The organism is Lysinibacillus sp. FSL K6-0057, from assembly GCF_038630885.1.
GTDB classification, from domain to species: Bacteria; Bacillota; Bacilli; order Bacillales_A; family Planococcaceae; genus Lysinibacillus; species Lysinibacillus fusiformis_F.
This window is the reverse complement of sequence record NZ_CP152047.1, coordinates 2,301,261-2,415,274: the sequence shown is the minus strand read 5'-3', so window position 1 is coordinate 2,415,274 and position 114,014 is coordinate 2,301,261. Positions and strand designations below refer to the sequence as shown.

128 protein-coding genes, 3 pseudogenes and 2 riboswitches (2 of these 133 cut by a window edge) are annotated in these 114,014 nt (G+C 39.0%); of the genes and pseudogenes, 41 read left to right on the top strand and 90 right to left on the bottom strand.

Annotation, left to right across the window (positions count from 1 at the left end; all coding sequences use genetic code 11):
- Positions 1-624, bottom strand: partial view of a S41 family peptidase gene (locus MHB40_RS11855; protein ID WP_342534675.1) — the 5' end (the start) only. It extends 891 nt beyond the left edge of the window; only the first 624 of its 1,515 coding nucleotides appear in the window; the start codon lies at positions 622-624; the stop codon falls past the left edge of the window.
- 300 nt (positions 625-924) lie between these two features.
- Positions 925-1,695: a GNAT family N-acetyltransferase gene (locus MHB40_RS11850; RefSeq protein ID WP_342534674.1), complete on the bottom strand. Its 771-nt coding sequence runs from the start codon at positions 1,693-1,695 to the stop codon at positions 925-927.
- A 131-nt stretch (positions 1,696-1,826) separates the two neighbouring features.
- Here MHB40_RS11850 and MHB40_RS11845 point away from each other — a divergent pair, with 131 nt between their 5' ends.
- Positions 1,827-2,093: a translation initiation factor 2 gene (locus tag MHB40_RS11845; protein WP_342534673.1), complete on the top strand. Its 267-nt coding sequence runs from the start codon at positions 1,827-1,829 to the stop codon at positions 2,091-2,093.
- A gap of 42 nt (positions 2,094-2,135) precedes the next feature.
- Here the strand turns inward: MHB40_RS11845 and MHB40_RS11840 are convergent, their stop codons facing one another.
- From MHB40_RS11840 to fabZ, 5 genes are all read right to left on the bottom strand, one after another.
- The gene (locus MHB40_RS11840; protein WP_205443415.1) at positions 2,136-2,882 is read right to left on the bottom strand and encodes a polysaccharide deacetylase family protein; all 747 of its coding nucleotides are present in this window, start codon (positions 2,880-2,882) and stop codon (positions 2,136-2,138) included.
- 63 nt (positions 2,883-2,945) lie between these two features.
- Positions 2,946-3,404 carry a DinB family protein gene (locus MHB40_RS11835; protein WP_342534672.1) on the bottom strand — a complete coding sequence of 153 codons (459 nt, stop codon included), beginning with the start codon at positions 3,402-3,404 and terminating at the stop codon, positions 2,946-2,948.
- Positions 3,388-3,882, bottom strand: coding sequence for a hydroxymyristoyl-ACP dehydratase (locus MHB40_RS11830; protein WP_342534671.1), 495 nt, complete (start codon positions 3,880-3,882; stop codon positions 3,388-3,390). The genes MHB40_RS11835 and MHB40_RS11830 overlap by 17 nt, the downstream gene beginning before the upstream one ends.
- A gap of 92 nt (positions 3,883-3,974) precedes the next feature.
- Positions 3,975-4,154 (bottom strand): hypothetical protein, encoded by a 180-nt coding sequence (locus tag MHB40_RS11825; protein ID WP_342443615.1) that lies wholly within the window; start codon positions 4,152-4,154, stop codon positions 3,975-3,977.
- An 18-nt stretch (positions 4,155-4,172) separates the two neighbouring features.
- Positions 4,173-4,598, bottom strand: a complete 426-nt coding sequence (fabZ, locus tag MHB40_RS11820; RefSeq protein WP_205443409.1) for a 3-hydroxyacyl-ACP dehydratase FabZ — start codon at positions 4,596-4,598, stop codon at positions 4,173-4,175.
- Between the two features lie 202 nt (positions 4,599-4,800).
- Here fabZ and MHB40_RS11815 point away from each other — a divergent pair, with 202 nt between their 5' ends.
- Both MHB40_RS11815 and MHB40_RS11810 read left to right on the top strand, forming a co-directional pair.
- On the top strand, positions 4,801-5,418 hold the full coding sequence (locus MHB40_RS11815; RefSeq protein ID WP_342534670.1) for a LysE family translocator: 618 nt from the start codon (positions 4,801-4,803) through the stop codon (positions 5,416-5,418).
- A gap of 87 nt (positions 5,419-5,505) precedes the next feature.
- On the top strand, positions 5,506-5,985 hold the full coding sequence (locus tag MHB40_RS11810) for a DinB family protein (protein ID WP_342534669.1): 480 nt from the start codon (positions 5,506-5,508) through the stop codon (positions 5,983-5,985).
- A 23-nt stretch (positions 5,986-6,008) separates the two neighbouring features.
- On the opposite strand, the gene MHB40_RS11805 is transcribed toward MHB40_RS11810, so the two are convergent.
- The 3 genes from MHB40_RS11805 to MHB40_RS11795 all read right to left on the bottom strand — a co-directional run bounded on the left by MHB40_RS11805 (position 6,009) and on the right by MHB40_RS11795 (position 7,708).
- Complete coding sequence (locus tag MHB40_RS11805; protein WP_342534668.1) at positions 6,009-6,947, bottom strand: DUF2268 domain-containing putative Zn-dependent protease; 939 nt, start codon at positions 6,945-6,947, stop codon at positions 6,009-6,011.
- 5 nt (positions 6,948-6,952) lie between these two features.
- Positions 6,953-7,444 (bottom strand): GNAT family N-acetyltransferase, encoded by a 492-nt coding sequence (locus MHB40_RS11800; protein ID WP_342534667.1) that lies wholly within the window; start codon positions 7,442-7,444, stop codon positions 6,953-6,955.
- Between the two features lie 99 nt (positions 7,445-7,543).
- Complete coding sequence (locus MHB40_RS11795) at positions 7,544-7,708, bottom strand: hypothetical protein (protein ID WP_004230164.1); 165 nt, start codon at positions 7,706-7,708, stop codon at positions 7,544-7,546.
- 207 nt (positions 7,709-7,915) lie between these two features.
- On the opposite strand from MHB40_RS11795, the gene MHB40_RS11790 reads away from it, so the two are divergent.
- Both MHB40_RS11790 and MHB40_RS11785 read left to right on the top strand, forming a co-directional pair.
- Positions 7,916-8,761: a copper amine oxidase N-terminal domain-containing protein gene (locus tag MHB40_RS11790; protein ID WP_205443404.1), complete on the top strand. Its 846-nt coding sequence runs from the start codon at positions 7,916-7,918 to the stop codon at positions 8,759-8,761.
- 92 nt (positions 8,762-8,853) lie between these two features.
- Positions 8,854-9,027, top strand: a complete 174-nt coding sequence (locus tag MHB40_RS11785) for a hypothetical protein (protein WP_205443402.1) — start codon at positions 8,854-8,856, stop codon at positions 9,025-9,027.
- Between the two features lie 49 nt (positions 9,028-9,076).
- On the opposite strand, the gene MHB40_RS11780 is transcribed toward MHB40_RS11785, so the two are convergent.
- Both MHB40_RS11780 and MHB40_RS11775 read right to left on the bottom strand, forming a co-directional pair.
- Positions 9,077-9,460 (bottom strand): VOC family protein, encoded by a 384-nt coding sequence (locus MHB40_RS11780; protein ID WP_205443400.1) that lies wholly within the window; start codon positions 9,458-9,460, stop codon positions 9,077-9,079.
- Between the two features lie 50 nt (positions 9,461-9,510).
- Positions 9,511-9,789, bottom strand: coding sequence for a helix-turn-helix domain-containing protein (locus MHB40_RS11775; RefSeq protein WP_342443729.1), 279 nt, complete (start codon positions 9,787-9,789; stop codon positions 9,511-9,513).
- A 126-nt stretch (positions 9,790-9,915) separates the two neighbouring features.
- Here MHB40_RS11775 and MHB40_RS11770 point away from each other — a divergent pair, with 126 nt between their 5' ends.
- Positions 9,916-10,527 carry a hypothetical protein gene (locus MHB40_RS11770; protein WP_342534666.1) on the top strand — a complete coding sequence of 204 codons (612 nt, stop codon included), beginning with the start codon at positions 9,916-9,918 and terminating at the stop codon, positions 10,525-10,527.
- Between the two features lie 226 nt (positions 10,528-10,753).
- Here the strand turns inward: MHB40_RS11770 and MHB40_RS11765 are convergent, their stop codons facing one another.
- Positions 10,754-11,245 carry an Lrp/AsnC family transcriptional regulator gene (locus tag MHB40_RS11765; protein ID WP_342534665.1) on the bottom strand — a complete coding sequence of 164 codons (492 nt, stop codon included), beginning with the start codon at positions 11,243-11,245 and terminating at the stop codon, positions 10,754-10,756.
- Between the two features lie 206 nt (positions 11,246-11,451).
- Between MHB40_RS11765 and MHB40_RS11760 the strand changes: the two genes are divergently transcribed.
- Complete coding sequence (locus MHB40_RS11760) at positions 11,452-12,327, top strand: DMT family transporter (RefSeq protein WP_342534769.1); 876 nt, start codon at positions 11,452-11,454, stop codon at positions 12,325-12,327.
- 70 nt (positions 12,328-12,397) lie between these two features.
- Here the strand turns inward: MHB40_RS11760 and MHB40_RS11755 are convergent, their stop codons facing one another.
- Positions 12,398-15,472 (bottom strand): ATP-binding protein, encoded by a 3,075-nt coding sequence (locus MHB40_RS11755; protein ID WP_342534664.1) that lies wholly within the window; start codon positions 15,470-15,472, stop codon positions 12,398-12,400.
- 319 nt (positions 15,473-15,791) lie between these two features.
- On the opposite strand from MHB40_RS11755, the gene MHB40_RS11750 reads away from it, so the two are divergent.
- On the top strand, positions 15,792-16,304 hold the full coding sequence (locus MHB40_RS11750; RefSeq protein WP_342443605.1) for a GNAT family N-acetyltransferase: 513 nt from the start codon (positions 15,792-15,794) through the stop codon (positions 16,302-16,304).
- Positions 16,305-16,354: 50 nt separating this feature from the next.
- On the opposite strand, the gene MHB40_RS11745 is transcribed toward MHB40_RS11750, so the two are convergent.
- The 8 genes from MHB40_RS11745 to MHB40_RS11710 form a co-directional block, all read right to left on the bottom strand.
- On the bottom strand, positions 16,355-16,579 hold the full coding sequence (locus MHB40_RS11745; protein WP_342443604.1) for a hypothetical protein: 225 nt from the start codon (positions 16,577-16,579) through the stop codon (positions 16,355-16,357).
- 251 nt (positions 16,580-16,830) lie between these two features.
- Complete coding sequence (locus tag MHB40_RS11740) at positions 16,831-17,169, bottom strand: hypothetical protein (protein WP_205443389.1); 339 nt, start codon at positions 17,167-17,169, stop codon at positions 16,831-16,833.
- A 101-nt stretch (positions 17,170-17,270) separates the two neighbouring features.
- Positions 17,271-17,807 (bottom strand): TlpA disulfide reductase family protein, encoded by a 537-nt coding sequence (locus MHB40_RS11735; protein ID WP_342443603.1) that lies wholly within the window; start codon positions 17,805-17,807, stop codon positions 17,271-17,273.
- A gap of 654 nt (positions 17,808-18,461) precedes the next feature.
- The gene (locus MHB40_RS11730) at positions 18,462-19,655 is read right to left on the bottom strand and encodes an MFS transporter (protein ID WP_342534662.1); all 1,194 of its coding nucleotides are present in this window, start codon (positions 19,653-19,655) and stop codon (positions 18,462-18,464) included.
- A 307-nt stretch (positions 19,656-19,962) separates the two neighbouring features.
- Positions 19,963-20,586, bottom strand: coding sequence for a histidine phosphatase family protein (locus MHB40_RS11725; RefSeq protein ID WP_342534661.1), 624 nt, complete (start codon positions 20,584-20,586; stop codon positions 19,963-19,965).
- Positions 20,587-20,606: 20 nt separating this feature from the next.
- Positions 20,607-20,945: a hypothetical protein gene (locus MHB40_RS11720; protein WP_342534660.1), complete on the bottom strand. Its 339-nt coding sequence runs from the start codon at positions 20,943-20,945 to the stop codon at positions 20,607-20,609.
- Between the two features lie 212 nt (positions 20,946-21,157).
- Complete coding sequence (locus MHB40_RS11715; protein WP_342534659.1) at positions 21,158-22,843, bottom strand: methyl-accepting chemotaxis protein; 1,686 nt, start codon at positions 22,841-22,843, stop codon at positions 21,158-21,160.
- 1,244 nt (positions 22,844-24,087) lie between these two features.
- Positions 24,088-24,522 carry a hypothetical protein gene (locus MHB40_RS11710; protein ID WP_342443598.1) on the bottom strand — a complete coding sequence of 145 codons (435 nt, stop codon included), beginning with the start codon at positions 24,520-24,522 and terminating at the stop codon, positions 24,088-24,090.
- A gap of 160 nt (positions 24,523-24,682) precedes the next feature.
- Between MHB40_RS11710 and MHB40_RS11705 the strand changes: the two genes are divergently transcribed.
- Both MHB40_RS11705 and MHB40_RS11700 read left to right on the top strand, forming a co-directional pair.
- A complete protein-coding gene (locus MHB40_RS11705) occupies positions 24,683-25,162 on the top strand; it encodes a DUF6530 family protein (protein WP_016994140.1) in 480 nt (159 codons plus the stop codon).
- Positions 25,163-25,182: 20 nt separating this feature from the next.
- Positions 25,183-26,559, top strand: coding sequence for an MATE family efflux transporter (locus tag MHB40_RS11700; RefSeq protein ID WP_342443597.1), 1,377 nt, complete (start codon positions 25,183-25,185; stop codon positions 26,557-26,559).
- A gap of 178 nt (positions 26,560-26,737) precedes the next feature.
- On the opposite strand, the gene MHB40_RS11695 is transcribed toward MHB40_RS11700, so the two are convergent.
- Positions 26,738-27,229, bottom strand: a complete 492-nt coding sequence (locus MHB40_RS11695) for a hypothetical protein (protein ID WP_342443596.1) — start codon at positions 27,227-27,229, stop codon at positions 26,738-26,740.
- Between the two features lie 25 nt (positions 27,230-27,254).
- The gene (locus MHB40_RS11690; RefSeq protein ID WP_342534658.1) at positions 27,255-28,049 is read right to left on the bottom strand and encodes a PhzF family phenazine biosynthesis protein; all 795 of its coding nucleotides are present in this window, start codon (positions 28,047-28,049) and stop codon (positions 27,255-27,257) included.
- A gap of 157 nt (positions 28,050-28,206) precedes the next feature.
- Between MHB40_RS11690 and MHB40_RS11685 the strand changes: the two genes are divergently transcribed.
- Positions 28,207-29,364: a Ger(x)C family spore germination protein gene (locus MHB40_RS11685; protein ID WP_342534657.1), complete on the top strand. Its 1,158-nt coding sequence runs from the start codon at positions 28,207-28,209 to the stop codon at positions 29,362-29,364.
- 32 nt (positions 29,365-29,396) lie between these two features.
- On the opposite strand, the gene MHB40_RS11680 is transcribed toward MHB40_RS11685, so the two are convergent.
- Positions 29,397-29,921 carry a GNAT family protein gene (locus MHB40_RS11680; protein WP_342534656.1) on the bottom strand — a complete coding sequence of 175 codons (525 nt, stop codon included), beginning with the start codon at positions 29,919-29,921 and terminating at the stop codon, positions 29,397-29,399.
- Between the two features lie 285 nt (positions 29,922-30,206).
- Here MHB40_RS11680 and MHB40_RS11675 point away from each other — a divergent pair, with 285 nt between their 5' ends.
- The 3 genes from MHB40_RS11675 to MHB40_RS11665 all read left to right on the top strand — a co-directional run bounded on the left by MHB40_RS11675 (position 30,207) and on the right by MHB40_RS11665 (position 31,180).
- Positions 30,207-30,512 carry a hypothetical protein gene (locus MHB40_RS11675; RefSeq protein ID WP_342534655.1) on the top strand — a complete coding sequence of 102 codons (306 nt, stop codon included), beginning with the start codon at positions 30,207-30,209 and terminating at the stop codon, positions 30,510-30,512.
- Between the two features lie 210 nt (positions 30,513-30,722).
- Entirely contained in the window at positions 30,723-30,947 is a 225-nt protein-coding gene (locus tag MHB40_RS11670) for a hypothetical protein (protein WP_342534654.1), read from the top strand.
- A 32-nt stretch (positions 30,948-30,979) separates the two neighbouring features.
- A complete protein-coding gene (locus tag MHB40_RS11665; protein WP_342534653.1) occupies positions 30,980-31,180 on the top strand; it encodes a hypothetical protein in 201 nt (66 codons plus the stop codon).
- Positions 31,181-31,196: 16 nt separating this feature from the next.
- Here the strand turns inward: MHB40_RS11665 and MHB40_RS11660 are convergent, their stop codons facing one another.
- Positions 31,197-31,682: a hypothetical protein gene (locus MHB40_RS11660; RefSeq protein WP_342534652.1), complete on the bottom strand. Its 486-nt coding sequence runs from the start codon at positions 31,680-31,682 to the stop codon at positions 31,197-31,199.
- Between the two features lie 123 nt (positions 31,683-31,805).
- On the opposite strand from MHB40_RS11660, the gene MHB40_RS11655 reads away from it, so the two are divergent.
- Positions 31,806-32,483: a hypothetical protein gene (locus MHB40_RS11655; protein ID WP_342534651.1), complete on the top strand. Its 678-nt coding sequence runs from the start codon at positions 31,806-31,808 to the stop codon at positions 32,481-32,483.
- Between the two features lie 42 nt (positions 32,484-32,525).
- On the opposite strand, the gene MHB40_RS11650 is transcribed toward MHB40_RS11655, so the two are convergent.
- A complete protein-coding gene (locus MHB40_RS11650; protein ID WP_342534650.1) occupies positions 32,526-33,545 on the bottom strand; it encodes a serine hydrolase in 1,020 nt (339 codons plus the stop codon).
- Between the two features lie 160 nt (positions 33,546-33,705).
- On the opposite strand from MHB40_RS11650, the gene MHB40_RS11645 reads away from it, so the two are divergent.
- Entirely contained in the window at positions 33,706-34,416 is a 711-nt protein-coding gene (locus tag MHB40_RS11645) for a DUF421 domain-containing protein (RefSeq protein ID WP_342534649.1), read from the top strand.
- A gap of 48 nt (positions 34,417-34,464) precedes the next feature.
- Here the strand turns inward: MHB40_RS11645 and MHB40_RS11640 are convergent, their stop codons facing one another.
- From MHB40_RS11640 to MHB40_RS11630, 3 genes are all read right to left on the bottom strand, one after another.
- Positions 34,465-35,118, bottom strand: coding sequence for a DUF2306 domain-containing protein (locus MHB40_RS11640; protein ID WP_342534648.1), 654 nt, complete (start codon positions 35,116-35,118; stop codon positions 34,465-34,467).
- 120 nt (positions 35,119-35,238) lie between these two features.
- On the bottom strand, positions 35,239-35,652 hold the full coding sequence (locus MHB40_RS11635) for a GNAT family N-acetyltransferase (protein WP_342534647.1): 414 nt from the start codon (positions 35,650-35,652) through the stop codon (positions 35,239-35,241).
- A gap of 482 nt (positions 35,653-36,134) precedes the next feature.
- Positions 36,135-36,704 (bottom strand): group-specific protein, encoded by a 570-nt coding sequence (locus MHB40_RS11630; protein ID WP_342534646.1) that lies wholly within the window; start codon positions 36,702-36,704, stop codon positions 36,135-36,137.
- Positions 36,705-36,787: 83 nt separating this feature from the next.
- Between MHB40_RS11630 and MHB40_RS11625 the strand changes: the two genes are divergently transcribed.
- Positions 36,788-36,925 carry a hypothetical protein gene (locus MHB40_RS11625; RefSeq protein WP_342534645.1) on the top strand — a complete coding sequence of 46 codons (138 nt, stop codon included), beginning with the start codon at positions 36,788-36,790 and terminating at the stop codon, positions 36,923-36,925.
- Positions 36,926-36,989: 64 nt separating this feature from the next.
- Here the strand turns inward: MHB40_RS11625 and MHB40_RS11620 are convergent, their stop codons facing one another.
- Genes MHB40_RS11620 through MHB40_RS11605 form a run of 4 tightly spaced genes read right to left on the bottom strand, consistent with a single transcriptional unit; the run spans position 36,990 to position 38,906 of the window.
- Positions 36,990-37,469 (bottom strand): NUDIX domain-containing protein, encoded by a 480-nt coding sequence (locus MHB40_RS11620; RefSeq protein ID WP_342534644.1) that lies wholly within the window; start codon positions 37,467-37,469, stop codon positions 36,990-36,992.
- Between the two features lie 8 nt (positions 37,470-37,477).
- Complete coding sequence (locus MHB40_RS11615) at positions 37,478-37,852, bottom strand: hypothetical protein (RefSeq protein ID WP_342534643.1); 375 nt, start codon at positions 37,850-37,852, stop codon at positions 37,478-37,480.
- A 47-nt stretch (positions 37,853-37,899) separates the two neighbouring features.
- Entirely contained in the window at positions 37,900-38,418 is a 519-nt protein-coding gene (locus tag MHB40_RS11610) for a hypothetical protein (protein WP_342534768.1), read from the bottom strand.
- A 35-nt stretch (positions 38,419-38,453) separates the two neighbouring features.
- On the bottom strand, positions 38,454-38,906 hold the full coding sequence (locus MHB40_RS11605; RefSeq protein WP_342534642.1) for a hypothetical protein: 453 nt from the start codon (positions 38,904-38,906) through the stop codon (positions 38,454-38,456).
- Positions 38,907-39,017: 111 nt separating this feature from the next.
- Between MHB40_RS11605 and MHB40_RS11600 the strand changes: the two genes are divergently transcribed.
- The gene (locus MHB40_RS11600; RefSeq protein WP_342534641.1) at positions 39,018-39,542 is read left to right on the top strand and encodes a GNAT family N-acetyltransferase; all 525 of its coding nucleotides are present in this window, start codon (positions 39,018-39,020) and stop codon (positions 39,540-39,542) included.
- Positions 39,543-39,713: 171 nt separating this feature from the next.
- Here the strand turns inward: MHB40_RS11600 and MHB40_RS11595 are convergent, their stop codons facing one another.
- A complete protein-coding gene (locus tag MHB40_RS11595; RefSeq protein ID WP_342534640.1) occupies positions 39,714-40,682 on the bottom strand; it encodes an ABC transporter substrate-binding protein in 969 nt (322 codons plus the stop codon).
- Positions 40,683-40,800: 118 nt separating this feature from the next.
- On the bottom strand, positions 40,801-42,399 hold the full coding sequence (locus MHB40_RS11590) for a helix-turn-helix domain-containing protein (protein WP_342534639.1): 1,599 nt from the start codon (positions 42,397-42,399) through the stop codon (positions 40,801-40,803).
- A 382-nt stretch (positions 42,400-42,781) separates the two neighbouring features.
- Here MHB40_RS11590 and MHB40_RS11585 point away from each other — a divergent pair.
- Positions 42,782-43,696: pseudogene (locus MHB40_RS11585) on the top strand (beta-propeller fold lactonase family protein); the annotation flags it as partial.
- A 109-nt stretch (positions 43,697-43,805) separates the two neighbouring features.
- Here MHB40_RS11585 and deoD read toward each other — a convergent pair.
- Together deoD and MHB40_RS11575 are read right to left on the bottom strand one after the other, a co-directional pair.
- A complete protein-coding gene (deoD, locus tag MHB40_RS11580) occupies positions 43,806-44,513 on the bottom strand; it encodes a purine-nucleoside phosphorylase (RefSeq protein ID WP_205443358.1) in 708 nt (235 codons plus the stop codon).
- Between the two features lie 111 nt (positions 44,514-44,624).
- Positions 44,625-44,843: a YozE family protein gene (locus MHB40_RS11575; RefSeq protein WP_205443357.1), complete on the bottom strand. Its 219-nt coding sequence runs from the start codon at positions 44,841-44,843 to the stop codon at positions 44,625-44,627.
- A 249-nt stretch (positions 44,844-45,092) separates the two neighbouring features.
- Between MHB40_RS11575 and MHB40_RS11570 the strand changes: the two genes are divergently transcribed.
- Positions 45,093-46,934: a methyl-accepting chemotaxis protein gene (locus tag MHB40_RS11570; protein ID WP_342443572.1), complete on the top strand. Its 1,842-nt coding sequence runs from the start codon at positions 45,093-45,095 to the stop codon at positions 46,932-46,934.
- A 269-nt stretch (positions 46,935-47,203) separates the two neighbouring features.
- Here MHB40_RS11570 and msrB read toward each other — a convergent pair whose 3' ends face one another.
- From msrB to MHB40_RS11545, 5 genes are all read right to left on the bottom strand, one after another.
- Entirely contained in the window at positions 47,204-47,632 is a 429-nt protein-coding gene (msrB, locus tag MHB40_RS11565; RefSeq protein ID WP_205443354.1) for a peptide-methionine (R)-S-oxide reductase MsrB, read from the bottom strand.
- A complete protein-coding gene (msrA, locus tag MHB40_RS11560) occupies positions 47,625-48,158 on the bottom strand; it encodes a peptide-methionine (S)-S-oxide reductase MsrA (RefSeq protein WP_342443571.1) in 534 nt (177 codons plus the stop codon). The genes msrB and msrA overlap by 8 nt, the downstream gene beginning before the upstream one ends.
- 12 nt (positions 48,159-48,170) lie before the next feature.
- Positions 48,171-48,752, bottom strand: coding sequence for a YpmS family protein (locus MHB40_RS11555; protein WP_205443351.1), 582 nt, complete (start codon positions 48,750-48,752; stop codon positions 48,171-48,173).
- 4 nt (positions 48,753-48,756) lie between these two features.
- Positions 48,757-49,686: a GDSL-type esterase/lipase family protein gene (locus MHB40_RS11550; protein ID WP_243456161.1), complete on the bottom strand. Its 930-nt coding sequence runs from the start codon at positions 49,684-49,686 to the stop codon at positions 48,757-48,759.
- A gap of 851 nt (positions 49,687-50,537) precedes the next feature.
- Positions 50,538-51,380, bottom strand: a complete 843-nt coding sequence (locus MHB40_RS11545; protein ID WP_342443570.1) for a DegV family protein — start codon at positions 51,378-51,380, stop codon at positions 50,538-50,540.
- A gap of 275 nt (positions 51,381-51,655) precedes the next feature.
- Between MHB40_RS11545 and MHB40_RS11540 the strand changes: the two genes are divergently transcribed.
- Positions 51,656-52,291: a hemolysin III family protein gene (locus MHB40_RS11540; RefSeq protein WP_016993322.1), complete on the top strand. Its 636-nt coding sequence runs from the start codon at positions 51,656-51,658 to the stop codon at positions 52,289-52,291.
- A 43-nt stretch (positions 52,292-52,334) separates the two neighbouring features.
- Here MHB40_RS11540 and MHB40_RS11535 read toward each other — a convergent pair whose 3' ends face one another.
- Positions 52,335-52,811: a dihydrofolate reductase gene (locus tag MHB40_RS11535; RefSeq protein ID WP_342443569.1), complete on the bottom strand. Its 477-nt coding sequence runs from the start codon at positions 52,809-52,811 to the stop codon at positions 52,335-52,337.
- A gap of 160 nt (positions 52,812-52,971) precedes the next feature.
- On the opposite strand from MHB40_RS11535, the gene MHB40_RS11530 reads away from it, so the two are divergent.
- The 3 genes from MHB40_RS11530 (at position 52,972) to MHB40_RS11520 (ending at position 55,730) form a co-directional block, all read left to right on the top strand.
- Positions 52,972-53,889: an alpha/beta hydrolase gene (locus tag MHB40_RS11530; protein ID WP_342443568.1), complete on the top strand. Its 918-nt coding sequence runs from the start codon at positions 52,972-52,974 to the stop codon at positions 53,887-53,889.
- Between the two features lie 62 nt (positions 53,890-53,951).
- The gene (locus tag MHB40_RS11525) at positions 53,952-55,148 is read left to right on the top strand and encodes a class I SAM-dependent rRNA methyltransferase (protein ID WP_342443567.1); all 1,197 of its coding nucleotides are present in this window, start codon (positions 53,952-53,954) and stop codon (positions 55,146-55,148) included.
- A gap of 81 nt (positions 55,149-55,229) precedes the next feature.
- Entirely contained in the window at positions 55,230-55,730 is a 501-nt protein-coding gene (locus MHB40_RS11520) for an amino acid oxidase (protein ID WP_342443566.1), read from the top strand.
- Between the two features lie 65 nt (positions 55,731-55,795).
- Here MHB40_RS11520 and MHB40_RS11515 read toward each other — a convergent pair whose 3' ends face one another.
- The 3 genes from MHB40_RS11515 to MHB40_RS11505 all read right to left on the bottom strand — a co-directional run bounded on the left by MHB40_RS11515 (position 55,796) and on the right by MHB40_RS11505 (position 59,578).
- Positions 55,796-57,784, bottom strand: coding sequence for a S9 family peptidase (locus MHB40_RS11515; protein WP_342443565.1), 1,989 nt, complete (start codon positions 57,782-57,784; stop codon positions 55,796-55,798).
- A gap of 71 nt (positions 57,785-57,855) precedes the next feature.
- The gene (locus MHB40_RS11510) at positions 57,856-58,533 is read right to left on the bottom strand and encodes a precorrin-3B methylase (RefSeq protein WP_342443564.1); all 678 of its coding nucleotides are present in this window, start codon (positions 58,531-58,533) and stop codon (positions 57,856-57,858) included.
- Positions 58,534-58,585: 52 nt separating this feature from the next.
- Positions 58,586-59,578 (bottom strand): ABC transporter substrate-binding protein, encoded by a 993-nt coding sequence (locus MHB40_RS11505; protein WP_342443563.1) that lies wholly within the window; start codon positions 59,576-59,578, stop codon positions 58,586-58,588.
- Between the two features lie 166 nt (positions 59,579-59,744).
- Positions 59,745-59,932, bottom strand: a riboswitch (cobalamin riboswitch).
- A gap of 158 nt (positions 59,933-60,090) precedes the next feature.
- Here MHB40_RS11505 and MHB40_RS11500 point away from each other — a divergent pair.
- On the top strand, positions 60,091-62,028 hold the full coding sequence (locus MHB40_RS11500; protein ID WP_342443562.1) for a translation factor GTPase family protein: 1,938 nt from the start codon (positions 60,091-60,093) through the stop codon (positions 62,026-62,028).
- Between the two features lie 150 nt (positions 62,029-62,178).
- Here MHB40_RS11500 and MHB40_RS11495 read toward each other — a convergent pair whose 3' ends face one another.
- The 6 genes from MHB40_RS11495 to MHB40_RS11470 all read right to left on the bottom strand — a co-directional run bounded on the left by MHB40_RS11495 (position 62,179) and on the right by MHB40_RS11470 (position 70,406).
- On the bottom strand, positions 62,179-62,934 hold the full coding sequence (locus MHB40_RS11495) for a hypothetical protein (RefSeq protein ID WP_342443561.1): 756 nt from the start codon (positions 62,932-62,934) through the stop codon (positions 62,179-62,181).
- 226 nt (positions 62,935-63,160) lie between these two features.
- Positions 63,161-63,345, bottom strand: a riboswitch (cobalamin riboswitch).
- 123 nt (positions 63,346-63,468) lie between these two features.
- On the bottom strand, positions 63,469-66,663 hold the full coding sequence (locus MHB40_RS11490) for a hypothetical protein (protein WP_342534638.1): 3,195 nt from the start codon (positions 66,661-66,663) through the stop codon (positions 63,469-63,471).
- Positions 66,660-67,328: a hypothetical protein gene (locus MHB40_RS11485; RefSeq protein ID WP_342534637.1), complete on the bottom strand. Its 669-nt coding sequence runs from the start codon at positions 67,326-67,328 to the stop codon at positions 66,660-66,662. The genes MHB40_RS11490 and MHB40_RS11485 overlap by 4 nt, the downstream gene beginning before the upstream one ends.
- Complete coding sequence (locus MHB40_RS11480) at positions 67,279-68,688, bottom strand: hypothetical protein (protein ID WP_342534636.1); 1,410 nt, start codon at positions 68,686-68,688, stop codon at positions 67,279-67,281. Before MHB40_RS11480 ends, MHB40_RS11485 begins: the two co-directional genes overlap by 50 nt.
- Complete coding sequence (locus tag MHB40_RS11475; protein WP_342534635.1) at positions 68,670-69,875, bottom strand: DUF2399 domain-containing protein; 1,206 nt, start codon at positions 69,873-69,875, stop codon at positions 68,670-68,672. The genes MHB40_RS11480 and MHB40_RS11475 overlap by 19 nt, the downstream gene beginning before the upstream one ends.
- Positions 69,876-70,025: 150 nt before the next feature.
- On the bottom strand, positions 70,026-70,406 hold the full coding sequence (locus MHB40_RS11470) for a PH domain-containing protein (protein ID WP_205443306.1): 381 nt from the start codon (positions 70,404-70,406) through the stop codon (positions 70,026-70,028).
- A 111-nt stretch (positions 70,407-70,517) separates the two neighbouring features.
- Here MHB40_RS11470 and MHB40_RS11465 point away from each other — a divergent pair, with 111 nt between their 5' ends.
- Positions 70,518-70,907 (top strand): hypothetical protein, encoded by a 390-nt coding sequence (locus MHB40_RS11465; protein ID WP_342443727.1) that lies wholly within the window; start codon positions 70,518-70,520, stop codon positions 70,905-70,907.
- A gap of 120 nt (positions 70,908-71,027) precedes the next feature.
- Here MHB40_RS11465 and MHB40_RS11460 read toward each other — a convergent pair whose 3' ends face one another.
- From MHB40_RS11460 to MHB40_RS11425, 8 genes are all read right to left on the bottom strand, one after another.
- Entirely contained in the window at positions 71,028-72,272 is a 1,245-nt protein-coding gene (locus MHB40_RS11460; RefSeq protein ID WP_342534634.1) for a methyl-accepting chemotaxis protein, read from the bottom strand.
- A gap of 159 nt (positions 72,273-72,431) precedes the next feature.
- Positions 72,432-73,850 (bottom strand): aspartate ammonia-lyase, encoded by a 1,419-nt coding sequence (gene aspA, locus MHB40_RS11455; RefSeq protein ID WP_205443302.1) that lies wholly within the window; start codon positions 73,848-73,850, stop codon positions 72,432-72,434.
- Positions 73,851-74,252: 402 nt separating this feature from the next.
- On the bottom strand, positions 74,253-74,882 hold the full coding sequence (locus tag MHB40_RS11450) for an NAD(P)-dependent oxidoreductase (RefSeq protein WP_342443556.1): 630 nt from the start codon (positions 74,880-74,882) through the stop codon (positions 74,253-74,255).
- A gap of 70 nt (positions 74,883-74,952) precedes the next feature.
- The gene (locus MHB40_RS11445) at positions 74,953-75,366 is read right to left on the bottom strand and encodes an Rrf2 family transcriptional regulator (protein ID WP_205443299.1); all 414 of its coding nucleotides are present in this window, start codon (positions 75,364-75,366) and stop codon (positions 74,953-74,955) included.
- Positions 75,367-75,471: 105 nt separating this feature from the next.
- Complete coding sequence (locus MHB40_RS11440) at positions 75,472-75,678, bottom strand: thymidylate synthase (protein WP_205443298.1); 207 nt, start codon at positions 75,676-75,678, stop codon at positions 75,472-75,474.
- Positions 75,679-75,723: 45 nt separating this feature from the next.
- Positions 75,724-75,909, bottom strand: coding sequence for a hypothetical protein (locus tag MHB40_RS11435; RefSeq protein WP_342534633.1), 186 nt, complete (start codon positions 75,907-75,909; stop codon positions 75,724-75,726).
- Positions 75,910-76,092: 183 nt separating this feature from the next.
- The gene (locus MHB40_RS11430) at positions 76,093-77,070 is read right to left on the bottom strand and encodes a thymidylate synthase (protein WP_205443295.1); all 978 of its coding nucleotides are present in this window, start codon (positions 77,068-77,070) and stop codon (positions 76,093-76,095) included.
- Positions 77,071-77,117: 47 nt separating this feature from the next.
- Positions 77,118-78,026: a hypothetical protein gene (locus MHB40_RS11425; protein WP_205443294.1), complete on the bottom strand. Its 909-nt coding sequence runs from the start codon at positions 78,024-78,026 to the stop codon at positions 77,118-77,120.
- A gap of 190 nt (positions 78,027-78,216) precedes the next feature.
- Here MHB40_RS11425 and MHB40_RS11420 point away from each other — a divergent pair, with 190 nt between their 5' ends.
- The 3 genes from MHB40_RS11420 (at position 78,217) to MHB40_RS11410 (ending at position 81,440) form a co-directional block, all read left to right on the top strand.
- Positions 78,217-80,409, top strand: coding sequence for an ATP-binding protein (locus MHB40_RS11420; protein ID WP_342534632.1), 2,193 nt, complete (start codon positions 78,217-78,219; stop codon positions 80,407-80,409).
- Positions 80,384-81,010 carry a response regulator transcription factor gene (locus MHB40_RS11415; RefSeq protein WP_342534631.1) on the top strand — a complete coding sequence of 209 codons (627 nt, stop codon included), beginning with the start codon at positions 80,384-80,386 and terminating at the stop codon, positions 81,008-81,010. Before MHB40_RS11420 ends, MHB40_RS11415 begins: the two co-directional genes overlap by 26 nt.
- Before the next feature lie 229 nt (positions 81,011-81,239).
- Positions 81,240-81,440, top strand: coding sequence for a cold-shock protein (locus MHB40_RS11410; protein WP_004230248.1), 201 nt, complete (start codon positions 81,240-81,242; stop codon positions 81,438-81,440).
- Between the two features lie 103 nt (positions 81,441-81,543).
- Here MHB40_RS11410 and MHB40_RS11405 read toward each other — a convergent pair whose 3' ends face one another.
- Entirely contained in the window at positions 81,544-82,842 is a 1,299-nt protein-coding gene (locus MHB40_RS11405; RefSeq protein ID WP_333006292.1) for a hypothetical protein, read from the bottom strand.
- A 150-nt stretch (positions 82,843-82,992) separates the two neighbouring features.
- On the opposite strand from MHB40_RS11405, the gene MHB40_RS11400 reads away from it, so the two are divergent.
- The 3 genes from MHB40_RS11400 (at position 82,993) to MHB40_RS11390 (ending at position 86,099) form a co-directional block, all read left to right on the top strand.
- Positions 82,993-84,522 carry an AbgT family transporter gene (locus MHB40_RS11400; protein WP_342534630.1) on the top strand — a complete coding sequence of 510 codons (1,530 nt, stop codon included), beginning with the start codon at positions 82,993-82,995 and terminating at the stop codon, positions 84,520-84,522.
- A gap of 13 nt (positions 84,523-84,535) precedes the next feature.
- Positions 84,536-85,726, top strand: coding sequence for an amidohydrolase (locus tag MHB40_RS11395; protein WP_342534629.1), 1,191 nt, complete (start codon positions 84,536-84,538; stop codon positions 85,724-85,726).
- Between the two features lie 100 nt (positions 85,727-85,826).
- Positions 85,827-86,099 (top strand): hypothetical protein, encoded by a 273-nt coding sequence (locus MHB40_RS11390; RefSeq protein WP_342443548.1) that lies wholly within the window; start codon positions 85,827-85,829, stop codon positions 86,097-86,099.
- 838 nt (positions 86,100-86,937) lie between these two features.
- Here MHB40_RS11390 and ccsB read toward each other — a convergent pair.
- Complete coding sequence (gene ccsB / locus MHB40_RS11385; protein ID WP_342534628.1) at positions 86,938-88,107, bottom strand: c-type cytochrome biogenesis protein CcsB; 1,170 nt, start codon at positions 88,105-88,107, stop codon at positions 86,938-86,940.
- Positions 88,108-88,470: 363 nt separating this feature from the next.
- Between ccsB and MHB40_RS11380 the strand changes: the two genes are divergently transcribed.
- The gene (locus tag MHB40_RS11380; protein WP_342443546.1) at positions 88,471-89,208 is read left to right on the top strand and encodes a class I SAM-dependent methyltransferase; all 738 of its coding nucleotides are present in this window, start codon (positions 88,471-88,473) and stop codon (positions 89,206-89,208) included.
- Positions 89,209-89,222: 14 nt separating this feature from the next.
- Here MHB40_RS11380 and MHB40_RS11375 read toward each other — a convergent pair whose 3' ends face one another.
- Genes MHB40_RS11375 through MHB40_RS11365 form a run of 3 tightly spaced genes read right to left on the bottom strand, consistent with a single transcriptional unit; the run spans position 89,223 to position 90,723 of the window.
- A complete protein-coding gene (locus tag MHB40_RS11375; protein ID WP_342443545.1) occupies positions 89,223-89,654 on the bottom strand; it encodes a GNAT family N-acetyltransferase in 432 nt (143 codons plus the stop codon).
- Complete coding sequence (locus tag MHB40_RS11370) at positions 89,651-90,139, bottom strand: GNAT family protein (RefSeq protein WP_342443544.1); 489 nt, start codon at positions 90,137-90,139, stop codon at positions 89,651-89,653. Before MHB40_RS11370 ends, MHB40_RS11375 begins: the two co-directional genes overlap by 4 nt.
- Entirely contained in the window at positions 90,136-90,723 is a 588-nt protein-coding gene (locus MHB40_RS11365) for an SMI1/KNR4 family protein (protein WP_342443543.1), read from the bottom strand. Before MHB40_RS11365 ends, MHB40_RS11370 begins: the two co-directional genes overlap by 4 nt.
- A 200-nt stretch (positions 90,724-90,923) precedes the next feature.
- On the opposite strand from MHB40_RS11365, the gene MHB40_RS11360 reads away from it, so the two are divergent.
- A complete protein-coding gene (locus tag MHB40_RS11360) occupies positions 90,924-91,475 on the top strand; it encodes a GNAT family protein (RefSeq protein ID WP_342443542.1) in 552 nt (183 codons plus the stop codon).
- Positions 91,476-91,526: 51 nt separating this feature from the next.
- On the opposite strand, the gene MHB40_RS11355 is transcribed toward MHB40_RS11360, so the two are convergent.
- Together MHB40_RS11355 and MHB40_RS11350 are read right to left on the bottom strand one after the other, a co-directional pair.
- Positions 91,527-92,084: a histidine phosphatase family protein gene (locus tag MHB40_RS11355; RefSeq protein WP_342443541.1), complete on the bottom strand. Its 558-nt coding sequence runs from the start codon at positions 92,082-92,084 to the stop codon at positions 91,527-91,529.
- A 13-nt stretch (positions 92,085-92,097) separates the two neighbouring features.
- The gene (locus MHB40_RS11350; RefSeq protein ID WP_342443540.1) at positions 92,098-92,631 is read right to left on the bottom strand and encodes a hypothetical protein; all 534 of its coding nucleotides are present in this window, start codon (positions 92,629-92,631) and stop codon (positions 92,098-92,100) included.
- Positions 92,632-93,149: 518 nt separating this feature from the next.
- Between MHB40_RS11350 and MHB40_RS11345 the strand changes: the two genes are divergently transcribed.
- Together MHB40_RS11345 and MHB40_RS11340 are read left to right on the top strand one after the other, a co-directional pair.
- On the top strand, positions 93,150-93,320 hold the full coding sequence (locus MHB40_RS11345; protein ID WP_004230265.1) for an aspartyl-phosphate phosphatase Spo0E family protein: 171 nt from the start codon (positions 93,150-93,152) through the stop codon (positions 93,318-93,320).
- Positions 93,321-93,489: 169 nt separating this feature from the next.
- The gene (locus MHB40_RS11340; RefSeq protein WP_342534627.1) at positions 93,490-93,963 is read left to right on the top strand and encodes a hypothetical protein; all 474 of its coding nucleotides are present in this window, start codon (positions 93,490-93,492) and stop codon (positions 93,961-93,963) included.
- Positions 93,964-94,086: 123 nt separating this feature from the next.
- Here MHB40_RS11340 and thrS read toward each other — a convergent pair whose 3' ends face one another.
- The 10 genes from thrS to MHB40_RS11290 all read right to left on the bottom strand — a co-directional run bounded on the left by thrS (position 94,087) and on the right by MHB40_RS11290 (position 100,666).
- A complete protein-coding gene (gene thrS / locus MHB40_RS11335) occupies positions 94,087-96,003 on the bottom strand; it encodes a threonine--tRNA ligase (RefSeq protein WP_342443538.1) in 1,917 nt (638 codons plus the stop codon).
- 372 nt (positions 96,004-96,375) lie between these two features.
- Positions 96,376-96,606, bottom strand: coding sequence for a hypothetical protein (locus MHB40_RS11330; protein ID WP_342443537.1), 231 nt, complete (start codon positions 96,604-96,606; stop codon positions 96,376-96,378).
- 14 nt (positions 96,607-96,620) lie between these two features.
- The gene (locus MHB40_RS11325) at positions 96,621-96,977 is read right to left on the bottom strand and encodes a hypothetical protein (RefSeq protein ID WP_342443536.1); all 357 of its coding nucleotides are present in this window, start codon (positions 96,975-96,977) and stop codon (positions 96,621-96,623) included.
- A 12-nt stretch (positions 96,978-96,989) separates the two neighbouring features.
- Positions 96,990-97,586: a hypothetical protein gene (locus MHB40_RS11320; protein ID WP_342443535.1), complete on the bottom strand. Its 597-nt coding sequence runs from the start codon at positions 97,584-97,586 to the stop codon at positions 96,990-96,992.
- Between the two features lie 121 nt (positions 97,587-97,707).
- Entirely contained in the window at positions 97,708-98,214 is a 507-nt protein-coding gene (locus MHB40_RS11315; protein ID WP_342534626.1) for a hypothetical protein, read from the bottom strand.
- Positions 98,215-98,338: 124 nt separating this feature from the next.
- Complete coding sequence (locus MHB40_RS11310; protein ID WP_342443533.1) at positions 98,339-98,803, bottom strand: hypothetical protein; 465 nt, start codon at positions 98,801-98,803, stop codon at positions 98,339-98,341.
- Positions 98,804-98,850: 47 nt separating this feature from the next.
- Entirely contained in the window at positions 98,851-99,336 is a 486-nt protein-coding gene (locus MHB40_RS11305; protein WP_342534625.1) for a GNAT family N-acetyltransferase, read from the bottom strand.
- A 15-nt stretch (positions 99,337-99,351) separates the two neighbouring features.
- On the bottom strand, positions 99,352-99,699 hold the full coding sequence (locus MHB40_RS11300; RefSeq protein WP_342534624.1) for a DUF3147 family protein: 348 nt from the start codon (positions 99,697-99,699) through the stop codon (positions 99,352-99,354).
- Positions 99,699-100,097, bottom strand: a complete 399-nt coding sequence (locus MHB40_RS11295; RefSeq protein ID WP_205443259.1) for a MarR family winged helix-turn-helix transcriptional regulator — start codon at positions 100,095-100,097, stop codon at positions 99,699-99,701. Before MHB40_RS11295 ends, MHB40_RS11300 begins: the two co-directional genes overlap by 1 nt.
- Positions 100,098-100,183: 86 nt before the next feature.
- Entirely contained in the window at positions 100,184-100,666 is a 483-nt protein-coding gene (locus MHB40_RS11290; RefSeq protein WP_342534623.1) for a hypothetical protein, read from the bottom strand.
- A gap of 148 nt (positions 100,667-100,814) precedes the next feature.
- Here MHB40_RS11290 and MHB40_RS11285 point away from each other — a divergent pair, with 148 nt between their 5' ends.
- Positions 100,815-101,150 carry a hypothetical protein gene (locus tag MHB40_RS11285; RefSeq protein WP_036080739.1) on the top strand — a complete coding sequence of 112 codons (336 nt, stop codon included), beginning with the start codon at positions 100,815-100,817 and terminating at the stop codon, positions 101,148-101,150.
- A 39-nt stretch (positions 101,151-101,189) separates the two neighbouring features.
- Here MHB40_RS11285 and MHB40_RS11280 read toward each other — a convergent pair.
- Together MHB40_RS11280 and MHB40_RS11275 are read right to left on the bottom strand one after the other, a co-directional pair.
- Positions 101,190-102,167, bottom strand: a pseudogene (locus MHB40_RS11280) (HD domain-containing protein).
- Complete coding sequence (locus tag MHB40_RS11275) at positions 102,157-102,804, bottom strand: class I SAM-dependent methyltransferase (RefSeq protein WP_342534622.1); 648 nt, start codon at positions 102,802-102,804, stop codon at positions 102,157-102,159. The pseudogene MHB40_RS11280 and the gene MHB40_RS11275 overlap by 11 nt, the downstream one beginning before the upstream one ends.
- Before the next feature lie 1,293 nt (positions 102,805-104,097).
- On the opposite strand from MHB40_RS11275, the gene MHB40_RS11270 reads away from it, so the two are divergent.
- Positions 104,098-104,751: a FusB/FusC family EF-G-binding protein gene (locus MHB40_RS11270; RefSeq protein WP_342534621.1), complete on the top strand. Its 654-nt coding sequence runs from the start codon at positions 104,098-104,100 to the stop codon at positions 104,749-104,751.
- Positions 104,752-104,814: 63 nt separating this feature from the next.
- Here the strand turns inward: MHB40_RS11270 and MHB40_RS11265 are convergent, their stop codons facing one another.
- The 4 genes from MHB40_RS11265 to MHB40_RS11250 form a co-directional block, all read right to left on the bottom strand.
- Entirely contained in the window at positions 104,815-105,870 is a 1,056-nt protein-coding gene (locus MHB40_RS11265) for a Ger(x)C family spore germination protein (RefSeq protein ID WP_342534620.1), read from the bottom strand.
- Positions 105,848-106,939, bottom strand: coding sequence for a GerAB/ArcD/ProY family transporter (locus MHB40_RS11260; protein ID WP_342534619.1), 1,092 nt, complete (start codon positions 106,937-106,939; stop codon positions 105,848-105,850). Before MHB40_RS11260 ends, MHB40_RS11265 begins: the two co-directional genes overlap by 23 nt.
- Positions 106,936-108,252, bottom strand: a complete 1,317-nt coding sequence (locus MHB40_RS11255; RefSeq protein WP_342534618.1) for a spore germination protein — start codon at positions 108,250-108,252, stop codon at positions 106,936-106,938. The genes MHB40_RS11260 and MHB40_RS11255 overlap by 4 nt, the downstream gene beginning before the upstream one ends.
- 83 nt (positions 108,253-108,335) lie before the next feature.
- Complete coding sequence (locus tag MHB40_RS11250; protein ID WP_342534617.1) at positions 108,336-108,722, bottom strand: hypothetical protein; 387 nt, start codon at positions 108,720-108,722, stop codon at positions 108,336-108,338.
- Positions 108,723-108,823: 101 nt separating this feature from the next.
- On the opposite strand from MHB40_RS11250, the gene MHB40_RS11245 reads away from it, so the two are divergent.
- The gene (locus MHB40_RS11245) at positions 108,824-108,958 is read left to right on the top strand and encodes a hypothetical protein (protein WP_342534616.1); all 135 of its coding nucleotides are present in this window, start codon (positions 108,824-108,826) and stop codon (positions 108,956-108,958) included.
- 182 nt (positions 108,959-109,140) lie between these two features.
- Here MHB40_RS11245 and MHB40_RS11240 read toward each other — a convergent pair whose 3' ends face one another.
- Positions 109,141-109,626, bottom strand: coding sequence for a DUF2975 domain-containing protein (locus tag MHB40_RS11240; protein ID WP_342534615.1), 486 nt, complete (start codon positions 109,624-109,626; stop codon positions 109,141-109,143).
- A 623-nt stretch (positions 109,627-110,249) separates the two neighbouring features.
- On the opposite strand from MHB40_RS11240, the gene MHB40_RS11235 reads away from it, so the two are divergent.
- The gene (locus tag MHB40_RS11235) at positions 110,250-110,708 is read left to right on the top strand and encodes a hypothetical protein (protein WP_342443522.1); all 459 of its coding nucleotides are present in this window, start codon (positions 110,250-110,252) and stop codon (positions 110,706-110,708) included.
- 29 nt (positions 110,709-110,737) lie between these two features.
- Here MHB40_RS11235 and MHB40_RS11230 read toward each other — a convergent pair.
- The 4 genes and pseudogenes from MHB40_RS11230 to MHB40_RS11215 all read right to left on the bottom strand — a co-directional run.
- Positions 110,738-111,404: pseudogene (locus tag MHB40_RS11230) on the bottom strand (IS1595 family transposase); the annotation flags it as partial.
- Positions 111,405-111,875, bottom strand: coding sequence for a peptide-methionine (S)-S-oxide reductase (locus MHB40_RS11225; protein WP_333719877.1), 471 nt, complete (start codon positions 111,873-111,875; stop codon positions 111,405-111,407).
- Between the two features lie 435 nt (positions 111,876-112,310).
- Positions 112,311-112,652, bottom strand: coding sequence for a hypothetical protein (locus MHB40_RS11220; protein ID WP_342534614.1), 342 nt, complete (start codon positions 112,650-112,652; stop codon positions 112,311-112,313).
- Between the two features lie 87 nt (positions 112,653-112,739).
- Positions 112,740-113,270: a GNAT family N-acetyltransferase gene (locus MHB40_RS11215; RefSeq protein WP_342534613.1), complete on the bottom strand. Its 531-nt coding sequence runs from the start codon at positions 113,268-113,270 to the stop codon at positions 112,740-112,742.
- A gap of 121 nt (positions 113,271-113,391) precedes the next feature.
- On the opposite strand from MHB40_RS11215, the gene MHB40_RS11210 reads away from it, so the two are divergent.
- Positions 113,392-113,727, top strand: a complete 336-nt coding sequence (locus tag MHB40_RS11210; RefSeq protein ID WP_342443520.1) for a helix-turn-helix domain-containing protein — start codon at positions 113,392-113,394, stop codon at positions 113,725-113,727.
- A 72-nt stretch (positions 113,728-113,799) separates the two neighbouring features.
- Here MHB40_RS11210 and MHB40_RS11205 read toward each other — a convergent pair whose 3' ends face one another.
- Positions 113,800-114,014: the final stretch of a TetR/AcrR family transcriptional regulator gene (locus MHB40_RS11205; RefSeq protein ID WP_342443519.1), read on the bottom strand. 679 nt of this gene lie beyond the right edge of the window; 215 of the gene's 894 nt are visible here — the last part of the coding sequence; its start codon lies off the right edge, out of view — the gene reads right to left on this strand; it ends in the stop codon at positions 113,800-113,802.

The window sequence follows — 114,014 nt, the reverse complement described above, 5'->3', positions numbered from 1 at the left end:
AATAGCCTCTGTATTTTCGCCGCGTTTCACCGTTAATTTCACGGGTGTTCCTTTCTCACCGCGAATTAAGGCAACCGCTTCTGTTGCACTTAAGCCCTGAATGCTTTTCCCATCAACTGTTAAGATAATATCTTTTGGTAATAAGCCTGCCTTTTCAGCAGGAGAATTTTTGATAGGTGACACAACTGTAATATAACCATTACGTTCTTGGATTTCTGCCCCAATTCCTTGGAAACTCGAAGATAAGCCAGAATTAAATTGATCTGCTTCTTCCTTTACCATGAAATCGGAATAGGGATCGCCTAATGCATCAAACATACCATTGATCGCACCATCGACCACTTTTTCATCATCGATATCTTGGTAATAGTTATTTTTCAGTAAATCAAATGCTTCATATAATTTTGTAAATTCCTCTCGTTCAATCGGAACTTTCACTTCTACTACTTTCTTATCACCAAAGGTTAACGCAAAAATCGTTAAACCTGCCGTAATAAGAATCGTAAAGAACATTAGCATGATAAATTTAAACGGTTTTAGTTGTATAAATTGTCCTGCCGGCTTTATTTCAGCTGGAGTCGGCTCCTGCTGCTGTTCTGTACTTTCTTTTTTCTGTTCATCCATCTTGATTGTCACCACTCTCATTTACACTAACTTGTTGTCACACTACTACCATCTTAACAGGTTATCCAGAAGACGAAAAGAAAAAGACTGTCAAAGTTTCATGACAGACCTTGTCCTATCATGCTTCATTCTAACGAGCATTCCAGCACCTATTCACCCATCATACTACTAAGTTTAGGCATATTATGGTACTGCCTTTTAATTTTACTCATTTCCTAGTAGCAGTCAACAAAAAACTCAAAGAATCATAGAAATGCTATAAGAATATAACGTGCCAGTGTCCCAAAAAGTTGCATCCAATCAGGAATTATTCAAGAGATTTTGCAGTTTTTTATAAATGGAATGCACGGTTAATCGATGGAAGGAAATCAATTGTCCTTTATAAACCACTGAAAAAATACCATATGGCGTCGGTGATTTCTCCATCAGCTCTTCTCTCGTTTGAAGATCCACCAACTCTGGCAGCAGCCCTAATTTTTTCGCAGCTTGTTGAATATTCTCTGTTGCAACGTCTACATAAGGGCATTGAAAAGAACGTAAAATCGTTAAATGAGGAAACCTCGTTAATCGTTCCTGCCAATTATCAGGAAAGTATGGCAGTTCAACGCCTTCATGAAATGGAAACACCCATAATTCAAAAGCATCGAGTGCTGTTGCAATAGGTTGAAATTGGTGTTGTAAAAATAAATCCTTGCTTGGCGTCCAGGAAGTTTGGTCATTGGTGATGACCACCACTCCCTTTTTCCCACGTTCCTTGGCATCCTCTAAACATCTCTTTAATAATTGTGTACCATAGCCCTTGCCTACTGCACTTACCCATAAACAATGAATCACCACATAGCCATCTGCATGCACAACCCTCGAAGAGTATTCCGCGTCTGTATATTCTATAAAACCTACTTGCTTTTGATTTTCAAGCACTTGTATGTAATGTAAGCCCTTTTCAAATTGTTGATTAAGCCATTTGTTTTTGTTTTGATAGCCCACTGTTTTCTTCTTGCTTCGTAAACAATAGCTGCCCATTCCCTCTAGCAGCTCACCATTCATTTCAATCAGCTCTACTTGCGCCATGGTTATTCCCCCAATACGTTCATTGTGCTAATTTTACCATTTTTAGTGATTCATTCAAATACAATAGGAATCGCCTTTTCACTTGTTGCCGCATATGATGCAAGTAATGACAAACGTAAGGAGGCAGAAAAATGGGAAGAAATAATAAACAGAGCCAGAACAATGATTCAATGGATATTTATATCGCAAAGTTAGCCTATATCGGCACAGCCATTTCAACGTTAGGGGATGGCATACAGACCATCGCAGCTGGTCTAGCCCTAGAGTCACTACAAAATGCGAAGAATGATTCTTCTCCAACAAATAATGGTGATCAAACAGCCAAAGTTGATCACATGCAGATGCAAATCGATTATTTAATTGCTGAGCTGAAGCAAATCAAAAAAATGTTAAAATAACCTTTACATAAAGAGTAGTGCTGAAGATGGATCACTTCAACACTACTGTTTTTTTTCCATTTTCTTATTTGTCCTTTGGATTTCCAATAATTCAGAAACCGTCACAAACTGGTAGCCCTGTTTTTCAAGCTCTGGTAGGATTTGCTCCATTGCCTTGACTGTTTGTGCTCGGTTTCCCCCACCGTCATGAAAGAGTACAATATTGCCTGCCTTTACACCTTTTAATACCGTACTCACGATGCGATTGACACCAGGGCTTTTCCAGTCAAGTGTATCTAAATGCCAGGACCACATCACAACTTTATAGCCTTCTTTTGCGATGGCATCAATCATCGCATCGGTATATTGTCCTTCTACTGGTCGAAATAATGTTGGCTGATAGCCTGTAATGCCTGCAATCACTTCATCTGTTTGTTGTATTTCCTTCATTAAATTAGGTACATTTGTCTTGAAAGGGTGTGTAAAGGTATGATTGGCCAATTCATGCCCTTCTTCATACATTCTTGTAATCAGCTCAGGATTTTTTTCCGCATTTTGACCGACAATAAAAAAGGTTGCTTTTGCATGATATTTTTCCAATATATCAAGGATTTCTGCTGTATATTTGCGATGTGGCCCATCATCAAATGTTAAGGCAATGATTTTTTCATCTGTCTGAATTTCCCAAAGAATTTGACCTGCTTCCTCATAATACTTTCTCCCTTTATTTTCAGAAGAACTCACTTTTACATAAAAAAGCGACACTGTGATGAGACTAATTGGTAGTAAAAACAATAAAAACTTTTTCACATGTTCACGTCCCCAAATAATTTTTTTCGTACTTTATTATTTGAGGATTTCATAAAAAAATGCCTACGTTTCGCATTCATCCATTAAAATTTGCTGGTGGATATGATCTTCCAAATGTTGTATATACTCTTCAATCAACCATCCCAAAGTCCTTTGTTGCTGATTGATCATACATGGAAGGCTTAATGATTCTTCAGCTATGTGTTCCAGCACATACATGATTTTTTTGTTTAAGCTTGTCCATAACAATAAGATATCTTCTATTGGTAATTCCTGATAGCCCTGTAACGCGACCCATTGTACTTGGTCGTATGTAGTCACTACATAGGGTGAAGCTTCATACTGAATTTGAAGCAATCGTTCAAGATGGACCGTAGCCGCATCACATAAATGACCGATTACCTCCTTTTTGGACCATTTTTTCGGAGCAGGTCGTTTTGTACTTTCCGCTTCCGTCATGACATGAAATACTTCTGGTACTTTTATAAGCCAATAATGTAATTGGTCAACTGTCTTTTGCATGAAGGTCACTCCCTTCGGAATCAATGGTTACGTAATAATCCAATAAAGCAATCACCGCCTGCACCCGCTTATATTCGAATTCAATTTTAAAGGAAATCCATATAATGACGACATGAAAACTCAAGACGGCTAATGCGACGATTTGGACAAGTGACATGTTTAACAGAAGCTTACTATTTATGGTGATAGCTATGAACGTAAAAACGGATAGAATGACACCACTCATTGTAATGAACATGGGCTTCATACGTAGTATCTCAATTGCCTGTGCTTTTAACAGATGGACGATAAATCGCAGCTCCTGCCTTGTATATTGTTGCTGAAAAATAACAAAATAGGACTGATACACATCTTTATCAAGCTTTTTATGCAGTATATTTTTATGCATCTTTAGGACAAATTGATCACAAAAATCGTGCGCCAACGCTTGCTCTGGCTTTAACTGCTCTTCATTTTTTTCAATAATGGCGACCCTCAAACCTCCTCACCCTCTCATCATTAAAACTTTCACTCCATTCACTATATGAAGGAAAGAGAGTCGTGTAGTACGTTATCAAGCAAAGTCATTTATTATTGATTGTCTTTTCGCCGTCCTCTACTCAATCCGAAAATAGCTGTTGCGAAAACAAAAACCGCCGTACAGAGCCACATTGTCAATCCATTCCAAGCGCCTTTAGCAATCGTACTATTTACCAATAGCGTTATTTGCATGATACAAATGGCGATATAAAGCATAAATGTGTAATTCAACGGAGCACCTCCATTTTTTTATGATCCAAACGCAAAAACAAGATCTGTTTCACAAACGATTTCTCCATCTACGGTGGCAATTCCTCTACCTTTCCCAACTGCTCCCTTTACTCGTGTGATGTCTACCTCAAGACGCAGCTGATCACCAGGCTTTACTTGTTTCTTAAAGCGACAATGATCAATTCCTGCCAATAAGCCTAAACGCCCCTCATTCCCTGCCTTTGTCAGCATAATTATTGCACTAACCTGTGCTAATGCTTCAACAATTAGCACACCTGGCATCACAGGATACTGTGGAAAATGACCTGTAAAAAACTCTTCATTGATCGTCACATTTTTCATTCCAACTGCGCGCTTTCCTTCCTCTAATTCCATAATACGATCCACCAAAAGAAATGGATAACGGTGTGGCAAAATAGCTTGTATTTGTTGACCTGTTAACATAGGAATTCCTCCAAAATATTTTTATACCCTTATTCTAACACTAAATATTAGTACTAGGTAATAAAATCTAATTAGTAGTTTTCTGAATTATTTTTCATTATTTTTTCAATATTTCTTGATCGACAGCCACACAACAGCTAGAATATAATATTTCATGCATTCACCCTAGAATGATTAGTTTATTAGAATAGGATGGTTTCGCATGTTATCTTTTATCGCAATAGTTCTTTTATTATTTTTAATCCCAGGTCCTGCAGTGATTATTACCATTACGCAAACATTAAAAAGCGGGAAAAAGAATGGTATTTATACAGCTTTAGGCATCGGTCTCGGTGACTTGGTTCATACATTAGCGGCTGTTTTAGGTCTTTCCGCTATCTTGATGAAATCAGCCACTGCCTTTGAAGTGGTGAAATATATTGGTGTGGCATACCTTGTTTACTTAGGTATTCAGATGCTCCTCACAAAACCAAAGAAAATCGAACAACCGACTGTCGAACAAAGTCCTGCTAGTACGTCCTTCCGCCAAGGCTTTTTAGCAGAAATCCTCAATCCAAAGACGGCACTGTTTTTCCTTGCCTTCTTACCGCAATTTGTTCAGCATAACGAGCAATCTGTCACAAGCCAATTGCTAACACTTGGTATTACATTTGTCGTGATGAGTGCTTTATATACAATCCTACTAGCGATTATTACAAGCTTCATTGGCGAAAAAATCTTTACGAAAACAAGCGGTAGCTCACACTGGCTTGAAAAAACAGTTGGCTTCGTTTATATCGGTCTCGGTGTCCGTTTAGCGTTACAGACACAAAGCAGATAAATTGGAGAAGAACACAAAAGAGTGTTCTTCTTTTTTTGCAGGAAAATGGAGAATTTTAGCCAATACATACTAAAAGGAGGGTTGAACATGAATCAACGCCAAGAAAATTTATTTCAGCAGTTAGCACATTACCGTAGCGAGTTACTCCATTTACTAGAGCATGTGTCAGAAGAAAAGGCAAACATCATTCCAGCTGGTTTTCATCATCATATTCGCTGGAATATGGGCCATATTTATCTCGATCAATATTTATGGATAGAGGCTTTAACAAAAGAAAAGGATGCGGAGCTAGACGTTTTCAAGAAATGGTTTGGTTTTGGTACATCGCCTATTCATTTTGACGACGAAACGCCAACCTTTGAGGAGTTAAAAACGTATTTGGCTCAGCAGCCCTCTCATTTAAAGGAGCGCTATGGTCATCGATTAGCTGAAAAATTCCCACCTATTGACATGGGTATGCAGACCATTGAACAAGTACTCCTACGCACCATCTTTCATGAAGGGATGCATTTACAAGCAATTTTAACCATTCATCGATGCCTAAACGAAGCAACAGACCGCGCTTGATACTCGGTCTGTTGCTTACTTGTTTATTGATAGTTTTCAAGATAGTTTCCTTTCTCAAAAATTTCTTTCGGACTTAAGGCGGTCCATTCCTCTATCGATACATCGGGATGCAAATCAAGATAGGATTTTACCATTTTATAGCCTTCACTGTAGCCATATTCATAGGGTAGACCATTTCCACCCCTAATTATTTCTAATGCACGAATCAGATCCCGCTTATCCAAATCTGCTGCAACATCTGACCAGTAAACTTTGTTGTAATCTAAATCAACTCGCGTAAAGTTCAAATCAGGATCAACTAATTTTTCAAACATCACTGCCCTTCCTTCAAATATGAGATGATCTAACACCGTCCCTTCACTACGTGGACGTTTTTCAGTTGCAACACTATGATGATATTCATGAGCTATAATTGCCCTGATAAATTCATCAGTATAATATTTATTATAGAGGGCTGTTATTTTACCTGCACCAATCGTTACCATATTCGCGTTAACATCTGTGGCTGGAAACACACATACCGTTGTTTCATTATTAGTTGTAAGAAATTCAGAAGATTTGAATAGACCCTCTTTGATACTCTTTTCAGTTGCTTCCCTATCAATTTTTTCGCTTAATAATTGATTTTCTTTCAATTGTTTGGGCGTGATATTCAACACTGTCTCAGCCATATTTATATATTCACCATTCTCAAAACATGCACTATAAACTGGATCAACGACCTCTTCTCGATAGATGTCCAATGGTGAACGATCTGGGTCACTTTCTACCTTTTCTGTATAGTTTTGAAAAAGCTCATAAGCATGAATTATTTTAAATGGTTGCTTTGTTTTTGGATGTTCGAATGAAACCGTGATACTTTCTACATCTGGTTTTTCATGGGAAGGCTTTTCTGTTTGTGCACAGGCACTAAGCATGAAGCATAGCAGCATTAATACGACAAAACCCTTTACATAATTCATCCTTTTCATCCGTCCTTTCCATCAATAAATCTTTTAACCATGCTAACGTTCGTCAACGATATGCCCTGTCGCTCGACTGTTTGTGTTTGCATGATTTGGTACCCTTTTCGTTCAAAAAATGGTCTCGCTGTAAGACTAGCATCTGTGGAGATATGAGTAAGACCAAGCTTTTTTGCGTCCGCTTCTAGTAAATCTACTAAGGCGGAGGCAATCCCCTGACCCTGGAAATCCTTATGGACATAAAGACGATCTAAATAACCCTCCATTGTCATATCTCCAAAGCCAACAATTTGATAATGCGCCCTTGCGATATAGGTCTTATTATTTCTTAAAGACTGCTGCCAAGCCGCTACGCTAACTGGCTGCATTGCTAACGGTGCCCAAGCCTCCAATTGTGCCTGTGAATAATCTTGAGCGTTTACACTATGTACAGTTTCGTAAAATAATTGCAGAATTTCTTCTAAATCATCGTCATGATAGTTTGTAAAATCAAGCATTTATACACCCCTTTTCTTGTAATCTATTATACCAATGATAGGATATTTATGTAAAATTATAGTAAGCTTATAGATCAAAGTAATCTATAAGCTTTTGTTCTACTGTTTCGGTGTATTGGCTGTCAGCGGATTCGCATTGGCGACTAATTGTACAGGCGTCGTTGTTTGTTGAAAGCTATCCTTCTGTCCTTGATTGGATTTCCCATAGCCTTTCATCACAGCAAATAATGCCGCACCAACAATGCCCCATGTCAAAAACTTCATTCAATAACCTCCTTTCAGCGTTAGTATTCGAGAACAAATACAGATTATACGCTGTCAAAAAGTAGCTATAGCGATGAAGACTTTGTGTCATTGTATATCTGATGATATAAAGAGATTAAAAATAGTAATATTTTTATTATAAACAGAAGAATATTATGGTAAAATTTCGAAGGTGGTAAGTGTTATGAGTAAAGGAGGTTTATTACCATGAAGAAAATTTTTACAGGGCTATGTCTAACAACGATGCTGTGGATGGCAACGCCCGCTGAGGCTGCAACAACACAAATCAAAATCGACGATGTTGTGGTACAATCTGATACAGCACCTGAGCAAAAAAACAATCGAACAATGGTGCCATTGCGTGTGATCAGTGAAAACCTTGGTGCGCAAGTTCATTGGCAGGATGCCCAAATCACCCTTTCAATGGATCAAGCAACCGTTAAATTGAATCTAAATAACCGAACAGTCATTAAAAATGGTGAAACAGAGCAATTGGATGTACAGCCATACATGAAAAATAATCGCACCTATGTACCAATCCGCTTTATTGCTGAAACATTTGGCAGTCAAGTGCATTACAATCAAGGGACAGTGAATATTACGACTGAACCATTGCTAATTGAAGACGAAAAAATCAAGGTGCTTCGCTATGAATATCATATGACAATGGGTGGTGTCATTCAGGATATTAAGGGCCATGCCTATCACCAAGCGCTTTTCAACATTTTCCAAGAAAAGAAAGGCGACAAAGTAGAGGCTCCGAAAGAATATTATTGGCACTTTAATCTAGAAGCTCCGGGATCTTATTATAAGCTTGGTCAATTTGATTTTATGAGCCATGACAATAACAGTGTCAAACAATATGATATCTATACATTAAATCAACCTTTCCCTGAGGAACTATTACAAGGCTATCCTAAAGTTCTACTACATGATACAACAGAGGATAGCTGGTATTTATTCTCTGAACAAGCCGTAAAGTCAATTCAGCAACTGATTCAAAGTGCAGATAACAATGGATTTAGCAAAATTATTAGTAATACAGTCGCTTAAAAAAATTTTTTGATGGCAGCTATACGCAACATATTCTGTATGAAAATGTGCAAAATATTCATATCAACGATTGATTGATGGAGGTTTGCCTCATGCAGAAATTCCTGTCATTAAGTATTGTGCTACTATTCCTTTTATCTGCTTGTTCGTCGGAAGAAGCTCCGCCCAGCGAAGAAGCCGAAGCTAAAGAACAGACCGTAAATGCGCAGCCAAAAGAAAACCTCCATGCCTTGGGCTATGACAAAGGTTGGACAATGGCTGAATAATGTAAAAAGCGTGTTTTGATAAAATGATATCAAAACACGCTTCTATAAACTATCTTTGTATAATTTGAATAAGGTTGCCACATGTATCATTGAAAACTGCTATTGTGACCTCCCCCGCTTTTGTCGGCTTGATCGTAAATTCAACGCCCTTCTCCAGTAAACGCGTGTACTCCTTGTCTAAATCAGCGACTCCAAACATCGTGGCTGGAATTCCTTCAGCGAAAATCTTGCTTTGATAGTCCTTTGCGGCTGGATGCTCATCTGGCTCAAGTAATAGCTCAGTCCCTTCTAAATCATCAGGCGACACAAGCGTTAGCCATCTATGTTTTCCTAATGGAACATCCTCCTTTTTTACAAACCCTAACTTTTCCGTATAAAATGCAAGTGCCTTTTCCTGGTCTTGTACAAAGATACTGTTGACAATAATGTTCAATTTATTTTCCTCCTTTTGAGTCGTTAAGAAACATCCTTCACATGAAAGCTTTACTCTACCCATCCTTTCAGCAAATCTTTTAGCGGTTCTTTATTGAAAAGAATCACTCGATACTTTCCCTTCCGCTGTGATATGACGAGTCCAGCCCCCTCCAATACAGAGAGATGTTTAGCAATCCCCTGCCTCGAAATAGAAAGTTCATGTTTCATTAGAAGACGCACCGTCAGTTCATACAACGTCATCTCATCACGCTCAGCTAGCTCATCTAATATAAGTCGCCGAGTCGAGTCCCCAAGTGCTTTAAAAACAGCGTCTTTGTCCCAATTCATAGCTCGATTATAGGCAACTATATGGTTGCATGTCAACTATAAGCAACTTGTAGATTGCATGAGTTTTGTACGTGTGGACTCCTTATTTGAACGGGGTGAATCTTTTAGGAGCGGAGGTCTATTCTTTTGGAGCGGAGTTCTACTCATTTAGAGCGGCTACTCTCCTTTTTGGAGCGGATCACCACTCATTTAGAGCGGCTTCTCACTTTTTTGGAGCGCTTCTCTACTCATTTAGAGCGGCTACTCGCCTTTTTGGAGCGGGTCACTACTCATTTAGAGCGGCTTCTTACCTTTTTGGAGCGCTTCTCTACTCATTTAGAGCGGCTGCTCTCCTTTTTGGAGCGGCTCTCCACTCATTTAGAGCGGCTGCTCTCATTTTCGGAGCACTCCTCTACTCTTTTGGAGTGGCTACTCACTTTTTTGGAGCGGGTCTCTACTCATTTAGAGCGGCTGCTCTCCTTTTTGGAGCACTTCTCTACTCATTTAGAGCAGCTGCTAACCTTTTTGGAGCGGGTCACTACTCATTTAGAGCGGCTACTCACTTTTTTGGAGCGCTTCTCTACTCTTTTGGAGCGGCTGCTCTCCTTTTTGGAGCGGCTCTCTACTCTTTTGGAGCGGCTACTCACCTTTTTGGAGCGGATCCCTCCTCATTTAGAGCGGCTACTCTCCTTTTTGGAGCGGATCCCTCCTCATTTAGAGCGGCTACTCTCCTTTTTGGAGCGGGTTCATCCTCATTAGGAGCGGCTGCTTACCTTTTTGGAGCACTTCTCTACTCATTTAGAGCGGCTGCCAACCTTTTTGGAGCGAATCCCTCCTCATTTAGAGCGGAATCTAACCATTTAGGAGCGAATCCCTCCTCATTCAGAGCAGCAGCCATCCTTTCGTGAGTAGGCCTTGACCGCTATAATAGATAAAATAACAAAAAATCCTCATGATAACTAAAAAACAGCAAGCCCGAATTAACTCACTCATGCTTGCTGTTTTCTTCGATTGGTAGCACCGTGGAATATTTAATTTCCCGTAAGGATAAATTCGTTTGAATTCTAGAAATCCCCAGCTTATTTAATTTTCGAATGAATTGATCCAAGTCTTTACGATCACGAATGACAACCTTTAACAAATAATCATAGGCACCTGTTAAGCAATGACATTCCAAAATTTCGGTCATTGTTTTCAAGCTGTTTTCTAGCTCCTCTATTTCCTTTTCCTGATGAATATTGGTGCTCATAAAAATATAGCACAATAAATCAAATCCTAATTTTTCCTGATTTAAAATCGCGACTTGTTGATCAATATAGCCTTCATTTTCTAGGCGTTTCACCCTTGTATGGGTTGCTGGTGGGGATAAATTCACCCGTCTAGCTAATTCCGCGTTGCTCATTTGAACCTCTTGCTGCAAAATGGCTAAGATTTGCAGATCCACATTATCTAACCCTTTATTTTTTATATCTTCCATTGCTTTCTCCTCTTTTGATTATTTTTAGACAAGCAGGTTTCGAACACGATTTCAAAACATTATTTCAATAATCGTTAAATAACTTTCAATTATTTCGAATTTCTTCATTTACACAAAATATTATACTGTCAAATCACCAATAGTGCTATGATTCTTATTATACATAAAAGCAAAAGGAGTGTTCCTATACTGTGGTCAAATTTTATATGGGCTTAATGCTCGTCACAAGCTTACTATGGGGAGGCAATTTTGTTGTGGCTAAGACGCTGGTGGCGCATGCCTCTCCGATGACATTAACGATGGTCAGATGGTTGATTGCGGTGATCATCCTTCTACCTTTGGTTTGGTGGAAAGAGAAGAAATTAGTTCCTGCCAAGTCGGCTCTAGTACCTTTATTCCTGATGGGCATTACAGGTGTTGCCTTATTTAATATTTTTCAATTTTTAGCATTGGAACGAACAACCTCCACGAATGCTGGTCTTATTTCAACGATGAATACCATGTCCATCGCCCTTTTTTCCTTTGCCTTTCTGAAAGAAAAAATAAATGGCTTGCAGCTTTTAGCGATGATCCTCTCTTTATTTGGTGTCGTTCTTGTCCTTTCAAAGGGAGATTGGCAGCAATTACTGAATTTCCAATTGAATACAGGAGATTTATGGATGGTGGCAGCCGTTTGTGTATGGGGACTTTACTCCGTTTGCAGTAAGTGGGCTATGAAAACAACCTCTCCTTTAATGGCGACATTGTATGCAGGCTTGTTTGGGGTGCTCATCCTAGTTCCATTCACGATTACAGATTTTACCTTTTCCAAAATCGACTCTTCTTTCATTCTTTCAATTCTTTATACAGGGGTCATCTCTACAGTAGTTTGTATGGTACTTTGGAATATTGGCGTTCAGCAATTAGGTGCCACAACCTCTGGTATTTTTCTGAATTTTAATCCCATTTTTACAGCTCTGCTCGCCTTTTTATTTATCGGAGAACAGCTAAGCTGGCTGCAAGGCATTGGGGGAATCATCGTGATTATGGGGTGCTATTTATTCACATATTTTAAAGCGAAGACGCCACAGGCTGTGCTCTAATTCCATCTCTTTCGGTACATGCAGGAACTATGGTAATTGAAAATAAAAGATGCATTCCCCCTCTCAAAACTCAACGAGAGGCAATGCATCTAATGGATTCGTTGGTGTTTTTGGCTAGTACAACAAATGAAACCGTAGTCCCTTCGTGCAGCTTGCTTGTAATGCGCAAACCCTGACCGTAATGATGTTGCAGTCTTATATGGGTATTGATTAAACCAATACTTCTGGATGGTCGCTTTTCCATCTGCAGTAACTTCGCTAATTGTTCTTCATTCATCCCAACGCCATCATCCGCTACAGTGATTTCGAGATGGGTAGTATAATCGATCATACGAATATGAATCGTTCCACCTTCAGCACGCTTTAAGATTCCGTGCTTTAATGCATTTTCAATTAAAGGCTGGATAGTCAATGATGGGATGAGGACATCTGTCTCCGCTTCTAGTTCCCATACGACCTGAATACGCTCTCCAAAACGCTCCTGCTGAATGTAGAGATAGGCTTGAATCAGCCTAAGTTCATTTTCTAGCGGCACAAGTGCTTCCACGTTTTGAAAATTATAGGACTCTCTTAAAAAATCGCTTAATGCCTCTACTAATTTACTTGTTCGGTCACTATCTAATTCACTCAACGTTAAGATGGCATTTAATGTATTAAAGAGAAAATGTGGCTCGATTTGTGCCTGAAGCCAAGCCGCCTCCATACGATGTAGCTCTTGAATAGAGCGCTTTACCTTTGTTAACGCCTCTACTCGGGATCGTAGCTCTAAGGCATCCACGGGCTTGATGACGTAATCATTGGCCCCTGCTAAAAAGCCATTTTCAATATCATGTGGCTGACTGCGCGCTGTCAACAATAAGACAGGTAAATCGGTCATCGTAAATTGCTTGCGAATACTACGCACTAATTCATATCCAGACATTTTCGGCATCATCACGTCTGAAATCACTAAATCCCATTCCTGAGACCAAATGCAAGCTAGAGCCTTCAAGCCACTTGTTACAGTCACTACTTCATATTTTTCATTAGCTAATATCGTTTCGATCACTCTCAAGTTGATGGGCTCATCATCCACAACTAAAATGCGAGGACGGTTACATGCTGGTGAGCGATTAGTCTCCACATTGGACTGCGAAGCCATTCTTTCCTGGCTCTTAAGTTCCTGCTTCTTCTCATCGGTATCGTGGCTATCCGCTTCATCCGATAAAGGTAATGTAAAGGCAAAGGTTGAACCTTGTCCTACCACTGACTGTGCCTCTAATGTTCCACCATGTAATTCAATAAGTCGTTTACTTATGTTGAGTCCCAGTCCAAATCCGCCTTCAATGATGGTTTTACTAACAGTTCCTTGTTCATAGGGCTCAAATATACGCTGCATTGTCTCCGCATCCACACCAATGCCTGTATCGGCTATAACAATTTTAGCCATACCCTCTCCTGTCGTATAACCAGATAGCGTAATCGCCCCTTCATTGGTAAACTTCACAGCGTTATGTACTAAATTAAAGACAATTTGAATCACTCGATTTTCATCGGCTAATACCTTGTGAAAATCTTTTGGAATTTGGTTAACAAAGTGAACAGGCTTCCCCTCCATCATAAAGCGGAGCATATCTAACACAGCCACTACAATTGTGTGTATGGAAACAGTGCCTAGATGGAGCTTTTTCGTATTTTCCTTTAGACTCATTACATCCAGTAAATCATTTAACAATAAGGACATGCGTTTTCCAACAGCTAGCACCGTCTCTAAATCATTGACACTTTTATGACTAAGGACAGCTGCTTCACGCTCTAACACCGCTTTTGACATATTGATAATGCTATGAAGTGGATTGCGCAACTCATGTGACGTACTAGCCAAAAATTCATCCTTTAGCAAATCTGCCTTTTGCAGTTTTTGTGCAAGCTCTTTTGTATCGGCATGCACTTTCACATAATCCTTAAACCATAACGTGGCTAAACAGGCAATCGTGATAATCAAATCAAATGGATACGAAATCACCTTGATTCCAGTGATCAGCAGCAAGACATCCCATAGAATACTATTGACAAATGCGAGTATGGCTAAAAGAAGAAACACATTATGACGAATATCTTTTATTGTCCTTCCTAGCATTAACATCATCGTAATCACAATCGGAACAGCTAAAAGGACAATATAAACACCTTGTATTGTCACGACATAACGTGTTGGTAATAGCATCGCCAATACAGATGCACAGGCACAAATAAGGGCAAACCCCTGTTTAGAACGGTTTAGATGGCGGGGCAACCATGGCTCGATACATTGGAGGAGCGAATAGCCAATGCCAACCATCGAAAGATGAACGAATATAAAGCCCCAATCATAATTGATTGGAAACCAAAAGGAAAGAAGCTTATCATCACTCCCTAAAAGATAATAAAACATAATACTAATGGTTAGAACGGAAAAGAATAGTAAGCGTCTATCCTTATTCCCAAGTAAGTACAAAATGACAGAATAGATCGCATGTAAGATTAACACAACTGCTACGAGAAGCTGCATCGTGATAGATAATTGTGTTTCCCGAAAAATCATCTCTTCTCGTCCGAATTTAATGGAACGTACAATACCACCATTACGTGGGTCTTGAAAGTTAGCAACCTGCATAATAATATCGATTTCACTTTGTCCTTTTGTTTCAAACGAAGCGGTAAACGGGACATTTTTGGCAACCGTTTGCTGGCGATTTTCACCTAGTTCCCCTGCAGCCGCAATTAAATGCCCATCCACATATATTTCCGCAGCACTACGAATACTAGGCACCCTCATACTAAATGTAAAAGCTTTTTCAGGGTCTATCAATAGTTTCAAATGATAGGAGCCATAACCATATGGTGTCAATTCACCCTCTTGAAAAACTTCATCCCAGCCATCTGGAACCTGTATATAGGTCGGAGGCATCGGAGGATTATTCTCGTCCATCAACCAACTAGACGGATAAAATGCCCATTCACCATCAAGTGTTAAGGTGTGATGCTGGAAATCGAAATCTCGTAAATCTATTTGCCCCCCTTCAGCATATGGTTGATGTGATTGTATAAATAATTGTAACCATAGTAGTCGCGAGCCTGTTAACAAGAGAATAAATATGGTAATAATAACAGCAATCTTTTTCATAAGCGGCCTTGGCAAAAGGGGATGTTTTCATTGCTTAATGACGTCACAGCATTATACGTTCCCTTTTTTAGCGAACGGCTGAAAAAACAAACGAGTATGCACGTTTATCCCTGATGCTACGCCTTCAGTACAAAAACAGTTCCCTTTTGCAAATTTCACCTCCTAGGTCACGTTCCCCTAATGATTAATGTACGATCTATGAACCCAACCATTTTACTAATCGTACATCTACACCTACTGAACAATCGAAAAACAAGATGAGATTAGCCCTAGACTACGGGTATAATGAAAGAAAAACCCAAAATTGATTGGAGATACCATGAATATTCGATTAGAAAGATTAACACAGGATGATTTTGAAAATTTATATGCATTTGAGGTTAAAAATAGGGCGTATTTTGAAAAAACAGTACCTAGCCGAGGGGATGACTATTACCATTTACCACATTTCATAAGGAAAAATGACATGCTAGTAGAGGAACAAGCTCAACAGCTGTCTTATTTCTATCTAATAAAAAATGAACTTGGACAAATTATAGGGAGAATGAATGTAACCGATATTGATAAGCAGCAACGATTAGGTCATATCGGTTATAGAGTGGGAAAAGAATATAGTGGAAAAGGGGTTGCCCATACAGCCTTACAATTAGTAGTAGACCTTATGCGCCAGGAAGGCATTCTCGTCATGGATGCACAAACAACGACGAACAATATAGCCTCTCAAAAAGTATTAGAGAAAAACGGCTTTAAAAAGATGGATAGAAGTGGGGAAACATTTGAAATGAATGGACAAAACTTCACATTCACTTATTATCGGTGGATTAATTCGTAGGATGATCTGACAAACCGTATTGTCAGATCATACAATTTAAAAGGATGTGCCTAGTCCAATGAAACTCCTTCAATGGCTGCTTTCAATTCTTCTAAGCTCTTGATCATTTGTAGCAAATAATGATATTCAGCTGCATTCATATGGTCACCATGCTCTGTTATGTATCTTTTTATACTACTTTCCATCGTTTGAATTGCTAGCATAGCTTTATAGTGAGCGTCAGGTGCTAGTTTTCTACTGTTTTCTGTATTATGTTGGTTTCGATTTTGGGGCACTGCGGTTTGATAGCTCCTTTAACATATCGCATACCTTTATAGATATAAGGATATACATATTTTGCACGATCAACGACTAGTATCTAATGATAATTCTAGTATAATAGTTATCCATTTATTCCTTTCTAATTGTAAAAATACAATTATTGAAGCCTATTTTATAATATTGCACTCTACAAATTCTATACAACGTAAAAAATCAAGATGAGCAGCTAGCCCTCTTGATTTTTTGCCTGTTGAACCAATAGCTTTTACATCTTTTGTGGGGGAATAATGCCTGTTACAAGTAAAATAAAAAATACTAAACCAATAAGGAAAAATACCAGTGAGGCTATAAATACGGGGCCAAGTGTAACCTTGAACCGCTCTCGCTCATGAATGATTCCTGTTTGTGCACTCACTTGGGATGCGAAAAGCCTCGACATCGCTCCACCGCTACTCGAAAAGTAAAATGTTCCTAATGTAAAGGCAACGCCCGTGAAAAACATCACTTCGATAAATCGTACAGAGAACATTGTGGCAATCCAATACGTCAGCGATATTTCTACAATCCATGCAATGATGATAATAATGATGTGTTTCCGCTGCATTCAAAGGAGCCCCCTTCCTTTTTTCTTCAGCTACTTCTACGTATCATTTTGGAAAAAGTTTCATTTTTCTAACTATATTGTCTATAAGACTTTTATTGTTCTTAGAGGTCCTCAATCAATTGTGTTAATTCTTGTTGATTGAGTTCGCCTTTCATGCTGTGCTGTAATTTCCCTTCTTTATCAAAGATAAAGGTACTAGGATAATTCATCACTTCAAATGTTTTCTGTAGTACCCCCTCCTCGTCTAGGAAAATAGGAAACGATAAATCATAGGTATCCTTAAATGCTGTCGCCTTCGCATAGCTGTCATAGGCTGTGGCATTGATGGCTAGTAGCTCGACATCCTTTGATTTTTGTTGATAAAAAGCCTCTAACTCAGGTGCTTCCTGTTGACAAGGGCCACACCAAGATGCCCAAAAATTCACAATTAATATTTTGCCCTTATATGCTTCAAATGTTGTGGAGGATTGATCTAGCTTTGTTAAAGCAGTCTCATAATTAATTTGTTTGGTGCCATCCTCCAAAACGGTCATAGAGGGTGTAAGTGATTCTTGAAAAAAAACATTTTTTAATGCCATACCAATAAAGATTGCGATCATGAGTGCTGAAATAATGAAGCCTATTTTTTTACGATGCATACAACTTCTCCTTTTAAAATATACAAATAATTGTATATTTTACCATACTATCTACTAACAGGATATGAACTTTTTGTAAAACATAAAAGTAGCCCCTACTTTGAAAGTAAGGGCTACGCATATTGTTGAAAAACAAAACCATCAATAGAATTTTTGTGAAAGGTGAAATTGGTTTCCGTTGCAGGCTACTTGCTTTCCTGTGGGCGAGCGCCGAGCCGCTTCCTCCGCTCCCGCTCCGTGCAGGGGCTCGCCTGTCTCGCTATCCCACGGGAGTCAAGTAGCCCTCCACTCCAACCTACAAAATGTTAACTTTTTAGCAAAGGTTTTCAAATAAAGTGAAGATCTTCACTACTCTTTATGAAGGGGTGTTGTCACTACACATTGAAAATAAGAGCCTATCTAATTATACAAAACATGGGCTAATTTGATTACTACGGCTAGCTAGTATGAAAGATAAGGAAAAGACACTTTTGCAGGATGGTTGATTGGAGCGAACGGAAGTGAGTGAAGCCGCTCATCGGACGCCCCCTGGAAAGGACGCTGGCGGAACGGAAAGCAACCCCTCACCTTGCAAAATTGCTTTTTCTGCCGTTGACATCATCTTTTTGCAACAACATGAGTAGCCCCTACTTTGAAAGTAAGGGCTACGCTTTCTTACGTGAAAGACGTTTTATTTTTATAGGCGATCAAACTAACGAGCAGAAGCACACTAGCTGAAAGGAAAAAAACAACTCGTATCCCATACCATTCTGACAAGATGCCCATGGCTAATGATGAAAGGCCGAAAACCCCTGTCACAATGACATTTAGAGATGTATAAACAGTAGGTAATTTTTCCTTTGAGACACTTGTTTGAATGATGGTTTGCTGTGGAATGTTTTTTAATTGCCCACATAAGCCAATCAGCAGAGAACAGAGCAAAGCCATTAATGGTGTGATACTAACCGCAAAGAATAATGTAAAAATAGCTGATAACAGCGCGCCTACACTTATTAGCATAGCTTTTTTACGCGCAACAAATTGGGTCCATTTTAAACAAATCATACTGCCTATCATCATGCCAATAAAAAAAATGCCGTTGAGATAACCCCACCATTGAGAAGGAGCCTGCAATGCTTCTTCTACAAAAACGAGTAATATCGCTGCGACCCAGACAGCTCCTGCCATCGATTCCAGTAAATCCATACGCGCAGCTACTTTTAGTACAGGCGTTTGGTGAATGGTTTGCCACCCTTCCATAATTAACGACCATTTCTTTGTCTGTGGACGCTCGATACGTGCTACATCTGGTAGAAGCTTTAATAGAAATGTTGCGATGAAAAAAAGGATGACAACACCCCATATAAGCTGTGATGGCGTAAAGAGAAGAAGCAAGGAACTACCAACGAACCAAGAACCCACCTGAATGGATTGGATAACCGTTTCAGCCATACTATTTGCTCGTAACAAATCCTTTTCTTCTACATAATGAGGCAGCAAGGATTGACGAATGGGATTGGCACAACCATCCAAGAACGCAACCATCGCAATCAGCAAAAATACAAAGACAATCATCGGCTGATCGCCTGCCCATTGTACATACAAGGCGAGACCCAAAAGGACAGCGGTTTTAAAGCCTTGAGAAATGGTTAGCAAATGATTCAACGAGATTTTCGTCGTCATAATAGGTGTCAGCAGACTGGAAATCAACATACAAGAAGTAATAATAAACGGTACGAAGGAAGTAGCAATAGCCGAATTGGTTAAACGATAAATTATACTAATCACGCTTACTATATAAAGAATATCGCCAATATCTGCTAAAGCTTGACCTGTCAATAAAAGTGAAAAAGATCGGTTTTTAAACACGTTTTATCCCCCAAAAATAAGATTTTAACTTTTCTTGCGGGGGATTTTTAAATTGGACGAACCTGCATGTCTGAACTCCTTTTTACGCCTAGTTGAAAAAACAATGGGGGACTTCATTTTTTCAATTTCTACGCGTGATTTTCATTGCTTTACCTTTTAATTTCAAGAAAATTCTAATGTATTTATTTTAGCATCACTTCCGCTGTGTTGCCAGAACACAAAAAGACCAGGCGCTCTCAAAAAATTTGAGTCCTGGTCTTTTTGTGAAAAGTGAAACCTACTAGTTTGCTTTAGTTTTTGTATTCTACTAGTACAGTAGTCGTGTCAGCTTGGCAAAGGTTACACATTTTTGAGGGAATTTAATTTCCTCCTTTATTCTTTGCACCGTTTTAAGCTGTACGCCTTGAAAAATGAGTTGATAGATATCCGACTTAGAGGTACTTTTCCAAAAATCATAGCCATAGTGGGCATCGAAATAATGGAAGATGATTGCCATTATATTGCCATGTGTTCCGATGGCAATTGTTTGACCTGCATATTTCTCTAATAAATGAATGATTTCAGGAATGGCACGATTTTGGACATCCCTGCTCGATTCACCACCGTCCAAACAGTAATCGAGGTCATGAAAGGATTTTTTTATCGCATCATCTATTTCTTCGGCTGGAAGTTGATAGGCTCCCTTTAACTGTTTTTCTCTTATTCCTTCAATTGTCTGTATCTCTAGCTTGTGAGTATCAGCCAATCCTTGGATTGTTTGGATAGCTCGTGTATAAGGACTTGAAACAATCACATCTATGTTAAATGAAAGGAGCGCTTTTGTTATTGCTCTCGCATCTTCCTCACCCTTTTTGGATAAGCCTCTTGTACGTTCCTGTCCAAAAATAAAGGGCGATTGTGCATGTCTAATCATAAAAATGGTTGTTTCCATTGCAATCCCCCTTAACGCTATTACGTATTTGCATTTCTCCTCGCAAAAGTGGAAGGCTTATAGAATACCTTGTAAGTATCGGCAAGCTCAGCTCTCACCCGTGCTGTTAACTGCATTCCTTGCTGATTAAATCGATCTTCCAATTCAACTCCATGCGGAAAAATGCCGTCATTCTTCCAGTCAATCCATTCTCCGTATTGTCGAATCCATATGTCTAGTTCGTGTTTTAATTGGTCTGATAGCGGGACATCCTCTATATTTAAATTACAATAGCAGCGATGACACCAAATCGGGTCTGCCCCTATATCCCCTTCTACTCTTAGCTGATCGGTCATTTGCGATGGACATGCACATTCCATATGTGAATCGGCTCCTTTTCACTAAATTAACATTTACAATAATACCCTTTTTCAGATTTTATTTCTATCAAAACTAGTGAATTAGAATATCCACGTAACATGAGGGGAGAAACAGTGCATTGGATTGATACAAGCTCTGAGAGACGAAATAAAAAAATGTATCCAATACTTAAACCAGGGCTTACCTTTATGATAAGTCCTGTTTTTTTTGCTTAGTTGAGCTTAAATTGACCTACCTGATTATTTAATTCTTCCGCCATTTTTGCCAGTTGATTGGAGCTATTCGAAACTTCCTCCATCGCACTCGAAGTTTGCTGCATCGTTGCGGAGGTTTCTTCCACCCCTGCTGCAGATTCTTGAGATATCGCGGCAATTTCTTCGATGGCTTCATCAATTCTTACAGAGTTTTCTACTAGCTGATTTAAGTTTTGAGAGACGCTTGTAATGTTAGTGGCCATCTCTGTCACAGCACGGTCAATTTCGACAAATGTTTGATTCGTTAAAGAGATTTGTTCTGTCCCTTGTTGTACCTCTTCATAGCTGCGCTTTAAAGAGTTTGTGACATCATTGGTTTCCTCTACAATTTGCCCAACGATTTGCTCGATATCGATAACAGACAATGACACCTGCTCTGCCAATTTACGGACTTCTTCTGCCACCACAGCAAAGCCCTGACCTTGCACACCTGCCCGTGCCGCCTCAATCGCCGCATTGAGTGCCAATAAATTTGTTTGTTTTGCAATATCATTTATGACAACGACGAGCTTGGAAATATCCTGTGATTTATGATTCAAACCTTCTACTTTATCCACTGCGTCATGGACGATGGCATCAATTTTTGTCATTTGGTTGGTAGACGCTTCAATTAAATGCTGACCTGAATTCGTTAAAGAAAGCACATGATTGGAATTACTCTGTACATGTTGACCATTTTGACTCGCTTCATTCATTCGAATAACAAAATCACTCATCAAGTTGGAGAGGTCACTCGTATTATTTGCCTGTGACTCTGTGCCCTCTGCAATATCATTCATTGTCAGTGCTACTTGCTCGGTTCCTGATTTAATTTCGATGGACGATTGTAGTAGCTGTTCACTGTGTGCAGCAACCTCATTGGACACATCTTGAATTCGCTGAAGCATGTCCTTCATTTTCATATTCATGGTATTCGTTGAAATACTTAATTCGCCAATTTCATCTTTCGCTTTAATGGTCAGCATATCATGGCTTAAATCACCCTCCGCAATCAGCTTCACTCGCTCTGAAATTTGCTTAACAGGTCTAGAAATCGACAAGGCAGAAGTGAGACCAGCTCCGATTGCTAATAATACAACGATACCAAATGCTACCATACTAATTGTATTCAGACGGTCATTATTCTTTATTAACGTTTGCCCTGCCTGACGAATCGACTCCTCGCGTGAGCTAGCCAGCGATTCAAAGCCTTCACGAACCGCCCCAATCTCATCCTCTTTACTAATTAGGTTTTTTACGGCTAATTCGGTATTGCCACCTTCATAGATTGGAAAGACATTTTCCTCCACATATTGACGCCATGCCTTTGCTCTTGCCGCAACCACCTCTAGTTCTTGTGATTCAAGTATTTGACGAGCTTTTTCTTCATTTTCTAAAGACAATTTTGTATATTCTTCATATGTATCTTTATATCCTTTTTCACCTGTTAATACATACCCTCTGGCAGCACCAATCCTCACTGAAATGGAGTTGGCTAAGTGCTGGTCGACAATGGACAATTCAAGCTCCCGATGCACCATATCTTCAATCTCTTTATTCATTTGTATATTTGAATAAATGATATACCCACTTTGTATCATAATCCCTATTAGAATGATGAAAAATCCGAATAAAATTTTTGTCCGTAATGATTTGAACTTCATAACGATCCCCCTCAAATTATTCAATAATAAACCTTAAAATGAAAATTTTTACACTTCCTAATCTAGTAATACCTTCCCTATGACTAAACAAGAGAATATGCCTTCATAGTTACTATGTATCAGTTAGGCGTTTTTATTATTTTTACATTCGATTTATGATATCTTTACTTTTCCGCAAAAAAATATTATTTCAAATTTTATTATTCATAATTATTTCACCAACTTTTCCAATAAATAGGTACATACACATAATTTCTAGGAAATCCGAAATAAACATGCAGTATTTTTGTAAGGATTATTTTACTTCAAATTTCCTAAATTGGAAAGAGTGTAAATTAAATTTTTTAATAGATGGATTTTTATACATTAATTTATTTAACAATGCGTTGCTTTACTTTATAACAAAACAAAAAAACTAGGGATTGTTGAACAATACCTAGTTTGCATGTTGTTGAAAAAAGATCGTGTCACTAGCAGAAAAAGAACTTTTGGCAAGGTGAGGGGTTGATTTCCGTTCCGCCAGCGTCCTTTCCAGGGGGCGTCCGATGAGCCGCTTCACTCACTTCCGTTCGCTCCAGGGTCTCATTTGTGACGCAAATCCCCTTGGAGTGACGCTGGCTCCACTCCAATCAACCATGCTGCAAAGTGTCTTTACTTTTTTCATAGTAGGATAGCGATCAAATCGCCCATTATCTGTATTCTTAGAGGGGATAAACTCTTATTTTCAATGTGGAGAAGTCATACATGACAACCATAAAGAGTAGTGAACACCTTCACTTTATCTGAAAACCTTTGCTAAAAAGGTAACATTTTGTAGGTTGGAGTGAAAGGCTACTTGACTCCCGTGGGAAAGCGAGATAGGCAAAACTCTAAACGGAGCGGTAGCGGAGGAAGCGATTCAGCGCTCGCCCACAGGAAAGCAAGTAGCCTGCAACGGAAACCATTTTCACCTTTCACAAAAATTCTATAGATGGTTTTGTTTTTCAACACTATGAAAATAGGCATTGATAAACAATACCTATTTGCTAACATCTATATAATTTGGGCTAGCGTCCAACTTATTAGAATGACATGAAGCTGGCCCTCTTACCACAAAGAAACGCTTGCAACCATTATAATAAAACATAAAAATGCGATAGCTTGTCAGTCTAACAATGTATAGAGAATCACTATTGCTATATAAGGAATAAACTAGTTTTTCAGCTTGGTGTTTATCCATTTTACGCTCTTTGATAGGGTAAAACTTAACGCTTTTTACGTAAGCTCGTGAATAATATATAAATCACGATGAACAGAGCCATGATTCCTACTACTTTATAGAGATTTAGGGTAATGTTTGTTTGACGTTGATACGTATATTCCCCATCATTTATCGCTTTAAGGTATTGCCCTTTGTCCACTTGTACCGCAATAGCTATCTCCGTATCGATTCCCTTTATGGCAAAATACTTTGTCCCTTTAGGATAAGTATTTGAAAAATTCCCCTTATATTGTTCCATATCTGAATATTTCGTTACCGCTCCAATTTCATTGTCAATGGATGTCACTTTTTCTTCTGTCATTTTATAAATATGACCATCCCACACTACAAAATGATAGACCCAGCTCGTCGCACCAGCGGTCATAGGTATAAATAATAGCATTACTATACTGCACAAACAAAGTCGTAGATAGCGCATGTACATCTCTCCTTTCCATCATCTCACCTATTAGACTTACCGTGGAAGAAAAAGTTGCACCTCTACTTTTTCAATTGACTTCTTTTTAAGTGAATGCTAAATTTACTAAAGCAGTAATTTACTAAATTACTAAATTTGAAATGACAAGGAGTACGGATACATGAAAATTCCAACACATTTAAAACATAAACCTGTCATCGTGGCTGAAAATTATGCCAATATTGATGGGCGCACGGCTTATCAAACAGATGCCCAAGGGCTTTCACTTGGTCTGGCACAATGGAATGATCGAGGAAAGGTTGATATTTCTGCGAAGGTTTGGCGACATACAGGTGGCAAATGGTCTCGTCAATCAGAAGAACTACCCCTCCATCGCGTGCTTGATCTTGCTATTTTAGTGTGTGAAACGGAACTTTATTTTAAGGAGGCTTATCGTCACGAGCATTTATATGATGAAGAAAACCCTGTGATTAATCGTGTAGGCCTACAGGGTGATGCCATGACAGTGGAAGTTTGCACAGAAAATGAACAGATCAAAGAGGATATTCAGCTTTTTCAGCAAGCACTTAATAATGATGGTGAGCTAATTGGGGAACGCCTACGCACACTATCAAGAATCTTAAAAGAAATGGGTTATTAAAACTCAAGAGGAACTTAATTATGAATGAACAAATGTTACAGGATGATCGACAGCTACGCAAAGCCTTTTTCAATTTCTTGATTCCCGTGATGCTAGCGAATGTGCTGCAATCCGTCGGCCAAGTATTTGCTATGTTTATCGTCGGACGCAATTTAGGGGTCGATGCCCTAGCAGCCATTTCCGCATTTTTCCCGTTTTTCTTCTTTTTAATGGCCTTTGCGATTGGCATTGGTTCAGGAAGCTCTATTTTAGTCGGGCAAACATTTGGGGCTGGTAATCATGCCAAAATGAAAGAGGTTGTTGGTGTAACACTTGCTTTTACAACCATTTTATCCATTGCTGTCGCGATTTTTGGTGGCTTTTTCATCGAATGGATTTTACGCTTTATGCAAACACCTGCGAATATTTTAGACATGAGTATTAGTTATGCCAAAATATTATTCTTCACGTTACCTATTATGTTTTGGTATTTGGTGTACACAACCTTTATGCGTGGAGTTGGTGATTCGAAAACACCCTTCCTATTCTTAGTGATTAGTGTTGTGTTAAATATCGCCTTCCTACCACCTTTAGTATTCGGCTGGTTGGGGTTGCCTGCGTTTGGCTTAAATGGGGCTGCCTATGCTTCCGTGTTATCCAACCTCGTGACAATGATCCTGTTGTTAGCCTATTTGCATAAAACAAAGCATTTACTACGCTTTGATAAAACAATCCTACAGCATTTTAAATTAAAGAAAGATATTTTAACTTCCTTATTAAAGCTAGCCGTTCCATCCAGTATTAGCATGGTTGCCATTTCAGTGGCTGAAATTGCCGTGATTGGCTTTGTCAATGCCTATGGTTCAGATGCCACTGCCGCTTATGGCGTTGTCAATCAGGTAGCTAGCTATGCACAAGTCCCAGCAATGAGTATTGCCATTGCCACATCTGTCTTTGTAGCACAGGCGTTAGGGGCCAATTCTACGGAGATGATCAAAAAAATCCGTCAAATGGGGGTGCGAATTAATTATCTTCTAGGTGGCGCAATCATACTCATTATGTATCTGTTTGCAGAGCCTATTTTGGCTTTCTTTATCGATTCACATGAGACTGTGCTGATTGCCAAAAATTATTTATATTTCGCCTTTTGGAGCTATTTAATTTTTGGACACACACAAACCGTTTCTGCTACGATGCGTGCCACAGGTGTCGTATTATGGCCAACCATCTTCTTAGTCATTACGATTTGGGTGGTGCAGGTGCCATTAGCGTTCCTATTATCTCACCATACATCACTAGAGTTAAACGGTGTTTGGTTAGCCTATCCGATCACCTTCTGCGTCCATTTCATTATGCAATATGCATACTTCAAGCTAGGCTGGCAAAAGCGAACATTAAAAGCCATGCTGAGCGAATAAATCGAGGAGGATATGCCACGTGTGCATATCCTCTTTTTATTATGGCAACAAAATAACCAGGTACTCAGAAATTGAGCCCTGGTCATTTTGTGAAAAGTGAATGTTACTACTATGCTTTAGTTTTTTGTATTCTACTAATAGAGTAGTCGTTTACCTTTGAAAAAGGTTACAACAAATTTCAAATTTTTTTCTCGCTTTTTTCTGCTGGCAGCACGAACCATAGGAAGGCGATAAAAATAGAAAAACTGATTAGCATGAAAAAGGTATTTACATTAAAATATTGATTGTTGACATGGATGGTTAGCCCCGAAGTGATGTCTAAAAGGTATTGTTGATCTGCATAACCATATCGCTCAATCAAGGCTGCCTCAATCACTTTTCGGTAATTTGCTAGCGCCGATCTTTGATAAATAATACCTGCCAAAATATGAATAAACGTGAGGAATAAGCCGATCATTATAGCTCGTCTCCTTAGTCCGTACTGGCGGATAAGCCTCTGCCATAGCCAAACCATCACGAAAAATAGTGGGATTACCAGTATAAGTAACAATAGTGCAGGATTGCCATTACCAGAAGAAGAACCAGGGACTGCCGTCATTTGATTGATACCTATAAATAGGACGAAAACTAGTAAACTAATACAAAGTAAGAATAGTTTAATCACCTTCAATATACATCCTCCTACAAAACCATATCTAGATGCTTAATTCTCCTTGCAATACTTGAACTGCTTCGCCTGCAATCGTAACCCTGTCGTGATGAGGTGTCACATAAATTACACCACCCCGTTTGGAAAGCTGCTTACTTACAAGCTGTTGTTTGGTTAATTTCTCCCCCCAATAAGGCCCTAGTGCACCATGACTAGATCCATTCACATGATCTTCGTCAATGCCTTGTGCTGGAGAAAAGAAGCGTGACACGATATCAATGCCCTCTTCCTTCGACTGACTAGTTAGACATATCCCCCTAACAGGAAACTGCTTCATCGCAGAAAAATCTGGTTCAAAGTGTGCAATATGGTCATCATTGCTTACTTCCACAATATAATCCAATTCGGTCCTCCCAACAAAGATGGGCTTACCTCCTAACCAGTCTTCCAATGCGGAAGGACATACGATTGCTTCAATTTGATACTTTTTAATGGCGATTTCCACTCGTTCATGTTGCCACTTGGCATGTAAGGGACCACTAGCCGTATGAAATGTAATCGTGTGCTCCTTAGCCACTATCCCCTGCTGCCAAAGCACAAAAGCACTAGCAAGGGTGCCATGACCACAAATGGGTATTTCCATATGCGGTGTAAACCATCTGAGCGAAAAATCATGCTGTTTTTTTTCAATAAAGGCTGTTGTCGGAACAGGTATCTCCTGTGCAATTTTTTGCATGGTCTCCTCAGAAAGTTCTTCATCTAAGAGACATACTGCTGCGGGATTCCCTTTATACAGCTCTGTCGTAAATGTATTCATAAGACAATAAGAAATACGAGTCACAGTTCTCACCTCTTTTATCTGATCATACCTGAAACAAGCCTCATTGGATATCATTTCCTAAATCTTCTTTAAGCTGCAGGCTCTTTATAAAAAAGCCATCTTTTGTCTAAGCTAACACTATAAAATATAACTGTAGAGCTATTCGAGTGGAGAAACCATGAAAACCTATTTCAAATTGTTAATGATCATCGGATTGACAACCTTACTCGCTGGATGCTGGGATATTACGGAGCCACAAAGAATGTACTATATCAATGCAGTAGGTGTAGACTATGAAAACGACGAGTATATTGTCTATTTACAAGTGATTAATTTCGCCGATGTTGCGAAATCTGTACAGCCAAGTGCGAATGTGGCCCCTGCTGAAGTCGGGCGTGCCACAGGAAAAACAATAGAAGAAGCGATTTACAAATTGTATCGTTCCTCGGACCAGGAAATTTTTTGGGGGCATATGCGCTTTATTGTCTTTTCAGAGCGGGCTATGGAAAATGAACATATTATTCCAGTCATTGATACATTTATACGCTTTCGGGATACAAGGTATCAAATATGGGTGTATTGTACAAAAAATCCAGTCGATGAAATACTGCTTGTCACACCTATCTTAAGAAATTCTTTATCCTCATCAAAATTAAGTAACCCAATCAACCCAACAGAACAAGAAACATTTATCGAACCAAAAGACTTAAGAGATGTTGTCATCGGTTTAAATGAACCAAGTCATGAAGTAACAATTCCCTATGTGTCCATTAAAGACGATTGGCAAACCGATGAGGAGCAGGTGGAAGAAACCTATTTTTCAGGAGTTGGTGTTCTATCGAAAGATGGCTTTAAGGGGTTTGTGCAAGACAATGCTGCTCGCGGCAGTCAATGGATGCATAACTATACAAACCGAGGGGAAATTACCTTTCAATTAAACAACGATGACCAGGAAGAGCTAACGGTCAGTATTGAGAAAATACACGTCGATGTGAATCCACTTGTCAAACAAGAGGATGTTACATTTGAAGTCGAATTGAGAATTAATGCGACCATTAATGGTTTTAAAGGGAAAGTAACCGAACAAGAGCTGGAAGAACTTATTATTGCAGAGGTGAAAAAGGAAATTCATGAAACCTATAAAGAAGGCTTAAAATTAGATGTCGATATCTATCGTTTGTCAGAATATCTCTATCGCAATAACGTCAAGGCTTGGAAAAAGTTCGAGAAAGATGGAAAAATTCCATTATCAGAGGATTCCATTAGTAAAATTCATGTGGAAGTAGCCAAAATCAATCCAGGACGAAAAACATTTACAGAAACCATTAGTAAATGACCAGATGCCCTCTTAGGAATCTGGTCTCCATTTTATTTTATCAGTGAATACATATAGGTATCATGTGGCACATTATTTTGATGCATATATTTTTTTAATAAGCCTTCTTGTTCGAAGCCTATTTTTTGCAATAACAGATTAGAAGCTTCATTTTCTTTAAACACAATGGCACCAATTCGTACTAAATCCATCTCTTCAAAACCATAGGAAATGGCTCTTTTCACAGCTTCCTGAGCATAGCCCTTTCCCCAATATTCAGGAAAAAGTGCATAGCTGATTTCCGCTCTTCGATGCTCTATTGACCACTCTTGAAAGCCGATTGTACCAATAATCCCTTCTTGTTCCTTTAATGCAATGCCCCATTTAATACCGCGTTTTTCGGTAAAATTGTTGGCAAAATTTTTAAAGATTTGTTGCACCTGTACTAAATTCGTTAAAGGTTGTTGTCCATAATGACGTAAAACTTCAGGATTCGAAAAGCAATCAAGGAGAGCTTGTGCATCAGGACTCGCCAATTCTCTTAACACTAATCGTTCAGTATGTAATATAGGAAACATCGTATACCTCTTTTATCATGGATTTGTTAATCAAATTTTACATTTGGCAACGAACGATTTCAATCTTTATTTCCATTAGATGACATCTTATTAAAAGGACAAGGCCAAACGACCCTGTCCTTTTTGTGCGTGTTAGTTTGCTTGCGCATCCCGACAGCTTAAGACTAACACAGCCATCTGAACATACTCTATACAAATCCTCTACGAGTTCTCAACATGCTTTTGCATAAAATCACCCAACTTGACCACAATAAGTTCTAAATCAGTCAATGCGAGGTGCACGAAATGGAACATTTTCCACTCATACATACAAATTTTTGGGATGCCGTCATTGCAGTACCTGTCGTGATGTTGATTACACAACTCATCAAGAAAATATGTCATATTAAGCCTTTCTGGGTTCCGACCATTGCATTAGTCGTCGGCTTACTCATTTCCATTTTCATCAGCCATCGCCATAATCTTCTTGCTGGACTGTTTATGGGCTGGTTTTATGGCTATGCAGCAATTGGGAGTTATGCTTCTTTAAAAACTTCTTATATTGCCTATAAACAAAAGAAGCAAAAAAAACAGAAGTACACCGCTCCTTAAAATAGTAGCTATTGCACCAATATGTACAAAAGTTTATACTAAATTTTAACATTTACAATTCTACTATTAAGTTACTTTTTTAACAGAAAGATTAATTGGAGAGGAGGAAAAAACATAGCTGAACGAGATCTTACGCCTGAAGAAATAGATGCTATTTTATCTAGGCAGGAAAAATTAAATCGTCCTGCAAGCCAAAAAGATATTCAGGCTATGATAACAGCGATTGCTCTTGAATTAGACAAAGAAACAAAAGCTGAAGCACCGAACGAACAAATCATTCAACAATTAAAGCAATTGCTAGAGCATCATACGAATTACACTATATATATTAATGACAATACAGCCGACAGCATTTTTTATTCTTTTTCCCCAAAGAAAAAAAGCTTCGTTACTGAAAATAAGAACGACATACAATTTCTTATTATTCGACCATAGTTGCACACGCCAGAAAAACGGAGGAAAATCACGTGTCTAAAATCATTACTTTTGCCTTCAATACCAAGTATAAAGAGCAAATCCAGGAAACATTTTCATTTGAGCAATTAGGGATAAATGAGCAATTACCTAGCGATGAAATGAAAAAGCAAATCGATCAGCTATTTGAAAACTGGGTATGTGATCGCCTCAATCTTTCCTACAGCATCGTTATAGAGGAGGAAGATCAATGACCACTCTATCCCCTCTCTAGTAACTTCCATTAAAATTCGTCACATCAGCCTGCAAACGGTTAACGAACACTTGGATTTGTTCCATCGTCACGATTATACATAATGCAGGGCCACATTCTCTTGCTCCGTAATGATTCCTCTCATAGGCATCTAGGACAAACATTAATTTATAACGAGGCGCTGCTTCCTCCCTCTCCTCCTCAGGGATTTGAAAAATACCGTATCCAGGGTAAAAATATTGCCCATAATGTGGGATATGATAGATGCATAGTCCAGGATCATGCGGCTCGAACATACTTAAATGGGTAGGCTTCAATTGCGTCATGTCTTCTAATAATTGAAGAAAATCTCTTTTTAAACAATAAATTTCAGTATGTATGGCTGGGAAAGCTGGTCCATAGCGAAATTCAATGCGGAATTTTACACTTCCCTCGTTCACCAATATAATGTTAAGCTCTACCTCGCAACAAGGATTGCTCGAATATTCTTTTAATAGTGCCATCCTATCTCTCCTTTGTTCTTCTCTCTACAATATACTACGAAACTAATAATTTACCAAATAAATGAAAATATACGCATTTATGTATGATATAATAGAAGTACTTTTCATTTTATGGAGGTGAAGGTGTTGAAAAAATATTTGGTGACAGGCATTGTACTAGGAGCCCTCTTCCTTACAGGCTGTAATAATGATAACGAAGCAGCCTCACCACAATCTACATCAGTCGATGAACAAATAAAAGAAAAAGAATCTGTCATGGCACCTGTTCCATTAGTTTTGACGCTAGCACAGAAAGAACAATACTATAAAGAATATTCGACGATTGTCAATCAATTAAATGAAGAGTATGGTACAGGCTTTAAACTAGATCCCATTACAACATTTTCAGCGGATTATTGGCTTGAATTAAATGATTTTGAGGACATGTTAAAAGGAAGAATCGACACTTCATTTGTCGTGGTCGATAATAAGGAAATTTTTTCACCAGTAAAAGTACCAAAATTAGTGAAATTACATATGGGATCACATCAAACAATCATTCGTGTTGATGGTTCATTTGACACCCAACTAAGCAAGGATATTCCTGGTGGAAGACAGTTGTTCTCGGTTATGCATTCATTGTCGTCAAAAATTGAACAGGGCGAAGGCAACTGGACGCAAACAGGATATGACCCTGCCATTAAAGATCAAGGCAGTGCTTACAATATTACAATCGGTGGCTACTATTCATACAATGGTGTATCCTCGCCTCATATTATTGAGGTCGAATATTATTGTAATATATATGGTGGCATTACTTAAAGAGCTTGTCTGTAATCTTTTTTACAGACAAGCCCTATTCTTTTATAAGGTAGCCTCTATTCCTTTCATCATATCAAAAGCTCCCTTTGATTTATTGGAACAAACGACAACTTTGATGGACGACGCAGGATAATAAGCTGAATGGAAGCACACCCCAGGATCATATCCCATTACATGGTATTTTAGTATAGCTTGTTCACTGTTCTTCTTAATCCATACACCATAGCCATAACCATCATTTTCATTTATTTCTACATGAGGTAAAAGCAGCTGATTCGTTAAATCTTCATTTAAAAGCTCAAAGTTCATGAGCGCACACCAGAACCTAGCCATATCCTTCCCTGTGACAAATGCTCCCCCATCAGAACCACCTTTTACAGGTAAAGAATAGATATTGGTTTTCCAGCTACCGTCTGGGTTGTCTATATACCCTAACGCTGTATTAGATGGCAGAGAATCAAACGAAAAATAGCCAGATTCCGTCATATTCACCCGATCGAATAGATGTTGCTGAATGTAATCGGAAAAATCCATCCCAGCGATATGCTCTACGATTAATCCTAATACAATATATCCTGCATTGTTGTAATGAAATTTCTCACCTACTTTATGCTTCATCGGTCGATTCTGGAATAAAGGTAAGAAATCACGCAATGTTCGAAGCTGATACATCGGATTTTCAACCCACAACGCTTCAAAATCCTCCATTTCTTCCTCATCAAAATAATCGGGTATGCCCGAAGTATGTGTTAGCAGATGAGCAACGGTTACTTGCTCATCGAAGTGCTTAAAATGTGGAGGCAGACAATCACTTAATTTCGTGTCAAAAGAGAGCTTCCCTTTTTCAATAAGCTGACAAATAGCGACTGCGGTAAAGATTTTACAGCCAGAGGCAATGCCAAAACGAGTTTTAGCATGATTATCGATTTGTTCTGAGCGATTCGCATAGCCAAAGCTTTGGCTGACTAAGGCAACCTTCTCCTCATTTTCCACTAGAACTGTACCTGAAAAATCAACCTTCTCTTGTATTTCCATTACGATATGTTGTAATTTTGTTTGCATAAGTATTCTCCTGATTTTCTTAAATTTACTAAATAATAGATTTTTTATTTTAACCATATCGTTTTAAACATATTTTTACAAGTCTATTTCGTTTCAATCATGAAGATCCGCATAATCATGTAACGGAAGGAAACAATAAGAAAAAAGAGGATGTGTCACTGTGGAATTTTTTCATAGTCAAGAATCACTTACGGCGATTCAATGGATTCTCCGAGCCATTATCGCTTTTTTCTTCTTACTTTTCGCGACAAAAATTATGGGGCAGCGTTCTATTTCTCAGTTAAGATTACTGGACTTTGCCATGGCCATCACACTTGGGAATATTATCGCACACCCCCTATCTGATGAAGGATTAGGAATGAAGGGCTCCATGATTACCATGACCGTTTTAGTTTTGTTATACCTTATCGGTGTTTTTATAAGCCTAAAATGGATAGCCTTTCGCCATTTGATAGACTCACCGCCAATTCCCCTTATTAAAAATGGGCAAATTATTAACGCCAACTTACGGAAGGCTAGAATCTCTGTAGATTTGCTTTTATCCGAGCTAAGAAAGGAAAAAATTGAAGAGGTTCAAAATGTAGCGCTAGCATTGTGGGAACCAGACGGATCGATTTCTAGTTTTTTACACACGCCCTATCAAACACCGACACGGGCAGATATGAATTTACAGCCGGAACCCTTTTTTCTTCCGATTGTTCTTATTAAAGAGGGAAAAATTGATTACCATGAGCTAAGCAAAACCAAGCATTCTGAGCAATGGTTGAAGGGTCAACTGAAAGCAATCCATAACCTAGAAATAAAAGATGTCCTTCTCGCTACAGTGGATCAAAAGGACAATTTGCATGTATTTGAATACGAATTAAAATAAAAAGCATTAGGCTCTATTTAATCCCAATGCTCGAAGAAGATATTCAAGTCAAGTCGTCTTGGTTACATGTCGATTGTCCATCAATGCATGGAGCTTACGCTGGATATACCATTCCATCACGATGAAATTGGGCACCCAGCATAGCCAGGCGATAACGGCGTAACTATACTGAAAATAATCAAAGCCAAATAATACCGTAAACAAAGGTAGCCAAATTCGTAATGTGACAGCTGCAAAGGTTAAAGCATAATTTCTTAACATCCATTTCTGATGGCCTTGGATGTTTCGTTTTTTAATATGAACCAGCGCTTGAAACATGGTGATGAGCCACCCTATAGATAATAAAGCAAAGCCTAGCTGTGCTACCCAGCCCCCTGTTGCGTTCAGTGCTAAATAAAGTCCTGCCAAGCCACCAAATAAAATACTGACCATATACATATTGCCTAATATTCTATGGCGTTTCACATTTTTCTCTCGTAACTTTGATGACAATGTAAAAGGACCGATGACTAAGGCTAATACACCGAATACAATATGTATATAGAGCATCACATACCAAAATGAATTCAATGTAGCACTAAGCATGAGCTTTAATTGAACAAATCCTGCCTGCCGTGCATCGAATAGTAAATATTGAACAATCGAATAGCCCGCTATGAATAATGCCAAGCCGCATACAATCAACCACAATTTCTTTTTCATTTTTATAGCTCCTTTCTATGCTAGCGTACCATTGCAATTTCCTATCTTTTAACACAAACAAATAACAGGTCGTAAAAAGCATATAAGTGGACGTTTATCGACAGTACAACGAATTGACCATTATGTAGTGCAGGCTAATAGACAGGCAAAACGCTCCACCCCAGGGTAATTTTCACCTAAACTCGTAATGTGAAAGCCGAGATTTTTATAAAAGAGTACGGCTTCTTGATCTGTTTCTGCATAAATGGAAGAAAAAGCATGATGTTCTTCTACATGCCGAATCATCTCACGTCCAATGCCCTTTCCACGAAAAACGGGCGATACGGCTATATGTTTAATTTCACAGCGATTTGCCTCTCCTTTAACGATTCCTATACAACCGACTAAATCTTGCTCGATGGTATAGCCATACAACACTCTTTCAGGATTTTCGATATACAATGGATATTCCCTATCCACTTTCTTTTCGGAAGTAGCATAGGATAATAATGTTTTCACTTCGGGTTGAATCTTGCTTGATTGAATCAGTTTCATGGAATTCTACCTTTCTTAGGCGTCATTTTAACTTACTAATAATACCTTTAAATTACTATATTTGTAAATAACGTTTTAACACTTCCATAATATACTAAAACATTATCTTTTATGTTATGATGACTTAAAAGTTGAGGAGGGAGTCCCTTGCTGGTTAAAGGCTATAAATTTAGTTTACCGCTCTTTTATTGGCTACTTTTCATACCCATCTTTTTGGGGACGAGTTACAAAGCATTATTTTTTGATTGGCACATACAAAAATATACTTTCCATGAATTAGAAGATTTCGGTCGTTATGTAATGATACTAGCAACAAGCTTGATTGAAGCTTTTATTTATCTACTCATTTTTCGACTGATTGTGTATTTGCTTCAACTCGTATTTCGACAGTCTAATAGAAATCATAGCTAATGAGTAGGAGGAAGAAATTAAGACATTTAAGGGTAGCCAACTACTCGGCATACCCTATTCCTTTTTCCACCTCAGTTAGGATTGAAGTGATTCCACGTAATGATTTCCGCCTCATCTACGTTGACATTGCCTAAGCTCAAGAGATGCGGAATATACGCAAAAAGCCCAAAGTTCTTGCCTTTTTCTTTCTCCGTTTGGAAATAGTCAATGGTTGCTAAAGGTAGCTGTTCCAGTTCCCTATAATCATCTATCGACAGTAATTTTATATCCTCTGCAGCGATTGCCCCTGCTGGCCCTTTATAGTGTTCCTTCGAATACAGGTACATCGCATTTTGATTAGCCACTAGTTTTTGGATTGGAATTTGATAAAACATAAGGTTTTCTTTCGTTTCAATACCTAGCTCTGTTAACTTCTTATAAATATAATTAGGGTGGATAGGTAGGAAATGGACAACATCATTCCACAAGCAATTTAATGGTGGGATTTCTCTTGATAGCAATTTCGTTCGCTCAGGATGGTCAAAATACTTTTTCGTATAGCGTTCATATAAATCTGGATACATTGCCCCAAGCCTATTTAATGGCATCAACTCCTGACCAACCATGTGACTTGGAACCATATGATAAACATATCTCTGCATGACAAGCACCTCCACCTAACTATTTCTTCATACATTTGGAAATTCCTGTTACAATGATTGTAAAAATAGAAAGTAGGTGCAAGATGGAATTATTGTTTGTCATTGTTATTTTTGCTGGGATTTTGGCGATATATGATTCGATTAGACGAGTCAACAATACTATTTTGGAGCAAACTGAGGAAATAAAGAAATTACGAGAAGAGCTGAAAAATAAAAACTAGAAGGGCTAATACTTTTGCTTTGGATAATCAATCGAATTGGCAATATCAATCAAGACTTCAGCTGTTAAATGGACGTAAAGTAGCTAAGTGTCGGTACTATGTTATTCGCGTGAAGCATTCTTTCAAGCTCTAGCTTTGTGACCCATTGAATCGCTGTCACCTCATCCTCTTGAAGTATGGTGTCACTCATTTCAAAGCTTTGGTCAAACAACCAAACATCGTAAAAATCATTGAAACAATCACGACGTTCACTCTTTACTAATTGTCCATTGGTCCTCAATAATTGTATCCCTATTTCCTCTTCCACCTCTCGAATAGCCCCATCCAGACTGCTTTCGCCAGCTACTATAGAGCCACCAGGACATTCCCATAAATGAGGATAATGTTTATTGGGATGTCTTTTTGTTAATAGGATTTCTCCCTTGTTATTACGAATCCATACGTGCACAACGATATGGTAATCTTCAGCTGCTAATTCTGTCCCTCGTACATGACGCTTATTTGTTTTTTTTCGGTTTTTATCGTAGATATCCCATACTTCCAAAGGGCACCTCATTTCTGAATTTGAACAAGCACATACTGCTTCGTCCACATTTCCGTTGTCACAATGGAACGTTCCCCATTTTTTTCAAAAAATAGCCCGCTCCCCTCCTTTTCAAGAAATGCCCATCCTTCATTAGCCATCATTTGCTGAATGTCCTCATCCACCTTCTGTATGCCCCTAGCTGAAATGGCTGTGAGATACCAAGTTGCCTTCTTATCATTGGAGAGCGCCACTAAATCAAAGGGGGATGCATTTAATTTTTGTATAGCTTCCTTTGGTGTAAGGGAATCGATCGGCAAAGGAGGATAAAATAATTTATTACTATAAATAACGACTGCACATACTGCCAAAAGAGCTGCTATTAGTAAGCCTAAACTTTTCATTATTTCATCTCTCCTTCACTAAAAATATTCTAATGTAAAAAAACTCTTTAAAACTTCTCATGATTTATTTCTTCAATCATTTCTATTATTCCATTCTCATGAACGGCCTTCACCTTTACATCTTGAATTGGACTAATGGCATACCAAAATCGTTTATCGTTTTCAATGGGAAGGAGCTTCGCCAATTCATCGCCTACATAAATCTCAACAATTGAATTGTCGTCTATTGTACCTGAATAGATATAGGGTTCACTATTCATCGCAGACCATTGTACAGGAGAATGCCACTTAGCTCCCCTCGTTTGTATCCATTCCCACTGATTCTTTTCTTTTTCAAAGTAAGCAATATAAATTTTTTCTTCCTGATCTTTCTGTTCTAAGAAAATGGCAATGGCATCCCCTTCATGAACGACATTCAACTCTTTCTGAACGAGGGAATACGTAAAGTTTTTTTCACCTAGATGCATTTCCGTCATTTTTTGCTGAAAAAAATGTTCAAATTGTTGTTCTTCATTTGAACATCCCAGTAAGAAAACTAAAACAAACAAGAAACTTACCATCATCACTCTTTTCAATGTTCTTTCTCCTTTTACTATGCTATTCAAGCTTTTAATAGTGAAGAAAAGTTATAAAAAGCATTTAAAACATCCTCTCCTAAAGGATGCGCAAATGCTTGATCTTTAAATGGGAAGATACCTTCATTCTCTAACTGCACCAAATATTTTTTGAAACCTTGCTCTATAGCCTCCATATACTCCCTAAGCGTAAATTGATAATTAACTATTCTTTCGATAGGATAATGACTTTTATGTTCAATTAATATGTATTCACCATCACTGGAAAAAATATAGTAATCAAAGTATCCATGACAATCTATCGTTACTTGATTTGTATTCCCTTGATAAAAACTGGTGAGCGTGGAGAAAAATTGTGGGATGGCTATAAAGGCTAAACCAGATCTAAAACTAAATAATTGTTCATCATTTGACACATCAAATTGAATATCTCCACCATCTAAATTAATTTGAATAGTACACATATACTTATTTTTCAAGAATACCCTCCTCTATAAACCTATACATTTCATATTTTACCTTATTTAGTAAATAAACTGTAGAACATGTTATAATTCCGTTTATAAAGATTTACATAGGAGGTGATAAAATTGATCGTTAGAAAGGCAACCCTACAAGATGCGAAAGGGATTGGAAAAGTGCATGTTGATAGTTGGCGAACAACCTATAAACATATTGTGCCAGTTGAATATTTAAGTAAGTTATCTTACGAACAAAGAACGCAATTATGGACGCAACAACTTGCCGATAAAACCAAGTATGTTCTAGTAGCTGAAAATGAATTGGGCGACATTATTGGCTTCACATCTGCAAGTAAAAGAGACTCAAACCCCACATCTAATTCCAATTATCTAGAAACGCTCTATCTGTTAGAAGACTATCACGGGAAAGGGATAGGAAAACAATTGTTGCAGGCAATCTTTCACTACTTTCATGAAAAGAACTATCAAACTATATTTGTTGAAGTCTTAGCTGAGAATAAAACACGTCATTTTTATGGACATTATGGTGCGAATCTTATTAAAAGCTTAGAAATTACAATTGGTGGGAAAGTAGTAGAAGAATTAGTGTATGAATGGCATGATATCGAAGAAACTTTAGAGAAACGCATGTAATAAATTTGATTTTTAAATACTGTCTGGTCAAAGCAAATAAAGAAAATCTTTTCAGCGATGGATCATTTGTTTTATTAGCTATAATGTAATTAGTATTTACAAAGCTATGTAATGATCTTCCAACAATAAAGGCCACTCATCATGAGTGACCTTTAAGGGTTTATTTCATTCTTATTGTTTATTCGTCAACATTTTTACAACTTCTTTGATTTGCAGCTCTAATGAAATGGGATCATTGCCCCAGAATAAATCTGGATCTAGCTTGAACACTCGGTCATTCTTCACAGCGTCTAGTGATTTCCAAAGTCCTTCGCTCTCACCCCATACTTCTGAGATCAAATCACCCTGATCGATGAAGATATAATCGCCCGCATATTCAGGAATAACCTCGTACGAAACTTGTCGATAGGCTTCTTTCCCTATCATTTCCTTCTCCTGTTTGGCAGGTGGCTTTAATTGCAGATGCTTATAAATGGCTTCACCGCCCCTATAGCCTCCGTCACCGTAGATATAAAATCCTTTATCTACTACAAAAACGCCCATCAGTGCAAATGTGTCATCTGGCTTCACAATATCCGCAAGTTGTGCTCGTGCATCCTCTGCTGTCTTATCTAGATGCTTAATCCATTTTTCGGCTTCCTCTTTTTTATCTAAAGCATCGCCCAAAAGACGCATAATTTCATAAATATCACCTGAAGAGCTATAAGGGAGTGCAAGCGTTGGTGCGATTTTCTCATACTGCTGAAGAATCTTTTCATCACTCACCCAAGTGATGATTAAATCTGGTTTCAGCTGAACGATTGTCTCCAATGATCGCTCTCCAGTTGATTCAATTCCATCAATCTGATCCTGTATGACTTTGTTCTCCAAATCCCATTGCGTAGAACCGACTGGCTTCACCCCTAGCACAAGCAACTCTGGTAAATAGCCATCCGTTACAATGCGCTGCGGATTACGTGGCATTTCAAGCTCTCCACGTTGCGTTTTAATTATTTTTGTCGCTGAGTCTGATGTTTCAGCTGTTGAAGAAGTATCCTTATTTGTCTCCGTTTTCGTGCTATCATTCGCATTGCCACAGGCAGTAAGTATAACGATTAAAGCAAGAAATAATATGGGTTTTACTAGTTTATGTAAGTACAAGATTGTACCTCCTTGTTTGATAATGATTATCATTCGCGATGATATGTTCATTATAAAGACAAGATTGTACAAGGACAACGCCTATAAATTGGATGTTGTATAGGGAAAATTGTTGGATTTAACTTTGATTAGTGAACAATTTTACCATTACATCAAGTTGAAGCTCCAATGATAGACCATCATCAAACCAAAAATCATTGAGCTTCAGTAAGTGTAGTTGGCAGCCTTGTTCATACACTAATCGTTGCCAAACAGAGCGCTGCATCAACTTTTCACGGAAAGATTCCGTATCATCAGCCGGCACAATTAAAAACATGTGACTTGCCGAGTACAATGGTACGTCCTGTTCTTCGACTTTCAGATGTTTACCTGTTTGCAGTACCTCCTGCTGAATACACTGAGGCGCACTGAGTCCTAAAAGCTGATATAAAGTATAGGCGGAGCGAACGGATAGATAAGGAATCAGCCATAAATTATCGTGCCCTAATTCATAGATTCCTGCTGTCATCCCGGGCTCTAAAAATGGTTTGATGATTGTTCTCGCTTCCTGAGCTGATTGCTGCAACCTCGTCATCCAATCCTCAGCCTCCTGTGTTCGCCCAAGCAGTGTACCAAGCAATTGCACTTCCTCAAGCTTGTCTAGCTGCCCCCAAGGAAGAGTCAAAACAGGAGCGATTTGTTCGAGAGCTTTCAGTATATCAGGGTAATTATATAAATAAGTGGGAGCTACGATTAGCTCTGGGGCTAGTTGTCGCAACACTTCCATTTGATCAAAAGATTCTATCTCCACAATATTCGGCAGATGCTTGTGCAACAGATGGGATGATTGAAGCAGCTCCCGTGTAGTCGCAAGGGGCTGAATATTTAGAGCCAGTAATGCTCCAAGAAATTGAATACTGACTATACGGTTTGTATGTCTCCTTTTGCGAAAACTGCTAGCTGAAAGGTGAACATACTTGGTGAATGTTTTCCCCAAATACGAGCCATCTGCGAATCCTGTTTTCAATGCAATATCCTGCAATTTGTCATTTGTGCCGAGTAGCATACGCTTTGCCTGATCAATCCGAATTTGATTGACGTACTCAGCAAAGCCCCACCCTGTTTCCTTCTTAAACAATGAGGAGAAATAGCTTTCGTTAAAACCAGTCATATTGGCCATAAAAGAGCGTGTTAGTGGTGCTGCAAAATGCTGTTTAATATAGGTAACGGCCTGCTGAATGGCTTGATCATGTGTCACGAAACTGATATCGATACGCTTTCTTTCAAAAATCGTATCGAGTAACTCATGCAGGAGCAAATGGAGCTTAGGAGTAGCACTTACCTTTTGTGTCTGCTGAAACTGCGCCATCAAATTTTTCAGCAGTCCTTCCGCATATCGAGGAAATTCCATAACCTGTCCATGCCCTGGCAAATGTGCTGTATCAGCCACATAAATTAGCGTGTCTTGTTCCCGTTTAGCCAATCGATAACTGTTAAAGGATAGACAGTAAACAGGAGCAAATGCTTCTCCCTCACTTGGGACCATATGAAAGTCCTGTTCTGGATGCAGAAGCAAGACAAATTGCCCTTTCCCTATTCGACAACTACGCTTCTCTGCCCGAATGGCAATCGGTTGTGTAGGAATGATAATCATAGGAAACGGCCCTGTCAGCATAACAGGACGAATCGTTCCCTCATCGGCTAGTAGCCCTGTATCCAAAAGCTCATAGGTTAGCATTTTATTCACCTCTTTCTTTAATTCTTCTATGTATCTCTCAACCTGTAATTTATCTGCTTCTTTATTTCCAAGATCTTTTTATCCTATGCAATTATATTATATCCCCTATTGGAATTGATAATTTCCTTTTCTATTTCAACGAATTTATTGTCAAGGCAGACCTATTCATTTCTCCGAAGAAAAGGGATTGGCTAGGTAAACGTACAAAAAGCCTAACTCTTTACGCATAAAGTAGCCATATATGACCGAAAGGATGTCCTGTGTGGGGAAAGAACAGAAATATTTAAAAAAATTCAAGTTCAAATCAAATCCAAATTGTCATTGTCGTTGCTGTTGTCCTTGTTGTCGTTGTAATTGTAAGCCCCCATTTTTACCCATACCACCAAGCTGTCATTATCTCGTCTATGTGACAGATGCTGGGCAGCTAGCAACGCCTGATAATAGAGTATCTGTGATCGATACCGCAACAAACACAATCGTCGCTACCATTCCAGTAGGAACTGCTCCGCTAGAAGTAGCGATTACACCAAATGGCGCTTTTGGTTATGTTCCAGCGCTCTTCTCGGATAATGTAACGGTTTTTAGCACGGCCACAAACTTGCCAATTGCTACCATCCCTGTAGGCATTAACCCCCTTGGTGTTGCCATTTCACCAAATGGGACGCTTGCTTATGTATCCAATCACGGATCGAGCAATGTATCTGTCATCAACACAGCTACCAATACCGTAACCGCTACGATTCCAGTAGGGCTACAACCTCAAGGTATTGCTTTTACGCCGAATGGTGCGTTTGCATATGTTGCAAACGAGAATTCAAATTCAGTATCTGTTATCAATACTGCAACCAATACGGTGATTGCGACAATCCCTGTAGGAATTCGTCCTAGATCCATTGTTTTCACGCCAAGCGGACAATTTGCTTACGTGACAAACGAAAATAGCGGCTCAGTATCGGTCATTAATGCCACTACAAATACGGTAGTGGATACTATCCCTGTCGGAGCAGGCCCAGTAGGAACAGCTATTACACCTAATGGAACACTTGTTTACATTGTGAATAAAGGTAATAATACGGTATCTGTTATCAGTACAGCCACTAACACGGTAATTGCGACAATTCCAGTAGGATCATCTCCAGACCAAGTAACCATCCTGCCAAATGGAACACTTGCCTATGTAACAAATCAAACAGATAATACGGTGTCTGTCATCGACATAGCAACAAACATGGTAATTGCCACAATCCCAGGATTTAACGGCCCTACTGGTATCAAAACCGGAACCATCTGCCTATAATTTCCCAAGAAAAAAGCAACCGACTATTCCCTGTCCATCTTAAAAAATGGTCGGTTTTTTGTCGGTTGCCTTTGTTCATTATGAAATTAGATTGGTATAAAACGTTGAGTTAGTCTTGAATTGCTGCGTCTAATGCTACCACAATCATATCATTGAACGTTGTTTGACGTTCTTCAGCTGTTGTTACTTCACCTGTAATGATGTGGTCACTTACTGTTAGAACAGAAAGTGCTTTACGGCCGAATTTTGCAGCTAATGTGTAAAGAGCTGCTGATTCCATTTCTACTGCTAGTACGCCGTATTGAGCTAATTTTTCGTTTTGGTGCTCGTCTGAGTAGAATAAATCTGCTGTGAAGATATTCCCTACTTGTAAGTTAAGACCTGCATCTTTACCTGCATTATATGCTTTTAATAAAAGGTCAAAGTCAGCGATTGGTGCGAAGTCGATAGCACCGCCCCAAATGATTTGGTTCATACGTGTATCCGAAGTTGCTCCTTGCGCTAAAATCACGTCACGCACTTTTACATCTTTTTGAATTGCACCACAAGTACCTACACGGATTAATTTTTGTACATCATATTCTTGCATTAATTCTGTTACATAGATAGAAATAGATGGCACACCCATACCAGTTCCTTGTACAGAAATACGTTTCCCTTTATACGTACCAGTGTATCCGAACATATTACGTACTTCATTGTAGCAAGTTACATCTTCTAAAAATGTTTCTGCAATGTATTTTGCACGTAGTGGATCTCCTGGAAGTAAAATTGTGTCAGCGATTTCACCTTTTTTTGCATTAATATGAATACTCATACTGCAATCCCTCTTTTCTGTCAGTTATCACTATAAATAATACTGTGTTTCTGTCATTTACGCAATGCTAGACGTCTAGCAACTTCAAAATTATTTATAGTTTTCGTACAATTAAGCTTGTTCCTCATAAAGCGTCCACAAAGAATCAAAGGTCTCGATTGTTAAGTTTTCCGTCGCGTAGGTTTCGATATAGTCGGACAACTCATTAAAGTCTGTGCTCTGCTTTGGAAAATTATGCTCATGAAATACTTCCTCTGCGAAGCGTACTTTAGGGTCAGACCAATCACCACCTCGATAGGTTAGGACATATAAATAAAAACTTTTCTTCATCAAACAATTTCCCCTTTTTATGCATTGGCTTTTCGCTAGTGTATCAAAAAAAATAGCGTTCGTCATAACTTCCACTACTACTATATTTTACCCACTTATGATTTTAGAACTATTTTCATGGTCGGTCCTGACTTTTGTCATAGTTATTTTATCTGAAAAATTTTAATTTTTAGAAATAACGATAGAAAAATCTAGCAAAATAAGATAAAATTGAAATCGACTATTTAAAAAAATAGGAAGGTGATGGCGATGAAAAAGACTAAAAAAACTCATGATACAGCGAAAAAACGCCCGTCTCTCTTTATTTTTAGCTTTTTTAAAAAGAGGAAAGCTTCTACACAAGGGGAAACCGGGAACAATCCCCCTCCTATTAAAGAAAAACGACAACGTTTTTACCATTTAATTCGGGGTAAAGTGCTTATTATGTTTGCACTTCTTATTGTAATTAACGGTATAATGGGTATATTGTCCTATGTCAATATACAAAATTTGCAGCACCAAATGGAAGACTTCACAAAGAAAAATGTGCAGGAGCAACTAACGGTGAATCAACTTGCCTACGAGATTGCTAGACTGACCAATTTAGAACAATCATATTTGATTACTGGTAACGGCATTTATTCCACTTCTTATCATTTAAAAATTGATACCATTAATAAAAAGTTAGCTGCTTTGAAAGATCAATTTCAAGATCGACAAGTGGAACTAGGTCATATGCAGGCAATCGAACAATATTATAAAAATTACCTTGATTATTCAGATAAAGTTATGACAATGCGTGATGAGCTCGGTCTTGAGCAGGCTCGTAAGCTGATGATGGGTGCTACTGGGGAAACAATGAAAACGCATATCGATAAAAACATCGAGACCATCAATACCGTCATGGACGATTCCAATAAAACAAAATTAGACAAGCTTAACCAGCAGGTAAACCTTTCGATCACGACGTTCTTTCTTGTATCAATCGTTGGCTTTTTAGCGATTGTGATTTTTGGCTTTATGCTATTTAAATCACTGAAACGTAATACACAGGCGATTAATGACTCTATCCTTGATATTGCACAAGCTGGCGGCGATTTGACAAGACGAGTAAATGTACGTAATCGTGATGAATTTTCGATTATTGCAGCCTCAACGAATACGTTAATCGAGTCGATTTCCAACTTAATTCGACGCGTAAGTGAATTGGCCGATCATGTATCAAGCAGTAGTCAGGAACTGATGTCGTTAGCAGATGAAAATGCGCGTACAATTCAGGATATTGCGGATGCGACAGCTGATATTGCGAGTGATAGTGACAATACAATTTCCAGTATGAATAGTGCACAGCAAAAAATGAGCGACTTAGAGCATTCGATGCACCAATTAAATGAGCAAGCGAGTGCTGTCCATCGTGCCTCTGTTGCCATGCAGCAAGCAGCCGATGAAGGTAGTCGCTCTGTGGAACAATCGTCACTCGTGATGCAATCCATTGAAGAAACAATGGCTTCTACAACGTCTACTGTGGAGGCATTAGGTCGTAAATCGGCGGATATTACGTCCATTATCGGTACGATCACGGCCATTTCTGAGCAAACAAACCTTCTCGCTTTAAATGCGGCGATTGAAGCGGCGCGCGCTGGCGAGCATGGACGAGGCTTTGCGGTCGTAGCCGATGAGGTGCGCAAGCTAGCAGAGCAATCCCAAAGTGCAGCAAAAGAGGTTACATCGATTGTCACATCCATCCAAGATGAGGTCACATCGATCATTGCCCAAAATCATGAAGGTGTGACAACGGTCATCCGAGGCGTTGAAGTGACCAATGAAACAAATCAATCCTTAGCCAATATTTTGTCGCATACCGAGGAAACAACATCCATCATCGCAGCCATGGTGGATAAAATTGCGACAACACTTGAAAATAGCAATGCGGTGGCAAGTGACTTCATTCATGTCAATGCCTACGCAGAACAATCCGCGGCCAACACCGTGACATCTGCAGCAGCAGCCACACAAGGCTCCGCATCCATGCAGGAAATCAACGCCGCAGCCACTGAGCTCGCCCAACAAGCCGATAGCCTACGCAACCTCGTAAGCGAGTTTAAAGTTTAAGATTTTTGAATTGGAGAGGGAGAACCAATATTTTCGATTGGTTCTCTTTTTTAATTTATAGCGCTATCCTTTACTTTGAACGTTCTATCCTTCTATCTGCGGGTTCGCTTCCTAATTCGCAGGGCTATCCTCCACTTCCAGCATTCTATCCACTACTTTTTCAGTTCTATCCTCTACTTTTAGAATCCTATCCTTCTATCTGCTGTTTCTCCCCCTCACTTTATAATGACACAAAAAAACCTAGCAAGGAGCTACCTTGCTAGGCTTTACTATTTAAATAATGCTAGGTATTCGCCATAGCCTTCTTTTTCTAAATCTTCTTTTGCGATAAATCGAAGCGCTGCTGAGTTTATGCAGTAGCGTAAGCCGCCTTGCTCACTTGGGCCGTCTGGGAAGACATGTCCTAGATGGGAATCCGCTTCTTTGCTGCGTACCTCCACTCGACGCATGCCGTGAGATGTATCGAAATGCTCGGTTACCTGTTCTTTTTCAATCGGCTTTGTGAAGGCTGGCCAGCCACAGCCGGAGTTGTATTTATCGAGTGAGCTGAATAAAGGCTTGCCAGATACAATATCTACGTAGATGCCTTCTGCAAAATGGTCATCGAATTCATTGCGAAATGGTGGCTCAGTACCATTTTCCTGTGTCACATAATACTGCATTTCAGTTAATTCTTTTAAACGCTGTTCTTTACTCATGCTTATTCCCCCAGTGATGCTCCTGAAACGCTCGTCGACCGGATCCAATCGAATAGCGTTCATAGTGCATTGGATTTTTCTTATAATACTGCTGATGATAACCCTCAGCCGGATAAAACGTAGTGGCTGGTAAGATTTTTACCATAATTGGTTTACCAAACTTGCCAGACGCTTGTAAATCCGCCTTTGAACGTTCAGCTAGCTCACGTTGTTCTTCGTCATGATAAAAAATGGCCGTTGTGTAGGATTCTCCACGGTCGTAAAATTGCCCGCCTGCATCTGTTGGGTCAATCAATGTCCAATAAATCGCAAGTAACTGCTCGTAGCTATATAATTCATCATCAAATGTGATTTGTACAGCCTCTACGTGCCCTGTTGTTTCAGAGCACACCTGTTCATAGGTAGGATTCACAACATGTCCACCTGTATAGCCTGAAATCACAGAATCAATGCCGGGTGTTTCGTCAAAGGGCTTGACCATACACCAAAAACAGCCTCCCGCAAATGTTGCATATTGCTTTGCCATTCATTTCACTCCTTATTCACCAGGAACAATAATTTCCAATAAGATTTTATCCTTTGGTAAGTCCAACTCTTTAGCACGTACACGTGATCCAGAAGCAATGTTAATGCGCGATAAATCAATATAAATTTCGGCTTTATTCGGATTCACGGTAATCCATGAGGGAAATTCCACCGAATCGCGCATGATTTTCATCGTCGTCTCCGGTGGAATGTTTAATAACCCGACATTCATGCCCGTCTGTTTTAAAATAATATTCCCCTTGTCATCCACAATGGGCTCAAAATTCATGGAAATAGGGATTTCCGTATAAAATACCGTTAGTGTGCTGCGTAATTGAATATCATCCCCAATTGTGAAATCAAGTGGTAAAGGTGAGCCTTTCGCTGCATCCTTTAAATATTTTTTTGATATCGATTCTAATTCCTTTGTTGTGGTTTGCACCACGAGTACATTCCCTTTGCTTTCACTTTCACCTGCTGAACTCTTCGCAACATGGACGCCATCCACTGGTCTAGTTGCTAAAAAAACGACGAGGAGGATTGCAAAAAGCACTGTGCCCGCTAAGGCGAAAAACGCGACTTTCCATTTATTCATTTTGTCACTCCTCGAAGCCTATTGCCTTGTTAATCTTTTTTTCCATACCACACTGCTCCATTGCTGCTAGTATACGCTCTGTCATTTTTTCATACCCCTTTGCATTGGGGTGGAAAAAGTCTGTATGATAAACGAGCTCTTCATTTGAATCAAACAAATCTTCTACTGATACGTAACAAGCATTGGAATCCTTGCTGGCTACTTCCTCAATCACATTATTCCATTCTGTGATAATCGTATCAAATTCATTCGCCTCATTGGTCACAATCGAAAAGGGATTATAAAAACCAATGAGTAATAAGGGCACTGTCGGATTTTTTGCGCGAATGCCTTCTACGATTTTGCTGTAACGTTCTTTATAAGCCAGCAATTCCTTATCAAAAGCGTCACGCTTCAAGTTAAATAAATCCTGCCTGACGACCTTCATGACATCATTGCCACCCATTGTTAAGGAAATAAACTGTGCTTCTTGCAGCTCTTCATCATAATGCCCTTTTTTCACTAATTTTAGTAGCTGATCGCTGCGTCTACCACGTTTGCCCCGATTATCGACCTCCACATCCGAGATCGAAGGCCATGCGAGCAATGAATCTGCTAATCTTCCAACATAACCGTCTTGACTATACTCATCACCGACACCATCTGTCAACGAATCTCCCAGTGCCAAGTAATGTAGTTGCTTTGCTTGTTCTTCATCAATTTGCGATAAATCCTCTGCTGATGGCTCAAAAAAATGTTCAAAAATTTGCGTCAACATATTCTTAGATGTTTTTTCCTCATCTTCTGTTTGTTGCTCATCCTGCGGCATATCTTGCTCCGTTCCTGCTTGCTCACCTTCAGGCTCTGCTTGCGGATTCGGTTCATCGATTGAAATTGCACAACCACTTAGTACTAAGACGGTCAAACACGACAACATAAATCGCCAAATGTCCATTTGACCACCTTCCATCCCTTTCTATTACTTCTATTATAGAATAGTTTATGCCGCAATGAAAAGTGACTTACCCTTAGTTCTCCATAATTTTGTGTTCTTGCCAAATTTCCTCACTCCATCATGGGGTGTATGTATGGATAATGTGTGTTTATTCAGTGTACCTTTATGCGGAAGTGATGGTAATTGGGAGGATTACTGATTGTATTTGTTGGCAAAGTGATCACTATTTAATTGAAGACGATCATACTTAGTGGTTAGACGCTCTGCTTTTTTTAAACCCGCTCTTATCAGGTGAGAAAGCGATCACAATTTGTTTGAAGCCGCTCTTACTTAGTGTTAAACCGATCATCTTTGTAACGAAGCCGCTCTTACTTAGTGGGGAAACGCTCACAATTTGATCGGAGACGCTCTTTCTTGGTGGCCAAGTGATCACCATTTAATCGAAGACGCTCTTTCTTGGTAGCAAAGTGATCACTATTTAATCGAAGACGCTCTTTCTCAATGGCAAAGTGATTACCATTTGACCGGAGACGCTCTTTCTTAGTAGCAAAGTGATCACCATTTAATCAGAGACGCTCTTTCTTGGTGGCAAAGTGATCACTATTTAATTGGAGACGCTCTTTCTCACTGGCAAAGTGATCACCATTTAATCGAAGACGCTCTTTCTCGCTGGCAAAGTGATCACCATTTAATCCAAAACGCTCTTATTTAGTCGGAAACGGATCACGGGTTAATTAAAATGGCTCATCTTTGGCTCAAAGCCACTCATCCCTGGTGTGAAAGTTATGGTTGCTACGAGAGCAACGTATAAAAAAAGCCACTACATTTACTTATGTAGTAGCTCCTTCCTATTATTCTGCAAAATAAATAAAACCGATGGCTCCTGGACCTGTGTGTGTCGAGATGATTGGGGATGTAAAGGCAATTTCTACATCGTTAAAGCCTGTGTCTTCGATTAACGATTTTAATGGGTTGCCCATCGTTACTAGACCGTCTGCATGGGAAATGCCGACTGCCTTAACCATTTTTCCGGCTGTGTCTGCTTGGAATTGTTTAAATAAGAAATTGACTACTTGCTTATGACTACGTACTTTTGACACAGGGTTATATACGCCCCCTTCAAGGTTGGCAATGACTTTGATGTTTAGGAGAGAACCGATAAAGCCTGTTCCTTTACCGATTCGACCGCCTTTAATTAAGTTTTCGAGCGTGTCCACAATCACATATAAATGCGTATTGTCTCGTACCTTTTCTAAACGTGCCACGATGTCTTCTACTGTTGCGCCTTCATCACGCATGCGGATTGCCTCACGTAGTTGGATAGCCAAACCAATCGCGATAAAGCGAGAGTCAATGACTGTCACATCGGCATCTGTCATTTGTGCTGCTTGACGTGCAGATTCTACTGTTCCACTCATGCCGCCTGTCATATGGATGGAGATTATTTGATCACCATCTTTACCTAGCTCATCATATAATTCCTTAAATTTCCCTGGTGCTGGCTGCGAACTTTTTGGTAAGTTTTTCGCATTTTTCATTAAGCCTAAAAATGACTGTGGCTCTAAGTCCACACCATCTGTATATGTTTGACCATCAATTTGAATCGTTAAAGGCACGATATGTATTCCATGTTGTGCTACTTCTTCTTTTGTTAAATCACAAGTTGAGTCCGTTACTATATGAATTCGTCTCACTTCGACACATCCTTTTACTTCATTAAAATTTATTATATAGACTAATGAATCATTATGTAAACATGACATTTGTCATTAGGCAAAACCTTGTCCTCGCTTGCATGTAAACGCTACCTTGGATACTATAGCGTTTTCGCCTACCTCTTGTCTATCAATGCCCCTCAAAGATTATGACAGCCTTATGACATTTTTGATATGAAATATATGACAAATGTAAATGTTCATGTACAAATTATTGGGGTATAGTAAATGTATGAACGAAAGGAGTGTTTCAAATGGTTGATTCATTTGACTATAAATCATGGAGGGAAGAGCTGTGGAATGCCATTACACATGGTATTGGTTTCATCGCTAGTATTCCAGCACTGGTTGTTCTACTGTTAGCAGCCGTACAAACAGGAAATGCCCTACATATTACAACCTTCAGCATTTTCGGTGCGTCTGTCATCATTCTGTTTTTAATGTCTACCTTGCTACACAGTATGCCAGAAAAATATAAACACTTTTTCGCTATTTTGGACCATTCGTCCATTTATATTTTAATTGCCGGCACCTATACGCCATTTTTATTAATTGCCGTTGGTGGTACTCTAGGATTGACGTTGCTATGTATTATTTGGTCACTGGCTGTGCTTGGTGTGCTGTTTAAATGTTTCTTTATTAATCGCTTTGAAGTACTTTCATTGATTTTTTATATCGGAATGGGCTGGTTAATTATATTTGCCATTAAGCCTGTTTATCTGTATTTAGGATTACATGGCTTTGCTTTACTGCTAGCTGGTGGGCTGTTCTATACGATTGGGGCCATCTTTTATGCATGGCGCTCACTGCCCTTTAACCATGCGATCTGGCACCTCTTTGTGCTAGCTGGCTGTGCCTCTATGTATGCATGTGTTTATTTTTATCTATAATAAAAGCAATCGCTCCCTTCACAATGAGCGATTGCTTTTTCGTTTATTTACGTTCAAAAATTTGATATTGGAATGTATAGCCTTCTGGTGCTGTTTCAGGCTCCTGTGAAGAGACTTGAACAAAATCCTGTTCATAGCTTGGGAAATAGGTATCTCCCTGAAAGGCGTGATTAATTTTTGTGATATACAAGCGATCAGCCATCTCCATCACTAAACGGAAAATCTGCTCGCCACCAATAATCATCACCTCAGGTACATCTCCAGCTAGCGCTAAAGCCGCTTCCAAGCTTGTCACGATTTCAATGCCCGCTGCCTGATAGTTTTCATCACGCGTAATGACGATGTTGCGTCGCCCTGGAAGTGGTCGACCGATGGATTCAAATGTTTTACGTCCCATAATCATAGGCTTGCCCATTGTTTTTTGTTTAAAATACTGCAAATCCCCTGGTAAATGCCACGGCATCCCATTGTTATAACCGATGACGTGGTTGTCATCATGTGCCACAATTAAAGAAATCATACTGTCCCTCCAAATACGTTCATCCCTTTTATTATAAACATAATGCGCTGATTTCACCTCATTTATAAATAAATAAACTTTTTCTAAATCAAATCCTAGTAAAATTATACGAATAGTTTATAATAGAAATAACAAACCTCACGATAAAGGAATGATGAAGATGACTACTTTAAGAAAAGAAGCTGTTCACTATATAGAAGCTCAGCGCACTGGTACACCTTATTACAAAGTGACACCACAGGAAGCGAGAGCTATGCGTACGGTTACGCAATGGCAATCCGCCCATAAACCGAAGCTAGCATCCATTGAGGATCACAACATTACGGTGCGAGATGGCGCGCAAATTACAGTTCGGCTTTATACGCCCGTTGTCAGTAAAGCATTACCAGTTATTGTTTATTACCATGGTGGTGGCTGGGTCTATGGCAATTTAGAATCTGTCGATGCAGGCTGCCAGCTATTAGCAGATCAGGCACAGGCGCTTGTGGTGTCAGTGGATTATCGTTTAGCACCCGAATACCCCTTCCCAACACCCTTACATGATGCCTACGATAGCTTAGTATGGGTGCATGACCATATTGAAGCAATAGGTGGAGATGTAAGTCGATTGTCGGTTGCTGGGGATAGTGCAGGTGGAAATTTAGCTACAGTCGTTGCGCACTTAGCTACTGCACTGGATGGTCCAACGCTACAAGCGCAAGCACTGATCTATCCTGTGACAAATGTCGATTTTTCAACAGTATCCTATCTGGCATATGGTGAAAATTACGGCTTAGATGCACAAGCCATGCAATGGTTCTCTCAGCACTATACGGAGGAAGCAAACTTTACGAATCCATTTGTGTCCCCTCTTCAGCTAGAGGATGTCCGTAACATGCCAAAAACACTGATTATCGCTGCAGAGGCAGATGTTCTCTTTGATGAGGGTCTAAGCTATGCACAAAAGTTAAAAGCTGCTGGTGTGGCAGTCGAGCATATTACAATGCCAGGATTAATCCATAGCTATTTCAGTAAAATGAATTATTTTGAAGACGCAACAATTGAAACCGTGACAAAAATTGCGCAATTCCTGAAATAAGCTTGGCTATCCTGCTCAAACAGTGCGATAATAGAGCAAAACGTTTTTTAAAGGATGACACTATGACACAAATAATGGCACTACAAATACAACAGCCCTTTTCTGATCAATTAAAAAAAGGCTACCCTCTTATTTCAAAGGAAGCGGTCGATGCACGACGTCTACCTGCTGAGCAAGGAACACTCCTAAAGCTCATGGATCACCATAACCGTTTTATTGGAACAGGTTACTACGGAATCCAAAATAAAGGGATTGGCTGGGTGCTAACGACCGATGCGAATGAAACCATCGATAAACCTTTTTTTATGAAAAAATTCAAAAAAGCCATCGACAATCGTGCTGCATTCTTCAACAATGAAAACACAACAGCTTTTCGTGTATTTAACGGTGAAGGAGATGGCATCGGCGGTCTAACGATCGACTTTTTTAACGGCTACTACATGGTGAGCTGGTATAGTGAGGGTATTTACTCATTTAGAGAAGTGGTTTATGAGGCGCTTGCTGAGACAGTGAACTACCAAGCGATTTATGAGAAAAAACGCTTTGATAGCAAAGGACAGTATATCGAGCAGGATGATTTTGTGATGGGCACGCCAGGCGAATTTCCCATCATGGTAAAGGAAAATGGTATGACCTATGCAGTGCATTTAAACGATGGTGCTATGACAGGGATTTTCCTTGATCAACGTGAGGTGCGATTGGCTATTCGTGAGCGTTATGCGAATAATACTGACATGCTGAATACGTTCTCCTATACAGGAGCATTTTCTGTGGCAGCTGCTCTAGGAGGTGCCATCAAGACAACGAGTGTAGATGTAGCCAAGCGCAGTCTAGCCAAAACGATTGAGCAATTTAGTGTCAATCATATTGATTATGAGGCACAGGATATAAAAGTCATGGATGTCTTTCATTATTTTAAATATGCGCAGCGTCATGCTTTACAGTTTGACCTTGTCGTTTTAGACCCACCTAGCTTTGCACGTACGAAGCAAATGACCTTTTCAACGGCAAAGGACTACCCTAAATTACTGAAGGACACGATTGCCATTACCGCTAAAAACGGCATCATTGTGGCTTCCACAAATAATGCTAGCTTCGGTATGAAAAAGTTCAAAGGCTTTATTGACCAAGCATTTAAAGAAACTCGTACACGCTATAAAATCGTGGAGGAATACGGTTTGCCGAAGGATTTCCGAGTACAACGTGAATACCCTGAGTTTAATTATCTGAAGGTCGTGTTCATCCAGAAAATCGACTAACCCATCGAGAATCACACCTTGTTGTGATTCTTTTTTTATGTGATGAACACAACGATATCGTGAGAAAAAAGGAGGATAATTGTGAAAAAATTTTTATTCATATTAAGTTTGTTAGTATTAGTTGCATGTTCAAATGATGAAACTAAATATGATGGAGCGCCTTTAAAAATGGCTGTAGTTGGTACTATCCCTGAATTAAATAACGAAAAAATTCATTTCGAAACCATTGCATTAGATGAATTTAGCGAGGATACATTACATATTTCCACAAATTTTGATGCTGTTATGATAACACCCATGATGTTTGAAGAAGCATCAGCTGATAAATTGGTTAAAGCTTATGAAAACGCTAAAATCCCTATTGTTTTTTTTGATTCACCAAAACGTCATTTTCCATTTACAAGAGAAGGAACTACATTTGAAACGGCTCATTGGGAATCATTAAAGAACGGTTCTCATACAACAATTTATTTATATGATCATGATGCAAATCGAGAAGATGTTTGGTATTTCTATATGAAAGGTGAGAAAGGGTTAGATATCCTTTACAAAGAGATTTTTCAAACGATTGAAACGTTATAAACAATCATACAGGGCTTTTCTATTAAAAATAGCCTAAGAAGCTATGCTCTTCTTAGGCCACCCTATTATAGATATTTCACAAACCAATCACGAATATATTCAAGTCGATTAATTCGTAATGTGGGCTTGCCGCTCCTTGATAGTTCATGATTCGCCTCAGGGAAACGAACGAATTTTGTTTCTTTTTTCCGATACTTTAAGGCAATAAATAATTGTTCTGCCTGCTCAATTGGACAACGATAGTCTTTTTCACCATGTAAAATCAATAATGGTGTCTCCACATTGTCTACATATTTCAGCGGTGAATGATGCCATAGCTTCTCTATATCATCGAGTCCTGCTTGAATTTGCCAGTCTGTAAAGTAATAGCCGATATCACTGACACCCGCAAAGCTAATCCAGTTTGAAATGGAGCGCTGCGTCACAGCCGCTTTAAAGCGATTTGTATGGCCCACAATCCAGTTGGTCATAAAGCCACCATAGCTTCCACCTGTTACACCAAGACGGTCTTGGTCAATAAAATCATAGTGCTCCAAAGCGTAGTCTACCGCTGCCATTAAGTCTGCATAATCATTGCCACCATAATCGCCACGTACTGCATCCACAAATTTTTGGCCATAGCCATGACTACCACGCGGATTAGTATAAAGCACTGCAAAGCCTTGTGCAGCAAGGATTTGAAATTCATTAAAGTAGGTGTTGCCATACATCGCATGTGGACCACCATGGATTTCAAGAATAAGAGGATACTTCTTCCCTTCTTCATAGCCAACTGGCTTCATGATCCAGCCATTGACTTTCCAGCCTTCAGCGCCTTCCAATTCAATACTTTCGGGAACAGCTAATGTTTTGGTCTTTAAAAATTCTTCATTAATTGACGTCAACTGTTCTTTGTCACCTGTTTTTAGGTTTACATAAAACAAATCGCCTGGGTTTGTCGTTGTGCTAATCGCTACAATAGCCTGATCGTTTTGCGGATCAAGTGAAAAGCCATAGACATATTGATCATCATGAATCGCTGGGTAAATTTCGCCATCTACATTTCCGAAATAAATCGCTGCATTGCCGTGATCTGTGACTTGGAAGTAGAAGCTATGATTATCATTCATCCATTGCACGCGTGGTGACGCTACCCCTTGTAGAAAATCACCGATGACAAAATCACCGACAGGCGCATCGAATTCACTTGTTACACAGTTTAGCAGTTTTTGCTCCATGTCATATATCCATAGCTTCGCTTGTGTGGCATTTTCAAATTCACGCTCTCCGCCTACAAAAGAAAGGAATCGGCTATTCGGAGACCAAGCCGTTTGGTAATATGCACCAGAGCCTTCTGTTAGCTTGCGGCTCTGTTTAGTTTCTAAATCCAATAAAAAGATATCCACATTAAATGAGAAATCCAAATCCTCCGCTTTATCGGCTAAGTACGTAAGGTATTTGCCGTCTGGCGACCATGTACCGAGATGGAAGTACTCTTTTCCCTCCGTCACTTGCTCTAGCTCTCCTGATTCCACATTGACAAGGGCAATATGGATAAACTGCTCCATATCAATAAATCCACCAGCATCCGATTTGTGCTTCATTTTCTCGATTTCTAGTGGCTTGAGTTCTTTATCCTTCTTCTTCTCATCCTCCGCTTTATCTTGGATGGTTTCATCTTTCCCTAGGACGACTGAAAAAGCAATTTTCTTGCCACATGGGGACCAGACAGGGGATGTCGCCCCATTTTTACAATGTGTCAGCTGTTTTGCCTCTCCACCTGCTTTCGATAGCACATAAATTTGCGATTTACCTGTTCTCGTTGACAAAAACGCAATTTGGCTGCCATCTGGTGACCAAACAGGGGAACTTGTTCTATCCTCACCAAATGTCCATTGCTGTGGCGTTTTGTCCTTCAAGTTTATGTAAAATAAATTCGAGATATAGTCGTTTTTCTTCTCGTCCATACGAGTCTCTACATAAACTACCTCAGTTCCATCGGGTGATAGCTGTGGATCTGCTACTGATTTTAAGTGATAAAGATCTTCTGGTTGAATCCCTTGTTTCGATGTCATGTTCTTGCTCCTTTGTATTGTAATTTTCTGTGCCTTACTACAATACTTCGACACCCTAAGTAATATTCCTGCTATTTAATAGAATTTTTTACTAGTTCCCAATATTCTGCGGACTTGGTTCTGCGATAAAATTTATAAAAGGGTTCATTCGGGCGAGCATGCTCTTTATAAAGGCTTATCATGTGCAATAAAAAATCTTCAATGTGCTCGACACCTACCCTTTTAGCGAATAATGTGCCAGCCTGTGCCTTTGCCCCCATCGGCACAGCACCTAAATAGACATCAAAGCTTTCCTGCTGATACACGAGCCCAATATCATCATAGACTGCATTGTAGCAGGCAGATGCACAGCCATTGATATTGACACGTACTCTTGCAGGTACCTTGATCCCCTCTAAAGCATGATAAAGATGTTCAGTTATCGGAGCAGCCTCCATTTTCTCACCATCACAAAAATCGCAAGCCTTCATGGCAATAATGGAGCCAGAGGACGCAACATAAAGACCCGCTTCCTGTAAGGCTTGCACAGCTTCTGTCGCATCGCTCGTTGGAATGGATACGAGAATACTATAGGAGGCGGAATACTTAATCGCACCCTTTTCGCCAGCAATTTCGGCTATTTTTTGAAATTGCGCTGGCGTATAATGCTTATTGATAATGCCAGGGCTAACTGCTAGACGGGTAAATTCACCCTCACGGTTTAGTGTTTCAAATGTTTGATCTGGTACGTTTTTTTGAAATGCGTTCATTGATATCGCTCCTTATGAAAAAGGAGCTAGCAAAGCGCTAGCTCAAATTGGTTTAAAAGTTTTCAGGATAGAAGCCCTTCGCTAAAATTTCAATGGCCTCTGCCGCACGAACCCCTTCAGATGCTGCTGAAAGTGGCAGGATGACAAAGTGATCATTCTTGACAGCTTCCATCTCCTTTAATGCTGGATCATTTTTTAAGAATTGGATCTTTTGTTCTGCCGTTGTTTCACCATAATCAATCACGACAACAACCTCTGGATTACGATCTACTGCATCTTCCTTCGACACAGTTGTCCAGCCTGATTCCACATCACCAAAGATATTTTGACCACCCGCGATTGTCACCAGCTCATTCATAAAGTTTTGACCAGCTGTAAATACATCCTTTTCACCGCTATCAAACACAAGAACACGTAATTTTTCGCTATCTTTTGGTAATTTAGCTTGTACTGCCTCTACATCTTTTGTCATTTGCTCAATTAAAGCTTCGCCACGATCTTCGATACGGAAAATCTTCGCGATATTGCGAATATCAGTGAAAATATCTTCTAATGTTGGTTTTGTCATGTTAGAAGCCGTATGTAAATACGTATGAATGCCTAATTCTTCAAGCTCCTCTGGTGTGCCAACGCCCTTTTCACCAAAGCCACTTTTCCAGCCTGCATATAAGAAATCCGCCTCGGCATCAATCACTTGCTCCTTCGTTGGGTATTGGTCAGAAAGCACAGGGACTTTATCGTATGCCTCTTGCAGGGGCTCATAGATTTTGTCATCTAAGTAAGCCGTCCCAACCATAGAATCCTCTAAGCCAAGCGCCAGCATAATTTCTGTCACATGCTGATTTAAGCTAATCGCTTTCGTAGGTGCTTCCTTATATGTTTGGCTTGTGTCATTATTTTCAATGGTTACTTCTGTTGCTGCCTCAGATGGCTCAACCTTTTCACCTTGTGCTGCTGATTCAGTTTTGTCCTTTGCATTACAAGCCCCTAAAATAGCGACCAAGGCAATGATCATCATCAGCCATATACTTTTCCATTTCTTCATGTCCTTTTCTCCTTTGTTGTTAAAATATAGAAAGAAATCAGAGACTTCTTTACTACCCATGTGGTTGGAAGGGCATAAAAAAAACCCTCTTGTCGCCAAGAGAGTAGCATAGTGAAATAACGGTATCATCATTACCTTTATCACTATCCCCATCCTCGTGGTTCTTAGTCAAAAAACACATACTGGCAGGTATCCTGGCTTAGGTTCATCATCTATACGCCTTCCCATAGTTTTACTACAGTGGCATGCTGTATAGACTCCCCATTTACAGTTGCGGGACAGCATCGGAATTGCACCGATTTCCCTTTTAAGCAAATGACAAATGCCATTTGCACCAATACGTTCTATTATGGTCAATACTATTGATAGACTAGCGTAGTATGACGCTAATTATGCAATCATCACTATATTAGCACTATTTCGACAAAAATACGAACTATTTTACAAGAATTATATATGCGAGTATTCTGTTACAATGAAAAGATAGCAATCTATAGAAACGAGGATTTCTTATGTACAAAACAATCGGTGTACTGGCGCATGTGGATGCAGGGAAAACGACCTTCTCTGAGCAAGTGCTTTTTCATACAAATAGTATTCAAGCCCGTGGTCGAGTCGATCATCAGGATACCTTTCTTGATAATCATGAGCTAGAGCGCAGGCGTGGGATTACGATCTTTGCCGAGCAAGGTCGCATGAGCATTGGCGATGATACATACACATTGATTGATACACCTGGGCATGTCGATTTCTCCCCTGAGATGGAGCGTGCCATCCGTGTGATGGATTATGCCATTATTATCATTAGCGCAGTCGAAGGGATACAAGGCCATACTGAAACCGTGTGGCAGCTTTTACGTAAATACCATGTCCCAACCTTCTTCTTTATCAATAAAACGGATCGTGAAGGAGCAAATGTAGGAGCTGTCATGAGCCAGCTTCGTAAAGATTGCTCTCAGCATGTGTTGTTCGTCGATGAACCGCTGCGAGCAGATTATGTGTCAAATAGCATCATGGAATGGCTGGCGGAGCGCGACGAAAAATTGCTGGATGCCTTTCTGAATGAGTCATTAGAGCATGAACCATGTCTTGCTCAGCTACAGGCCATGATTAAAAACGAATGTGCTTTCCCTTGCTTTATAGGCTCTGCCTTAAAGGATGAGGGCATTCAGGAATTTCTTGACCAGCTTCCCCTGTTAACGGCTACCCAATTTGAGCAGGATGTCCCGTTTGAAGGAGAGGTTTTTAAAATTCGTCATGATGGGCATCAGCGTTTAACCTTTATGAAGGCTGTCAAGGGCTCCTTACATGTGCGGGATGAATTTTCATTTGGTGAAGTGACGGAAAAAGTGACAGAAATTCGCCTTTATAATGGCAGTCGCTTTGAGACCGTTCAACAGGTTGAAGCAGGAGAGATTTTCGCGGTGAAAGGGCTGAGTCAGGCAAACATTGGAGATCGAATCGGTACAACGACGCTAACACAGCCCTATGAGCTTGTCCCAACGCTACAGGCAAAGGTTCAATATGCGGGCGATCAGCATATCAAGGAAGTGCTACAGATTTTCCGTTTAATTGAAGCCGAAGAGCCTTCTTTACGTGTCGTTTGGCAGGAAAAGTTCCAGGAAATCCATGTCCATATTATGGGTGTCATTCAATTGGAGGTCCTGACAGAGGTATTAATGAGACGTTTTTCATTAGCCGTCTCCTTTGGCGAGCCGCAAATTTTATATATGGAGACCATTGCGACGAAGGTGACAGGCTATGGCCATTTCGAGCCACTCAAGCATTATGCGGAAGTTCATTTATTAATGGAGCCAAATCCACGTGGAACCGGCAATACCTTCAGCAATGCCTGTCATGCAGATCATTTATCCGTAGGCAATCAGCGCCTTGTTGAAAAGCACCTGTTTGAGCGCGATCATCATGGCTTACTTACAGGCTTCCCTGTAACAGATGTTCATTTTACGCTTCTAACAGGTCGCGGGCATAATGAACATACATCGGGCGGCGATTTCCGAGAAGCTAGTTTCCGTGCGCTGCGCCAGGGACTAGAGCAAGCCCAAAATGTTCTACTTGAACCCTATTATCGTTTTAAAATGAAGGCTTCAAACGACTTTATCGGCCGCATGATGACTGACGTTCAGCAAGCAGCAGGCACATTCGATGACCCGATATTATCCGAAACAGATGTGGTGCTAACAGGTCGCGCGCCCGTTGCCACTTTAATGAGCTACAGCACAACCTTTGCTGCCTATACAAATGGAAAAGGCGCACTCACACTCCAATTTGATGGCTATGATATGTGCCATAATACAGAGGAAGTGATTGCACAGATTGGCTACGATAAAAATGCCGACCCTGAATATAGTTCCTCTAGTATTTTTTGTGCAAAGGGCAAAGGATATACGGTTCCGTGGCATGAAGCTCAGGCAGCCATGCATTGTTTATAGGGCAGGAGTCGGCCTGCTCGCTCGGAGGCGTTTTGCTTGCTTCCGCGGGTATTCTTCGCTCAAGCGCGAGTATTTCTTGCTTGAACGTGAATATATTTCGATCCTGCATTTAAATGAAAGCAAGCCCTCCATAAAACGGAGGGCTTGTTTTTATAGTGCACCGACAGCTTTCTTTGTTGGTTTGTCCATCAAATAAGCGGGTTCTACTATCACGTAGTCATGCTTGTTCGTAAAATCAATCAGTACCTTGCCTGGGTGACTTTTTAAAATTTGCAGATGATCAATTAATTGCAGTAAGAGCTCGTGCCCATTGCCGCGTGGATGCCAGTTGAAGTGATAATCATTTAACGCTTGCACCGCTTCAATAAACTGGGCATATTCCTGCTGCACGAATGCGATGAGTTTGTCATGGTGAGGTGCCAAATCGTGTAAATATGTTTCATAAAAGCGCATGACAATCGAGCATAATAAGTCATTGACACGAGCGGCACTTAAAACAGGCTTTGGCTCCAATGTTAGACGATCAAGGTTAGGCTTTGCGCGTGTTGAATCAATGCGCGTAATTAAGTGATACGCTTCCCCATTGACTTCATAGACAATCGGATTGGTCGGCATATACATCATAAAATGATTGGTCTTTGTTTTCAGCTCATCTGTTAATGCTGCCTTTGCCAATAGATGACCGTCCACATCCCCTTTTTGTATCCAAATAATTTCTTTATTATATAAGATTTGCTCAAAGAAGCGATCGTTGCGTATCAGCTTCGTTGCTAATAATTGATCGATCAGCGATTCGACCACCATTCTTGTTTTCGCTTTCTTGGCAACTTCTGTGCGTGGTTGCTTACAAATGTTCATATCTTCATAAGGCGTTTCCAGCGTTGTCGTTACATGAATATTCGTCATACGTGCATCCCCTTTGCGTACATATTTTCAAAACAAAAAGGACTCCCTACGTTTTGAGGAAATCCTTCGCTTTATCTTCTTTCATCACACAATGCCAAACAAACCCTAAGTATGTGTGAACGAGTCCGATTGTGAACCCTTTCATTTACTATGGGCGTTTGACGTACTGTGACGAACAGAGCATTCTGTTTTGTCAACATGCCACCTCCTATTCCTCGTAGGTTACTGGTGTGTACTCATAACAGGCAGGTCTCCTGACTCATGGTCATCGCTTCCTTTCTCCTTCCCGTCCAAAGACAGTGGTTGCTGAAAAGTCGCTCACATTTACAGTTGCGGGACAGTGTCGGATTTGCACCGACTTCCCTTTTAAGCAAATTGCACGCAATTTACACCTATTACTACACGCTATTCAGTTGGTAAGGAAACGAGAATACCTCGTTTTCCTATTAAAGTATTAAAATTAATTGTAAAGGAGTGCCATTTAGAAGTCAATTCTTGCTCGTTTAAAACACAATTTCATTCACCGAAATGGTCCTACACCTTTTGGAAACCAACAATCCTACTTTGTGGGATAGATGAATTATGTTCAATGACAAATACCTTGGAAAAATGGTCGTAATAGGTTTTATCATGAGCTTTTGGAGATAAAATAATTAACTTTCGATTTAACTCTTTTGCATATAAATGAAATACTTTGTCCTTGCGTTCATCATCTAGTGCGCTATCAAACTCATCAAGTACGATATAGCTTGGGGCTATCGAGAGGTTTTGCAATAAAGCTAAGGCAAAGAGGAGCGAGCTTAACGATTCCTCCCCTCCTGAAACACCTTTACCTACTTTGCCATTTCGCGCTTTTAAGCTGACATCCTCCATAGTACCCTGATGACCGATTTTACGAGCTTTCACATAAAGCAAGTATTTAATACGCCCTGCCTTCTCTTCTATTCTTTCTTTTTCGATATGTCCCTCAAAATGAAAGATATCCATATACTTTTGGAACAACATATTAATCTTTGTTAAATACATATTAATGGTCGTTTCTAGTTTATCTTCTAAATCTGCTGCAAAACCCGCATTTTGCTCAAGAAGTATTTCAGCACTTGCTAATTCTGCATTTTTACGCTCAAAATCTTCTTTCATTTTTTCAAAATTTACTTCAGCATGAATATTGACCTTTTCTAGGCGTGCCGCTTCGAATGCTGCAGCTTTTTCTGCATTACCATGAATTAACCTTGCCTCAGACCATTTAATGGAGATGGATTCATCAACAACACATGCTTCGACAGGTAAAATATGCTCTAATTCCTGTAGTTTTATTACTAGACTTGCTTGGCTAGCCTCTAATTGTTCGATTTTTTCTTGCGCTCTCACCATACGTAGCCGACAGTTTGTTAGATTACTATTTATTAATTCAAGCTCTGATTCATGATTTTGTTTTAGTAATTTTAGTTGACGTTTATCATTGGACAGCTCCTCCAATTGCTCTGTCCATTGCTGATGCTCTCTTTTGGAATCATAAATGGTTTTGCGTAATTCTTTTAACATTTGTTCCATTTGCTGTAACTGGATTTGTTGCTCTGCCACTGCCCCTAGCTCCTCATAAATGCGGCACTCCTTCTCTAGCAATTGCAGCTCTTGAAAATGTTCTGCCTGATGTTTTCTAGCTGTTTCCCGCTGTGCCTCCATTTCCACTTGCTCATCATAAATTGCTAACAATTGCTCTGTTAAAGCTTTCTGTTGACTTTCATAGGCATGCAGTTCGCTTTCCTTCAATAGCGTACTTTCAGCCTGTTGAATTTTGCGTAAGTCTCCATGCAATTGGTTAATTTGCTTGATATTATAATCATACTGCGCATTTAACTGTACTTGACGCTCTTGCAAGTTGTTTAAGTTACTCGCCTGGTCTTGTAAGGTTTGTTGAATAGCTGCATCACTTAGAATAAATTGCAGTTGTTCCTGTGCGCCTCTAGCACCACGTTCATCTATAAGCGTACCTGCCTCAATTCGAGGCGTCGAAGTGAAAAATTGCTCGATCCACCACAATGCTTTATTGGCATAGTTTTGTAGTTGCTCAGATAGTCCGCTACGCATTTGTAATCCTAAATGAGGGATATTGTCAATCATACGATTCGGTATGAGCTGCTTTAATGAAACATAATACAAATCATTCAGTGGCTTATAGCTCACCGCATTATAAAAAATAGCGTATTTAATCGCTTCAATACTTGACTCTAACTTTAAAGGCGCACTTGGTGTCAACGAAATTAAATCACGTAATGTATATGCCTCTATACCTTGTCTATGCAAGTCTTCTAGTCCTTGTTGTTGACGAGCAGATCTTACTTTATTTTGTTGTAGCTGCTGGATGATTTTCTGCTTCTCTTGGATGGCGGAAGATAATAACTGTTTTTCCTTTAAAAATTGATGTTGCTGGAGATTTGCAGCATCTAGTTGACTTAAAATAAAACGGCTACTTTGATATAAATGGACGATCTTACGTGCTTCCACTAGATCCTTTTTCAGGTTTTCGAAATGTATCGTCACTCGTGCGCTTTCACTATTCAAAAGTCGTTCGTTATCTCTTAATTGTTGTTCTTTTGTTTTTAGTTGCTTATCTTGCTCTTCAACTTGTTTTAGTAGAATCGCTGTTGCTTTTTGTTTTTCCCAGGTTGTTTGTTCATCGAAACGTAGTCGCTTTGCTTTATCGGAAATTGATTCTAGCTGTGCAGAAAGCTCACTATATCGCCCTAGTAGTGTTTTTTCCTGCTGTACTTCCTCATTTAATAAGGTCTTTGTCTCAATAATTTGTGCTTCAACCTGTTCGCACTCATTCACTACTTGAATTAAATGTTGACCTGTACGCTCCTTTTCGTGCAACAGTAATTTTTGCTTTGTCCCTATTTGTGCTTCTTCTTCCTGCAATTGCTGAAGAATAGCTTGTGTATCAGAGCATTCATTTGAATATTTTTGCAGTAGAACATTTGTATATGTATAATACAGACGACCGTTTTCCAGAATACGTTTTTTATTATTTAAAAAGGCGTTGAGATCATTTTCTGCAATGGTTAGATTATGTTCAGCTGTTTTTACAATGGACGATAAATGGATGATTTCTTGTTTAGCTTCTCTAATTCCTTCTAATGCCGCTTCCCATTCTTTTTGCATATCAGCAATATGAAACATATTACTAAATTGACGAAATCTTTCCTCAGGGTTCATGGCGGCAAATTGGTTCACTTCTTGCTGATACCAAATTAAATGATACAAATCTGGATCAATTTTATATTTAATTTGTAAATCTTCTTTGTAAGCTCCGAAATTCCTTCCTGCTATATTGCCAGAAGTATAAGATGTTATGTTCGTTAACGTATCTTCTGAATCTCCTGTTGTTATACGATACTCTTTTTGCAAGGCACCATTTTTCACAGCTTGTTGTACAATTAATTCAAATGCAATAAATGGCGGCGCATCAATGCGGGTCATGCCTTCATTTTTAAACACTAACGATAATTTCGCATACCATGCTTCATTTGCTTGTAAATTACTCGAGCGTAGCCCTTCAATATCTACTTTTGCAGAATATAATATCGCCCCTATGCAAAACGTTAATGTTGACTTTCCGACACCGTTTGGACCTGTTATTAATACGTGTTCATCAGCTTCACCTAGTATCACCCTTGTTGGAGGATAGTCACGTACGCCCTGTATTTTCAACACGTAAGGAATCATTCTTTGTCCTCCACATGTAAATTATAACGGTTAAAAAATTTCATCACTTCTTCTTTATTCAACTTTGTTTCTTGCGCAAATTCGACTGTACGACGTAAAAAAGATTCGGAGAATAAATGAACACCTATTGTTGTTAATTGATATGCCTCTTCTGAAGATGCTTCATAATCTTCAACAGCTCCCACCTTTTTTAATTGGTCGATATTACTTTTCATTCTTCTATTAGCATTTAAAGACTCATGGCCAAAATCAACTAAAATTTGATGTACTAATGTAAATTCATGGCCTAATACTTCTTGCTGGTAAAACATATAGAGTAAAATCGCCAATGCTTCACTACTCAATGTAGATTTTGCATTTTTCGCTGTGATTCGCATCATAACAACAACACGATCACGCCTTTCATCATAAATAATTTTGAAATAGCGATTTAAAGCTCCATTTACGCGATCTATAAAGGATTGCAAAGCATTGTCGTCATTTTTTATACCTAATAATTTTTCTAACTCCTTCCGACGCAATCCATAATTCGCTCCCTTAATAGAGGCAGATGATGAAAACAGTAATTGCATAAAAGCCAATTCTTCCTCTGTCGTTAAATAGCCTTTTAGATGATCAATCATCGCTAAAGAGCTTATATATGGTATATCGTTTGTCGTCATCATTAATCCACTCCCATTCTTTTTCAAAGTTTGCCGTCTCCGCTTTAGGTGACCTGTCTATTTTTTTACTGCTCGTTAAAGCAGAAACAGCGAGCATTGATAAAACGGCATCATGCCATTTGTTCGAGCTAGCTTGCACGATTAATTCCTCTATTTCACTCTCTCCATGGTCATCTAAGTAATTTTCTATTTTCGTTGTGTCGATTTGGGCCTTTGTCATTTGCCAAGCAGCTTGATCAAACATTTCTTCAATGGAATCTCCCACCATTTCCACTTCTCTATATTCTGGCTCCTCCCGGTCAATGATATCGCCCTCACGTTTTGGCTCATAGGTGGCTAAATAATGGATAGCATCATTAATATCTTGATGTCCTATAGGTGCAGCAAACTTTACCGGCATCCACATGCCATCAAATGTTTCTTCTTCATATTGATTTTGTTCCATAAAGCTAAAGATATCATGTGCTGTCGGAATATTACTATGCAAGGGTGGGTTATACATCGCCAAGATGAAATTTCGTACTTTTTCAGGGGAAATAGCCTCTTCCATCGGTGTTAATTGCATCGTAACGAAACGCACATATTTAGTTAATACGCTTAAACTTAATGTTGTGCCCTTTGTAATGGCTGCCGTTCCACGGTGCATCAAGTCACTCATTACAAGACTTTCCTCTATCGTTTGGAATTGTGCTAAACGCTCCGTCAATTTTTCCTCTAGCCCCAACATTAACTGATTGATTTTTTCTAGTTGTGGCAAGGCATTGCGATCAGCCAAAAATTCAAGCTGTCTATTTTCTAATTGCTCAACGGCTTGCTCTACATTATAAATCATCGACGCAATTTTATTTCCACCTGAAATGCCTTTATCATCATAGGCTGCACTAATTTCTGCATCACGTCTTGCCTGAAATAGTGAACGGCCAATATCATCTTGTAAATAATAAGCAAGTGCATCATTTCCCATACGAATTAAGCCATCCATCATACGCTTGCCTCTGTCCATTAATTTAATTTGCCGCGTCTGCTTTACAACCCAATTATTGCGTTCTAAAATATGGAGCACACGTTGAATGTACTGAAGCGTCGGTGGCTCAGAGTCATTCCCATATGTATGGCGGTAGCGATAATAAAGCGTATCTTCATGATCGATCGGATCTCCAATACCTAAAGATGCCGTATTTAATAATTGAATAATATTTAAAAAGCGGATAATTTCCATTGGTGAATCATACATTTTTTCCGTGCTCAAGTCTTTTAAGACAGCTGACAGAGAAGCTAAATCTCGCATTGATTTCATAAATTCAGCTGAAAAATAATCACTGTGAAAAATCGAAATGGGTGCATTTACATCCACATTTTCCATTCGTTCACTCCTCCCAATTGTTGCTCTTGCTCATGACGATTTTCATGCTGAAGCCACTGCTCGTAAGTTTCAATATCCGTAAAAATTTGCGAATCTCGTCCAATAATTTTAAAGGGACAAGGAAGAAGCTGAATAGCTTTTTTAGCAATCGTTAGTCCTGCCTCATCATAATCCGTCCAAATCAGTACTTGTTGTATGGAACTTTTAAGCAACTGTTTGATAAATTGCTTATGAGCGGATCGAATTTGCCCATCCAAACAAAGCACAAATGAATGGCTTTCTCGTAGAAATTCACTTTCCGTTGCCATACGTGTTAAAATAGCCCTATTTTCCACAAGCCATAGTGTCGTGTTGGAAGTTGTAAATGTCGTTTGTAACACTGTATTATCTGTTGTTGCATGAACTGCACCAAGATGATAGGAGGCTAGCTCTGATTGTGCATGTCCAGTAAAATAGATTGGCACGATTTTCCCTGAGCTTACAAGGCCATAAGACGGGGCATCAATGCCTAATTGTGCGAGATGGGCTAAAAATTCCTCTCGCTCCTGATCAAACATTTTCGAACCACCAATTCGATCTTCATATGTCGCACCTATTTCTTTAAAGTCAAATAAGTCTTTTTGCTGAGCAAGCTGGTACATAGCAATACAAAACTGCATAAACTTTAATTGCTTTACACGACTCCAATAACGAGGCATTGCTTCCGCTGACAGTGCATGTAGAAACAGTGGCGACATTTGTAGGTCATCCGCTTGCTTTCGTAACTGTTCTAGTTGTAGCTCATATTGCTGTTGTTCTTTACTTTTACGATATTTAAGCGCAAACAGATAGGTGGGACCCATCCGATAGACATCATCTTTGATACTTATACCATCTACATGATAACGAATCTCTCGTATTATCCACCCTTCCTGGAGCCAGTCCTGAATCGTTTCAAATGGTTCATTTAGTAGGCGATTTACTTTTGGTGAAAATTTATATTTCACAAGCTCCTGAGGAATAGTTGTCTTCCAAATGGGCTGCTTTGCTACTTTGATTTGGGCAACCTTTTTGTAAATACGTGCGGACCTTCTTACAATCGTTACTGTTTGAATAGGCCCTTGGTATTCAACCTTCTCAATTTTTTCACCTGCCCTCAAAACAACTTCGTTTAAAAATTCAATTGAGGTCTTTTCTTCATATTCCACTATAGATTCCCCTTTATCTCTTCAAGAGACTATTTATTGCTTTATTATACTATGTTGGACAGGGTATTACTTATCGAATTAACGAAGGGCTAGTCCTCTACAACAAAAAAAGCCTCACATAAATGTGGGCTTTCATAACCTATTGAATCCTCACGTCCCCAAAACATACTGCGCTAAGACGCTTTGCACTTTATAAATATTCGTCGCCTTATTGAAGTTTTTTTGAATCGGTAACGGACTGCCAGACACCCATATTTTGAGCTCTGCATCTAAATCAAATGTACCGGCTGTTTCTACTGAAAAATGAACGATATTTTTATAGGGAATGGAATGATATTCCGTTTTCTTGCCAGTCACCCCTTGCTTATCGATGAGGATTAATCGTTTATTGGTAAAAATAAACGTGTCTCTAATAATTTTATAGGCATTCTTGATTGTCTCGTTTGGAATTAATAAATCATGGACCTCCTCCTGTAGTTTTTCTAAATTCACCTCGCTTGCATTGCCGATTAATCCATCAAATAAGCCCATTATCTGTCCCCCTTTCGCTGTCGTTTATTTAATGTATTACAAAAAAGTAAGAGCTACGACAGAAAATGGTGGTATTATTTAGCATATAGAGGGGGTGAGCGGTTGCGAACAATGATGATTGCTTTATTGTCTCTAATAGCCGTTGTTTTACTAGGATGTAATGAAAAACCAGATGATGCATTAGCTAAGGTCAGCATTTCTATTGGTGCTAAATTTAACAAGGTGAACACTGATTTTTTTAAAGAATATACGGATGAAGAATCACTTACACTATTCCAACAAGTCATAACAACAGCGGTCAAAAACGAGGGTATTGTCAATATGGCTACACCTGAATATGATGTACAAATAGTGGATACGGCAGGAAACAAATATGGCTATCACCTTTGGTTAGGTGATAAAGGTCAAAACAGTGGATTGATGCATGTCAAGGATACCCATTCAATTTACACAATCTCAGAGGATTTCACTGAGAAATTAGCTGCGCTGGTTCGACAATAAAAAACACTTTCCAAGTATTCTAGGAAAGTGTTTTTACGATCAATTAGTGCCATTGTGTGGCTTTTCGTAGTATTGATGAAGGTGCAGGGCTAAACAATCTTGAAAATATCTATTTCTTGTTTAGACACGGAATTGATTTGTTAACTTTTGTAAGTTATCGGCTTGAACACTTAAATCCTGTGTGACATGATTAACAGCTTGCATAGAGGCTGTTTGCTCATCCATTGAATGTAACACAGCTTCTGTATAATTCGATAGCTTGCCCATGCCAGCTGCGATGGTTGTCACAGTGGATGCCACTTCATTGGCGCTGCTTGAAAGCTGTTCAGCTGTCGTCGAAATATCCTCAAGCTGACTCGTCATCTGACTAACATGCTGTGAAATCGTGCCAAATGATTTTGTTGCCTCGTCAATGACATAGACCCCCTGTTGGACATTTTTCAAATCATCTTCCACTGATGAGGCTACCTGTTTTGTATCACTTTCTATTCCCACAACTAAATCCACAATTTGTGTAGCGGAATGCTTTGATTGCTCTGCTAATTGGCGCACTTCTTCAGCTACAACGGCGAAGCCTTTACCATGCTCTCCAGCGCGTGCTGCTTCTATCGCTGCATTTAATGCTAATAGATTGGTTTGATCCGTAATAGCTGTAATCATGTCTGTCATCGATTTAATATCTGACATTTTAAGGGATAATTGCTGCATCAGTCCGCTCGTTTTTTCTGTTGAAGAGGAAATGAATTGCATTTGTTCTTTTGCCACATGTAAAATATTCGCACCATTTCCCGCTATTTCGCTGGCATCTTTCGCATGCACGAACACATCTTGTGTGGCTACTGTAATTCGCTCAATTCCATCAACGGTTTCTTGCATAGACTGGGCACTATCATTCGCCGATTGTGCCGCTTGCTTCAAGCCGTCTGACGTCTTCTCCATTTGTTGATCGACTTCTTCCACAGCTAGCGTAATTTCATTTGTACTTGCCGATAATTCCTCAATGCTTGCGGATAAATCCGTAGAGCTGTGCGCAATTTTTTGTGTCATTGTTCGTAATTGTCCCTGCATCTCTAAAAAGGATTGTGCTAGTTGAGAAATTTCACCATTGTCACGAACTTCAATGACAACTGTATCTAATTGGCCTGCCGTAATCCCTTGTGCAGCTTCTGTTATTTGTTTGATAGGCTGTATCACTTTGTAGTGGACATACACCGTGTAAGATAGTGTAATAGCGATTCCTACAATCGTTAACACGGTAGAAAACCAATCTAATGTCGTTACATTGGCTAAATCGATGAATAAAATAATAATCATTAAAACATTTAAAACGGAAAAGCCAAGTAAACTCTTTTTTCGTAAACTCATAACAAATTCCCCCAACTAAAATATGTCTTCCATACCATTATTATAGTTGAATAATCCTGAAACGCATAAGGATACGCTCTATTTTTATATGAGGAAAGGTCTACAAAAAAAGACTGTAGACAGCCTTTTAGGGCATGTCTACAGTCCATCATTTTCGCTTTATTTTAGTTTCATGATACTAGAGCCCGCAATACCTGGGTGTGTCATTTCATAAGGGTCTAAAATTAAGTCTAATTGTTCTTTTGTTAGGACGCCTTCTTCAATACAAAGCTCACGAATGGAACGACCAGTTAGAATGGCTTCACGTGCAAGACGTGCTGCTACTTCATAGCCAATATGTGGGTTTACAGCAGTTAGTACCCCTACACTTTTCTCTACATATTCTTTCATGCGCTCTTCATTTGCTTCGATATCTTTTAAGCAGTTTTCTGTAAACGCACGGAAAACATTATTCATAATGCTAATGGATTGGATTAGGTTAAACACTAATACAGGCTCCATTACGTTTAATTCTAATTGGCCAGCTTCAGATGCTAGAGAGATTGTATGGTCATTCCCGATTACTTGGAAGGCTACTTGGTTCAGTACCTCTGGCATAACTGGGTTGACTTTACCTGGCATAATTGAAGATCCTGGTTGACGAGCCGGTAACAGGATTTCTCCTAAGCCTGCGCGTGGACCAGAAGCCATTAAACGTAAGTCGTTAGCAATTTTAGACATATTAATCATACAGATTTTTAAAGCACCTGATACTTCTGTATAAGCATCTGTATTTTGTGTCGCGTCCACTAAATGTGTCGCACCTTTTAATGGTAAACCAGAAATTTCAGCAAGATGCTCATCAACGGATTTAATGTAGTCTGGGAAGGCATTTAAGCCTGTTCCGACAGCCGTTGCACCCATGTTCACATCATATAAATTTGGACGTGTTTGACGAATGCGTACGATATCACGGTTAATCACGCGGCAATAAGCTTCAAACTCTTGTCCTAAGCGAATTGGCACGGCATCCTGTAAATGCGTACGACCCATTTTAATGACATGTGCAAATTGCTCTGCTTTTTGATGGAAAACCGATTGCATATAATCCATCGTTACTAATAATTCATCTATTAAATTTAACACAGCGATATGAATAGCTGTTGGGAACGCATCATTTGTTGATTGTGACATATTAACATGACTGTTTGGACTTACTGTGTGATAGTCACCTTTTTCTTTCCCCAAAATTTCTAGGGCACGGTTGGCGATGACCTCATTAGCATTCATATTGATGGATGTACCTGCTCCACCTTGGATTGGGTCTACAAGGAATTCTGCATCCCATTTGCCATCAATTACTTCTTGTGCTGCTTCGACAATTGCCTCACCAATTTCTTTTGATAATAGGTGTACTTCCATATTACTTAAAGCCGCTGCCTTCTTCACAATCCCCATCGCCTTAATAAGTGAAGAGTGAATTGTGTAGCCTGTAATTGGGAAGTTTTCCGTTGCACGTAATGTTTGAATTCCGTAATAAGCCTCTGCTGGTAATACGCGCTCACCTAAAAAATCTTTTTCTATACGTTGTGTTGACATGATTGTCGTCTCCTTTTATGTAATACTCACACTTGATAGTAGCTAATAAAAGTCGTATTGTAAACAGTCATTTTTCTGTAAACGAAAAAAATCCTTCAAAAAAGCAAAAAAATCACAAAAAACCGAGCGCTTTTTATCTTGATTCAGCAAATGTTTTGTGCAATGAAAGCCAATGTAAGGTACTTAGGACTTGCTCATAATATTTGCTCAAAATTCCACTGAAATAGAAGAACACCGTCAAAAGCGCCACGTCCTGTGGCATTGACAGTGTGACCAACTTCGTGTTGCCTCAAAGCCTCCGGCGGATGTCACAGATTTTGCAGAGGAGCTTTTCGAGCAAGCTCGAAAAAATCTGGACGCATACGCCGAGGCGAAATGGATAGAAGCGCTCGGTTGTATTTATTATTTATTCGACGTTACTGTGAAACGGCTATTGACATGCTGTGGGTTTTCTAATTCATCTACGACAGCCACTGCATAATCGGCATAGCTGACATAGCTTTCCCCTGCATCATTTACTAATAAATGGTCGACACCTGCTGTATAGTGACCTGTACGTGGTCCTTCTGGATCGAAAAATGCAGATGGACTGATAAATGTCCAAGTAATGGATGATTGTTGTAAATCCTGTAGGTTATGTCCTTGATTTTGCGCTGTCGCTAAGTATATTGCTGGGAAATCTGGTGTATCCATCACACGCACTTTTTTCTCTGGGTCCACAAATAGACTGCCCGCTCCCCCTACAACCACTAATTTTGTAGCAATACCTTGGAAAATCGAGATCAAATGACGACCCGCTTTTACATGTAACTCTTCTTGTCCAGCTGGTGCACCAAATGCATTGACAACCACATCGAAGCCTTTTACATCTTCTTGTGTCACATCAAACACATCTTTTTCAATTACTGGAATCGCGGCTGTCACTTTTGCTGCTGAACGAACGATGGCTGTAACGTCATGCCCACGTTGTAGTGCTTCCTCTACTATTTTTTGTCCTGCTTTCCCTGTTGCACCAATTACGGCAATTTTCATGATTTATTCCTCCTAAGGTTTAGTTGTAACCATTTTAGTTACAGGTTAGATACAAGAAGACCATCTCCGTCTAAGTACGAAGCTGATCTAGCACATCCTGTAGCGTCTGTGCTTGTAATTGCTCTTCCATTGCCTGCCACACAGATGTATAGACACCCTCCAATGTATGCTGGATTTTTTGACCTACTGCACACGCTGGATTCGGCTCATCATGAATCGCAAAAAGCTGCTCTGGTCCATCAATTGCCTGATAAATAGCCAGCAGTGTTAAATCCTTTGGCTCCACTAACAGCTCATAGCCAGCCATGCCAGAATGAGAAGAAAGTAAGCCTGCTTTTTTTAGCACACCAATCATTCGTCTTACAACGACTGGATTGGTATTGACACTTCCAGCAATAAAGTCAGACGTTAGCAGACTTTTATCAGATATTGTGGCAATGAGCGAAAGAATATGGATCGCTACCGAAAATCGACTGTTCACCATATGTATCACCACCTGTTGTAACTATTATAGTTACAGGTACAGAAAAAAGTCAAGCACTGTGACCTGTATGTATTGTTGCCCGTTTTTCTGTTGCTAATGTATGGCTTATATTTTTTTCACATAAATCACTAATTCCTGACGTATTTGGCCATTGTCCTCATAAAAATCTAAATTGTGAAATTCATATTTAAAGTGACCTCCAGGAAATGTCACACTTTCTCCCTGTGCTGCTGCCAAAATGCCTGCTACATCTTGTGACACCATATGTAACAGCTCTTCCCCAGAAAAAGAATCGATAAAAATAACGTTCATAAAAAAACACCTCCACAGCCATTATAGCTTAGGAGGCGCTTACATTTATAGTATTTCTTTATAACCTTTCAAACGAATCTCTTCGATGATTTGCATCATTTCCTGAATTTGCTGCTGTGACAATTCGATCGAGTTACAGGAAAATGCATGCTGCACAGAACCCATGCTTTGTTCTGGATCACCTGGCTGTCGATCATATTCATCTACTAGAAGTACCATTGCATTTTTCACAACTATCACCCCTACAATATAATGGACTAACACCATTATACCAAATAATGCTAATTATACCATAATAACTATAATCAATTTCTCTTCATCCAGTCATCCAACTACCTACCTATTTCGTAAAACAAATCGTTAGACCTAATTATTTGTTTGAAAAAACAGCAACCATAAAGGCTGCTGTTAGTATTATACGGCAATCGGTGCTTTAATCGCAGGATGTGGATCATATCCTTCAATGGATAAATCCTCAAGCTCTATATCGAAGATCGATGTTTTATTTGGATTGATGTGCAATGTTGGTAGGTTCCTTGGCTCACGTGATAGCTGTTCTTTCACTTGCTCCACATGGTTCGCATAAATATGCGCATCCCCAATGCTATGAATAAATTCGCCAACCTCTAGTCCGCATTCATGTGCGATCAAATGTGTTAATAAGGCGTAAGACGCAATATTGAATGGACAGCCTAATAATGTATCTAAGCTTCGTTGCATTAACTGACAGCTTAATTGACCATTTGCTACATAAAACTGGAACATGACATGACATGGCGGTAATGCGGCTTTACTGCCCTTTGCCCCCGCATTGATAACATCCTCAGGATTCCATGCATTGACAATAATACGTCGTGAGTCAGGATGATGCTTAATTTGATCAATGACATCCTGTAGCTGATCAAGGCTTTCGCCATCAGAAGTTGTCCAATGGCGCCATTGTTTGCCATAGACATTTCCAAGATCTCCATATTGCTGTGCAAAGGCATCGTCTGTTAAGACACGTTCACAAAATGAAGCAAGCTCTTTTTGATATAATGCATTAAATGACTCGTCTACTAAACAGCGACGGCCAAAATCTGTCATATCTGGCCCTGTATAGTCGTCCGATTCCACCCATTTTTTGAATGCCCATTCATCCCAGATGTGGTTATTATGCTGCAATAGGTAACGGATATTGGTATCCCCTTTAATGAACCATAATAATTCACTTGCTACAAGCTTAAAAGGCACACGTTTTGTCGTTAGAAGAGGAAAACCTTTGCTTAAATCAAAACGCATCTGATAACCAAAGACACTGTATGTACCTGTCCCCGTTCGATCCTCTTTCTTCGTGCCATTTTCTAATATATGTTGTAGTAAATTTAAGTACGCTAATTCTGGATGCGTCATTTTTCTTCAACAGCTCCTTCAAGTTTGCTGTTGACCATTATACCATTTCACAACGAATTATTGTTGAGCTCCCTTGAAATTTCACTTTCTGTTGTGACGAAAAAAGTGGGAAGCAAGATGATATTCAGTAAAACAGGGCCAACGATAACTAATAAATCAATGCCCGGACTAAAATATAACCCAAATGCTGTAATCAGGCCCGATAATACAAGGAACACGATTTGCGCGACAATGATCAAGATCGGCACCAATTGATACAGGTAATTGAGTTTACGGAACTGATGCAGATTGTCTGGGTTTTCAATGATTTTCCTTTTTAAGCGTCTAGACAAAATGAGACAAGCAAGCAGTTGGACACCCATAAAGCAAAAATAGATGACACTATATAGAAGCAACTGACTTTTTTGAATCGTGCCATCAAAATGACCCACCCTTTGGTTCAATAAGTCATGGACCGCTCCCTCATAAACATATTCACGCTCGCTTAAAAAAGTAAAAGGCTCCATAAAGCCAAGTGCTGTCCAATCCTTTGTATTGACAGTCCAATTGGATAATTTACTCGCTAAAATGCGCAATTGAATAGGATCTTGCTCACCAAACATCCCTACGAGATTACGATAGGGAATCGCTACTTTGAGCTGACCATCTTGCTTTTCTTGATATAAATCCTGAATATAAAAGGTATAGGCAACATCGGATTTATTGGCCTCGTAACGGGTCTCTCCAATTTTCCAATGATTAGCTAAGGAGGCTTGAATGCCGTTTTTCATTTCTGTATAGGGCACATCCTTATGTAAATGCTTCGGAATCTTATAGACAAAATGATGATCACTGCCAATAAGACCGATTTCTACTTCGACTTTATCTTGATTCACCGTTTTAGCCATCGTGGTCAATGGAATGGTGATCATAGCGATGAGGAAAAAAAGAATAAGTGTTAGAATACCTTTTTTCACGCAATAGTCCCCCTATTCGTCACTAATGATTAAATTTACCGTATCATAGCCATGTCCGAAAACACTATTTCGTTATTCCGAAAAAACAATAGTGGTTTTCCGAAACACGTTATTTCGGTATTCCAAATTTATCAATAATTAGCGATAATATATAGGAGATTCTAATCATAAGCAAAATCGAGGTTTCACAATGAAAAAATGGACATATTGTATTTTTCTTACATATTTAATACTTGGTATTTATGTATTAGGTATTGCCATCAAAACACCCTTTATTAGTCTCACTCTTGAGACGACAAATGGGCAGCCTGCTTTTATGGATAGCTATTACCCTGAATGGGCACAGCAAAAAAATATTGAAAAAGGGGATGTCATTGTGGCGATCGATGGGCAGCCAACCATGGAGAATCGCTACGTTCAGCGACAAATGGTCGTTAGAAGTGCCAATTCATTAACGATCCAAAAGGCCGATAAGAGCATTCAAACCATTGCAGTCCAGCATCGAGATATGCCAGAAGAATTATATTTGCAAATTTTGTTCCCAATCTTTTATTTTCTCCTAGCTTTCAGCGTCGCCCTTTATGTTTGGCGACGTAATCAAAACAATCTTGCAACGTTTTTATTGATCCTGTTTTTATTAACCTGTTCCATGGCCTATATCAGTACGGGCGCATCAGCAAGAGGAAATATGATTGGGATGTTTGTCATTGGCATTTGTATTATTTTATGCATGGTTCTCTTTATTCACTTTTTACAACACTTTTTCAAGTACCTACGAATCAAATGGACATACCCTCACAGTAAATGGCTATACTTATTAACACTTATCATCCCTGGCTGTTATCTAATGGAGAGCGTCATGCCCGCAATACGTGAGGTCACGCCTATCTTGAACTTAAGTTTATTTGCTATCCTTGTGCTGTATGCTATTTATATTTTATTAACGAGTTATTTACGCACAAAATTGGCAAAAATTCGTTTAATTGCGCTTGCCTTTATCGTGCCGTTTTTGCCCTTTTTATTATTTTTCGTTACACCTGAAATTTTAGGACATAAGCCGATATTACACGCTGAAATCGCCGCATTGTTTTTATTATTTATTCCGTTCTCTTTTCTGTTCATTCAGGTGAACGAACGATTATTCGATATTGAATACCAATTATCACGATTACGCTATTATTCAACACTAGCCTTTTTCAGTGCGCTTCTGTTGACAGCGGGAATTGCCCTGTTATTCTTGGGGCAGCTATCCATCGTCCATGTCACAAGTATTTTTTTACTTGTCTTCATGGTTATCATTGCGAGCTTCTATATAAAAGAGCGCATTGATTTTAAGTATCGAAAAATTATCTTCTCTTCTACTGGAAATTATGTACATAATTTATATGCGGCTGTTCAGCGCATGGGCAAAGCAAAAAACCAGCAAGAATTATTGGATCGTTTTAAATATGAAATTACCGAGAAGCTTGGTACAACAGCGTTTCATATCTGTACGATAACAGAAGATTCTCCACAGCATCTAAGCCACTATACACAATTACTATTACATGATGCTGGAGAGGAAAAGATCATGCTAGAAATACGACATGCCCTGCAAAAGGAAGAGCTCCTTTGGTTAGAATTGCTTGCGCTGTATGTGTCGATGTTTATCAATAATTTACAGCAAATTGAGGATTTAGTTCAGGAAATTCAGCATATGAAAAACACCAGTGATACACCGCTTCCTTGGCTCGATAAATTGCTATGGAATATTATTGAGAAAGAAAAGAGTATTTTAGCACAGGAATTACATGACACCATTTTGCAGGAGCAGCTTCATTTAGCCAGAGAGCTTGATGTCCTTGCCGGCTCTCCTACTATTAAAAAGGAAACCGTGCTAGCTATTCGTGAACAGCTATTAAACGCAACAAAGGACTTACGAGAATATTGCGAGAACCTAAGTCCCCCACTATTGGATACCTTTGGCTTACAAATGGCGTTAAAAAAACTCATTCAAAAGGTCAAAATACGGGCTGACTTTTTACTAAACGCACAAATTGATCGTGTGCACTTCCAGGATGTCACCCTTCATCTCGTGGTCTATCGTCTCGTTCAAGAGCTGTTAAATAATGCAATCAAGCATGCCGAAGCAACAGAGGTTTCGCTACAATTACAAGCAATCCCTCAAGGCTTTATCCTTCAATATGATGATAACGGTATTGGCTGCGACATTGACGACTTAATTCAGTCCTCTGCATCAATGGGCATTAATGGCATTCGTGAACGTGTCCGTGCTTTTAATGGTGACATCACCATCCAATCGAGTCGTAATGAAGGCATGCATATTTTTATACAAATACAAGAGGACGGGGATTCATATGATGAACATACTTATTATAGATGACCATCCTGTCGTTTTAGATGGTACGAAAACATTGTTGCAGGATTTAGCCAATGTTCATATCGAAACCGAGCAGGATAGCGCAGCCGTATTATCAAGAATGGATACAGATACCTTTCAATTATTTTTAATTGATATCAATATGAAGCCAATCAACGGCATTCAACTATCAGAGATGATCAAGAAAAAACAACCAGAGGCATTGATCATTCTTTATACAGGCTACGAACTTTCCGATTATTATGAGCTGCTGATTGAGAAAAAAATTGACGGCCTCTTATCAAAGCTGGCGACAAAGGAGCAAGTCATACAAACCATTCAAGCAGCCCTAAGAGGTGAGATTTTACTAGCAGCTGATTTCTTAGACTTTGTCCAGCAACGCACCAACCTGCCGAATGTTCAGCAGGAGGTTTTACTGAGCGACAAGGAACAGGAAATACTACAGCTTGTTGCCCAAGGCTGTACAAATAAAGCCATCGCCTCTGCTATCGGTGTCACACAGCGTACGGTGGAAAATTATTTATCCAAGCTATTCGTCAAGCTCAATGTAGAATCACGGGCAGAGGCTGTCATCGTCGCCAAGGAAAAAGCATGGATCAATTAATGAGGAGCTAGCGTTTCTTTACTATTAGATTACAAATGTAAATTTTTCCTTACTAAAAACGGAATTTACTGGATATACAAACAATTCTGTACTATAATAAGGGTAATAATTACATTACTTCATTGCTATGATTAAAAACGCGTATTCAAAAGTAATACGAGCTTTTGAATACGTTTTTTATATGTGATAGAAGCAATTGATTGTTGAATTTTTTTGGGAGGGTGTTTACATGACACAAGGTACAGTTAAATGGTTTAACGCAGAAAAAGGTTTTGGCTTCATCGCAGTTGAAGGTGGCAATGATGTATTCGTACATTTCTCAGCTATCCAATCTGATGGCTTCAAAACTTTAGAAGAGGGCCAAAAAGTTGAATTCGGCGTAGAAGAAGGCAGCCGCGGACCTCAAGCAACGAATGTAGTGAAACTATAATCTTCACTTAACATAGACGTGCATAGAAAAAGAGACATCCATTTACGGATGTCTCTTTTTCCTGTTGCGTAGGTAGTCCCCCGTATTATCCATCACATTTTAACTAATATAAATGAATTTGATAGTACTTTTTAGGGCGTCCACGCGTGGTAGACGTGTTGCTTGGTAATTCGTGTGCTAAATTTTTTTCATGGAGCTGCTTTAAAATGCGATTTGCAGAGCGTACAGTAATGCCGAGATGTGTGCTGAGCAGTTCCCCACTGACGATGGTTGTCGTTAGTTTTTCCAGCATCGCTTCAATTTTTTGTAATTGTAATAAGGGAATATCATATGTCGTACTTAAATTTTTTAAGTGCTGTTGTTTTTCATCGTCAAACTGCAGCATCGTTCCATATAATAAAGGCCCGATTTCTCGTGTATTTTCAATAATGTATCCCTGTGTTTCCTTTGAAGAACAGAGGGTTGCGGCTTTTTTCGCAAACTCCTGACTTTCAATTAGAGAGTCACCTATTCCCCAGCCTATTCTGACAGGAAACGATAGCTTCTCATTTAAAAAATCAACTAGGTGACAATGTGAATAACGATTCGTTGTACTTAAAAATTGCTTATAGGTCGTGATAATTGCAATAAACGATGCCTCACGATGTACGATAAATGAGCTAGCATACAGTTGTTTGAAGTCTAATATAGTTTTATATAAGGCAATTTGCCGATATTCTAGGTCTTCTATATTCGATTTATCTATCGGAATTAAAATATGCACTACCACTACTTTATTTTGGTTAAGCTGTTGAATTTGCAGTTGATTGAGAAAATGATCTAATGTTAATTGCATGGCATATTGAGACGGGTAAAAAGCGATAAACGGTATATTTTGATCAGCTAAGCGCTCACGTATTTCTGCAATGCGGGTAAAGCTCAAATCAACCTTGTTTTCGTTATGCAATTGTATGTGCCATTCAGCAGCTTTGTCGATAATATCACTACTTGCATACTCGCTCATCGTTTGGCTAAAAAGATAAGGTTTTTTTCCAATCGACCATTCATGAATACCCAAATAGCCGTTTTCTTCATAGCAAAAGTCGATGGCAATGCGATTCATAGCAATCTTTTTCTCATAAAAAAGCTCTGTAACGGTACGATAAAAATCCCGCTCTGAAATATCAAAATAATGCATGGGTACCGTTGCTTCTTGAAAATGCTTTTGCGCATAGAAATAGGGAATTTGCCCGCTAAAAAGCGCCCCATCTCCCCCTTCCAGATACTTTTCCAAAAGCTCATTTAAATGTTCAAAATCAGTATAAGCGTAGTAATGAAATTCACAAAAAGAGGGTTTAATTTTTTCAAGCTGTTGAACCCATGAAAGTGAGCGTTTTGCGGTAAAAACATTAATTTTATACATACAGATAGCTCCTTAATAAAAAATAAATATTGAAAATAGTCAGAAAATATGGTTTCTTTGTATAAAGGACATAGATTTCCAATGTCTTAAAATAAAGACATTGGATTTTTAAAGGTTAAGTCTAATAAAGTATAAAAGGAGATGAAATTTATGCAAGGGAATTCACAAACAATTAAGAAAAAATCTTGGATTGACAACATGTTAGATAAAATCGAGCGTGCAGGTAATAAGTTACCAGACCCTATCACGTTATTTATCATTCTAGCAGGTGTAGTACTAGTTTTATCATGGGTCTTTTCTATGCTAGGTATTTCAGCAGTCCAACCCGGTACAAACGATGTCATTCAAGTAAAAAATCTGCTAAGCCAAGAAGGACTCATCTTAATTTTAACGCAGATGGTTTCAACATTTACAGGCTTTGCTCCTTTAGGGTTAGTCATCGTGACCATGATAGGTATCGGTTTAGCTGAGCAAACAGGTCTCATTTCGGCTGTCATGAAAAAAATTGTGATGTCAGCACCTACAAAATTAATTGTACCTTTTATCATTTTTACAGGTTTAGTTGGTAACTTAGCTGCTGATGCGGCATTTATCATTTTACCACCCATTGCAGCCATGATTTTTATGAGCGTTGGTCGAAATCCATTAGCAGGCTTAATTATTACATATGCAGCTGTAGCTGGAGGCTTCAGTGCCAACATATTAATTAGCTCTCTAGACGTATTATTATTAGGGATTACAGAATCAGCAGCACAGATAGCAGACCCTGCGTACACTGGTCGGGCAACGATGAACTATTACTTCTTAATTGCTTCGACTTTTTTATTAGTCATTATTGGTACATGGGTTGCAAAAAAGTTTACAGAGCCTCGCTTTGGTACGTTTCATGGTGAAATTGAAAAGCTAGAGCCATTGACAGCATTAGAAAAGCGAGGGTTAAAATGGGCTGGAATCGTAACGGCAGTTTATAGTCTAGTGATTGCCTTTACAGTCATTCCATCGAACGGTCTTTTACGTGATCCTGCAACAGGTGGCTTTTTAAATTCACCTTTCATGTCAGGCATTGTACCCATCATGTTATTCTTCTTCCTATTACCTGGTCTTGCCTATGGTATTGCAGCGAAGGAAGTTAAAAACGATAAGGAAGTTGCAGAGAAAATTTTTAAATCCATTGCTGATATGGCGCCCTTTATTGTATTAGCGTTTGCGGCTTCACAAATGATTGCCTTTTTCAACTGGAGCAATATTGGTTCTATTTTAGCCATTAAAGGTGCGGAGCTTTTACAAGCATTAAATTTTACAGGTTTACCAATGATGATCGGATTTGTTTTAATTTGTGCCTTTGTCAACTTATTAATCGCAAGCGCCTCTGCAAAATGGGCTTTACTTGCACCGATCTTCGTACCGATGTTCCTATACTTAGGCTATTCCCCAGCAGTTACACAAATGGCCTATCGTGTAGGTGATTCGATTACAAATCCAATTACACCTATGTTACCGTATTTCGCGATTTTACTGTCGTTTGCAAAGCGCTATGATAAAAATATCGGTATCGGTACGCTTATCTCTTCTTTATTACCGTTCTCAGTGTTTTTCGCAATCGGCTGGATTATCCTCTTCGCCATTTGGTTCCTACTCGGTCTACCGCTTGGCCCAGGAGATTATATTTACTTAAAATAAGGAGTGTTATTAAATGACAACATTACAACAACAGTTAGCAGATTTATTAAAGCAATATGAAGAAGAGACGATACAGCTTCGTCGTCATTTCCATGAAAATCCTGAGCTTTCCTTTGAGGAAGTAGAAACGCCGAAAACCATTGCAGCCTTTCATCGCGCATTAGGTCATGAGGTTCGGGAAGGTGTAGGTGGCAATGGTGTTGTGGCGAAGCTCGTTGGTGGTAAACCAGGCAAAACAGTAGCATTGCGCGCAGATTTTGACGCCTTAGCCATTACGGAAGAAACCAGCTTACCTTTCCAGTCGAAAATTAAAGGGCGTATGCATGCTTGCGGGCATGATGGACACACAGCTTCCCTGTTAATTTTAGCGAAGGCGTTCAACCAAATGAAGGATGACCTAGAAGGAACAATCGTCTTTATCCATCAACATGCTGAGGAGCTTGCGCCAGGTGGAGCAATTTCGATGATTAAGGATGGCTGCTTAGAAGGTGTAGATGTGATTTTTGGTACACATTTATGGGCACCCTCTGATCTTGGTAAAGTCCAAACAGCTAAAGGGCCATTAATGGCTGCAGCAGATGGCATTTATATGACGATAAAGGGCAAGGGCGGCCACGGTTCAAACCCAAGTGATACCAAGGATTCCATTGTCCTGGCAGCACAGTTTATAACAAATTTACAGCAGCTTGTGGCACGTCGTATCAACCCATTACGTCCAGCAGTAGTGTCGATTGGGCATATCGAGGCATTAAACCCCTTCAACGTCATTGCTGATCAGGTGTACATGAAGGGTACGGTGCGCACTTTCCACGAGGAGGAGCGTCTTTTGCTAGAACATGAAATCGAAGAGCTCTTAAAGGCCACATGTTATTTAACAAAGGCAGACTATGAATATGAGTATGTGCGAGGCTATCCACCTGTTGTGAACCACGAAGCAGAGACTGACCATATAATCGCGTCCGCAGAGAAAATTGCAGATGTAGAGTCTGTTGAAATTGTTGATCCGAATATGGGTGGTGAGGACTTTGCCTATTTCTTAGAGGAAATCCCAGGGGCCTTTTTCTTCACAGGAGCAAAAAATCCTGATTGGGAGGAAGTCTATCCTCACCATCACCCGAAATTCGATATCGACGAGCGCTCATTACGAATTGCCGCCAATGTCTTAGGCCAAGCAACCTTAGACTATTTCGCAAAGAATCATTAAAAAAGAGCATTACGAAGTGCTAAATGCATTTCGTAATGCTTTTTTCGGTTGGTTATTTTAAGTAAGAAGAAAAGGCAGATCAAAGAGGTTTTCTCACTGGTTGGAGCGGTTACCTTATTGGGTAGAGCGCTTTTCCCTTACTTTGGAGCGGCTTCCTTACTGGGGGGAGCGCTTTTCCCTTACTTTGGAGCGGGTTCCTTATTGGTTGGAGCGCTTTCTCCTCACTTTGGAGCGGCTTCCTTACTGGGTAGAGCGCTTTCTCTTTATTTTGGAGCAGCTTCCTTACTGGGGGGAGCGCTTTCCCCTTATTTTAGAGCGACTTCCTTACTGGGGGGAGCGCTTTCTCCTTATTTTGGAGCGGTTACCTTATTAGATGGAGCGGTTATCTTGAAAGTTGGATCACGTTGCCCTTACTTGTGAGTTGTTTCCGCAAAATAGGTTCACCCAGTATGATTCTCTCGCTGGGTGGATCACTTTTCACTCGACTACTCTTCAAGTAGGATCACCTCTCAACCTTTTTCGAGAGACTACTCCTCTAGTAGGATCACTTCTCACCCTTTTTGGAGCGGTTACTCCTCCATTAGGATCACTTCTCACCATCTTTAGAGCGACTCCTTCTCAATTAGGATCACCTCTCACACATTTAGGAGCGGCTTCTCCTCAATTAGGATCACTCCTCATCCTTTTTCGAGAGACTACTCCTCTAGTAGGATCACTTCTCACCCTTTTTGGAGCGGTTACTCCTCCATTAGGATCACTCCTCACCATCTTCAGAGCGACTCCTTCTCAATTAGGATCACCTCTCACACATTTAGGAGTGGTTACTCCTCCATCAGGATCACTCCTCACCATCTTCAGAGCGACTACTCCTCCATCAGGATCACTTCTCAACCTTCTAGGAGCGGCTTCTCCTCAAGTAGGATCACCTCTCACCCTTTTTAGAGCGGTTACTCCTCAATTAGGATCGCCTCTCACTCATCTAGGAGCGGTTACTCCTCAATTAGGATCACTTCTCAACCACCTAGGAGCAACTACTCCTCAATCAGGATCACTCCTCACCATCTTCAGAGCGACTACTCCTCCATCAGGATCACTTCTCATCCTTTTTAGAGCGACTACTCCTCAACTAGGATCACTTCTCACCCTTTTTAGAGCGACTACTCCTCAATTAAGATCACTTCTCACCTTACTTCAGAGCACCCCACCTTCAGCTAGGCATAAGAATGTAAGCCGGCGATGACTAGGTTGACAAATACTTGGTTGAACACGATGATGCCGAAGCCGATGATGGCCAACCAGGCTGTTCTCTCGCCTTCCCAGCCTTTGGATAGGCGGAAATGGAGGAAGGCTGCGTAGAATAAAAAGGTAATTAATGCCCAGACTTCTTTCGGGTCCCAGCCCCAATAGCGACTCCAGGCAATTTGGGCCCAAATCATGGCGAATAGTAGGCCACCTAATGCAAATAATGGGAAGCCGATGACAACAGCGCGGTAGGATATTTCGTCCATTAATTGTGGCTGTACACGGCTTGTCCATGGCTTTAATAAGGCACTCACTGATTTTCTTGTGATTAATCGAATGACACCATATAAAATAGTACCAACGATAAATGCCCAGACAATCGAGTTTAATTTCTTGGCGTCTATTTTGTTTGTGATTTCGACTACACCTACTGCATCACCTTTTTCGGTGACGGCACCTTTATTAACAATCAGGGGCATCATGGCGTAAGTGGCTTGTTCTTGCTGTCCCTGTGCATTATCGAATTGTACCTGTACCTCTTCTGTGGCAACGCTGAAAAAAGTCGATACGCCGATAAAGCCAATGACAACCACCAAACAATACAACACAAATTCAAGCCCGTATGTACTGATAGATTTTTGAGAAACATCCAGTGTTCTTAATAAATAAATCAAACCTGTGGCAAAGGACACGGATAAAATGGCACTAGAAAAGGCCACTGTCATGACATGAATAGTTAACCAGTGACTTTGCAGAGATGGAACAAGCGGCGATACTTCCTTTGCGAAAACGCTTCCATAGCCAAGTATGATTAGTGACACAGGAATAGTAAATAAGCCAACTACGATTTGCTTATATAAGAAATGGATAATTAAGTAACTTCCTGTAAGCATGATGCCAAAGAACGTCATAAATTCATACATATTGCTGACAGGTGCATGGTCAACCGCTACCCATCTCACAACAAAGTATACGAGCTGTAGGGCAAAGGCTAGATAAGTGAGCAGTAATCCTAGCTTACCGAACATTTTCCTCTTCGATTTGACCGCAAGCCCTAATGGCACAATAGCAATGAGCAGTAAAATAAAGGCAATAAATAAGGCATTGCTACTAATGGATAATAAACTTTCTTGATTCAATAGAATCCCTCCAACGTCTCTTTTTCGGAATTTGCTTCCAACTACTAAGAACGTTACAGATTGCAAGAAGTGCCATGTTTTCCCTTTAAATATTTTTATTTTGAAGAATTGTTACATTTTTATGACATATAAGGAAAAGGAGTGAAATGAATAGAAGAGTCGTGGTAGGAAAATCATTATGTAGAAGGATTTGCAAAGACAGTATCCCATTAAATGGAAATAAACTTCATCTAAAAATGATATGCCTCTATCTACATCCTACAAAAAATTGTAATAAAAGTCTATTTCTTTTTATCTCTACATGGGACAATAGTGATGCGCACAATTGACATAACGTTATGTTTCATCAACTGGAGGCTTTTAATGAAACAAAATATTTATGATAATCCGATATTTTTTCATCAATACAAGACATTGAGACAAAAAGCATATAATTATAATCGTCTTTTAGAGCAGCCCACTATGAAGGCCTTACTTCCACCTTTGACAAATTTACGGGTACTTGATATTGGCTGTGGTATGGGTGATTTCGCCAAGTATTGTATCGACCATCAAGCCAAACATGTAACCGCATTAGATGTTTCGAGCAATATGCTGACCATTGCCAAGCAGGCGCATGCTCACCCTCGAATTGACTATCAGCTACAGGCAATAGAGGATTACGAAGCACCCTCGAATAGCTTTGATTGTATAACCAGCTCCCTATCGCTTCATTATGTCAAAGATTTTGATGCGGTAATTGCTGAAATCGCTCACATGCTTCGTCCTAACGGTGTATTTATTTTCTCTGTGGAGCATCCTATTGCTACAGCTCGTCACACAACGGAAGATAATTGGATATATGATGACCATCATCACCGTCTGCACTACGCCGTGGATCATTACCAGGATGAAGGCTTGCGTGAGCAAACATGGTTGGTGAATGGGGTTGTCAAATATCATCGTACCTTAGCAACAATGGTTAATACATTGATTGCTCATGGGTTAACAATTGATAAAATCGTAGAACCGATTCCAAGTCAAGAAGCCATTCAACAGCTTCCTTCCATTGAAAAGGAGCTACGCAGACCGTCCTTTTTATTTATCAAAGTAAAAAAATAAACGAAAGCCTCACCCTATGTTTGTGGTGAGGCTTGTTTCATATAAATCATTTCTGGGTCTCCCACATCTAAATTGTCAATAAAACCACTTTTGACAAAGCCTAGGTTGTGAAAAAGCTGTTGCATCCGCTTATTGGACTGATTTGTAGAGGAGAAAACTTTTGATGTTTTAGCCATGTTCATATAAGCCATCATTAAGGCAGACGCAACGCCTTTTCTGCGTTCGGACGGCTTGACAATGACTAAGGAAATAAAGCTATAGCCAAAAAAGTCATTGCTAAATAGCAGAAACCCCGCAATGGTATCGGCGGATTGGTAGAGCAAACAGCGTTTCTCTTCGATAGCTTGTTGAATTTCTCCCTCTCTGGATGAATCACCAATCACTTCTTGATCGATTGTACAAAGTGCTTGTAAATGCTCTCTTTTTGCTTCGATTATATGGTTCAATTTTTAACCTCCTTCAAATAATAGCTCATCACCTTTAGCTCCTCTTGAAGTCCCTGTGCCTGTCTGCCTTCATCGACAAAGCCGCACCGCTTATAAAGTTCCTGTGCCGCTACATTTGGCACATTCACCCCTAGCACCAGCTCATTGATGTGCGGGAAATGCTTGCGAACAAAGTCAGGTAATAAGTGGAGTGCCGTTTTGGCGTAGCCTTTTCCCTGCTCATAAAAATCGGTGGAAAAGGAACGGATTAATAGCGCCTGTTCATTGGAGGAGTAAGGCGTCACCCCTTCTTTTTCATGTAAGACAAAGAAGGTAACTAGCTTGTTACCGTCCATTGCTAAAATAGCATGTCGACTATTATCCTGCTTAGCAAGTTCAATGCTCTCTTTTGGAGACTTTGTATAGCGGAGCTGCTCTTCTGTTAGCGTATATTGTTCCACTAAATTCTGTGCCTTGTCCTCATAGAAAATGAGCAGCATGGTCATTCGAATTCCTCCTCGTAAATAGCGGTGAATTCATAGTCTCCCTCTATAAGTTGCTGTAAATAATCCTCAAAGGAAGCCACGATCACCTCAAAGCTATCAGGATCATGCACATAACGAACCACCTGACCAACTTGCCCTGCTTCATTTGGCGTAAAATCAATATATAGGCTCGATGTTCCCCCATTATTCATACAATCCGCAAAGCATAAACGTTCATTTAATGGGACATGCATATTAATCTTTTCATCTACTTCAACATACGCTAAAAATTCCTGATAGCGCTCATGAATCGTTTCACGCTTGTCATGGTAATCTTTTACGATTTGCTCCACCGATTTTAAATAATACGGGTAATCCCCTAAATCAGAGCCTAGTACTAGAACACTGATGGTTTCTTGCCCATGCTGACAATAATAGGTACCATTGACATCCTGTAATAGTTCAATCAACGCTTGTGGGCAATTCGGAAATACTTCTAACAAAGCCTGAATTTGTGCATCTGAAGCACCAACAGCCTGTTGTAATTGTTGCTGCTCCTCTTGTGGTAAGTAGTGTAATAAATTCGCAAAATAAGCTGTACGCATCTTAATCCCTCTCTCTCTTTAACTATGTCATATTTTAACATAATTTCTTCCATTCTCTTAGTTCCTCATGCTACTATGGAAGTATGCACAAAAAAGGGGTGGGTTTATGAGTGTGAAAGATGCAGTAGACGTGAAAGTATTACAAACAATCGATGGGTTGTAACGCTACTTGCAGCCCTTATACAAGGGAGAATACAATAATGGAACACTATTTGAAAACATTTTTAACGGGTCAATCAATCATTTTACAGCAAATGACTTCTGCTGACCTAGAGGCTTTTATAGCCATCGAAAGCGAAATCACCTCTTTGCTACTTGCTAATGATGAGATTCCCTTTCCACAAACTGTAGAGGATCACACCACTTTCTTTAACAGTATCAGTGGGAAAAAGGAGGAATTCTTTTTCGGCATTTATGAAAAAGCGTCCCATCAGCTGATTGGCTCCTGTGCCGTTTATTCAGTGAATTGGCAAAACAGCACGTGCTCTGTGGGCATTTCAATCGGAAAAGAGTGGCACGGCAAGGGCTATGGCACAGATGCAATGAAAACGCTTATTGATTTTATATTCCAATATATAGCTGTTCAGAAAATCAAGCTTCAGGTTTTTAGCTTTAACCCAGCAGCTATTCGCTCCTATGAGAAATGCGGCTTCACAAAAGAAGGCATTTTACGCCAAGAAATTTTCCGCTTCGGTACATTCCATGATGTAGTAGTATTTGGCCTCTTACGCTCCGAATGGGAGAGAAATTAACTGAATAGCACAAGAGAGATACTATGCTTGCTGTAGTATCTCTTTTTTTGTTCAGACCTCTTGCGACACACGTGTTACTTCCTGTAAGGATAGCCCTTGAAAGGATAATCGATAGATATCTGGCATACTTAACTTTTGCCAAAATGCGTAATCGTACTGGACATCAAAATAGTGCATCATTAACACCATGATATTGCCATGTGTACCGATCACGACAGACTCCTGTGGATGCGTGAGAAGGATGTTTCGCAAACTTGGAATAGCGCGAGCCATCGCCTGTAGATTGGACTCCCCTCCCGCCCATGCAAAGCTTGGCTCATGCCATACCCGCTGAACTGCTGCATGAAAATCCTCCAGCACACCACTAGAAAGCTGTCGTTCTTTTAAAGCATCTATCGTTTGGACGGGTAAATGACGAGCCTGTGCAATCCCCTCCACTGTTTGAATGGCTCTTCGATAAGGACTAGCATATACCACATCGATTCGTTGATGTTTCAATAGATTTGTGACACGCTCTGCATCTCTTTCCCCCTGAGCAGATAGTGGACGATGATATTCATCCGCTGAATAATAGGCATGTGCGTGTCTAACAAAATAAATTTCGGTCATCTGTTTCTCCTCTTTAATCTTTAGCTAAATGAATCTTCCAAATCCCCTCTTGCTGCTGTAGAGCATATGTTTTGATGTAGCGCTGACTCCCAACGGAAATTTCCAGTTGAACAACCTGCAAATCGGGGGTGCTCGATTCATTAACAGCTATTCGATCATAAAATCTATACATGAAATAGGTAACGAGCAAATCACCTGCGAGTGAATCCGTATAATATTGCTTAAACAATTCTTTTGTGGGGAATGCATCATTGCTGTAAGTAATCGCATATAATGCATCCATACGAGGTTCCTCCACTAAATCAAACATAATTAGCAGCATTTCCTCTGGCGAAAAGGTCTCCAAATGACGAATTTCTCCATCGTTTAAAAATGCTTGATAGGCCTCTCTTTTTTCAAAAGATAAATCCGCTACATAGCTAAATTCAGTGGATGTTGATGTCGTATCCATGTCATACACAATGGTCGGTTCCTGTAAGGGCTCCTCCCCTTCACATGCCGTTAGCAAACTTAAAAAAGCAATGATTGAAACCCGTTTTTTCATCATGCGCTTCATCACCTCATCTTCCATCCATTATTCCATTAATTTCAAAAATTCTCAACATTTCACCAAACATAATGAAATGTCCACATTTCTAAACAACATAAAAGGGAATTTGCTAAAATGTGACAAGATACGAATTTCAGGTAAAATTATCGGAAAATTCAATCTCTAATTACAACTTTTTTCTTAGTATAAAAGACTTAAGACTTCTCTTTTTTTGCCTTAATCTTTTCTAAAATAAAACAAGTGAATAACCCTATCCAGCACATGAATAGGGTTTTAAGTCATATATTCAATTCAATAAAAGGGAAATTTAGCAGTAATTTTTATCTATAATAATCAAATATTTTCAATCAAGTTAAATAGGATGAAGTACCTTATCTATGACTAAATTACGAATTTGATAAACGAAACACAATATGACATTTTTTTTAATATAAGTGATATACAATGAAAAAGTTGAATCGAGGTCATACAAATTTATTTCAAGAATATGGATAAAAAATTAGGAGGAAAATATCTTGGTTAACTTATTACTTAAACAATTCTTGAAGGCGGAAATTGAGATCAAACGAAGAATTATGTATAAAAAAGCAAAGGATCTTGGTTTCACCCACCCGATTGTAGTAGATTACAGTCAAGAATTGGATGTCTTACTTAATAGATATTTAAAACAAGCACAAGCTTCCTAATCATAACGAGGCATATAATAGAAGAAAGAATAGATATGATAAAGCCGAGCCATGTTTTATTGGCTGGTTTTATCGGGGATGATACATGCATTCACCTAGCCATTTCTCTGGATGTATAGAGAATGAAAAAGTAGGCGATGTTTTTGATAAGAAAACATTTGGAGGTTGAATGATGCACATATTCATCTTAACTTTTATGGTTGTTTCCAAAATATTAATGCCACCTCAACATTCAGTAGACCATACAACACCCACACTTTGCACACCAACTGAAATAAATACACTATATCAATACCCAAACAACCAATTTCAATCGTTTCGTGATGAGGACAAATTTTATCAGCAGCTTAATCGTGCGATTTATGAAGAATATGCCAATGCTTCATTGAATATTCGTCAAAAGATGGCTTTTAAAGATGTGGCAAATGCGACAAAACGTTTTTATTTACAAACAAATGGTAAACAGGAAACAATAGACCTCTCTCAACATACTTTTATTCATCCCAATCGACAAGTTTATTTTTTAGCATCCTTTCAGCACAATTCCGATGAATCCTATCGTAAGTTTCTTGTCATCGACGCTGAAACACAAGAAGTCATAGTGGGACATTCGCTTTTTCAAGAAAGTTCCAAGCACCTTTAATTCATTGTATGCACATCACGTAGATTCTAGTAGTCATTTCAAAAAAATAGAAGTAAAAATTTCTTAACATTTAAAAAGCTTGCGATGAATGACGAACATTCAAAGCAAGCTTTCTTTGCTGGCTTAAGCTAAACTTTTTTGTTGAATGGCTGCTGTTACTTCTTCTATTAATTGCTGTAGTGACTTATCAGTGGAATCTTGCTGACCATGTCTGCGAACAGCTACACTTTGGTTCGCTACCTCCCGATCCCCAATGACTAAAATATACGGTATTTTTTGCAATTGGGCTTCACGTATCTTTTTACCGAGCTTTTCTTGGCGCTCATCTAATTGCACACGGATTCCTGCCTGTTGTAAGGCTTCTACTACCTGCTTGGCATAGCCTTGGTGTGCCTCTGCTACACCAATGACTTGCACTTGCTGTGGTGCAAGCCAAGTTGGGAATGCTCCGCCAAAATGCTCGATTAAAATACCTAAGAAGCGATCAATCGAGCCAAACACTGCACGATGGATGACAACCGGTCTCACCTTTTCGTTGTGTTCATTAATATACGTTAAATCAAATTTCTCTGGTAGCTGGAAATCAAGCTGAACCGTTGCACATTGATGACTGCGCTGAATCGCATCTTTAATATGGATGTCAATTTTCGGTCCATAGAAAGCCCCATCCCCTGCATTAATTGTATAGGCAATGCCTAAATTCTTGAGGACATTTTCCAGTGCCGCCTCCGCTTGATTCCACAATGCCAAATCACCCATATAATCATCTGGTCGTGTCGATAATTCAATCGTATACGCAAATCCAAAGACATTGTACACTTCATCAATAATATTTAATGCAAGCGCAATTTCATCCTCAATTTGTTGTGGTGTTGCAAAAATATGGGCATCATCCTGACAGAATGTCCGTACACGTAATAGACCATTCAAGGCGCCACTAAATTCATGTCGGTGCACTTGCCCGAATTCTGCCATACGAATCGGTAAATCCCGATAAGAGTGGAGGGCATTTTTAAAAATCAGCATATGTCCAGGGCAGTTCATGGGCTTTAAGGCAAAGCTTTGGTCATCTACCTGTGTGAAATACATATTGTCCTTATAATGATCCCAGTGACCCGACTGCTCCCATAGTCGTTGGTTCATCATCAATGGTGTTCGTACTTCCCTATAGTCAAATTTTGCTTGTAAATGGCGCAAATACGATTCCAGTTCATTGCGTATAATTTGACCGTTGGCTAAATAGAATGGCATGCCAGGTGCTTCCTCCGAAAACATAAATAACGATAGCTCTTTACCTAGTTTGCGATGATTCCGCTTTTCCGCTTCCTCCAAAAAGACAAAATGATCATGCAGTTCTTCTTTTGTGGCAAAGGCAACGCCATAAATACGCTGAAGCATTTGGTTATTGCTATCACCTCGCCAGTATGCGCCCGATACATGCATTAATTTAAAATGCTGTAACTTGCCTGTAGACGGTACATGTGGACCACGACATAAATCGTAAAACTCTCCCTGCTCATAAATCGTAACTAGCTCATCTGCAGGAATTGCCTCCAACAGCTCGAGCTTTAACGCATCATGGGCGAATAATTGCTTCGCTTCTTCACGTGAAACCTCGTGTCTATGAACCGGTATATTTTCCTGCGCAATTTGTTTCATTTTCTTTTCTATTTGCTGCAAATCACTCGGTGTCAGTGTATCTGCAATATCGATATCATAATAAAAGCCATTTTCAATGACTGGTCCTACTCCAAATTGTGCATGAGGATAAAGTCGTTTAATTGCCTGAGCCAATAAATGGGCTGTAGAATGGCGAATGACCTCGATCCCTTCCTTTGAGCTTGCATCGTACAATGTAATTTGAGCATCTTCCATAATCGGGCGCGTCAAATCAATGATGGTTCCGTTAACACTCCCTGCAACTGCCTTTTTGCGAAGTTCTGGACGAATCGCTTGTGCAATATCGGTTAGTGTCACACCTTTTGTAAATGCTTGCTGTTGACCATCTGGAAATTGAATGTGAATACGTTGATTTGACATGTTCTCTACTCCTTTTTTAGTAATAAAATCAATTACACCTCGGCATAATTGTGTAGATAAAAAAAACACATATCCGCCCCTAAGAAGGGACGAGTATGTGTTGATTACCCGTGGTTCCACCCAAATTCCCACTAGTTTACGTGCTAGTGGCTCATTGATTTTGCTGTAACGTCGCAAAAACGGTGCAAGTTTCCAAGCACGGCTCCAAGGTAGTAAGATGGGATTACGACATTAGGAAGCTTGCAGCCAAGGCCTCCCTCTCTAAAAATGCTTCATCGAATCTCTTGTCCTTTTCATTGCCCATTTCATTTTTGTATGAAATTGTTAATTACTATAACGAATAGTGGATTCTTTGTCAAACACTAAAAAAATTTAGCGATGGACTGGCAATGGGCGTTCTGGACGTTGTACACAGTAGTGACAATTCGGGTCATCACATGCCTCCTCCTGCCATTCATTACATATCGCACAAAAATAACTATCGAATGAGTCATCATAGATTATGGAACTTTGACAAGCAGGACATTGTTGCTTTTTTTGAATTGCTCCGCTGATCTCTAGTCCATCAATGATCACTACATCCCCACGCTGCTCAATTCGCATATTATTATTATCTCCTAATGATTTTTCACATCTAAAGCCTCACTCTCAGATTGCCATTTCATCTGAATCTTTGGCTTCGCATCTCGTTTAAAAATTTTCTCGCTTTCTTTTCTTGTGAATGAATAATACCCCTCTTTAGTTAACTGCGCATCATCCAATGTTTGGGATTCCTTTGCCCCTTCGATCGTGATTTGTAAAGGTCCCAAATCATTGTGATCGCCGAGATAAAATAAGCGCAATCCCTCATCCCCATTACTATGATAGATGGCTTTCCAATGTTCACTTTTGGCGATATAGTGAATCTCCTGCTCAGCACTTTGACAGGCCGTTAATAGGATGACGAGTACCATCGGAAAAATCCATTTTTTCATTGAACATTCCCCCTAACCTTGTATGGTGACAGCCCATCCTGTAGGCTTTTCTTCAAAGACATCTTCGTATTCTGTAAAAACAAAATGAAGTCCCCTTATATCATCTGGCAAGGGTGGTGTCACAACATACGTACTGCTTTCATGTCCATTTGTGCCACTTGTACCTTTACTACGGCATTCATAGGACGCATCGATGAATAAACCCAAATGATTTCGTTCTAATTTTTGCTGAATCGTTAGCTGTGGTTCTTGCTGCTCATCCCAATCGATTAATAATTGCACCACACTTGCATTGTCATATTGACGAATATAGGAAACCGTATACAAACGCTCTTTCTTTTCTACCGTTTTCAACACAGGGATATAGTGACGGAAGCCTGTTGGTTCTACCTTTGGTGTATAGTATTTTTCTGATTTCATCAACTGGAAAAACATCGCTAAATAAGTGTCATCGAAACCATATCGCTGTGCCCATTCCGAAATGGTGTCATCCGATGGAAAGCCTGAAGTATGACTAGATTGCGCTTTTCGTTGCTTTAAAAGTGCACATATTTGCTCATCTATTAGAATAAGCCTTGAATCATTGTATTTGCTTTGTTGTTCGGACATCTATATCCTCCTCCATCCTGCAAGTCCTTCTTCTTTCTATACGTTATTTTCCCCAATTGGTTCCATAAACAGCCTATTTTTACTTGTAAATACCAAAAAAGCTACCCAATACATTGGATAGCTAATTCGTCACCGCATCATTGTGCCAGCTAGTTGAGTCTGATAATTGATATGTAACCATATTGGCTGTAACAGCGAGAATAACACCGGCTCTAGACATATGAGAGGCATTTGGCTCTTCCAATACAAGGACCACATAGCCCTCTCCTCGCCCTTGCTCATCAATGGCATTCGCCGCATTGATTTCAAAGGTGGAATACGTTTGCTCATTCGTCGCATACAGAATTCTTTCATCATGATACACGCCATGTTCTTTTAGATTATAGCTGACAGGCATCCATCCTTCAGACCATTCAATACTGCCTATCATCTCTCGTTTCCTTTTGGCAAGCCGTCCAATGGAATACGTAAAATATATTTTCATAATCGCTTGATTGTCTTCATTTTTCCCTTCACAGGTGGCTGTCACTTCAAGCATAATATCGTTTTTCGAAAGTTTTTTGATAAACACTAAAGCCACAGTGATAACACAGATAAATAGTACTATACCCAAGATGATAAATGCCATTAGGTCCCTCCTAGTATCACAATTGCTGTTACTACAATATTACCATGACTTAGGAGGGATAGGAGTTTTTCACCAAACAATCTTAGGAATTGACACAGCCATAAAGGATAAGACAAAATTTGATTTATTTGTTGGCTTGAAGCTCAGCAATTAGCGTAAAAGGTATTTTTAAATACTCATAGTGAATCGTTACTTTCTTGATAGCAGCTGCTTGAACTTGAACAGCGTAGTGCTGTGGCTGCTTGCCAATGGCCTGTTGGTCTATGTATTTATGAGGCAAAATGGTTCGCTGTGAAAATTTATGAAAAGAAATATCACTATTTCCCTCTAGCTTTGTTTCTGCCTCAAAAGGTTCTGACTTACTAATTACAAGCTTTGCGCTATCAGGAAGCTGATCATTCACCAGTATTTGCTTCAGCTTAATTTCACGCAGCCCTGTATTTTCAAGTGCAATGATTTTGACTGCTTCATTGCCTTGTTTAGTGGTGAAGCTTTGCATGACCAGTGGTGGATTGCTTTTGAGATAAATCATAAAGATTGCTCCGACCACAAGCACACTCAGTACTAAAATAAATAGTATTTTTTTCATACTTTCCCTCTCTTTCCTCCCAACAGTATAACAAAAAACAACCTGACTTATTGACAGTCAAGTTGTTTTTGTAAACGTATTTCATCTCGTATTGGAATACCGTCATCACCAATAAGTGGGATAGAAGGCTTATAGGCTCTTGCTTTTTCAACTGCATTACGCAGTATTTCGATTAAACAATAGCCACGTTTTTGATAGAATTTCAATGCATGCAAATTATCGTTTGTTGTAATGAGTGAAATGCTTGTACAGCCCTGCTCCATTGCTGCTTGTTCTACCGCTTTCACAAGAGCTGAACCGATGCCTTTCCCCTCAACCGTACTATCTAACGAAATGATTTCACAGTCCTCTTCCCGCACGATATAGGTGATTAAACCGATCATCGTCTGTTGCTCATTCATAAAAGCAAAGCCCGCTAATTCACTACAGTCATAAATACCACTGGAAATGACCATCTCCGTTGAACCCCAATGTTCCTGAAAAAACTGGCGAACATGTTGGTTTGGTACTTGATGTATGGCAATAATCGTCATTTTATAAACTCCTTGTTAAATAGAAATATGAAAAACCCCTGCAATCGCTTTTTGTATGCCTAAAAATACAGCCCAAGACAGCACACCAAGACCAATAGCTAGTACAATATGCATGGAGGATTTCATCGCCATGTAAATCACAAATAGCATACACATTGTTGCTGGCAAGCCAACGATAACGCCCGCTGTAAAGCGCTGAATATGCTCACTCGACTCACTTTGCACCGTCAGCCAAATAATACTTAAAATACTCACCAATGGCAACGCTGCAATAATGCCCCCATAGGTAGGAAATCTTCGTGCTACCTCCGTCACAACGCCAATGATGGCAGCTGAACTCAAAATTTTAAAGAATGTATACATTATTTTGCCACCTCACTTAGACGTCGAAATGCCTGTAGAATGGCTTGCTGTTCCTGTTCAGTTAGCTGATTAAGTGCATGCTGTAGCTTATCATCATCTAGCTCGGAGTTTTTCTTCAGCACTTGTAGCCCCTCTGCTGTCAAATGCAACATGACCTTACGCTGGTCATCACTTGCACGCTCCTTCATCACCCAGCCGTGACGCTCTAGCTTTTTCACATGCTCAGACGCCGTATTAGGAGAAATGTTTAGTAACCCCGCAATATCACGCACCGTCACTTCCGCTTCCTTTTGAATCATTTGCAAAATACGCACGCTCTGATGGGAAATAACATCTTCATGTGTTGTATGTAGATGATAGAATATCGTTGTAAAATAGTCATTTATCTCTTTAATCATCGTATTAACTCCTTTAATATATCGATCTATGCGATTATATCGTATTTTACGATATATTAAAAGTTCCCTCGTTAAAGTTTATATTTTCAGATATTTCTCTTCAGTAACCTGAGTATTTGATAGCCATCCGAGGGTAATCCTGCATAAGGCTTATACCAGTTTGGATAGATTAGCGGGATTGCCGTCGCAAGAAATTGAAAGGTATTCAAATAAAAAAGCCCATTGAAAAAATAGTGTATCCCTGCATAAGCAGCAAAATAACGGGCTAGATAGCTGGCAATAAGCAACAGCAATAAAGTCATAATAGGACCACCCGCCATAAATCCGAGCATTTGCTTGCGTCTTAAGCTACTCCCCTTTTGTAGCGTACAATAGCCAAAAAATCCCCATCGAATATGGAAATGCATGCGACCTATACGACCGTTTTCAGGAAGATTTTTTGCACCTAAATAAACATGGACTCGTTCCTTTGAACATACTATAACGCCTAACGCATGGCCGATTTCATGCAACAGCGTGGAGAATGGTATGCCTACTACATATAAAAGCATAAAGGATAGTATGGACATCACTACTCACCCCTTCACAAATCTTCTATCTATTTTTCATAAACAGCTATCTTTCTGCGCATCTTGCTAACTATTATCAAGAGGTACTTGTGGGCACTTCCTTTCTACAGTATTATGACTCTATTCTGAATTTAATTGAGGGCATCCTATGTTATACTTTCTCTATTTTTTAGTAGGTGGCACGATCATGGTGCTAGCGCTGCTACTCAGCCAATCGAAATATTTATTTTTGTCAGGTATCATTACGGCCTTACCGATTTTGACGCTCATTAATATGGGCATGCAAATGAAAAATATGAAAGAAGATACCTTTCATACCGTCCTACAAAACACGGTATTTGGAGCGGTTGGCATGCTGTTATTTACTGTGCTCGCATTCCTCCTAACAAGCTGGTTTAAACCAGGCATTTCCGTTATGAGTGCGCTTGCAGTCTATGCTGTATTTATGCTTTCTGGTAAATATATTTTGTCGATGTTTGCCTAAAGAAAAGGAGCTGCCTTTTGACAGCTCCTCATTGATTACCTATCTTTTGATCATTTTCACGTAAACACCTTGCTCAAACCGTTCCATCGCATAGGCATTCATTGTTTTGACTTTGTCAGATAGATCGCTCGCCTTCCATAGTCGCTGTTGATGATAGACAGCTGGATCGATGAGTCGCACTTTATTCCGAAAATGAATGTCATGGTTCTCTTGCTCCTCTCTTACCTCTACATGTTCATGTAATTGTTGTAAAAGAGCTAGAACGTCCTGATCATGTGTAGCCCTCATTTGCCCCAGTAGTTCAAGATCAGTCTTTTGGAAATCATTCAGTGTTAGAATTTGTTTTTCGAGTGCTAGCTTTAACACATCCGCTAACGTACTAGTCGCATAAACATTTAAAGGGTGCAAGAAAAAATCCAACACTTCCTGATAATAAATTTTCACAAACCATTCTGCACGCTCAATCGTTTGAACACATAGTTTCCCCTAAAAAACAAATAAGTCTTGTAAAAATTTTTGAATATCTTCTATGGCAGCGTGGCCATAAAAATACATATCTCTTAATGTATAATCTATGCGATCCGCACACAATGCCGGAGCAGGTTGTTCAAGTAACGACCACCTTGATGGATCAAGTAAAATGTTCTCTTCCTCGTAGCCATATTTTTCAAGAATCGCAGGTATAGAAGACTGTTTGATAACATCCATGAATAGCTCTTCATGATAATCTTCCGCCTCATTCTCCAGGACCACATCCACAACATGGGAAAAAGCGGTATGGGACACATCATGCAATAAGCCTGCCACCTGCTCCTCCAGTGACCCGCCAAACTGTCGAATAAGCAGCATGACGCCTATCGAATGCTCAAATCTTGTAATAGTCCACCGGCTATTTACTAGAAAGCCTGCTCCCGCCTGATGAATTTCTTTTAAGCGTTGAACGGGCTTACTTAAAATCAGTTCCTCTAACACACCATCTATTTCGAATTCCCCATATAGGGCGTCTCTAATCAGCATTTATACGCTTCCTACTTATCACAAAAACCCCACCACAATGCGATATTGGGTAAAATGCTAATTGACAAATTTCCTGTAAGGTGTTTTTTAGCTCCTCGTGGACAAAGTAAAATTCATCCTCATCCCAGTACCCCTTGCTATTTTGACGGCATTGCTCCAGCTGCTCTCTTGTAGAAAAAGCAACATCGCCAATTAATAGCTGTCCATTCGGCTTTAGGTGCTGTAATAATTGCGTGATATACACAGCCTTTTGCTCATCTGTAAAATGATGTAGCGCATACGTACTAATAATCGCATCATAGGGCTGCTGTAATAGCTCCTGTGGCAAGCCATTCGTTAAATCCCACTCCATTAAGTGAGCCTCTGGCATTTTTTCCTTCGCAATGGCAATCATGTTCGATGAAAAATCAAAGCCATAAATCGCGTGCCCATGTTCATAAAGCTTTGCCGTTAATACCCCTGTCCCAAAGCCAATATCTAAAACCGTAGAAGCGGGAACAGCCATCACTTCATTGAAAATTTTATTTAAAATCGCTTTATAGCCTGCAAATGGATATTGATTACTTTCCTCACTGTGTTGAACCGTTTGATCATATCCATCGGCCCATAAATCAAAACCTTGTTTATTTAATAGCATAGTGCCTCCTACAATGTATAAATTCTCCAAGCATTCATTATTTTACGTGCAGTCATCTGTTTCATAATAAATCCCCCTCCATTAACCAATTCAGTCCATTATACCAATTTTTTACCTATCTAACAATTCAGAAAATAAATACATAGTGGCTTTTTGTAATGTGAAATATTCTATTTTTTACTTATATCTATTACCATTCTAGATAATATTCTATTATAAATCCCCGAAATATTACCATATTTCATTTATTACGATATAATAATTATATTGGGTAGTTAACCTACAAGAAGGAGATGATTTAATGCAAGTGACAAACAAAAAGGGATTATTATGGATTAGCATTATAGTGACTTTGTTGTCCATTTTCTTTGTATCCTATGGTTCTAACAAATTTGGAGCCCCTTTTCAATTTATAAGTTACATCGGTGAAAATGAGTTATCATCCGCATTTTCTTTATTTACCAAAATTGGTATTACTCAAATTCACTTTCATATACTTAATTTCTTTCTAGATGTTACACTTATTTACTTTATTCTTTCTTATGGTAGAAAAATAATTAGTTCATTAAAATTAAGCAAACAATCCTAATTTTTTTCTTAAGATGCTCTTCAATCGCAGGACTAACGCACAATTCCATAGATTATGAGCATAATAAATTTTATAATAATAAACAATTGCACTTTGATGACAAAACTAAAATGTTCTCATAAAAAAACGCGCACTATCGTCGTACCCGATTTATTTATGTGTGAAATAAAAGCATACGCGATACACCCTACAAAAATCAGCAAAACAAAAGAAAAATGAATAGTGTCCTGCATATACTGAAGATGGAACTTATTATATACAAACAATTTCGGCTACCCTGTTTTCAATGTCCAGGGAATGGTCAAGATTTGTTAAATTAAACGATTTGAAAGAGATAAATTTGCATGTCCTTCGCATCTTAGGCCATTGTAAATGGATTAAATTTCAAAACAATTCAAGAGCAATTAGGGCCATCACATGTTACTATATCTATAGATACTTATGGTCACTTGACTGACTTGAAGATGTTTAACAAATTAATGTAAATTGGTCACCTGTTTAATTCAACCTATTATAAAACCCATATAAATCAACGTTTTCTTTAAAGGAGGGATCGAAATGATCGCATTCACTTGTAATGCATGCTCTAGAACGACTTCTTTAGGTCAAAGAGGTCAAGATTAAGTTATACAACTAACAGAAATTGAATGATCTCTTTAGGCCAAAAAGTAAAAAAATAGCCTAAGAAACAGGAGAGATTTCAAATGGAACAACAAACAATTCAGCCGTTTTTAACGGTTGCCAACTATCATTTACTCGAACAGCAATTAAATAAAATTTTACATGCACTGACGACAACAAAGGATAAAGACGTTATCCTAGCAGTACGTGGCCTTGTAGATACGGAGGTAACGACAAAATTAGCATTATCAGCTGCGGAAACAAAGCTGATTGAACAGCTTTTTGCTATCACAGATCGTGCACAGGGTGAGGCATTTTTAGAGCAATTAAAACCCTATGTCATCCCGTTCAAGCCAGTGACAGCTAGTACGCTTAAAACCTTATTTAAAAAGGAAAAGAAGCTCAAGCTACCAAATCTAGAAGCACTCGATTTCCAGCAAATTTGTTATCTTGCTTGGGATGATGCTGGCACACATCGAAAATATGTTGTCCTTGAGCAAAATGGGCAGCTAAAAGGAATCAAAGGGCTATTTGCCAATAACACGGTTCGCGGCATTTGCGCTATCTGTAATCGCCATGCAGATGTTGGCTTATTTACTACGTCCATTAAAGGGCAGGTGGTTGGCACATTTACCAACCACAGTAATTACATTTGTGCTGATAATCAAACATGTAATGAACATGTTACAGATATGAACAGAACAGTGGAATTTTTCGAGCGTATCACACAAAAATAAATGAACAAAGGCAGAAATGTTGTGCAAGCAACGTTTCTGCCTTTTTTTCTCTGTGACCTTCGTCTAATCCACACCTACATGTACCTGAAAATCCACCTTCAATCGAGGATAAAAGTCCTCTCTCCAACTCTTTAGTTCTTGATAGGAAAGCTGTTGTCGGAAAAGTTGACCAAATCCGAAAAGATCCGTTTGATTGGCCTGCGCTTGTTCAAACATATCATAAAACCGTTTTTCGATAAGCTTCGTTAGCTCCTTCGTAATTTGCTCATTGGACACATCTTTTGTGCGCTCTAAAATCGCTATTTTTAATGTTAAATGACTTGTCACAGTGGGTATGCCATTCTTCAACGAGGCTTTATTTTTAATGGCACTATTGATCACCATCATACTCGCCAAATCAAAGCTTTCTACTTTCCCCTTTGCATTGAAGTTTTGAAATAGCTTAGTTAGCTGACTTTCATCTGGATTAATCTTTGCCATTAATTCACCATTTTTCAAAACGCTAGAGCCCTCATAGACTAACACGGTATCGTTTCCAGCACGTACAACTGGAATTATCATATCTTTTGTGTAGGAGTACAGACTTCGGTATACTTCCCAAATATGAACGCTTGTTATCTCAGGCGCCCACCCTGCCCCTTTGTTAAAGTAATTATAAATGGAGGTCGCATTCACCCCTAATTTATCATTAATGTTGGAAAGAACTTTATCGATTTTATCATCCGTAATGGCTACAAGAGCTCTTGAAGGGATTTCCTCTGAGTGCATTAAAAATTCAATCAGCTCCCTCATTTCCTGTTGATTAGCTGCTAGGTTGCTTTGAATAATAATTAATTCAATATGCGAGTAATCCACCGCTTCTTCAGAGTTTGTTCGAACTTGCCCCAACACCTTTAATACCGTTTCAGCTTTCCCTGTAACAATCCTCGATACTTCATTTTCTTTTTGTGTAATTGGAATTTGTAGTGTCACTTGATAGTCTCCATTTTCCTTCGCAATGCCAATAACCAAGGGCAATAATCGTTTATCTATATCTTTAACATCCCAGCACCCACCAAGAAAGGGTAAAAGAAAAAACATACATATAATCAATGTTTTATAAGGATGATTTTCTTTCATCGCTCGTCCCCTTTCTCTTGATCACAACGCCATAGATGTAAATCGTTATCGGGAGAATTAGCATAAAATAAACCTGCGCCCCTCTATTCCATAAAATCAGCGTATTTGTCCAAACTTGATTTGGAATAAATAAACCTGCAATATAGCCGATAATTGAAAAGATTATAATCCATAGGGCTGATTTTACGCGTAGCTTGCTGAATAATTTCTGCATAATTTGACTAATCATCCATAGCATGACCGCATTAAAGATCAGCATAAAGCCAATCGAAGAAATACCAAAGAACATCGTTTGCCGATTAAATGCAAGCCACCGAATATCCACTGAATCCATCGCTATGACAAACGGTAAGGACAGGGTAACGACAGTTTCTTGCCCAAAAATAAAAAGCGGAATATAAACAAAGGCTAAATAAAGGATGATGACAGAAAACCAGGCTATCAAAATATCTCGAAATACCAATGGTTTGTTAGAGACCATAAATCCTAAAAATAAAAATGCTGAAAATCCCATGAGATAATAGAACTCCATATCTAATAAGAAATCAAACGATGCATCCCTAATAGGGAATCCATTATGAAAATCAAAATTCACAATGGAAGAAAAACTGATGAACAATATAAAGGGAATAATCATGAAAAAAATAAACACAGAAGACCGCAATATTGTCCCTAAACCTTTTGTAGCTGTATAAGCCGAAATAAAATAAAGCAGTAACGCTATCGGCCAGTGAGGTGTCCGTAGCAAAAATAAGGAATTAATCACCTCTGTATACGTACGGATATTAAGCGCAACAAGTACCGTTAAATTCAGGACAAATGGAAGAAGGATGACGAAAGCAATCAGCCTCCCCATTTTTAAATAAATATCTACAATATCCTCATTCGGAAAATAATTTAACCCTTTCATATAGAGCAAAATTAATAGTAGCTGCAAAACACCCTGACACAAAACAACCAACCAATGGCCCGTATCTGTCAACTTATAGATCAGCTCAGGATAAAGTAAAAAGCCAAAGCTTAAATGAATAATAAAGAAAACAATCGCGATTTGAAACCGATGTGTCACTTCGTGTCCCCTTCTCTTTTCATATGGAATGTCGTATAGGGAATATGGAATGAGGTTAAACTTGCTAAATAAATACCCGTAAGCGCTAAACCAGTAAATATACCAAGAATGCCGAAAATCGATGCTAAAATTAAAATCGGGTATTTTAGTAAGCGTATATAAAGAGAGTTTTGAATACCCGCAACAACTGAGCTGGAAATCACAATAGCCGTAATGACAATCACTAAGAGCGTACTGACTAATTTCGCTTCCACCATGGCTTGACCTAATATGACGCCACCTACCATGGAAATAGTCGGCCCAATACTTTTAGGAAGTCTAACAATAGCCTCCAGTATTAAATCAATTAATACGACCATGATGATCGTTTCAAGCAAAGCGGGTACAGGAATCCCTTCTCGACTTTTCGCCACAAATAAAGCAAGATCGAATTTGAATATCTCAGGATTAACAGATACTAATGCGACATACAATGCTGGAAGGATAAGCGTCAATACAGCACCTACCACGCGAAGAACTCGAAGCATAACGGATAATATATAGGGGAAATTCCGATCATTCACAATACTAAACATATCTAGCAATAGATGTGGAAAAACAAGGGCAAAGGGATAATTATCTAATAAAAGGACAATTCTATTCTTCTTTAAGGAATGAATGGCCTGAATCGGCACTTCTGTCGGAAAAAAATGACTTACAGGGCTCCATTTGCGTAAACCAAAATGCCTATTAAGGTCATCAATGGATTCAATATCCGTGTCAATTTGCTTTAATTGCTGATTAACTTTTTCGACCAGATCATTTGGTGCTCTTCCATTAATATATAGCATGGACAAATTGCGTTTTTCTAGCTCACCCACTTGAAAGGAACAATGCAATAGCCTGTCTGTTTTCAGTCTTTTTCTAATAAGCCCCACATTTGTATTCAAATCCTCAACAAATGCATCCATCGATGCTTGTATAGGACTTTCATTTTTCGGTTCATCAATACTTCGTGTTAAATTAAGGGCAACTGGATCGACTATCGCGTTTCGTTGATCCTTTTGTATTACGAAAATCAGCTTCCCCTCTAACACAGCGTTGACCATCTGTTCACTCCCCACATCCAATCGATCGCTAAGATTTGTCAAAAGCTCATCTACGGAAGCAGCAGAACTAGCCATTTGCCGAATGTATTGGTTAGACTTTGGATAATCAATCAGTGTTTTAAATCCCATAAGATAGATAACCGTTTGATGTATAAGCTCTTCTTCAATGAAAAAATCATCGTGATCGGCAAATTTAGACCTCATTTCTACCATCAAATTTTCCATTTGAGTCCCTCACGATCATCGAATTTTTCTTATTTTGAGAGATAAACAATGTTTTTATACAAATGCGGAAGCTGCCCCAAAATCTAATCTTTGTGTAAGTTGGGATTACGATCAATAAATTCCTCTATTTCATCCGCTAATCTGTAGACAAGATGAAAATAGTGCTTTTCTGTCATGACACCCTTTTTTCGCCACTTTTGCATTTCTTCATAATGAAATTGATAAAAATAGCCTTCTACATCTCTTCTGGCAATCCCCTTTTTCTTCGCCATTTCTGCAATCGAAGAACCTTTCGCCCATTCTTGATCATATTCCGCCATTGTCATGCCCAAAAATTTACTTATGGCATCATAATCATATTTCACATGGTATACCAGCGTTCCTTCTTTATTTTCTTCTGCATATACAGATGCGGAAAATGAGAAAACTACGATAAATAAAAGCACATATACTTTACAGACGTTTTTCATTTTGGAACCTCCAAACTTTTTGAGGTTAATGTGTGAGGTTTCCGGAAGAACTATGTCATCATTTATCAATAAACAACCAGTGACCTTCTGTTTTACGGTAAATGAAAAGAATCCGTTTTGAAAAAACATTAATACAATTTTTATTACAAAGTTTAACCAGTTCTAATCGTATTGTTCTACCATTGCACCCGATTGCTGAACTGTTCCATAACGATGAGGTTGTGACACGCTCTTAAACTATTATAATTTTCCGAGATATAAAAAAGCCGATTCTCCAATGTAATCGACTTTCTCTTTCATTCAATAAGGAGATTGATGTTGGAAAAAATATTTTGAGGACTTAATTGTTGAGACATTCTTCACTCATTCCTCTTACCAACTAATATTAACATTCCTAATAATTGCCATATACTCCATCTCAGACCGTCAAATCATTTTCTGACTTTTTATTCATCACTTCTTGTAGAAGCTGTTGGAGGACAGCAGCAAAAGCGGCGATAATCGACGAAGTAAAAATGATGATGAGTCCCATTATGCCAATAGGAGGGTCAACATTTTTTGCGATAAAATGGAACATCGGCATACCTAATACATACAAACCACTGATAATAATTGCACAGTACTTGATGTTCTTTAACGCCCTTTCAGATAATTCCGAGAACGCTGTGTTCTTGTCAATGTACCGTAGAAGATTGAAAGCCTGATAGAGCGCAAAGTAAAAAGCCACAGCCGCTCCATACATCACGATGAAAATAAGATATTTCATTAGGGAAAAAGTTGGATACAATCTTGATGCGAAATTAGCCATAGGAGGTACTAAAAATAGACATAATGCAAGAATTGCAATTCCAGCCAGAAAAATAACTATCCTTAAGAAAGCTGTTGAAACTCGTTTAACATTCATGGGAAGCACCTCACTTATTTAATAACAATATCAATTTAACACAACACTTATCGTTTAACAATAAATTTTAATTGTTTTTAATTATATTATTATTGTTATTTATATATTCTCTTCAATTTGACATTCATTAAAATAGTCACAATAAAAAACGCGACCCCTCATTAATGGATTGCGTTATAAATTTGATTTTATTATTCAACTTTCAAATATAGATTTTATTGCTTGCATGAAACACCCATTCAGAAAGGTGTGACCATAGTATTTATAGTATATAAACGAAAATTAATTGGTGTGGAGAAGGCTTGAATTTGTGTTAATTTCAGTTACTGTATAACTTACTTTTTCTCTAATGATTTGAGAAGTTTTGATATAAATTAATAGAGCCCTGCTACATTTTATTGTAGTAAGGCTCTTTAAAGCTGTTTAATCTCTATTGAACGAACTCGCCCGATTGTTGAAAATGATTAAACCAATTAACTATCCATTAATCATCTTTTTTTACTTAGGCTGTTTTCTCAAAAATTGTTTTTTTGAGATAGATTTTCCATAAAGGGATTTTCTGTTAAAATAGATATATAACTTAATAGTCAGATTTCTTAATCAATATCGAAGAGGGTAATAAAATGAAATTAAAATTGTTTATTTTCCTTATATGTTCATATCTAATTGCTTTTTCAACAAATTTATTCCCGTCATTGAAACATCCAGATTCAACGATGAGTATTTTTAACCTACTCGCTACAGCTTTGTTTCTTATCGCTTTGCTAATATTCATTAAAAAAGCGTCTTATAGTGGTAAATCTAATAAAGGCTTAAAGGTATTTTTAATATTTGGTTTCATATCTGGCTTAGTTGTTTATGTCATTAAAATATTTGAAGGCACTATGATGGGTTACGCCATTTTGGATATGATAGCATCAATTCAATATCCGTTTTATTTGATGTTCACGACACCATTATTTGGAGTGAACTACCTATTTGACATAAATTATGAGACTTTCTCATTGTTAATGTCAGCAGTGTATGTCATCGCATTTATTTTAGTAATGAGTTTTAAAAAAGCAGATAACCATAATGTTTAAATAGACCTCTTTGTAGCAGAGGTCTTTCTTTATGCACTATGGAACATTTCAACCGTTGTGTAATTGGATTTTTGACACGCTGAAATGAGCATTTGTTCAACACGTTTATCAAATGCTAAATCCTTCCCTAATTCAAGCCAACGGAACCAATAGAGGTAGTTGTCTAAATAATCAGTTCCCACACCTTGAAAACATTCCATCAATCCCTTTAAGCGATGGTGGAAGTTATTTACGTGTTGTATATGGTATATCCCTTTCTTCACACGCTGTTTTTGGCGTTCATTAACCGTTTCGTGCAAGAGTCCCTTGAGTTTGGCAAACTTCTTGTAGTTAGTGGCTGTATCTGTGCATAACAAAGCAGACGGGTGTATATGCTCACCTATCACAGTGTCGATTTCTTCGGCTCTAACACGCCCTGTTCCTGCTTTTCGAGCAATCATGTTGCCTTGCCGTTTCTATCTTGTGCTACAGCAACAGCGATTTTGAGGTTAGAAATACCTCTTTTCTTGTCTTGTCTTCTCTCCACGTTTCTTGGCTTTTCTGTGAGTGATTTCTCTACGCCCTTTTAGAGTATTCACGAAAGAAGGTCTCGTCTGATTCTACAATACCTTGCAATTGATTAAATCCCAGACTTCCTAATGCGTTCAAGATTTTATGTCTCCAATAAAAAGCAGTAGAAATGTGTATTTGAAGTTTTTACTTATACCTATTTAATATTTCTTTTGGAATATGACAGTAATCATTTGGACATCTAGCTAGTCTATCTTGATGTTCTTCTGCGCTTCTTACATAGTTTGTAAGAGGTAATACTTCAACCACTATCAGGTCATCGTCATGTCTTTCACTGAGGAATGCCTTCGCCTCCTTTAAATGTTCAGGATTTTCACTATACACGCCTGTTCTGTATTTCTCGCCCACATCCTGGCCTTGTTTATTCAAACTGTAAGGATCAATGATTTCAAATAAATACCCCATTAATTCCCTGATGGTTACCACTGTCGGATCAAATCCTGTTTTCACACATTCGGCATACCCATCATAATCGCCCTCAAGCGTATGACTTGTACCATTAGCTCTTCCTGCTTCTGTAAATGTAACGCCAGGCAGCGTTTTTATAAAAGCTTGTACACCCCATAAACATCCACCTGCCAAATATACTACTTCCATATTGACTCTCCTCTTTGTTAAAAAATAAGAATTCACTCCAAGTAAATAGCTTAAACAAATTTTATATTTCTCTTAAAAGAAATTTCTATCAAAGCATAGAGTAAACCTGCAATATCAAAAATGATAATCGCACTAATAACACTTAAATTATATGCTTCTATAAAAAGAAAATCATATATTTTTTCAAAAGTAAACGCTCCTATTACGCCACTGATAAGGGCAAAGATAATGTTAGTGGGATTTTATTTCCAGCAACTACTTCTAATCCAAATGCTGCAATGGAAAACAGCAAGCCAAAAGGTACCCATATGATGAAACAATGATAAAAAGTTTTCATATTTTGATAAGGCTAATCTCTCACCTTTAAATAAAAAAGATCAGGTCTCAAACTCATTTGAGTAGCTGATCTTTTTGTGTGCTTGATATAGCGGTCCGTTATAATGAAAAGCTCTTCAATAGAAACGGGAGGATTAAAAGAAAAGCTGAGACAGTAACCAAAGTGGTGGTGCTTTTAGAGGATAATTTTTGGCGATGTGGACCATCATAAAATCCCGAAAATTGCAGTTTATTACGGTAGAGGACAAACAATAAACTATATATCGCGATTCCTCCCAGCCATCCTGCGTAAGAACCATCAATATTTATTCCTAAAGAGGTATAAATAAGCCTTACGCCTCCCCACATTACGCATCCAATAACGAAAAAAAGCACAATAATTCTGATTAATTCTAATAATATTTTCAGTGTGGTCAACCATAATACTCTTACTTTCTTCACGACCTCTCTCTTGCTGTGTCTATCGATACAACATGTCTACGTGTAAAATTATTATAACACTTCCTGAATTAGTAATTAAATGGTTACTTACCCGTCGTTTCGTAAAACAGTTATAAAGCCCTCCAATATATCATGACTAATAGAAAAACCTTTGCGTTGATAGAACTCTAGGGCATTTTCATTGCCGTTGGATACAAAAATAAAATAGTCTTCAACATCATCAAATTGTTCCAGCCATTGAATTGACCTATTAAAAAGTGTAGATCCAACCCCATATTGTCTGTATTCTTCTTTAATGAAAAATTGAGATAAACAGCCTACATTGTTTTGGCTCACTGAAGACATATTGAAAAAAGTAGCAAAATCATTGGCATAGGCTTCTTTAGGAGAAATCGTTGAGTAGGCATAGCCAACAACCTTCTGATTATCTTTCGCAACCACAATATGATTAGCAATCGCACTTTCTATCGAAGGTACCATCCGTGTTTCGTAATTCATCGTGTCAAACAGTTCTGGCTTGATGTGGGCTTGTGATTTCTGAAAGCTCATCAGCTCATTACATAAATCTCTACAAATATCAGCTTTTTCATTAGGTATTACCTCGTATGTTATCGTCATGTTTATCTCCCCTATTCTTGATTATTGAACTACCTATCAATATAATGAATTTGTTATGTTGCAACAAGTACGCAGTAATTGTTGACTAAGTCAGGAAAAACTGATTAAAGGGGGTTTTACGATGAGTCGTGTAGATGCGGGAATTACAGATAAAAAAAATTGCCCATTAAATTATGCATTCAGTATAATTGGCGGAAAATGGAGACTCCCTATCATATGGGCTTTATGGAAAAACGACACGTTACGGTACAATGAATTAAAACGTATCGTGGATGGCATTACCAATATGATGCTATCTCAATCGTTAAAGGAGCTAGAGGAATTTGGAGTCGTTACTCGTACGCAGTATCCTGAGATTCCACCTAGAGTCGAATATTCACTAACAGAAGAAGGAAAAGACCTAGTGCCCTCACTAGAATCGTTAGCCAAATGGGGTAAGCATATGCAGCATATGTAATTTGAGCCTCGCGAATTCAAATGAAAAAAAGACCAACTTTATGATAAAAAGCTGGTCTAGTAATGCATTCATTTATGCCTTGTTTTGCATCTTCATATAAAGCCAGAAAAGATTAGCGATTTCTTCTGCTTCATATTTATAAATTGTTTCAGCGAAAGAACTACGAAATGGCTGGAGCATGATCTCTAAAACACTCATGCGTGGCGTTTCTCTTTTCATTTCATCCAAAAGCAGGCTGGATAGTTCGAGTGATTTTTGCGGAAGTTCGATAGTCGAGATTTTTTTAT

Excerpts from the sequence above, each read along its gene's own strand:
- MHB40_RS11405 (WP_333006292.1), bottom strand. The coding sequence starts at position 82,842 with ATGTATAAAATTAATGTTTTTACCGCAAAACGCTCACTTTCATGGGTT.
- aspA (WP_205443302.1), bottom strand. The coding sequence starts at position 73,850 with ATGTCAACACAACGTATAGAAAAAGATTTTTTAGGTGAGCGCGTATTA.
- MHB40_RS11265 (WP_342534620.1), bottom strand. The coding sequence starts at position 105,870 with ATGAAAGAAAATCATCCTTATAAAACATTGATTATATGTATGTTTTTT.
- MHB40_RS11765 (WP_342534665.1), bottom strand. The coding sequence starts at position 11,245 with ATGGAAGATATAAAAAATAAAGGGTTAGATAATGTGGATCTGCAAATC.
- MHB40_RS11500 (WP_342443562.1), top strand. The coding sequence starts at position 60,091 with ATGTACAAAACAATCGGTGTACTGGCGCATGTGGATGCAGGGAAAACG.
- MHB40_RS11440 (WP_205443298.1), bottom strand. The coding sequence starts at position 75,678 with ATGAACGTTATTTTTATCGATTCTTTTTCTGGGGAAGAGCTGTTACAT.
- MHB40_RS11740 (WP_205443389.1), bottom strand. The coding sequence starts at position 17,169 with ATGCAGCGGAAACACATCATTATTATCATCATTGCATGGATTGTAGAA.
- MHB40_RS11470 (WP_205443306.1), bottom strand. The coding sequence starts at position 70,406 with ATGGGCTTATTTGATGGATTAATCGGCAATGCAAGCGAGGTGAATTTA.
- MHB40_RS11340 (WP_342534627.1), top strand. The coding sequence starts at position 93,490 with ATGATGCACATATTCATCTTAACTTTTATGGTTGTTTCCAAAATATTA.
- MHB40_RS11380 (WP_342443546.1), top strand. The coding sequence starts at position 88,471 with ATGAAACAAAATATTTATGATAATCCGATATTTTTTCATCAATACAAG.
- deoD (WP_205443358.1), bottom strand. The coding sequence starts at position 44,513 with ATGAGTATTCATATTAATGCAAAAAAAGGTGAAATCGCTGACACAATT.
- MHB40_RS11650 (WP_342534650.1), bottom strand. The coding sequence starts at position 33,545 with ATGCAAACAAAATTACAACATATCGTAATGGAAATACAAGAGAAGGTT.
- MHB40_RS11700 (WP_342443597.1), top strand. The coding sequence starts at position 25,183 with ATGAATGAACAAATGTTACAGGATGATCGACAGCTACGCAAAGCCTTT.
- MHB40_RS11835 (WP_342534672.1), bottom strand. The coding sequence starts at position 3,404 with ATGCAAAAGACAGTTGACCAATTACATTATTGGCTTATAAAAGTACCA.
- MHB40_RS11540 (WP_016993322.1), top strand. The coding sequence starts at position 51,656 with ATGGTTGATTCATTTGACTATAAATCATGGAGGGAAGAGCTGTGGAAT.
- MHB40_RS11625 (WP_342534645.1), top strand. The coding sequence starts at position 36,788 with ATGGAATTATTGTTTGTCATTGTTATTTTTGCTGGGATTTTGGCGATA.
- MHB40_RS11215 (WP_342534613.1), bottom strand. The coding sequence starts at position 113,270 with ATGACGATAACATACGAGGTAATACCTAATGAAAAAGCTGATATTTGT.
- MHB40_RS11480 (WP_342534636.1), bottom strand. The coding sequence starts at position 68,688 with ATGGAAAATGTGGATGTAAATGCACCCATTTCGATTTTTCACAGTGAT.
- MHB40_RS11210 (WP_342443520.1), top strand. The coding sequence starts at position 113,392 with ATGAGTCGTGTAGATGCGGGAATTACAGATAAAAAAAATTGCCCATTA.
- MHB40_RS11235 (WP_342443522.1), top strand. The coding sequence starts at position 110,250 with ATGAAATTAAAATTGTTTATTTTCCTTATATGTTCATATCTAATTGCT.
- MHB40_RS11815 (WP_342534670.1), top strand. The coding sequence starts at position 4,801 with ATGTTATCTTTTATCGCAATAGTTCTTTTATTATTTTTAATCCCAGGT.
- MHB40_RS11245 (WP_342534616.1), top strand. The coding sequence starts at position 108,824 with ATGAAAAGAATCCGTTTTGAAAAAACATTAATACAATTTTTATTACAA.
- MHB40_RS11315 (WP_342534626.1), bottom strand. The coding sequence starts at position 98,214 with ATGGCATTTATCATCTTGGGTATAGTACTATTTATCTGTGTTATCACT.
- MHB40_RS11630 (WP_342534646.1), bottom strand. The coding sequence starts at position 36,704 with ATGCAGAGATATGTTTATCATATGGTTCCAAGTCACATGGTTGGTCAG.
- MHB40_RS11775 (WP_342443729.1), bottom strand. The coding sequence starts at position 9,789 with ATGAATTGGGACAAAGACGCTGTTTTTAAAGCACTTGGGGACTCGACT.
- MHB40_RS11705 (WP_016994140.1), top strand. The coding sequence starts at position 24,683 with ATGAAAATTCCAACACATTTAAAACATAAACCTGTCATCGTGGCTGAA.
- MHB40_RS11330 (WP_342443537.1), bottom strand. The coding sequence starts at position 96,606 with ATGCGAATTGAGCAGCGTGGGGATGTAGTGATCATTGATGGACTAGAG.
- MHB40_RS11725 (WP_342534661.1), bottom strand. The coding sequence starts at position 20,586 with ATGGAAACAACCATTTTTATGATTAGACATGCACAATCGCCCTTTATT.
- thrS (WP_342443538.1), bottom strand. The coding sequence starts at position 96,003 with ATGTCAAATCAACGTATTCACATTCAATTTCCAGATGGTCAACAGCAA.
- MHB40_RS11485 (WP_342534637.1), bottom strand. The coding sequence starts at position 67,328 with ATGATGACGACAAACGATATACCATATATAAGCTCTTTAGCGATGATT.
- MHB40_RS11225 (WP_333719877.1), bottom strand. The coding sequence starts at position 111,875 with ATGGAAGTAGTATATTTGGCAGGTGGATGTTTATGGGGTGTACAAGCT.
- MHB40_RS11710 (WP_342443598.1), bottom strand. The coding sequence starts at position 24,522 with ATGCGCTATCTACGACTTTGTTTGTGCAGTATAGTAATGCTATTATTT.
- MHB40_RS11720 (WP_342534660.1), bottom strand. The coding sequence starts at position 20,945 with ATGGAATGTGCATGTCCATCGCAAATGACCGATCAGCTAAGAGTAGAA.
- MHB40_RS11810 (WP_342534669.1), top strand. The coding sequence starts at position 5,506 with ATGAATCAACGCCAAGAAAATTTATTTCAGCAGTTAGCACATTACCGT.
- MHB40_RS11800 (WP_342534667.1), bottom strand. The coding sequence starts at position 7,444 with ATGCTTGATTTTACAAACTATCATGACGATGATTTAGAAGAAATTCTG.
- MHB40_RS11805 (WP_342534668.1), bottom strand. The coding sequence starts at position 6,947 with ATGAATTATGTAAAGGGTTTTGTCGTATTAATGCTGCTATGCTTCATG.
- MHB40_RS11400 (WP_342534630.1), top strand. The coding sequence starts at position 82,993 with ATGCAAGGGAATTCACAAACAATTAAGAAAAAATCTTGGATTGACAAC.
- MHB40_RS11715 (WP_342534659.1), bottom strand. The coding sequence starts at position 22,843 with ATGAAGTTCAAATCATTACGGACAAAAATTTTATTCGGATTTTTCATC.
- MHB40_RS11525 (WP_342443567.1), top strand. The coding sequence starts at position 53,952 with ATGACACAAATAATGGCACTACAAATACAACAGCCCTTTTCTGATCAA.
- MHB40_RS11395 (WP_342534629.1), top strand. The coding sequence starts at position 84,536 with ATGACAACATTACAACAACAGTTAGCAGATTTATTAAAGCAATATGAA.
- MHB40_RS11355 (WP_342443541.1), bottom strand. The coding sequence starts at position 92,084 with ATGACCGAAATTTATTTTGTTAGACACGCACATGCCTATTATTCAGCG.
- MHB40_RS11310 (WP_342443533.1), bottom strand. The coding sequence starts at position 98,803 with ATGAAAAAAATACTATTTATTTTAGTACTGAGTGTGCTTGTGGTCGGA.
- MHB40_RS11465 (WP_342443727.1), top strand. The coding sequence starts at position 70,518 with ATGATGATTGCTTTATTGTCTCTAATAGCCGTTGTTTTACTAGGATGT.
- msrB (WP_205443354.1), bottom strand. The coding sequence starts at position 47,632 with ATGAGTAAAGAACAGCGTTTAAAAGAATTAACTGAAATGCAGTATTAT.
- MHB40_RS11515 (WP_342443565.1), bottom strand. The coding sequence starts at position 57,784 with ATGACATCGAAACAAGGGATTCAACCAGAAGATCTTTATCACTTAAAA.
- MHB40_RS11365 (WP_342443543.1), bottom strand. The coding sequence starts at position 90,723 with ATGCGTACAGCTTATTTTGCGAATTTATTACACTACTTACCACAAGAG.
- MHB40_RS11290 (WP_342534623.1), bottom strand. The coding sequence starts at position 100,666 with ATGTCCATACTATCCTTTATGCTTTTATATGTAGTAGGCATACCATTC.
- MHB40_RS11535 (WP_342443569.1), bottom strand. The coding sequence starts at position 52,811 with ATGATTTCTTTAATTGTGGCACATGATGACAACCACGTCATCGGTTAT.
- MHB40_RS11255 (WP_342534618.1), bottom strand. The coding sequence starts at position 108,252 with ATGGAAAATTTGATGGTAGAAATGAGGTCTAAATTTGCCGATCACGAT.
- MHB40_RS11845 (WP_342534673.1), top strand. The coding sequence starts at position 1,827 with ATGGGAAGAAATAATAAACAGAGCCAGAACAATGATTCAATGGATATT.
- MHB40_RS11635 (WP_342534647.1), bottom strand. The coding sequence starts at position 35,652 with ATGAAACTGATTCAATCAAGCAAGATTCAACCCGAAGTGAAAACATTA.
- MHB40_RS11660 (WP_342534652.1), bottom strand. The coding sequence starts at position 31,682 with ATGGCACTATTAAAAGAATATTCGAGCAATCCTTGTTGCGAGGTAGAG.
- MHB40_RS11550 (WP_243456161.1), bottom strand. The coding sequence starts at position 49,686 with ATGGACATTTGGCGATTTATGTTGTCGTGTTTGACCGTCTTAGTACTA.
- MHB40_RS11445 (WP_205443299.1), bottom strand. The coding sequence starts at position 75,366 with ATGGTGAACAGTCGATTTTCGGTAGCGATCCATATTCTTTCGCTCATT.
- MHB40_RS11410 (WP_004230248.1), top strand. The coding sequence starts at position 81,240 with ATGACACAAGGTACAGTTAAATGGTTTAACGCAGAAAAAGGTTTTGGC.
- MHB40_RS11570 (WP_342443572.1), top strand. The coding sequence starts at position 45,093 with ATGAAAAAGACTAAAAAAACTCATGATACAGCGAAAAAACGCCCGTCT.
- MHB40_RS11675 (WP_342534655.1), top strand. The coding sequence starts at position 30,207 with ATGGAACATTTTCCACTCATACATACAAATTTTTGGGATGCCGTCATT.
- MHB40_RS11460 (WP_342534634.1), bottom strand. The coding sequence starts at position 72,272 with ATGAGTTTACGAAAAAAGAGTTTACTTGGCTTTTCCGTTTTAAATGTT.
- MHB40_RS11270 (WP_342534621.1), top strand. The coding sequence starts at position 104,098 with ATGGAACAACAAACAATTCAGCCGTTTTTAACGGTTGCCAACTATCAT.
- MHB40_RS11490 (WP_342534638.1), bottom strand. The coding sequence starts at position 66,663 with ATGATTCCTTACGTGTTGAAAATACAGGGCGTACGTGACTATCCTCCA.
- MHB40_RS11640 (WP_342534648.1), bottom strand. The coding sequence starts at position 35,118 with ATGAAAAAGAAATTGTGGTTGATTGTATGCGGCTTGGCATTATTCATA.
- MHB40_RS11755 (WP_342534664.1), bottom strand. The coding sequence starts at position 15,472 with ATGAAAAAGATTGCTGTTATTATTACCATATTTATTCTCTTGTTAACA.
- MHB40_RS11285 (WP_036080739.1), top strand. The coding sequence starts at position 100,815 with ATGTTATACTTTCTCTATTTTTTAGTAGGTGGCACGATCATGGTGCTA.
- MHB40_RS11360 (WP_342443542.1), top strand. The coding sequence starts at position 90,924 with ATGGAACACTATTTGAAAACATTTTTAACGGGTCAATCAATCATTTTA.
- msrA (WP_342443571.1), bottom strand. The coding sequence starts at position 48,158 with ATGGCAAAGCAATATGCAACATTTGCGGGAGGCTGTTTTTGGTGTATG.
- MHB40_RS11300 (WP_342534624.1), bottom strand. The coding sequence starts at position 99,699 with ATGTATACATTCTTTAAAATTTTGAGTTCAGCTGCCATCATTGGCGTT.
- MHB40_RS11495 (WP_342443561.1), bottom strand. The coding sequence starts at position 62,934 with ATGACGAATATTCATGTAACGACAACGCTGGAAACGCCTTATGAAGAT.
- MHB40_RS11370 (WP_342443544.1), bottom strand. The coding sequence starts at position 90,139 with ATGACCATGCTGCTCATTTTCTATGAGGACAAGGCACAGAATTTAGTG.
- fabZ (WP_205443409.1), bottom strand. The coding sequence starts at position 4,598 with ATGTTAACAGGTCAACAAATACAAGCTATTTTGCCACACCGTTATCCA.
- MHB40_RS11240 (WP_342534615.1), bottom strand. The coding sequence starts at position 109,626 with ATGAATGTTAAACGAGTTTCAACAGCTTTCTTAAGGATAGTTATTTTT.
- MHB40_RS11295 (WP_205443259.1), bottom strand. The coding sequence starts at position 100,097 with ATGATTAAAGAGATAAATGACTATTTTACAACGATATTCTATCATCTA.
- MHB40_RS11305 (WP_342534625.1), bottom strand. The coding sequence starts at position 99,336 with ATGACGATTATTGCCATACATCAAGTACCAAACCAACATGTTCGCCAG.
- MHB40_RS11795 (WP_004230164.1), bottom strand. The coding sequence starts at position 7,708 with ATGAAGTTTTTGACATGGGGCATTGTTGGTGCGGCATTATTTGCTGTG.
- MHB40_RS11575 (WP_205443357.1), bottom strand. The coding sequence starts at position 44,843 with ATGAAGAAAAGTTTTTATTTATATGTCCTAACCTATCGAGGTGGTGAT.
- MHB40_RS11250 (WP_342534617.1), bottom strand. The coding sequence starts at position 108,722 with ATGAAAAACGTCTGTAAAGTATATGTGCTTTTATTTATCGTAGTTTTC.
- MHB40_RS11670 (WP_342534654.1), top strand. The coding sequence starts at position 30,723 with ATGATAACAGCGATTGCTCTTGAATTAGACAAAGAAACAAAAGCTGAA.
- MHB40_RS11320 (WP_342443535.1), bottom strand. The coding sequence starts at position 97,586 with ATGTCCGAACAACAAAGCAAATACAATGATTCAAGGCTTATTCTAATA.
- MHB40_RS11430 (WP_205443295.1), bottom strand. The coding sequence starts at position 77,070 with ATGACGCATCCAGAATTAGCGTACTTAAATTTACTACAACATATATTA.
- MHB40_RS11785 (WP_205443402.1), top strand. The coding sequence starts at position 8,854 with ATGCAGAAATTCCTGTCATTAAGTATTGTGCTACTATTCCTTTTATCT.
- MHB40_RS11555 (WP_205443351.1), bottom strand. The coding sequence starts at position 48,752 with ATGAATAAATGGAAAGTCGCGTTTTTCGCCTTAGCGGGCACAGTGCTT.
- MHB40_RS11275 (WP_342534622.1), bottom strand. The coding sequence starts at position 102,804 with ATGCTATTAAATAAACAAGGTTTTGATTTATGGGCCGATGGATATGAT.
- MHB40_RS11750 (WP_342443605.1), top strand. The coding sequence starts at position 15,792 with ATGAATATTCGATTAGAAAGATTAACACAGGATGATTTTGAAAATTTA.
- MHB40_RS11325 (WP_342443536.1), bottom strand. The coding sequence starts at position 96,977 with ATGAAAAAATGGATTTTTCCGATGGTACTCGTCATCCTATTAACGGCC.
- MHB40_RS11505 (WP_342443563.1), bottom strand. The coding sequence starts at position 59,578 with ATGAAGAAATGGAAAAGTATATGGCTGATGATGATCATTGCCTTGGTC.
- MHB40_RS11615 (WP_342534643.1), bottom strand. The coding sequence starts at position 37,852 with ATGAAAAGTTTAGGCTTACTAATAGCAGCTCTTTTGGCAGTATGTGCA.
- MHB40_RS11760 (WP_342534769.1), top strand. The coding sequence starts at position 11,452 with ATGGGCTTAATGCTCGTCACAAGCTTACTATGGGGAGGCAATTTTGTT.
- MHB40_RS11415 (WP_342534631.1), top strand. The coding sequence starts at position 80,384 with ATGATGAACATACTTATTATAGATGACCATCCTGTCGTTTTAGATGGT.
- MHB40_RS11685 (WP_342534657.1), top strand. The coding sequence starts at position 28,207 with ATGAAAACCTATTTCAAATTGTTAATGATCATCGGATTGACAACCTTA.
- MHB40_RS11510 (WP_342443564.1), bottom strand. The coding sequence starts at position 58,533 with ATGAACGCATTTCAAAAAAACGTACCAGATCAAACATTTGAAACACTA.
- MHB40_RS11680 (WP_342534656.1), bottom strand. The coding sequence starts at position 29,921 with ATGTTTCCTATATTACATACTGAACGATTAGTGTTAAGAGAATTGGCG.
- MHB40_RS11850 (WP_342534674.1), bottom strand. The coding sequence starts at position 1,695 with ATGGCGCAAGTAGAGCTGATTGAAATGAATGGTGAGCTGCTAGAGGGA.
- MHB40_RS11790 (WP_205443404.1), top strand. The coding sequence starts at position 7,916 with ATGAAGAAAATTTTTACAGGGCTATGTCTAACAACGATGCTGTGGATG.
- MHB40_RS11590 (WP_342534639.1), bottom strand. The coding sequence starts at position 42,399 with ATGCTAACCTATGAGCTTTTGGATACAGGGCTACTAGCCGATGAGGGA.
- MHB40_RS11450 (WP_342443556.1), bottom strand. The coding sequence starts at position 74,882 with ATGAAAATTGCCGTAATTGGTGCAACAGGGAAAGCAGGACAAAAAATA.
- MHB40_RS11530 (WP_342443568.1), top strand. The coding sequence starts at position 52,972 with ATGACTACTTTAAGAAAAGAAGCTGTTCACTATATAGAAGCTCAGCGC.
- MHB40_RS11735 (WP_342443603.1), bottom strand. The coding sequence starts at position 17,807 with ATGCATCGTAAAAAAATAGGCTTCATTATTTCAGCACTCATGATCGCA.
- MHB40_RS11350 (WP_342443540.1), bottom strand. The coding sequence starts at position 92,631 with ATGATGAAAAAACGGGTTTCAATCATTGCTTTTTTAAGTTTGCTAACG.
- MHB40_RS11420 (WP_342534632.1), top strand. The coding sequence starts at position 78,217 with ATGAAAAAATGGACATATTGTATTTTTCTTACATATTTAATACTTGGT.